A 112724-nucleotide genomic window follows, 5' to 3' on the forward strand; every position below is an offset into this window, starting at 1 on the left:
AGCTGCTTCACCCGGTCGTTCTCGGCCAGGTTGGCACTCCGAGCCTCCTCGAGGATCAGCTCACGCATGACCAGCTGCTGGATGGCTGCGGAAATGACCATTTCGGGCGGCTGCGAGCGCCGAAGTTGATCGGGCAGCATGTCCACGAAGCGCATCAGGTCGCTCGTGACGATGTCGGTGCCGTTGACCGTGGCGACTTTCCGATTGTCCTGCGCCTGCGCCGAAGCGTCCTGGCCCTGCTGCGACTGTTGGTCCTGCGACTGGTTCTCCTGGGCCAGCGCGGGAACCGCGACAAGCCCGAGGCCAAACGCGGCCGTCAGCGCGGTGCCGTGAAGGAGTTGGCGAATACGGGTCATAATGTCCTCCAGATTGTGTCTGGTGTCATCGACCCTCCCAACCGCGATCGGCGAATGCTGTTCCGAGGCCGCTCTTCACGATTGCAATGCCACGCCCCTCCCTGCGTCGTTCCGGGCAGGCCATCCGCCCTGCCTGAAACCGGAGCGCGGGGTGTCTCGTTCGCTTCCTGCAGGCACGCAACCAAGGGAAAGCACCATGTCCGACTTGCCCCACCCCTGCCGGATCCTGCGACCGGGCGAGACCTGTTGGAAGATGGCGCAGGCCGATCGTCTGGCGGTCATCGTGGATGCGGCCGATTACTTCTCCGTCATCCGCGAGGTGGTGCCGCAGGCGCGCCAGAGCGTCCTGTTCATCGGCTGGGACTTCGACACCCGGATCGAACTCGAGCCCGGTGCCCCGAAGGGCGAGGCGCCCAACACGCTCGGAGCCTTCCTCGACTGGGTGGCGGAGCGGACCCCCGGGCTACAGATCCACATGCTGAAATGGGACCTGGGCGCGCTGCAGACCCTGGCGCGGGGTTCGACGCCGTTGATGGTGGCGGACTGGTTCTCGCATCAGAACATCCACATGCGTCTCGATCACGCCCACCCCTCCGGCGCCGCCCATCACTAGAAGATCGTGGTGATCGACGATGCGCTAGCGTTCTGCGGCGGCATCGACATCACGGCGGCGCGCTGGGACACGCGCGCGCATCGCGACGAGCACCCCCATCGCCGGCGTCCCACCTCGAAGCGGCACTACGGCCCCTGGCACGACATCACCACCGCCGTCGGCGGCGAAGCTGCCCGGGCCCTGGGCGAGCTGGCCCGGGACCGGTGGGAGGCAGCGACGGGCGAACGACTTGCCGCCCCGATGCCGGGCGAGCCGATCTGGCCCGACAGGCTCTCGCCGGTGGCGATCGAACAGCCGGTCGCCATTTCCCGGACGCTGCCGGAATATCAGGGCCGCGCGGAGGTGCGGGAGATCGAGGCGCTCTACCTGGAGATCATCCGCCAGGCGCGCCATAGCCTCTACATCGAAAGCCAGTACTTCGCCTCGCGCCGCATCGCAGAAGCGATGGCGGCCCGGCTGCGCGAACCGGACGGGCCCGAGATCGTGGTGATCAACCCGCACAGCGCCGAGGGCTGGCTCACGGCCGAGGTGTTGGGCGCGGCCCGTGCCCGTCTGCTGAAACTGGTGCGAGAAGCGGACCATCACGACCGGTTTCGCCTCTACACGCCGGTGGCAACGGAGGGGACGCATATCTACGTCCACGCCAAGGTCGTGGTCATGGATGACCGGCTGCTGCGGGTCGGCTCGTCGAACCTCAACAACCGGTCCATGGGCTTCGACACCGAATGCGACCTGTCGATCGAGGTGGATGACGCGTCCGACCCGCAGCTGCGCGCAAGCATCGTCGGGCTCCGAAACGATCTCTTGGCCGAGCATCTGGACGTCCCCAACGCGACCGTAGAGCGCAGGCTGCAAGAGATGGACGGATCGCTCGTGCGAGCGATCGACAGCCTTCGCGGCGAGGGCCGCAGCCTCGTGCCCTTTGAGCCCTCCGAGTACGCGGATGTCGAGATCGATGCCTTCGGTGAAAACGAGCTGTTCGATCCCGAAAGCGTATCGAGCAGCTGGACGGGGTAGCCCGGTCTAGTTCAGCTGCCGGGACGCCCTCAGTCGGAGTCCGCCTTCTGGTAGAGCTTCACGAGCAGGTTGCCGAAGGCGCCGATGAACATGAAGAAGGCACCGAAGATGAACAGCCAGACGCCGACCGTCTGCCACTTCATGTCTATCAGCCCTGAATCGGGGTTCTGCTGTTCGAACGCCGGCAGAAACAAGACGCTGCCGGCCAGGAACATGACGTTGCCTGCTAGGCCCAGCGAGAGGTGGATCCATTCGTAGTCCTGCACCAGGGTCTTGATGGGGTTGGCCATCCTGCCCTCCTGTCTTGCGTATCCTTCCCTGATCCGGGTCATCCCGGACACGTCGAGAAGGCGCGTCCGGTGCGCCACCGGCCGCGCCCTCTCGATCCGGCGTCAGTCGCGCACCGGACGCCCGAACGCAGCACCTGCCACGGCGGCGACAAGGCCCAGCAGCGAGGCGATGAAGGCGGCCATCGCGGCGTTGCCCGCCGCATCGACCGCGGCATCCATGGCCTGGGCCGCCGTCTGGCGCGCCTCCTCCAGCGCCGACTGCGCCGCATCCACGGTGTCCTGCAGCTGCGCCTGAACCTGGTCGATGAACTGTTCCGCTTCCGCCTGCGAGATGCTGAAGCGGTTCTGCAGCACCGAGAGCGCCTCGGCCCGATCCTCTTCGTTCAGCACCCCGCCCTGGCCGAACAGCGTGCCGACGAGATCGTCGATCTCACCGGGGGCCGTGCTCGGCTGCTGGATGATCTCCTGGGCGGTGCCCTGCACCGCGTCGAGCGCGCGGCGCTGCTCAGCCTGATCGATCACCTGCCGGAAGATCTCCCGGGCCTCGGCCTGGAAGTTCTGCGGGGTGAGGCCCGGGGCATTCAGGGTCTGGCGGAGGTCCTGGGGCAGTGCTTCCATGCCGACATCGGGCAGCGCGAAGTCGGGCAGCTGCATGTCCTCCGGGATCACGGCCTGCGCCGCGTCGGCCACGTTCTTCGCCGTGCTGGTCAGAAGCGAGCCGGTCATGTTCACCAGGCTCATCGAGGCCGACACGCCGAGCCAGACGGCGCCGAGCGTGGTAAGCCCCCAGACGGCCGCGCCGTGCAGCATGCTGCCGGTCTTGTGCAGCACGCCTGCGAAACGGCCTGCCGCGTATCCACCGGCCAGCAGCGCCAGGATCTGCGACACCACGATCCACCACGGCGCCACCGAGGGCACCGCCCCGATCGGATTGGCCTCGGTCGGCTCGAGCGCGGCAAAGCCCCACCAGAGGCCCAAAAGGCTGAGCAGGATAAAGGCGGCGAGGCCGATGACGGTCCCGGCAAAGATGGCGCCCCAAGAGGCGCGGCCGCCCCGGTCGAGCGTGGCCTCCGTAGCCGTGGCGGCAGCTATGGTTGGCTTCATCGCGATCACCCTTGTGTTACCTGTCCTAAGGGCGAACGGGAGAATTTCGGGATGGTCCCCCCAATTGGCGCCCGCCCTGGCTCGCAACAAGGCATCTCGAGCAGTCGTAGTGAGCCAGGCGGAACCCCCTCGAACGGCACCTGTTGACCTCCCAACCACAACGGCAGCGTTGATAGGCCCATGCAGACAATCACAATCACCGGCCCCAACCCCGACCTCATCCACGACATGATTGGGGGTGAGGACGTGCCCCATATCGAGATCGAGGCCGAGCTGTACCTGCCGGATGACACGAGCTCCCCTTGCCCGGCCGTGGTGGTGTCCGAAGGTCTGGGCGGGCTGCAGGACAAGCGCGAGCGGGATTATGGCCGCATGCTCTTGGACGAAGGCTACGTGGTCCTGGTGATCGACAGCTTCGGCACGCGAGGTGTCGGCAGCAATGGTGACTTCATCCGCGCCATGTCGGTGACCGAAGCGATGATGCTCGGCGATGCCTTCACGGGGCTGCGTTACCTGGCGGGCCGCCCGGATGTGGACGCGGGCCGCATCGGCATCATTGGCTTCTCCTACGGCGGCATGATCACCCAACTCGCTGCCTATGAGCAGCTGGCCCGGGCCTACCTTCCCGATGGGCCCCGCTTCGCGGCGCATGTCAGCTATTACGGCTGCTGGATCCCGCGCCTCGAGGATCCGAGGACGCCCGGCGCCCCGGTCACCATCCTGATCGGGGGAAAGGATCGCAACGTGAGCATCCCGCGGGTCCATGACATCGCCAGTGACCTGCGCCGCGGCGGCTCGCCCACGGAGGTCATCACCTACGAGGACATCTACCACCAGTGGGATGGCACGGATGAAACGCGGCGCTGGGTGCCCGCGAACCTGCGGAAGCTGCACCTTCGCGTCGGGCGCGATTACGGCATTCGTGACGAGAAGGGCTCGATGCGGATGCAGGGGCGCTGGAGCCGCCGGGCCCTGATCGCCCGGCGAACGGATCCGCGGGGTTACCACATCCTGCGCGACCGGCTGACGACGCTGGAGAGCAACGAAGTGCTGCTCGAACGATTGCAGACCATGTAGCTCCCCGTATGGGGCCGATGCCAGGTCCGCTCGAAGGCCAAGAGCAATCGGGCAATGCGGGCCCTGCCCACCGGGCCTGCAATGACCCGCAGGTTGATGGGATGCACTCCACCCGCGGCCCATGGCTGGCAAGCAAGGGCGCGCCTCCCGTCCTCACGGCCGGGTCACGAAGCATTCAGGCATGGACCCGCCCCGGGCCCCACGTGTTGCGCCTGACCGAACGAGGGAGCACCCGTCATGCAATGGCTCGCCGACCATAGCGCCGCCCTTTCTGTAGCGCTCAATGCGGCCATGCTTGTGGTGTGGATCTCCTACCTGAACATCTTCCTGTTCAGCTTCCTGCGCCAGCGCCGACAGCTCGTGACGATCACCCAAGGCGCGGGCGCCGCTCTGAAAGGCAGGTGCTTCGTTTCCAACCTCGGCCTCGAGCCGATCTACATCGTCGAAGTCGTCATCGATCTCGTGGTAGCAGGCGAGCAGTGCCAGGCCGTGGTGACCGACCGGACGCTGATGAGCGATCAGGAGCTGCAGGATCCACGGGAGACCACCAATCAGGGCCCCTTGCAGAGCGGGCATCACAGCAGCATCGGCGAGTTCGGGGACCTGATCCGACGCGGGCTTTCGAGCAGTGAGTGCAATGGGACCCTCGACGAGGTCTCCGAGGTCACCGTCACCGTTGTCACGGCCACCGCAGCCAAGGGGGCCGTCACGGGCGCCCGCCGCGCCTTCGTCATCGAGGGGTCGGGCCAGGACCAGATCTTGCATGGCCGGACGCTGATGGCCGAGCAGATCACGGGCCGGGCCGCCAGCCGCAAGCTGCGTCGCGACCTGGAAAAGCGGCTGGGGATCAGGTGAGGGTCATACTTACGCCCATAGAGACGCACCGGCGAGACGCACCGGCCGCGTAGCCGGTAGGGCCGCTGGGCTGTCAACCAGAAAAGCCGAAGTGCCACGCGGCCACAGGCACGGCGAGCAGCAGGAGCATGGAGGCAATCACCACGATCCCGTCGCGAGTTAGAAACCCGGCCGCGAAAAGGGCGATGACGGCCGAGGCAATGGATCCCGAGGTCGGAATGATCTCCATGAACGGCATGAACAGGGTCAGCCCGAGGATCAGCAGGAGCGGAAGCCAGAGCCAGGGCCGGTGAAAGAGGAAGGTGAGCCGGCTCTTCAGGAAGCGCTCCACGAACCGGACCGGCCCGCGAAGCCATCCGATCCCCTTGCACAGCTTCGCCCGCGACATCTCGCGTTGCGTCACGAAGTCCGGCAGCCAGACGCAGTCCCGTCCCGCGATCATCTGCACCACCAGGACGAAGACGATGGCGGCCACGGTGGCGGTGATGCCGGGAATGGCGCTGGCGGGCGATGTCGAGATCAGCGAGAAGACCAGCATCAATGAGGCGAACGAGCGATGCCCCAGCTTGGCGATCACCGTCTCCACCTTGACGCTCTCGCTTTCGATGGAGCTTTCCAGCTGGTCGAGGACCTCGCTGAGGGCCCGATTGCGCGGACGTGCCATCGTGGTTTCTCCGTCTCAGCACGAGCCCATCCTGCGCGGGGAGAGCCCTGTATGATTCTTGGCATGCCGACCCAGCGCCGGTCATGAGGCCACCCCGCCGACCTCGGGATCGGCGGGGTGCAGGTTAAGCAAAGCAAAGATCGGCGAGACGCGGATCAGCTGCCCAGGCGCTCGTAGTCGAACCGCTCCAGCTCACTGACCTCATCTTCGCTGTAGGGCAAATCGTAGTACGGGCTGCCCGCATCCCAGCCCATGTCATAGTCATAGCCATAGAAGGGATAGGCCTGGTAGCCGGCGCCGTAGCCCGAGCTCGCATTGGCCACCACCGCGGCCACCTCGCCGTCGCGCAGGATCAGGTCGCTGATGTAGCCGTACTCGGAATAGAGATCGCCGTCCTGCAGGCGTGCGGAGTCGCCGATCAGCTCAGTCGCCCGCCAGGCGCGCAGGATGGTCGCATCATCCAGGCCAGAAACGACCTCTTCAGCCGCCTCTTCGGCGCTCACCGCATCGTAGGTCCACAGATCGTAGTCGCTGACATTCTCCTCGGTGACCGGCACCACGATCCCGTCGCCATCATCGGCCAGCGCCACCTCCTCGAAGGGGATGCTCACATGGGTGTCGCCGATGTCCCAGAAGCCACCGACTTCGGCGATCACCGACAGCACGCGGCCGTCCGGGCCGATGAGAAGATCCTCGACATCGCCGATCTCCTCACCGGTGACGCCGTAGACCTCCATCTCGTCGATGAACTCCTCGGCGCTGATGCCGCCGGCATAGACATCGTCGTAGCTCCACTCGGAGAGCGAAATGACGTCATTCACCCGCAGCGTGTCCACCGGGTCATAGCCGAGGCTGTTGATCGCCGGGACGGCGTCGTACTCGACCTGCGAGATGGTGAGGTTGTCGTCGGAATCGTAGACGTCGTAGAGCACGGTGGCGAACTGCTCCTCGTCGAGCGGGCCGCCGCCCCAGCTGTCGAAGAGCCCGGCATTCACGACGCCGTCGCTGAACTCGTCTTCGGTCAGAAGACCGTCGCCATCGAGGTCCACCGCGTCATAGCCGATGGTCTCGTAGTCATCGAACCAGATATCCCAATTGTCGGTGTATTCGGCCTCGGCCAGCACGCCATCGGCATCGGTGTCCCAGGCATCGTAGAGACCGCTGGTGAACTCCTGCTCCACGATAGTGCCATTGCCATCGGCGTCCCACTGCCCGAACAGCTCACCGCTGTAGTTCTCGAATTCGACCGAGCTGAGCTCGAGGTTTCCGTCGGTATCGATGTCGCTGTAGGTCCAGGTGGTTTGGGCCAGGGCCGGCATGGCCCCGGTCACGGTAAGGGCCAGCCCCATGGCGGTCGCGGTCTTCAGTCGCATATCGTCTCTCCTCCTGGTCGGTGAACGGCCGCCGGCGACGCCATGATCGCATCGCCACGTGCGACGACCTCTTGGATGGCCGCCCAACGGACCGGGCGGGACGAGGTTCCGATATCTGACGGGGCTGTGAAGTGGATTCGGGAAACTGGGCAGGCGCCTATCCGTTGGACCTATTCAACCGAACCCATGATCCATACCCACAGGAGTGAGCATGATGATCAGAACTGTCGGTATCGTGGCCGCAGCCGGCGCAGCAGCGCTGATCGCGGCCAGCTTCATTAGCGACGACGCGGCTGATGTCGCGAATGTCGACGACGACCTCGGCCAGCTTGCGGAGCCGCCGACGGCGGACATCAGCGCCAGCGAGGGGGCCGATGCCGAGCCGCTGGAGGATATCGGTGAAGAGGCCGTTCCCGCCATCGACCAGCCGACGACGGAAATGCTGACGAACGAGGTGGAAGACGAAACACTGCCCCCGGTACCGGGGAATGAACCGGTCGTGCTGCGGGGGGACGACATCCTCGCGCGGCAAGTCGAAAGCGAGGCGGAAGCCGCCCTCGGGACCGAAGCAGCAGGCTCCAACACGGGCCTCGCGATCCTCGAGACAGCCCTGTCCTCGGAGGTTTTCGACTACGAGGCCCTTCTCGAGGAAATCGGCAATTCGACCCTCGGGGAGACCCGCAAGGAGGAACTTCTGGCAGCTCTCGAGCAGGCCGGCGACGACCGTGCCCGGATCGAACAGCTTGTGCAGCAACTCCATGTCCGGGAGTTCGATATCGGCCAGTGGGACCGTGACACGGACGGGGTGATCACCAAGGCAGAGTTCGAGGTCGCCTGGGTGGCTGCGACGGATTACACCACCAGCTACGACAGCGATCTCGGCGGCGGTCTGGACGCGCCGGAAGAGCTGACGGGCGACTTCTCCGCTTTCGATCTCGATGGCGACGGCGTGCTGAGGGGACCGGAAATCGCACATCTCGCGGCTGTTCTGGAAGAAGGTCCGGCGGAAAACACACCGGCTGAATAAAGGGGAAGGCGTGCCACTCGCCAACTGAACCGCCTGCAAGAAACATCAAGCGCAGCGGAACAATTTGCAGGAGTGATGGTTCCTTTCTCAGTTTGCATGCTCGATGTCTCATTCCGGGGCTGCACGGGGGTTCTCAGTTCCTGTGCAGCCCTGATTACTTGGAACATGCAATAAATTCTGGAGACCCCTTGTTGACAGTCTAATTCAATCTCATTCCCGTCATTTTGACATGCAAGGATGAGATCTGTGAAACAGTTAACTGCCAGCGCGATCATCTTTGCTACACTCGGCTCTGTCGGTTTGGCCGAGACCCATGCGATGGCTTCCATGAGCAGTGCCGATCTTTCGGCCCTGCAAGGCGAACTGATCCGCTCGCGCGATATTGTGGGCGGCAACATCTACACCACCAACGAGGCAAATGACGGAGGCTGGGATTCAGCCGCAGTCTATGATGCGATTGGTCCCGAGTGGAACCAGATCGGCGAAATCGAGGACATCGTGCTGTCCCGCGAGGGACAGATGATCGGCTTGGTCGCGGAAGTCGGAGGCTTCCTCGATATTGGCGACAAACATGTCATGATCTCGGTCGGTGACGTCAGTCTGGTCGCTGTCGATGATCAGAACTACGCCTATGTCACACGCCTGAATGAAGAAGACCTCGAAGGCATCGATGAAGGCTTCTGGGAATAACTACGGAAGCTCGACGCCAATATCTTCAGGAGAGAGACTTTGCCTCGAAATGCCCCGTCAGATGCTTATCTGACGGGGCATGTTTCGAATGCGGTAAATCCGAACACCGCTGCATTGCCTCGATCGTGGAAAGCAGGCCTCAGCAGATTACTGATCTTCGTCATTGAGTCCGCCCCCCGTGCGCAGAACCGGGTCACCGCCCGGCCGGTAATCGGGACGATCTTCGTCATTGAAGACGGCCCCGCCAGCGCCACGTGGGGTCAGGGGCTCCGAGCCTTGCATGTCGGCGCAAGCCGCCAGCAGCAGGGAGGCAGGCAAAAGATATTTGAATAGCATGACGTATCCTTTCTCTCTGGATCCCTGACCCAACCCGCCTTTTCCCCTTCGGTTCAAATTTTTGTGTGATCTCCGCCCCTGGACCTGCGAGACTTCCTGATGGAACTGTTCAAGCGGCCTCGGGCGAAATGCCGGGATCTCCGGCACCTCGAAAAGCGCCATCGGCTGCAGGCTGACCTCTCGGCATCGATCAGTTGCTCGCACTGCAGTCAGAGCCGCAATCGCCGATCGCTGCGGTGAGCGCGTCTATGTCCCCGGCATCACCTCCACCACGCGCTGTATTCCCAGCCGTGGCGTAACTGGCGTTGACCACCGTGTCGCCACCGTCTCCGTCCTCGAGGATGGCCGCCGATCCGAGAATTGCGGCCGAGGTCAGGGCCGCACCGCCTAGACCGGAAGCCATGGCGGTTCCAATTCCTGGAGAAGAGGCCGTTTCCCGCGCGATGACCACCGTCCGACCAAGGTCACTGACGTCATAGGTCGTCATCGCCGTGAGCACCGGCGCGCCCCCTGATCGGTCCGCCGCGACGGTGACGACATCCTGGAGAACACGACCATTGGCCAGCTGATAGGCTGGCAAGGTGGTGGTTATTGTCTCCGCACAGCCTGTCACCAGGACAAATGCGACGGCTGTAGCTATCTTCGGCAGATTGAACATCGAGGGGTCCGTTCAGTTGCTCGGCTTGCAGTCCGCCTGGTCACCGGGACAGATGACGGTAACCGCGTCTATGTCCGCGTCCCCTGCAGAGTCGTTGCCGGTATTGCGATAAGAGACTGCAACGTCGCCGATCGGGTCCATCCCGGGCACGTTGCTCTGTGCCAGCAGCTCCGGCCGGAAGATGCGCAGCGACATGTCCAGATCATTCACTCCGCCCACTGGCTGGAAGAAGCTTTCCATCTTGTCCTTACGCCAGAGCGAGAAGGCCTCGAACTCCTGGAACATGAGGGCACCCTCGACGCGACTGATCTCCGCGCCGAGATCAGGCACTTCCAGTCGGGAAAGCTGCTTCTCCCGGCCCATCTCGAGAAGGTCCGGCACGACGTCTCCCGCCACCCTCACCTCTGGGGCCACGAACTCGAGGACGAGGACCGTGTCCCACCCCGCCGTCGGCTCACCCTGCGCGGCGTCCTGCTGAGCCCAAAGCGAAGACGTCGACGCTACAAGCGCCAAACCAGCAGTGAGAACGGTTTTTGATGCAACAGGCATTTCGACCTCCTTCCCGGGTTGGCACATCAACGTGGGACCTTATGGCTCGTTCCGACGAAGCTCGGCTGGCGCATGAAACAGCCCTTGGGCGCGAGGATCTTCCTGTCTCGATGTCTGTTGCCGCTTGGGGTTGACGAAGCCATGTCTAGGGGCTGTCCGCACGGCATCCGGACATGAGGCTCATGTAGCGGGTCGCCCAAACTGGCAGGAACAAATCCACATGGTTTCCGTTGGGCACGACACGTCCGGGGCGAGGTTGCTTCGCATGTCCGCAGGGTCCGGCAGGTGCCAAGCGAAGCTCGCGAGCGCTTGCCCATTCGCCCTTTCAGGGCGGCCTGGCGGTCCAACGAGTTGCATCGGTTCGAGAGCGGATCGGGCTCCTCGCAAAACCTTGGCCCGCGTAGGTGCGACGATGCTGATGGGAGAAAACATCATGCCCAAAACACGTCTTCTGCAGAGATCCGATGCGGCTCATCCAAGCCGTGCAGATGCGGGACGGGCCGGAACGATCCGGAGCTGGATCGGTCCCGAGACGTAGCACCCGGACAATCTGACCGATGAGGTTCCCTCCGCTGGAGAAGCCTCGTCACATGACCACCCGAAAGGAGAGACACATGACGATCAAGCACAAGCTCTTTGCCGCCGCTGCGACCGCCGCCCTCCTCGCAGGTCCCGCGACCGCCCAGATGTTCGGCGACGAGTACGGCACGGATTACGACTACGACACCTTCACCACCGGCTTTGGGGAAACCGGCTATTACGATGCCCTCGACACGGATGACGACACCTTCCTGAGCGAGAACGAGTATTCCACCGGCCTCTACGCCGATTACGACCGCGACAATGACCGCCTGATCTCGGACGAGGAATTCGGTCTCGGCACCGAGCGCTATCTGGGCGCCGATTACGAATCCGACTTCGCCACCTATGACGCGAATGACGACGGCTTCCTCGATCAGGAGGAGTTCGGCGCGTTCTACGGTGAGAATTACACGAACTACTATGCCGATCTCGACACGGACGACGACGCGCTCCTGAGCGAGGATGAATACACTACCGGCGTCTACGACAGTGCCGATCTGGATGACGACCAGGTCGTCACCATCGAAGAGGAAGGCTGGTTCGAAGGCTGGTTCGACGGCGACGACATCGAGGCGGAAATCCAGGAAGTCGGCGAGGTCTACTGACCTGCCAGCCCTGCCAAGGTGCCGCGTGCCGCGTCAGATGACGCGGCGAGGAATGGCCGTCCGCCACCCCCTCGTTCCTACCGAAAGATCCTGCAGGCGGCGGCCGGCAACCTGTCGCTCACGGAGCGGTCGCGAAGACGGGGTCCAATATTCCGGCCATCGCTCGGCTCCGTCGTGATGTGATCCGGTCGCCGTGACCGCATACGCCCGCACAGCCGCTGCGGGCAGAAGGGCCAACAGCCCTTCGACAGGCTTCTCTCGGATCGGCGCCTTTACCGACCTTCCTCCATTCTGACATGCGAAAGATTTTCACATGACTTTTCCCATTCTGCGCAGTGCCGCCTCGGCGGTCGCCATCATCGGTATGCTGTCGCCCGCCATGCCCGTCCTGGCGCAGGAAAGCGCCGAAAGCTCAGGCAACTTTTCGGCCCCAGCTGACTTCACCGGTATCGTCGAAGCCCAAAGCCCGGCCGTAGTGGGCATCGCCGCAAAGGGTGTCGTAGGGCCGCCGCCGCGTCTGCGCGACATGCCACCCCTGCCCTTCGGCACGCCGGAACCACAGCAGCCCCGCGAAGGCACGGCCATGGGTTCGGGTTTCATCATCGATCGCAGCGGACACATCGTCACCAACAATCACGTCGTCGAAGGGGCCAACGAGATCGAGATCCTGATGCAGGATGGCGAAACGCGCGCGGCCTCCCTCGTCGGTACCGACCCAGCCACCGATATCGCTGTGCTCAAGCTCGAGGATACCTCGGATCTGACCACGGTCTCATGGGGCGACAGTGATGCCATGCAGCCTGGGGCCTGGACCATCGCGATCGGCAGCCCCTTCGGGCTTGGCGGCACGGTGACCGTCGGCGTGCTGTCCGCGACCTCGCGCGATATCCGCTCGGGGCCTTATGATGACTTCCTGCAGACCGACGCCTCGATCAACTCCGGCAACTCCGGCGGTCCGCTCTTTAACGACGCTGGCGAAGTGATCGGGGTGAACACCGCGATCTTCTCACCGAGCGGAGGCAATGTGGGGATCGGCTTCGCCGTACCTGCCAGCACCGCACAGGACGTTGTCGAGCAGCTCATCGAAACCGGCAGCGTGGAGCGCGGCTTCATCGGCGTCAGCCTGCAGGGGATCGACGACAACCTCGCCGAAGCCCTGGGGCTCGACAACGCCAACGGTGCGATCGTGATCGGCGTCGAGCTTGGCAGCCCTGCCGCCTCCGCAGGCCTGCAGGAAGGCGACGTGTTGCTGTCGCTCGACGGCCAAGAGATCGAAGACCCCCGCAGTTTGACGCGCAGAGTGGGCGAGCTGGCACCCGACACCACCATTTCGCTCGATCTGCAGCGCGACGGACAAGAGCAGACAATCGAACTGACCCTGGCCGAACGGGAGACCCAGGCCAGTGACACAAATGAAGGGCCGGCCGTGGAAAGCGGCGTGCGCATGGGGCTCGGCCTTACAGCAATCCCCGAGGTCGTGCGCCGCGAGCTTGGTCTTGCAGAAGGCATTGGCATCATGGTGCAGAATGTCGCACCCGGAAGTGCGGCGGCCGACGCCGGGCTGGTCCAAGGCGACATCCTGACGAAAGCCGGGGGCCAAGACATTTCGAACCCGCAGGATCTCATTGACGCCTGGAAGTCGGCCGTCGACGCCGAAAAGCCGCTGCTGGTCCGCGTGCTGCGCAACGACCGGTCGCTATTCGTGGCCGTCGATCCAGCAAACGCGCAGGAGTAAAGGGTCATGAGGACACGAGAGCGGCAGGGCCTACCCCGCCGCTCTCGGCGATAATCGCTTCTTGCTTCGTCATCCCGAACTCTCCTGATTCCAATAAATCTCGGGGCGACCTTTTGACGGCGTGAAGCTGACCAGCGTTAAAATGACCGCTTTCAAACGGGTTCCGGGAAGAGGCCGCATGGACAATGAACCGCATCGCGATCCGGATCACTCGGATCGCGTCCACAACGCCGCCGAATCCGATGCGGTGAACGAGGCCAGCAAGCTCTCCGCACGGCTCGTCTATCATGTGGTGCTGCGCGAGGGCGAAGAGGAGTTGGAACGGCCCTATACATCCCTGGCGTGGTCAGGTGTTGCCGCAGGAGTATTGATCTCATCCTCGATTATGGCCGAGGCGATCTTTGCCGCGCGCTTGCCCAAGACGTCCTGGAATTCTCTTGTCGCCGACATCGGCTACACATTCGGCTTCCTGCTGGTGATCCTGAGCCGGATGCAGCTTTTCACCGAAAACACGATCACGACCGTGCTTCCCCTGCTTACTCGGCGTGACCGTGCCACGGCTTCCGCCGTGGCACGGCTTTGGGCACTGGTGCTCGCAACCAATCTCATAGGTTGCGTACTGGCCGCGGCCTTTTTCGTCTTCACGGCTGCTCTGCCGGCCGAGGTTGCGGCTGCCATGGCTGATATCAGCCGTCATGCGGTTTCCGCCGGGGCGGGAGATAACTTCATGCGTGCGATCCCGGCGGGGGTACTGATTGCAGCGCTGGTCTGGATGACCTCCTCGGGCGACCATGAGAACTTCCTGATCATCTTCGTCTTCACATGGCTGATCGCGGCGGGCGACTTCCAACACGTGATCGCCGGCACGGTGGAGATGGCGTATGCGGTGCTGTCAGGTGACAGGGAGTTTTGGTCTCTCATAAAAAGTTACCTGCTGCCCGTATTGGCGGGCAACATCGTGGGTGGCACCTTCGTCTTCACCCTGACCGCCTGGGGTCAAGTGAGTCAGGAAGTGAAGACCGGTGGATGCTAGAAGCAGCCGGGTGGGCCCGGTCGCGATGACCGTTTCGGTTTTCGCGCCTGAAAGGTCGGGCCCGGCAGAATGTTTTTACCGGATGGACAAAGACTTAAAGAAGTCTTCGTCATATGCGACGTCCGCCCTGATCGCGGAGCACTGGTTGCGAGCATGTCATGGAGGAGGATTCTCAATGACGATCATCTCGACCATCAGCCAGCCGCTCGACCAGCTCTGGCAAGCCGCGCAGAATGCCGCAACGACAGTCACGACCGCAGCGAATGAGCCGACCGCATCGAGTGGGTCCCAAAGCTCGCCCGCAATCATTGTCGATATCTCTGGGTCTTCGAGCAGCGGCTCCACCAGCCCGACGACGATGACGAAGGCGGAGCAGGAGGCCGCGAAGAAGGCACTCGAGGCGCAGGAAAAAGCTGCCAAGCAAGCGGCTGAAGCCCAGGCCAAGGCCGACAAGGAGGCCCTCGAAGCCGCTGAAAAGGCGGCCAAGGAGGCCGCCGAGGCCGCCAAGAAGGCCGCGGAAGCTCAAGCCAAGGCCGACAAGGAAGCTCTCGAAGCCGCCGAGAAGGCGGCCAAGCAAGCCGCCGAGGAAGCTGAAGATCTCGCCAAGGCTGAGGCCAAAGCAGAAAAGGAGGCCATCGAGGCCGCTGAAAAGGCCGAAAAGGAAGCCCTTGAAGCTGCCAAGAAAGCTGCCAAGCAGGCTGCGGAAGAGGCCGAGGATATCGCGAAGGCCCAGGCCGAGGCTGACAAGGAGGCGCTTGAAGCCGCCGAGAAAGCAGCTGGAGAGCCCTCTAGTAGCCAAGGTAGTGTCATTGCCGGCCCTGCCGGAGCAGCCGCAGTATCAGGGAAAGACAGCGGTAAAGCCGTTGGCTCAGATGAAAAGGCCGCAGTAGCCAGCAAGGCCTCCGAGAACTCGAAGGCATCCGAGCGAGCCGGACCGAAGGAGAAGGGCTGGAACAAACTGAAAGCAGACGCCGAAGTAACCGCTGCAGCTCGTCCTGATATAGTCCCAGAGCCCGAGGAAGAGGTCGAGATCGCCGTCTCCAAGGCAGCTGCCGAGCGGGTACAGGCCGCGATGATGAAAGAGGCCCTTATCTCCCTGATCGGTAGCACCGACAAAGTGGGTATTACGCTCAAGCCTATCGAAAACGCCACGACGGAACGCGCGAGCATCTCCTACGCGGCCCCTGCCCCAAGGCTGGATGCTGCAGAAGCCAAGCAACGCGTATCGGTCGCTGCTTGATATGAAGAGGGGTCGAAGCGCTGGTGTTTTGACCCCTCGTTCTGTCGGCCATTAGCTCGGCAGGCGAGTTTGAGAACGGCGTTGAGAAAGTCGGCCACGGCTGCGGCGGGGTGACCCTGCTGCGGGCGGCGTAAAAGGCGTCCTCCTTTACCCAGTCTGGAGGCAGGGAGGGCGGGAAGATTTCCACCGTGGACTTGCAGTATCGCATGGATCGACCGGCCTGGCTCAGCAAGGGCGCCACCGGCAAGGGGAGTGAGGGCGAGGGCGGTCCTCTCGTTCAGATATCGGTAAATCGCTGGGCCCTGTCAGGCCCGGCGCGCTGGTGCAAATGGGAAGCGGCGTTCGGCCGGGGTCAGGCGGCGCAATCGAGGAAGCCGCGATCGCCCACTCGCAGGCCCTCTTCGAGATGGAAGGTCATCTCGGCCTCGGCGCGGCGCAGACTGCTGCCGGTGTCGGTCCAGTCGGCGCCCGGGTCAGGCATGACAGAGACATCGACGCCTTCGGCCGCGAACCGCGTGCCGTCATCCAGCGTCTCCGCCGCGACAGGCGCGCCGGCGACGAGCGGGATCAACACACCAGACAGCTTGATCGTGCCGTTCTCTCCTGCCATGGCGAGGACCGGCTCGCCTTCGTTTGTGCGGCGGAACTCGCAGGTCGCGTCGCGTTCGAGCGCGGTTTCGATCTCATCGGGGGTCAATCCTGCCGGGTCCAGCCCGGTCAGCTGCACCAAGCTCAGGGCTTCTTCGACGGTACCTTCCTCGGCGGGGGCCTCGGACTCGCCAAGCGCCGGGTCGGTGGCGATGCCATTCGCCTCGATGTCAGCAATCAGGTGGCGCATCTCGCCGATCTCCTTGCGCTGCGCGGCAATGATCTCGTCGGCGAGCTTGCGCACCCGCGGGTCCGCGATCTGGGGGCGCTCGGAAGTCATGATCGCGATGGAATGGTGCGGAATCATCGCCGCCATGTAGCTAGTGTCATCCACCGTTTCCTGGCTGCGGATCAGCCAGAGCGTGACGCCGAAGACCACGACGGCACCGGCATAGATCGCGATGTTGATAGCCTTTCTGGCATACATCGACAGCATGAAGCTGAGCATGATCACCGCCATCGCCGCACCCATCAGCAGCGCCATGTAGGTCCGGGTCTCGCTGAAGAAGACATGCTCGAAGGCGTAGGTGTTGATATACATCAGCCCGAACATCACCACCGTCGAGGTCGCGATCATCGCGGCGAAGCGCCAGTAGGACATGAGGAGCACCTTTCCCGTCGGGCTCTCGGAATCTCATGAGACAAGGGGTGTTGCCGAACTGAGGTTCCGAAATGCCGACGAGGCGCACGTTCACAGCGGCCGTTCGGCGCTTTTGCGGTGAAGATCGGCCAGGGGTTGCGAGCGGCCGAGGCAGAGGTTCTCTCGATCCGTCCCTGGAGGAAACCTGCCAGTGCCTTCGTGGCAGCACTCGATATCCGATGAGCGGGCGAAAGCCTCGAACAGCAATGCAGGGTCGGTGAACGACCACGGTGTCGAGCCGCACGAGAAATTCCCTGCCGGCGCGAAGATCTGGATCTTTCCGAAGACGGGCGACACCGACGGCACGGACCGGCACTTGTTGGAGGACCACGCCTCAGCCAGACTCGTAATCCGTCCTCATTTCCATCGCGGCGGCTTCAATGATGACAGGCATGGCCCTGGCCATGGCTGGCGCGATCTCGACCACGAGGCCGCTCAGCAGCAGAAAGAGTGCGAGGATACCAGCCATGAGCCGGACATGGGCTGCGTGCCTGGGCCTTCGCAAGTTTGGATACCACGCCTTCAGGGCGCTGTATTCGCTCAGCGACGGTGCACCAGACCAACCAAGGGCATCCGCTGCGCGGCGCATGAAACTCCGCTCAGGGCCGGAATTGCTTCCGTCGGGAAAACGGTTCTTCAGTCATCTGCAGTGGAGACAGCGGATGTAATCGGCACCCGCGTGGGCCGTGGAAGCTCAACATTGGTGTCGCAATGCTCTGCCCTGAATGCGCATGCGGCTCGAAGTCGCCTTTCGGAACAATCCCGGCCATCGGGCCATTGGATCGCTGCACCCCTAAGGGCGCAACCTGAAGGATGTCCGAGGGGAGGGCGATTGGATGCAGGAACTGGCAGAACGAATGGGGCTCAGGACTGATCCGGTCATCTTCTTTGTCTCCGCCATTTGCACTGCGCTGTTCGTGCTGGCGCTGGTGATCGCGCCGGAGGGGATCGGCAATGCTTTTGCCACGGGACGCGCCTGGATCGTGACGAATTTGGGCTGGTTTTTCATCCTTGGCGTCAATGTATGGCTCGGCTTTCTGGTCTGGGCCGCGATGAGCCGGCATGGCCATATCCGGCTCGGGCCCCGCGACAGCCGGCCGGACTACACGAACCTGTCCTGGTTCACGATGCTCTTCGCCGGCGGCATCGGCACTGTGCTGATGTTCTGGGGCGTAGCCGAGCCGATCAGCCATTTCTCGAACCCGCCGCTGCCGGGCGTTGAGCCCTTCTCGGAGCAGGCAGCGCGCGACGCGATCTCGATCGCCACCTACCACCTCGCGCTGCACACCTGGACGATCTTCGCGTTGCCCGGCCTCGCCTTCGCCTATTTCATCAATCGCTACGACCTGCCGGTGCGGGTCAGCTCGGTGTTCTACCCGCTTCTGAAGGAGCGCATCCACGGGCCATGGGGCAAGGCGATCGATATCGTCTCGATCCTCGGCACGCTGTTCGGCGTGGCGGTGTCGCTGGGCTTGGGCTCCTCGCAGATTGCCTCCGGCCTCTCGGCCCTGTCCGGCTGGGAGGCGGGGGTGCCGCTCAAGGTCGGCATCCTTGCGGTGCTCACCGGGGTCGCCGTGGTCTCGATCGTGGCCGGGCTCGACAAGGGCGTGAAGCTGCTGTCGAACATCAATATCGGCATGGCGGTCGGTTTGATGATCTTCGTTCTGGTCACAGGCTCGACGCTTTTCCTGCTGCGCGGCATGGTCGAAACTTTCGGCCTCTATCTCGGCAATCTGCCCCGGCTTGCCTTCTGGAACGACATGCTGGCCGACACCAACCCCGAGAACGGCGACTGGGGCTGGCAGGGCGGCTGGACGGTGTTCTACTGGGCCTGGACGGTAACCTGGTCGCCATTCATCGGCCTGTTCGTGGCGAGGATCTCCCGCGGGCGAACGATCCGCGAATTCGTCTTCGGTGTGCTTCTGGCACCGTCGCTCTTCACCCTGATCTGGTTCTCGATCTTCGGCTGGCAGGCGATGGAGATCGACGGTATCGGCGCAGCGGCTCGGGCGGCGCTCGGCGAGCAGGCAGGAAACCTCAGCGCCGCGGTCGCGGAGTCGGTGCCGCTCGCGATGTTCGCCTTCTTCGAAAGTTTCCCGCTGGCCGATCTGGTGCAGGGCATCGCGGTGCTGGTGGTGGCGATCTTCTTCGCGACCTCGTCGGACTCGGCCTCGCTGGTGGTCGATATGCTCTGCACCGGCTCCGCCAAGCCCGGACCGGTTCGCCAGCGCGTATTCTGGGGCGTGTCCGAAGGGCTGGTAGCCGCAATGTTGCTGGTGCTCGCTGGCGATCTGGGGCTGACGGCGTTGCAGCAGGTCATCACGGTGGTGGGGCTTCCGATCTTCTGTCTCGTCTTCGCTATGATCCCCTCATTGATACGCGGATTCCGCACTGAGGAGATCGATCATGTTTCAGTCGGAAAGAGACCAGGCCTGTCGGACCTTTGAAGGGCGGTCTGGGATAGAATGTTGGGGACGCTGATGAGAGTTAGGACGTCGGTAACAGGGGCGTCCCAGCCCAGGAGCATTGCGCAACATGTGTAACCGCCCCAAGCGCAAGAGGTGTTTTCAGAGCTGATCTTGGCGCGTCGTCGGGTGCTGACATGTGTCCGGCCTCTGATGCGGCCATACATGCCGCCGGCCCGTATGGTGTGCGCAGGTCGGGTCCAAATCAAAGCTGCGTGCTCGATGGCACTCTGTTGCGCACTGGTTTTCCCGATCCCGTCTCACGACCGTTGCGCCATACAACTCCTTGCCCTCTTTCGCTCCGACGCCCTCGCGGCCGACGCTGGCTTACGCCATCGCGACCGGAGACCTGTAGACGCCGCCTCGAGCCATCAGGGCCCAGACGATCCGCGCCATCTTGTTGGCCAGCGCCACCCGCACCAACATCGGCGGCTTGCGCGACAGCAAGCCGCCCAGCCAAGTGCCCGGCTGCGCCTCCTTGTGGACGTGCCGTTTGATGACGACGCTATTGGCGCCGATGATCAGAAGGCGCCGCAAGGACCGCTCCCCCATCTTCGTGGTGGCGCCAAGTCGCTGCTTGCCGCCCGTCGAATGTTGCCGCGGCACCAGGCCGAGCCACGCCGCGAAATCCCGACCTCTTCGGAACGTCTCCGGCGGGGGCGCCAGAACTGCGATCGCCGTGGCGATCAGCGGGCCAATGCCCGGGACCGTCATCAGCCGGCGCGCGACATCGCTCTCCTTGGCGCGGCGGGCAATCTCTGCGTCGAGCTTTCCGATCTGGGCATCGAGCTGGGCCAGCGTTCCGACCAGAACCTCCAAGGTGCCTCGTGCATCGTCCGGCAAGCCACTGTCCCGGTCCTCCACAAGTGCCACCAGGCGCGCGGCGTTGGCGGCCCCTTGTGGCACCACAGCCCCGAACTCGGCTAAGTGGCCCCGCAAGGCGTTGATCGCTTGGGTGCGCTGCCGGATCAGAAGCTCTCGGACGCGGAAGACCATGGCCGCGCCTTGGGTCTCTTCACTCTTCACCGGCACGAAGCGCATCGACGGCCGCTGCGCGGCCTCGCAGATCGCCTCGGCGTCAGCCGCATCGTTTTTCTGCCGTTTGACGAAGGGTTTCACATAAGCCGGCGGGATCAGTCGCACCTCGTGGCCCAGTTTGCCGATCTCACGGCCCCAGAAGTGAGCGCCGCCGCAGGCTTCCATGGCCACGACACACGGTGGCACTTGGCTGAAAAAGAACAGGACCTGATCCCGGCGCAGCTTCTTGCGAATGACCGCACGGCCGGAGCTATCAGCTCCATGCACCTGAAACACGTTCTTCGCCAGATCCAGACCGATTGTGGTAACGTCCGACATGACCGCCCTCCAATGTGGAATGTTGCAAACCCACCTTGGCACACCGATGCCGTCGGGGGGCGGTCACATCATCAACGTTGGCCTTCCAGCGGCGGGGTGAGCCTGCTGCGACCGGCGACGGCAGCGGCAACTTAACCGCCGGTCTCAAAGTAGTAAGTGGCGCACTTTGGCTCCGGCAAGGGGGGAAGGAAACCTCTCTTGCGTTCAACATCTTCCGCTCCATAGTGCCCGTGGCTGACCAGAAATTTCGCTTCCCGAGTCAGCCGTGCAGTTCTGGAGCTGCAGGCGGCAGAGGATCACGCTAGCCCGCAAAAAGATCCTCTGCCGCGTCCTGCTATTTCGGGGACGCCGTAGGCGTGGTGCCAAATACGACCTTCGAGACGGTAACACCTTTTGCCTGGCCTCGCTCCGGATTAAGGGCGGAACACGCGATCGACTCCTGCAAAGCTACCCTTAGAAATGTGGCTCCTCGAGCACGAAGGGGACGCGCCTAGAGGGCAAGACCTGGCGGCCATGTAATGGCCATATTTCATCACCATTGCCGCTTTGTATCGGCCTCATCTAGGCCATAGTGGCCGCCTGCATCCACTGAAGGCCCGATGTCAGCAGAAGCTGAGCGCTCGCACGAGCGGCCTGCTGGCATCGGGTCTATTTTTTCCAGAACCCGCTTCTTCATTCCGAGCAATCGGGCCCACCGGTGGAAGCGGCTCGACCTCCAATCATGTCAATCTGGCTAATACGCTAGGAAGACTGCCTTCGTCATGAAGGGCAGGCGGGAGGTGTATCCGGCAATCCTCGGACCCAGCGGTGGCGACGGCCTTTGTCAGAGTGGTTTTTGAACGCCACGGTCTGCCGGGGCCGTGTGGTACGTATTTCGGCCCGCACAAAGATCAGAGCAGCGTTTCCGGCGCTCTCGGCATGATCCAAGTCGATTAATCAAGGCGCTGATATATCAGTGCATTTTATACAGAGTTGAGGATAGATCGTCTCATTTTCAGTTGCCTTGATGGATCGCAGATATGTTTCATCAGGCCCTTCGTAGAGGGGGCATGAGCGCAGGAACCGTCCAATCCGATGACACACTAGAAGTGGAACGGAAGCCTCAACCTCGTTCCGGCCCTCTTGAGGAAAAGGGGTTGGAGCGTGTCGCGTCCCCCTCCCCTACCGGTTGGTGAACTGGCCCCCGTTTCGACCGGACACTCAGGCATAACCATGGAGGCTTAGGCATATGCCTAAGCACGTGCTTATGTCTGACTACGAGATCATCACCGACGGCGGCCGCAGGCGCCGCTGGTCTTCGGCCGAGAAGCTTCGGATTGTCGAGGAAACGCTGGAGGATGGCGCCAGCATCTCGGTAGTCGCGCGCCGCAATGGCGTGGCGGCAAACCTGTTGTATCGTTGGCGGCGCCTGATGCTGGATGGGGGAGCCGTGGCCGTGTCCGGAGATGACGACGTCACCAGCAACCGTGCTGTCCGACAGATGGAGGAGCGCATCCGCGAGTTGGAGCGGCAGCTCGGGCGCAAGACGCTCGAGGTCGAGATCCTCAAGGAAGCCTTGGATAAGTCGCGCTCAAAAAAACCGATCTGGCTCGCGCAGTCGCAGCCCAAGGGCGGTTCCCGGTGAAGGCCGTGGCCGAAACGCTGGGCGTCTCCCGCTCGAACCTGAATGCCCGGCTGAACGGGAGCGCGAAGCCGCGTCGGCGCTATCACAAAGCGGAGGACGCGGTGGTGCTTCCACTGATCTCGGCGATCGTGGCGGCGCGGCCGACCTATGGCTACAGGCGCATCGCGGCGGTTCTGAACCGGCGGCTCCGGGCCGATGGCGCGGCGCCGGTGAACCACAAGCGGGTCTACCGCATCATGCAGGCGCACGACCTCCTGCTGGCGCGCAGATACACCGAGCGGCCGGAGCAGACCCATGAGGGCAAGGTCATCACCATGCGCTCGAACATTCGCTGGTGCTCGGATGGCTTCGAGTTCACCTGCTGGAATGGCGATGTCGTCCGAGGGGCCTTCATCATCGATGCGCATGACCGGGAAATCATCGCCTGGCGGGCCGTGGTGAACGCCGGCATCAGCGGCTCGGACATCCGCGACATGATGCTGGAGGCCGTCGAGGCCCGCTTCGGAGGCTATCGGGCGCCGCATCCTGTCGAGATGCTCAGCGACAATGGCTCACCCTACGTCGCCAAGGACACCCGCATCTTCGCCCGGCAGCTGGGCTTGAAGCCCTGCTACACACCGGTGAAGAGCCCGCAGAGCAATGGCATCGCGGAGGCCTTCGTGAAGACGCTGAAGCGCGACTACGTCCACGTCACGCCGCTGCCGGATGCTGTCACCATCCTCGAGTTGCTCGCCGACTGGTTCGAGGACTACAACACCCATCACCCGCACTCAGGGCTGAAAATGCGCTCGCCCCGCGAATTCATTGCAGCTCAAACCGCAACCGCCTGAGTGTCCGGTGAAACGGGGGCAAGACCAGTTGGACCGAAGCCGCGCGCCCCTTGCCAGTGTTTTCAAACGACCGTATTCTCATATATAGCTAAAATGGAGGCGCCATGTTCTGGCAGCCGCAGGAGGGCTTGATCGATGGTAACGTCCATCTCGCCTGCATTCACAGGCCGAACCAAAGGATTCAGCATGACCACGCTCCCAAGCCATCGGACCAAGATCAATCGCGCCATGCGTTTGGCCAAGGTCGGCGAGAACAGGGCTACCGCAGAGGCCTTGCTTCGGGTGCTCCCCGAGAGCGTGATAGCACGGGTCACCGGACAAGAGCTTGCCGAGCTTCTCGATGCCGTGTGGAAGCTCTCCCGAAACTCCAGGGCGAGTACTGAAACCGAGCTCGTCAGCGACGGCGGGGTCTGGGACGAGGACAAGCAGGCATTCCGGGAGCTGGCGTAATGACCGCAGCCGCTGCGGTGCAGATCTAGCGCGAAAGGGATCACCATGGACCTCCCTTCCCCTGCCCTCGAGCCGATGCCGCCCGAGTGGTTCGCCCGGATTGCCGAACATCTGAGCGAGGTGCCGGACGGCACGCCATTCCAGGAGACGGTCGAGGCCGTGTCTTGCGATGAAGCGGCGCGCTGATGGCACTCATAGGCTACGCCCGCGTCTCGACCGACCTTCAAGACACCGCCGCACAGCGCCGCGAACTGAAATCGGCAGGCTGCACCGAGATCCACGAGGAGTTCGCCTCGGGCGCCGCGCGCGCCCGGCCGGTCCTTGCGAAGCTCGTGGCGAGCCTCGGCCGAGGCGACGTGCTGATCGTGGTGCGCATCGACCGCCTGGCACGCTCGCTGTCGCACCTGCTCGAGGTCATCGAGACGCTGGAAGCCCGCGGGGCGCATTTCCGATCTCTGGGCGATCCGATCGACACCACCTCGCCGCAGGGCAAGTTCACGCTGCAGATCCTTGGCGCCACCGCCGAGTTCGAACGCGCGCTGATCCGCGAGAGGACAATAGCGGGGCTCGCTTCGGCGCGCGAGAAGGGTCGCGTCGGCGGCAATCCGGGCCTGCGGGACCGCGACCCGGAGGCGATCGCCAAGGTCAGCCGGGCGCGCGACCGCAGCTACTTCGACAAGCTCAACGAGGAAGCCCAGCAGTGGCTGCCCGCCGTCCGGCAGTTCCGGCCGCGGCTGCCTTGGGAGGACGTCGTGCGGATCATCAACAGCCGGCATCCAGGCGCGAAGCCTTGGACCGTCGAGCGGCTGCGGCGCGCCGCCGGGCGCTTCGTGAAGGATGGGCTGCTGGACCGCGCCGTGCTCGACCGCGCCCCGCCTGCGCAGAAGGACGACCGGATTCTAGCGATCATCGCCGGCATCAAGTGCTCGGCGCCGGAGATCACGCTAAAGGAGATCGCCGCCCGGCTCGAGGCAATGCGGGAGCCGACGCCCCGGGGCCGCTCGAAATGGGCGACGTCCTCCGTGGCCCATTTCCTGTCGCGTGCCGCGGAAGCCGGGCTTCTCGGCGAAGAGGCTCGGCAGGGGAGGCCGTAAACAGGATCGACTGTCGTTTTAGCTAACCTCTACGCATGCTTGGTCGCGTCGCTGAGCTTGCTGCTGCTCACCATGGCCTCCTTGCCTCCAAATTAGCGAAGAAGGCATCCACGAACCATGGAGCTATTCAAAGCAATGCCATAGCAAGGCGACGAGGCCGGAACCGCAGAGCATTTCTTGCTCCTAAGTGCTGCCGTTCAAGAGGCACGGCCGATAGTGCATGACGCTAATGACCACCGGGGGCATCGCGCGCCTCCCTGACCGCGAAGCGAAGGTTCATGATTGACATTCTTCCGATCACGGGCGTGATCTTCGTCCTAATTGGGGTGGGATACCTGGCGGTGCGTACCGGGACGCTCGCAGCGGGCGACATGGCGGCACTGGGAAAGTTCGTAGTCGGCTTCGCGCTGCCGGCACTGATCTTCCAGGCAGTGACCCAGCGCCCGATGGGCGAGATCGCCGATCCCGGCTATCTCACCGCGATGCTTGGCGGATCGCTCGCGGTCTTCGCGGCCGGTTACGGATTGATGCGCCATCGCGGCCACCCGCCATCGGCCGCTACCTTCCATGCCATGGGCATGTCCTGCGCCAACAGCGGCTTCATCGGCTACCCGGTTCTGCTGATGGCGCTGCCCTCGGTGGCCACCTCGGCGTTGGCGATGAACATGGTGGTCGAGAATCTGGTGATGATTCCGCTGGTGCTGATCATGGCCGAACGGGCCAGTGCAACCGGGCCAAGGGGGCGGCGGCTGGCATGGATGATCGCCGTGCGGCTGGGCCGCAACCCGATCATCCTCGCGCTGGCGCTCGGCCTCGGCGTCTCCGCACTCGGCCTGCCGCTACCGATTCTAGTCGAACGGCCGGTCGAGATCCTCGCCAATGCCAGCGCCGCGCTGTCGTTGGCGGCAATCGGCGGCACGCTCGCGGCGCTGCCGCTGGCAGCAATGAACCGCGCGGTCATCCCGGTGGTGCTTGGCAAGCTGGTGGTGCATCCACTTGCGGTCGGGATTGGATTGGCTGCAATGGCGGCCGCAGGGCTCGGTGTGGCCGACCCCGCGCTTGCCGCGGCGGGGATCGTGATGGCGGCGATGCCGGCGATGGGGATCTACCCCATCCTCGCGCAGCGCTTCGGCCAGGCGCAGAGCGCCGCCGTCGCTATGCTGGCGATGACGCTCGTCTCCTTCGCGACCATCAGCGCCGCGATGTGGCTGGCCCTGCCCTAAGCCGCGCGCGACCGCGCGCCCGGCGACGAAACTCCGACGCGGCTTGCTTCCCTGCCGACGCCCAAGCGTTTAGGGCGTCGCCCAGTCGGGCCATTCAGGCCGCGGGCCGGGGCAACTCCGCGATGCGGCTGCGGAACCGCTCCGCCCCCGTCACGATCTGGTCGAGCACCGCCTCGATCGCCCAGTGCCGCTCGGCGAGATCGTAATTCACCGTCCGGCTGTGCAGGCCTGCGAAGGTCCCAATGCGGACATGGTACACCTTGGCCAGCTTCGGATAGCCGAAGGGCTCGCACATCGCTGCCAGCACCAAGAAGTTGTCGAGCTCGGCCGCGAGAGCGGGATGCGCGGCACCGTGCTCGTAGAGCCAGCGATAGAGATCAGGGTGGAAGTTGTTCATCACCCCCGAGAAGCCCTGTCCGCCAGCCTGCATCACCGGCCAAGCGATCGCCGCGTTGGCGTTGTTGATCGCCAGCGGCGTGCCGCGCGTCAGCGCCAGCCGGCGCCTCACCACTCCAAGGTCGCAGGCCACGTCCTTGAGAAAGTCGAACCGACCGTCCTGGGCGCAGAACTCGAGCTCGTCGTCGCTCAGCAGTCGCCGGTAAGGGGCCGGACACTCGTAGAGGCCATAGCGGGTGTCAGAGGGCAGTGCCGACAGCAGCGCCTCGAGTCGGACCCGCCAGATGCCTGGTTCGTCGCCCTGCGCGGCCAGCCGGTTGGTGACCAGCACCACCGCGTCGACGCCGGTGCCGGCGACCGCTGCAAGCTCCTCGAGCTGCGCATCGTGACCGTCGGAGACGTGGCCCGAGGCCACCACCGGGACCCGGCCCGCAACCTGAGCGACTGTGAAGCGCGCAAGTTCGCGCCGCTCTTCGAGCGTGAGGTGCTGCATCTCGGAGGACTGGCAGACCGCGAACAGGCCCTGCGCGCCGTGATCGAGATACCACTCGATCAGCCGCGCGTAGCCGTCCCAGTCGATGCGGTCGTCATCGGTGAAGGGAGTGATCATGACGGGGAAGATGCCGGAAACGGACATGGGGGAGGACTTTCGCTTGGGGTCAGCCGTCATAGCCCATCAGGCGGGGCAGCCAGAGGGTGATGCCGGGGAACAGGATGAGCAGCAGCAGCGCCACCACGAGTACCGCGAGGAAGGACCAAATCTCGCGAATGATCTCGGCCAACGGAATGCGGGTAACGGCGTTTATGACGAAGAGGAGGATGCCGTAGGGGGGCGTGATCAAGCCAATCATGCAATTGACGATCGCCACCACACCGAAATGCACGAGGTCGATGCCGAGCTCGCGCGCCGAGGGCAGAAACAGCGGGATGATAACCAGAATGATGGTCGAGGCGTCGAGCACGCAGCCCAGGAGCAGGATCAGGATGTTGACCCCGATCAGGAAGGTCAGTGGCGCGACGTCGAGCCCGACCAGCGCCTGCGCGACGCGCCCGGGAATGTTCTCTGAGGCGACGATGTAGTTCAGGATCAAGGCACCGCCGATCACCAGCCCGATCGCCGCCGAGGAGCGGGCCGAGGAGACCAGGATCTCGTAGAAGGCGCGCAGGCTGAGCGAGCGGTAGAACAGCGCCGCAAGGACCAGCGCGTAGAAGGCGGCAACCGCCGCGGCCTCGGTCGGCGTGGTGACGCCGCCATAAATGCCATATAGGAGGATCACCGGCATCATCAGCGCGGGAAAGGCGCGGAAGGTGGTCATCGGCAAGTCGCGCAAAGGCGTGGGCTCTTCAAGCGCGAAGTCGCGGCGTTGCGAGATCCACAGGTTCATCGCCATCAGCACCAGCCCCATCAGCAGACCCGGCAGGATACCCGCAAGGAACAGGAAGCCGATCGAGCTGCCCGAGACCAGCGCGTAGAGCACCATCGGAATCGAGGGTGGGATGATCGGACCGATCGTGGCCGAGGCGGCGGTGATGGCGGCGGCGTAGCCGCGCGAGTAGTGACCGGAGCGGGTCATCATGTCGATGATTACCCGGCCGATCCCGGCGGCGTCGGCCACCGCCGAACCGGACATGCCCGAGAACACCAGCGAGGCGACGACGTTGACATGCCCGAGCCCGCCGCGGAACCGCCCGACCAGCGCCACGCAGAAGCGCAGCAGCCGGTCCGAGATGGTGCCGGCGTTCATGATATTGGCGGCGACGATGAACAAGGGCACCGCGAGCAGGATGAAGCTCTGGTAGAGCCCATCCATCAGCACCTTACCCGGCAGGCCGATGCTCTGGCCGGCGGCGAGCATGTAGGCGAAGGCGCCGACCAGAATTGCGTAGGCGATCGGCAGGCCGATCGCCGCGAGGCCGAATAGCACCGCGAGGCAGGCAAAAAAGGCGAGGCTCACGGCCGGTCCTCCCGGTCGTCAGCATCGCCGATCAGGTCAGGTTCGGGCACGCCGTGCCGGAAAGCGTGCCAGACGCCCCAAGCGTAGCGCGCCGCCACCGCGATCAGGAACAGCATGTAGATCACATAGATGTCGCGCATCCGGATCCAGTCGCCGAACAGGTCGGCCAGCGTCGCGGTCTGCTTGAGCCGCAGGATCGCGAAGCGGTCCCAGGTCGGCCCGACTGAGGCCAGCAGCCCCACGACGACCGACAGCCCAGCGATGATCGCGAAGCCGCGCCGCAGCCCGGGCCCGACGCTCAGCGCCAGGATGTCGAAGCTGACATGGTCACGCTCGCGCACTACGAAGGCGTTGCCCCAGAAGATCAGCCAGACCCAGAGCGCCAGACAGAACTCGAGCGTCCAGCCGTAATGGCGCGCGTCGAGCCAAGGCATCGCCGCGACCAGCCCGTCGAGGCGGGCGCCGTAGCGCACCGCAACCTGCAGGATGAAGGTGGCGAAGATCAGCCCCATCATCAGCGCCGCCACCGCCTCGGCGGCGCGCAGGAGCAAGATGGCGGGTCGGGACATGCGCGGGGCTCCGGGAAAGGGTGCGGGGCGGATCTGGGGCAGCAGCGTCGCCCAGACTGGGTTCACTCGGCCAGCGCGTTGATCTGTTCGAGCACGCCCTCGGGCCAGTCGGCGGCGAAGTCGCTCTCGAGATACTGCGCCTGCACGTGCTCGCGGAACGCCTCGAGATCGGGCTCGTAGAGCTCGAGCCCCTGCTCCTCGAGGAAGCTTACCAGCTCGGCCTCCTTGGCGAGTTGCGCCTCACGCCCGGCGCTGGCGGCATCGGTCGCGGCTTGCTGCAACTGCGCCTGTTGCGTCTCGTCCAGCCCGTCCCAGATCTCCTTGGAAATCGCGATGTAGTTCAGGTCGACCAAGTGCCGGGTCAGCGCGATCTGCTCGGTCACCTCGTAGAACTTGGCATCGACCACGGTGGGCAACGGATTGTCCTGGCCGTCGACCGAGCCGGTCTGCAGCGCGGTGTAGACCTCGGTGAAGGCCATCGGCGTCGGGTTGGCGCCGAGCGCCCGTCCCAGGAACTGCCAAGCGTCGGTGCCAGGCATGCGTAGGTTGACCCCGGAGAGGTCTTCGGGCGTCTGCACATCGCGCTCGGAGCGCGGCATGCGCAGGTTCACGTGCCGCTCGCCGAGATACATCACCGCGAGCAGCTTCACGCCGAGTTCGTCCTCAACCTTCTGCTTGAACGGCTCCATCAGCGGATCGTTGAACACCGCAACTTGGTGATCGGCGTCCTGATGAACGTAGCCTGCGGTGAAGATCGAGAACATGGGGAAGAAGGTGGCGAGTTCCTGTGCCGAGGTGATCGACATGTCGAGATCGCCGGTGGCGATTGCCTCGAGCTCAGAGCCCTGCGCGATCAGCGATGAGTTGTAATGCGGTTCGTAGTTGGCGAAATCGGCCACCGCCGGGCCGAACACCTCGGCCATGGCGATGCTGCGCTGATCCGTCTCCGAGGCGGGGGTGGACAGGCGGAGCGTCACCTTGTCCTGCGCGATGGCCCCTTGCGGAGCGAAGGCCAGCGCCCCGACGAGGGCGATAGCGCTGACGGTGAAACTACGGCGTGCGACGGTCATGGCTTCGGTCTCCTCCCGAACATTGTCTCCCTGTGGCAGGCCGGCCCGGTGGCACCGCCCCGCTTCTGGACATATCACTAACATGTCAGTAATCTGTCAAGCGTGGATCCTCGAGGGATTTCGAATGACGAGCCAATCGCACGCCGCTCCGGGCGGAGCCGCACCGCCCAGCCTGCGCCGCCGCGCGTATGACGAAGTGACGGCCCTGCTCAACGAGGGCCGACTGCGCCCGGGCGAGATCGTGTCGCAGCGCCGGCTGGTCGAGATCACCGGCGCCAGCCTCGGCGCGATCCGCGAGGCGGTGCCGCGGCTGGAGGCCGAGGGGCTGCTGATCACCGTCCCCAAGAAGGGGTTGATGGTGCCCGGGCTCGACGTGCGGTTCGTGCGCGACGCCTACCAGCTGCGCCGGATGATCGAGCGCGCGGCGCTGCCCGACATGCTGGTCCGGCTCGACGACGTGGAACTGACGCAATGGCGCGACTGGCACCACGCGCTGGCGAACGAGATCACGGCCGGCGGCGGCGTCGCGCGGCCAGAGCAGATCGACCGGCTGCAGCGCCAGGACTGGGAAATGCACGCCCGCTTCGTCGCCACCATGGGCAACGCGCTGATCGACGACATCTACCGCGTGACACTGATTAAGATCCGCATGGCAGTGCAGTCGCGGCTGCGCGTGACCGGCGACAACGCGCGCCGGGTCATTGACGAGCATCTCGCGATCCTCGAGCCACTGTCGCGCCGCGAGGCCGCCGCCGCGGCCGCCGCGCTCGACCGCCATATCGACCAGTCGCTGAGCCTCGCCTTGGGCGGCAATCCCTGAGCCGCCCGCTCGCGACCGCAGCCCAGCCTTCAAGCCGCCAGGAGCGCATGATGACGATCACCGCCACCACCCCCCGCCCGGTCGCCGACACCGGTCTCATGCTCACCGCGCTCGGCCTCGGCTCGGCGCCGCTGGGCGGGCTCTATGACGACGTGCCGCGCGCGCAGGCGCTGGCGGTGTTGGAACGCGCCTGGGAGCTTGGCATCCGCTATTTCGACACCGCGCCGATGTACGGCCTGACCCGATCCGAGCACTTGGTCGGGCACGTGCTGCGCGAGAAGGACGAGGAATACGTACTCTCTACCAAGGTCGGCCGACTGATGGCCAACGCTCGCGCCGGCCGGTCGCTGCCGCCCGAGCCGCCCAGGAACCCACTCGATCCCGGCTTCGTCAACGCGCTGCCGTTCCGCGAGATCTTCGACTATTCCTACGACGCGATCATGCGCAGCTATGACGACAGTCAGCAGCGGCTCGGCCTACGCCGGATCGACCTACTATTTGTGCATGATATCGGCACCGTTACCCATGGCGAGGCCCATGCCCGCCACTGGCAAGCGCTGACTGCGGGCGGCGGATTCCAGGCCCTTAGGGAGCTGAAGGCCGCGGGCGACATCAAAGGCTTCGGCCTCGGCGTCAACGAGTGGCAGGTGATCCGCGACGCGCTTGAGGAGACCGATCTCGACTGCTGCATGTTGGCTGGGCGCTACTCGCTGCTCGACCGCGACGCCGAGGCCGGGTTCCTGCCGCTGGCGCGGGCCCGCGGCGTGGCGCTGGTGCTGGGCGGGGTCTACAATTCCGGCATCCTCGCCGCGCCCAGAGACGGTCGACGCAAGTTCAACTACGCCGACGCCCCGGCCGAGATCGTCGCGAAGGTCGAGGCGCTGCGATCGGTCTGCGACGATCACGGCGTGCCGCTCGCCGCTGCGGCGATCCGCTTTCCGATCCGCCACCCGGCCGTCACCTCGGTGGTCATCGGCGCCAAGACGCCGATACAACTGCAGCAGAATGTCGATTGGTTCGACGCTGAACTGCCCGAGGCCCTCTGGGCCGATCTCGACGCCGCCCTGGCCGCCGCCAGTCGCCCCTGAGAAAGGAGACAGACATGCTCAAGCGCATTGACCCGCTACTTACTGGTGAACTGCTCGCGATCCTGCGCGACATGGGTCATGGCGACGAGATTGCGCTGGTCGACGCCAATTTTCCGGCCGCGAGTGTGGCGCGACGGCTGGTGCGCCTGCCCGGCACAGATATCGAGCGCGCCGCCGTGGCGGTGCTGGAGGTGCTGCCGCTCGACGATTTCGTGGCGGCCCCGGCCGCGGCGATGGCCGACCCCAACGGGCGGCCGACGATCCACGACGCCTTCGAGCGCATCCTAGCCACAGCTGAGGGCCGGCCGGTCGCGATGGAGGCGATCGACCGCTTCGCCTTTTACGACCGAACCCGCGCCGCCTTCGCGGTGATCGCCACCGGAGAGACCCGGCTCTACGCCAACCTTGTGCTGAAGAAGGGGGTGGTGCGATCATGACGATCGACGCCCACCAGCATTTCTGGCAGGTGGCGCGCGGCGACTACGGCTGGATGACCCCGGACCAGGCGCCGTTGCTGCGCGATTTCACGCCCGCGGATCTCGCACCTCTGAACCGCGCCGCCGGGATCGACCGCACCATCCTCGTGCAGGCAGCCGAGACCGAAGCAGAAACCGATTTCCTGCTCGGGATCGCGGCGCGCTGCGATTTCGTAGCCGGCGTGGTCGGATGGCTCGACATGACGGCGCCGAGTTTTCCTGAGCGACTGACGCACTACGTCGCGCAGCCGAAATGGGTCGGGCTGCGGCCAATGCTGCAGGATCACGACCCGACACTGATCACCACGCTCGCCTTTCGCGAAGCGCTGGCCGAGGTGGCGCGGCGCGACATTCCCTTCGACATCCTCACCTTTCCGCGGCACCTGCCGATGCTGCTCGAAACGCTGGCCGCGACGCCTCCGCTGCGGGGCATCATCGACCACCTGTCCAAGCCCGACATGACGCGTGACGGTCTCGGCCAGTGGGGCGCCGACATGACCCGACTCGCTGCGCATCCTGGCCTGTACTGCAAGGTCTCTGGCCTAGTGACCGAAGCCGGCCCCGGCTGGAGCGCGGAGCGCATTCGCCCCTGGCTGCGCCACGTGGCAGGGTTGTTCGGACCCCGCCGACTGGTCTTCGGCACCGACTGGCCGGTCTGCACCCTTGCCGCGAGCCATGCCGAGGTGACGCGGCTCGCCCGCGACCTGCTGGGCGAGCTCTATGGGCCAGAGGACATGGCGCGAATTTTCGAGACCAATGCGATCGAGTTCTACAAGCTGAAAGCGGCCTGACGCAGCGCGGCGGGACCATCCGGACGTGCCAGCGGGAATCGCGCCTCTGGTGCACGCTCCCGATCGCCACGCGAATATCGCTACGGGACGCCCTATAAGGGCGCAAGAACGCGCAGTGTCCTGATCGCCCGGAACCGCTTTTGTGGCAGCACATCGACAATCTCGCCTGCCAGCATCACCGCGAAGCCGTCGCAAATTTGGTGGATTGCCGCAGCTCTCCGTCGATTTTGTCGCAGTGCCTGCGAGATCTGGAAATCCTTACCATATAGCAGTATCTGGCATATGTCAGCGCTCCACGCGATATCCCGACGGTGAACCATCGGAGCGGACCGACCGAAGCGAATTTCGGTCTCGCTCTAATAGCGCCTTTGAAGCCAGTTAGCCTTTCCGAACAACCAGCTTGCGCATCAGCGCCATCAGCGTCGCGCGCTCGCCCGGCTCCAATCCATCGAGTATGCTGTCCTGTACGCGAGCTACCAGTGGCTGCAACTGCGCCAGCCAATCGCTCCCTTCCAAGGTTAGTTCGAGCCGAAAAGCGCGTCGGTCGTCGAGATCCGGCACACGCGAGATCGCGCCCTTTTCGACCAACCTCCGGACTACGCCGCCGATTGTGGCGCGGTCATGGGCAATGGCGCGTGCCAGCCCAGCTTGGTCGAGCCCCGGCCGCTCGGCCAGTACTACCATCGCCGCGAACTGGACCGGGGTTATCTCCTGGCCCTCGCGACGCATCGCCTCGTGAAAAACCGCCGTGGCATGCTGCTGCATCAGCCGGATCAGATGGCCGGGCATATTAGGAAGAGCAGAGGGTTCGGTCATAGGACTCTAAATAGTATGTACAGATACTGTATTGACGCTGTACATCTTTGTCTAGTATATAGTATGTATGCATACTACATGGGAGGACGACATGCAGTATCATCAGGAGGGCTTTCGCCCCGGCGATCCCGCCGTCGCCCCCGCATTCGACCATGCCTCGTCGCGCGACCGGGTCGACGTGCTGATCGTCGGCTGCGGCCCAGCTGGGCTGACGCTGGCCGCACAGCTGTCGCGTTTCCCGGACATCACCACTCGGATCGTCGAACGTAAGTCCGGCCCCCTCGAGGCCGGGCAGGCCGACGGCCTCGCCTGCCGCTCGCTCGAGATGTTCGAGGCAATGGGCTTCGCCGAGAAGGTGCTGAAGGAAAGCTATTGGGTCAACGAGGTCGCATTCTGGCGCCCCGGCCCGGACGGTGCCGGGCTGCGGCGCGCGGACCGCATCATGGACGTCGCCGACGACCTGTCGGAAATGCCGCATGTGATCCTCAACCAAGCGCGTGTGCACGACTTCTACCTCGACGAGATGCGCCGAGGGCCACACCGGCTGAAGCCGGATTATGGCCTCGAACTGGTCTCGGTGGCGCGTGACGACGATCCCGACTATCCGGTTCTGGCCCGCTTTTCCCGCGCCGATGATGGCACCGAGGAGATCCGCGCCCGCTACGTGGTCGGTTGCGACGGTGCCCGCTCCACCGTGCGTCGCGAGATGGGTCATGCGCTCAAGGGCGAGGCGGCGCGCCAGCTCTGGGGGGTGATGGACATCCTCGCCGTCACCAATTTTCCGGACATCCGGCTCAAGGCACCGATCCAGTCGGCGGATCATGGCAGCCTGCTGATCATCCCACGCGAGGGCGGGCACCTGGTGCGGTTCTACGTCGAGCTGGATGCGCTGTCCGAGAGCGAACGCGCCGCCGATCGCGGTGTCACCGGCGAGCAGCTGATCGACAAGGCCAAGCTGATCCTTGCACCCTTCACTCTCGACGTGAAGGAGGTCGCCTGGTGGTCGGCCTACGAGATCGGCCAGCGGGTCTGCGACGCCTTCGATGACGTGGGTGAGGAGCGGCGCGGGACCAAGGAGCCGCGCATCTTCATTGCCGGCGACGCCTGCCACACCCACAGCCCCAAGGCCGGCCAGGGGATGAACGTGTCGATGGCTGACGCCTTCAACCTTGGTTGGAAGCTTGCCGCCGTACTGCGGGGCCAGTCCGGCCCCGCCCTGCTCGACACCTATTCCGAGGAACGCCGTGCCAAGGCGCGCGAGTTGATCGAGTTCGATCGCGACATGGCCCGGCTGTTCAGCGAAAAGCCTAAGGGCACCGCCGAGGCGGCGCGCTTCCAGGAGTATTTCCGCAAGCATGGCCGCTACACCGCCGGAGTGGAAACGCGCTACGACCCGTCCATGATCACCGGCGATGCGGTACATCAGGAGCTAGCGCGTGGATTGCCGGTGGGGATGCGTTTTCATTCCGCCCCGGTCATCCGGCTCGCCGATGCGCGGCCCATGCAGTTGGGTCACATGCTCAAGGCTGACGGGCGCTGGCGGTTGGTCGTCTTCGCGCCCGAGGGCGACACCGGCGCGCCGGGCGGCGCCATCGCCGCCCTGTGCGACCGGCTCGGCGCTGGGGACGGCCTGCTGAGCCGCTTCGCTCCCGAGGGCGCCGACCTCGATGCCGTGATCGACCTGCGAGCGGTGTTCCGGGTGCCACATCGCGAGATGGATCTGGGCGCGCTGCCTCCCGGATTGCTGCCCCGCAAAGGGCGATATGGTCTCATAGACTACGAGAAGGCGTTCTGCGCTGACCCGGCGGACGACGTCTACGACCGCCGCGGGATCGACGCAGCATGCGGCGCCCTGATCGTGGTGCGTCCCGATCAATACGTGGCACAAGTGCTGCCGCTGGATGCGGTGGCGCAACTTGAGACCTTCTTTGGAAGCGTTCTCCGGAGGATGTGACCGGATCAGGCGATGCGGAATATCAGCGCCGCCGCTGCCGCGCACAGCCCGACTACGATGCCCCAGAAACTGCTGCCGAGGCCCCAAAGACCCGTGCCCCGCTGCGGTTACAACAAAAGACTGCAGCCCGGCCTGCGGTTCCTCCAGATCGGCCAACATCTCCGACGGCCCACGTCCCATGGGACCGATCAGCGCCAGACCCGCCAGCAGCGCGATCACTTCGCCCGACAGCAGCGGCAGCACTGTGAAGACGCTGCCGCCGAACATGCCGGCCAGGCAGAAGAACGCCCCACAGGCCACCTCCTCGACGAGGATCGGCTGGGCCGGCGCGGCAGAACAGTTCGCGCGCAGCACTACCGGGCCGCCGAGGAACTGCCCGGTGAGCGTGACTACCGCCAACGACGATACCAGACTCGGGGGCTCAAGGGGCTGACTGAGACGATCGAGGTCACCGTCGTTGATTTGTGGCTCGGGGCCGAGGGTTGGGCCTTCGGCGGCTATCCCGGCGCCGACGACGACCGGCTGAACGGCGCGCGTCACCTGCAGGAGATCTACATTCGCGCCGATCCACACTACACCGGTCGCGCCACTGTGACGGTGCTGTGGGACAAGGCCACCGGCACCATGGTCAACAACGAGAGCACCGACATCCTGCGCATGCTGAACTCGGGCTTCGGCGATCTGGCCCGCGGCGAAATCGACCTCTACCCCGCGCCGCTTCGCCTCGATATCGACGCGCTCAACACCGAGATCTACCCGAGCCTCAACAACGGCGTCTACCGCACCGGCTTCGCCACCTCCCAAGAGGCTTACGAGGAAGCGTTCGAGGCCGTCTTCGCCATGCTCGACAAGCTGGAGGCGCGGCTCGCGACAAACGGACCCTTCCTTCTGGGCGAGGCCTTTACCGAGGCCGACATCCGGCTCTTCGTGACGCTGATCCGCTTCGACGCGGCCTATCACGGCCTGTTCAAGTGCAACCTGCGGCGCGTCGCCGACTACCCGGCACTGAGCCGCTTCCTGCGGGACGTGCTGACCATCGAGGGCGTACGCGAAACGGTCGATATCGACCATATCAAGGCGGGCTACTACTCGATCAGCGCGTTGAACCCGAACGGCATCATACCCAGAGGCCCCGACCTGTTGCCGCTGTTGTCTGGTTGAGCGTCGGGCGGGGCGGCTGCCCTGCCCCGCCCCATCTCTCAGACCCCTTCCAGCGCTACGGCGATGCCCTGACCCACGCCGATGCACATGGTCGAGAGCGCCTTCTCGCCCGATTTCAGATCGAGCGCGCCGGTGCCGGTGATCCGGACACCCGACATGCCCAGCGGGTGGCCAAGCGCGATGGCGCCGCCATTGCGGTTCACCCGCGCGTCGTCATCGGCGATGCCGAGATCACGCAGCGTAGCGAGCCCTTGGCTCGCGAAGGCCTCGTTCAGTTCGATCACCGCGAAGTCGTCCGGCGTCAGCCCGAGCCGCGCCATCAGCTTCTTCGAGGCAGGCGCCGGGCCGAAGCCCATGATGCGCGGCGCGACGCCCGCCGTGGCACCGCCGAGGATACGTGCGATCGGGGTCAGCCCATGCTTCTTCGCTGCCTCGGCGGAAGCGATAATGAGCGCCGCCGCACCGTCATTGACGCCCGAGGCGTTGCCCGCCGTCACCGAGCCGCCCTCGCGGAACGGCGCGCGCAGCTTGGCCAGTGCTTCGAGCGAGGTGGCGCGGGGATGCTCGTCGGTGTCGACGATCTTCGCCTCGCCCTTGCGCTGCGGGATCTCCACCGGGGTGATCTCTCGCGCCAGCCGCCCCGAGGCGATGGCCTCAGCGGCCTTGACCTGGCTGCGCAGCGCGAAGGCGTCCTGATCCTCGCGCGAGATGGCGAAATACTCGGCCACGTTCTCGGCCGTCTCGGGCATCGAGTCGACGCCGAATTGCGCCTTCATCAGCTTGTTGACGAAGCGCCAGCCGATGGTGGTGTCGAAAATCTCGGCCGAACGCGAGAAGGCGGTCTCGGCCTTGCCCATCACGAAGGGCGCGCGGGACATGCTCTCGACCCCGCCGGCGACGATCAGCTCCGCCTCGCCGGCACGGACGGCGCGCGCGGCGGTGATCACCGCGTCCATGCCCGAGCCGCAGAGCCGGTTCATCGTGGTGCCCGGCACCTTTACCGGCAGACCGGCGAGCAGCGCCGACATCCGGGCAACGTTGCGGTTGTCCTCGCCCGCCTGGTTGGCGCAGCCATAGATCACCTCGTCGACGGCCTCCCAGTCGACACCCGCGTTGCGCGCCATCAGCGCGCGCAGCGGGATCGCCCCCAGATCGTCGGCGCGCACCCCGGCCAGAGCGCCGCCATAGCGGCCGATGGGGGTGCGAATGTAGTCACAGATATAAGCGTCGGTCATGTCAGAGCTCCGGAACGATAAGGTCGGCCACGGGGCCGTCGAGATTGAGCGTCGCGCCGGTCACGGCCTGTAGATCGCCCAGCGAGATCGCGGCGAGCTTTTCGCGCAGCACAAAGCGGCCCCCCTCGATATCCACCACCGCCAGCGAGGTGTAGACCCGTGTCACGCAGCCCACCCCGGTGAGCGGCAGCGAGCAGCGCTCCACCAGCTTGGGCGCGCCGGTCTTGGTGACATGGTCGGTGATCACCGCGACGCGCTTGGCGCCATGCACCAGATCCATCGCGCCGCCGACTGCGGGCACGCCGTCCTTGCCGACGCTCCAATTCGCGAGATCGCCGTTCTCGGCCACCTCGAAGGCACCGAGGATGGCCACGTCGAGGTGGCCGCCGCGCACCATGGCGAAGCTGTCGGCATGGTGAAAGAAGGCCGCGCCGGGATTGAGCGTGACCGCCTTCTTGCCGGCGTTGATCAGGTCCCAGTCTTCCTGCCCCGGCGCGGGCGCGGGGCCGAAATCGAGGATGCCGTTCTCGGTGTGGTAGATCGCCTTGCGCCCCGCGACCTGGTAGCGCGCCACCATCTCGGGGAAACCGATGCCGAGATTAACGTAAGAGCCGTCCTCGATGTCCTGCGCCGCGCGCCAGGCGATCTGCGCGTTGGACAGCTTGATGTTCGCGATGTCGCTCATGCGTAGACCGCCCCCTCGATGTTGAGGTCCTCTTCCTGGCGCGCATCCGGCACCGCGACCACACGGTCGACAAAGAGCCCCGGGGTCACGACATGTTCGGGATCGATCGCGCCGGGCTCCACGATGCGGGTCGCCTGCACGACCGTGGCGGCGGCAGCCATGCACATCAGCGGGCCGAAGTTGCGGCCGGCCTTGCGATAGACGAGGTTGCCGTGCCGATCGGCGGTCTCGGCCTTGACCAGCGCATAGTCGGCCTTGAGCCAGCGCTCCTGCACGTAGCCGCGCCCGTCGAACTCCGCGGTGGGTTTGCCTGCCGCCAGCTCCGTGCCGAAGGAGGTCGGCGTGTAGAAGGCGGGAATGCCCGCACCGCCCGCGCGGATCCGTTCGGCCAGGGTGCCCTGCGGCACCAGTTCAAGCTCGATCCGGCCGGCGAGATAGGCCGCGGTGAAGGCGCGGGGATCCTTGGACTTCGGAAAGGAGCAGATGATCTTGCGCACCATGCCGGCGTCGATCATCGCGGCGATGCCGATCCGGCCATTGCCGGCGTTGTTATTGATCACCGTCAGATCGCGCGGGCCGCGATCGATCAGTGCGTGGATCAGCTCGATCGGCGCGCCCGAGCCGCCAAAGCCACCGATCATCACGCTCGCCCCGTCGGGGATGTCGGCCACCGCGGCGGCGGGGCAGTCCCATGTCTTATCCATTCCTCGACTCCCTTGAGACGCCGCATCCGCGCGGCCTTGTGGTCTTCCTCCTACGAGGCTGCTGATCCGAGGGACAAGAGAAGTCGTTCGCATCTCGACATTTGTTCGGACTAAGGCCAATCCTGTGCGCATGCCGAACAAGACCCCCGATATCATCGCCTCATTCGCCAAGGGCCTCAGGGTGATTGAGGCATTCGACGCGGCGCATCCGCGGCTCTCGGTGGCCGAGGCGGCGGCGCGCACCGGCCTCGACCGTGCCACTGCACGGCGTTGCCTGCTGACGCTTGTCGCCGGGGGCTACGCCACCCATGACGGCAAGTATTTCACCCTGATGCCACGGGTGCTGCGGCTCGGCATGTCGGCGCTGGCGACGCTGCCCTTGGCGCAATTGGTGCAGCCTTGGCTCGACCAGCTGTCGGAGCGGGTCGGACAATCGGCCTCGGTGGCGATCCGGGACGACACTGAGATCGTCTATCTCGCCCGCGCGGCGCAGCGGCGGGTGATGTCGATCGGGCTGATGCCCGGCTCAAGGCTGCCGGCGCATTGCACTTCGCTCGGTCGGGTGCTGCTGGCGGCCCTCCCTGAGGCCGAGGCCCGCGCCCTGATCGAGCGCAGCGACCTCGCACCGCGAACACCGCTCAGCCTGACCGATCCGGAGGCAATCATGGCGCGGGTGGCGGCGGCACGCGCCGACGGCTACGCGATCATCGACCAGGAGGTCGAGCTGGGCCTGCGCTCGATTGCGGTGCCGCTGATCAATGCGCGCGGGCATACCCTCGCCGCGCTCAATCTCGGCATGGCCGCGACCCAAGAGCGCGCCGAGACGCTGGCCGGGACCTACCTGCCCGAGATGCGTCGGGTGCAGGCGGGTCTAAAGCGCGTTCTCGCTTGAAGGGCCGATTTGCTCGACCGCGTCGCACAGCGCGGCGGCGGCGGCGAGCGCGCGACCTGTCGCCTGCGCCATCTGCGGCAGCACCATCCATTCGAGCTGCCAAGCAGCGCCCGAGCGTTCCTGCTCGTGGACCAGTGCCTGATGCATCGCCGACAGCTGGGTGGCGTTGTAGCGCGCCAGCGTGACCAGCAGCTCGGCCGCGACCGGGTTCTGCTTGTGCGCCATCGCCGAGGAGCCCCCCGCGACTGACAGTGTCACCTCGCGAGGGGTCTGCTGGGCCATCAGGCACAGATCCTGCCCCATCTTGCCCAAGCCCCCCGAGATCAGCGACATCAGCCCCGCGAATTCGGCCACGCCGTCGCGTCGGGCGTGCCACTGCGGCGCAGGCGCCAGCCCAAGCGCCGCCGCCACGCGCTCCGCCACGGCCGCGCCCTGCCCGCTCAGATCGGCACGCGTGCCGACCGGCCCACCGAGTTGCAGTCGCGTCACTTGCGGCGCAATCCGCTCCAGCCGGTCGAGATGGTCATCGAGCGGCCGTGCCCAGGTCTCGATCCGGTCGGCCACCGAGATCGGCAGCGCCGACTGCATCCGCGTCCGCCCCATCAATGCGCGGTCGCCGAAGCGGACGCGCAATGCCTCGAGCGCGGTGCGCAAGATGCCGATCCGGTCGCGCAGCAGCTCGCCGGTGTCGCGCAGCGCGCAGGCCAGCGCGCTGTCGATCACGTCCTGCGAGGTGGCGCCGCGATGCACCGCGCCTGCATCCTCGCCCGCCGCGCGCTTTAGTTGCGCGACCAGCGCCGGGACCGGCAGCCCGTCGCGCGTGGTGCCGCCGTGCAAGGCATTCATGTCGATCCGCGCCGCCTCGATCGCCCGCGCTGCGCGCTCGGCCATCGCCGCATCGGCCAACCCGGTAGCACTTAAGGCGCGGGAATAGGCCGCCTCGAAGGCGATCATCCGCGCCAGATCTGCCTCCGCGCTCCAGATTGCGGCCATCTCGGCATCGCCGAACAACCCCGAGAGCCAGGGGTGGTCGAAGACGCTCATCCGATCCGGCCCAGCATGTCGCGGATCAGCGCCGCGACCTCGTCGGGCCGCTCGATGCAGGGCAGGTGACCGATGCCCTCAAGGCAGCGATATTCCGCCCCCGACACCAGCGCCGCCAGCTCCTCGACCAGCGCAGGCGGCGTCGCGCCATCAACGCTCCCGGCGAGGCAGAGCGTCGGCACGTCGATGCCGCGCGCGGCCTCGGTCAGGTCGGCGTCGCGGATCGCGCGGCAGATGGCGGCGTAGCCCGCGGCCGGGGTCCGGGTGAGCATCATCCGCCAGCCCGCCAGCATCTCGGGGTTTTCGGCGCGGTAGCCGGGCGACAGCCAGCGCTCGAGGATCGGCTCCGAGATCGCGGCGATGCCACCCTGCTCCACCGCCTCGATCCGGGCGTTCCAGGTCGCCGCGTCGCCGATCCGGTGGCCGGTGTTCGACAACATCAGCCCGGCCACCAGATCGGGGCGGTCCGCCGCTAGGGCCTGCGCGATCATGCCGCCGACCGAGACGCCACAAACCAGCGCACCCGAGAGCCCGTGCAAATCCATCAGCCCGGCGAGATCGGCAGCATGACCTGCCATGTCGGTCTCGCCCTCCTCGGACAGCCCGTGGCCGCGCTTGTCCCACAGAAGGACCGGCATCTCGGGATCGAGCCCGGCCACCACCGCCTGCCAAATCCGCAGGTCGGTGCCGAGCGAATTAACGAACACCACCGGTCGCCCGCGCCCCTCGCGGATCACGTGATGCAGCACGGCGCCCCGGGGCGCGGCGAAACGCAGCCCGCTCATGCCACGTCCTCCGGCATCCGCAGTCCGAGAATTTCACGCGCCTGCCGCCATGTCGCGACGGGCCGCTCGTATTTTTCGCAGAGATCGACGGCGCGCTTCACCAGCGCCGCGTTCGAGGGCGCGAGCCGGTTGCGGTCGAGCCGGACGTTGTCCTCGAGGCCGGTGCGGGTATGCCCGCCCTTGGAGATAGCCCATTCGTTGATCGTGAGCTGCGCCGCGCCGATCCCGGCGGCGCACCACTGCGCGTCGGGCGCGAGCCGCTTCAATGTCTCGATGTAGAAGTCGAAGATCGGCTCGTCGACCGGCATGGCGTTCTTCACCCCCATTACGAACTGCACGTAGAGCGGACCCGCGATCCGCCCATCTTGCGCCATGCGGGTGGCCTGCACGATGTGGCTGAGGTCAAAGGCTTCGATCTCGGGCTTGATGCGATACTTCACCATCTCCGACGCCAGCCAGTCGACCAGATCCGGCGGGTTCTCGTAGACCCGCGTCGGGAAGTTGTTCGAGCCCACTGAGAGCGAGGCCATGTCGGGCGCCAGCGACAGCATGCCGCCGCGCGCCTGCCCGGCGCCCGAGCGGCCGCCGGTCGAGAGCTGCACGATCATGCCGGGGCAATGCCTCTCGATCCCCTCCTTCAGCCGGGCAAAGCGCTCGGGGTCCGAGGTCGGCCTGCCCTCGCTGTCGCGCACATGGCAATGCGCGATGGTCGCACCCGCCTCGAAAGCCTCCTGCGTGCTCTCGACTTGCTCGTCGATGCTGATCGGCACCGCCGGATTGTTCTCCTTGGTCGGCAGGGAACCGGTGATCGCGACGCAGATGATGCAGGGATCGGACATGCAAGGCTCCTCAGATGTCGAAGAAGATCGTCTCGTCCTCGCCCTGAAGACGGATGTCGAAGCGATAGGTGCCGTCGCCTTCGGGCTGGGCCATCAGCGTGCCGATCCGGTCGCGGTGCTCAACCCGCGACAGGATCGGGTCGGCGGCGTTGGCCTCCTGCTCGTCGGCGAAATAGATCCGGGTCTGCAGGCCGAGATTGATGCCGCGCGCCACGATCCAGACCGAGATGTGCGGCGCCATGAGCCGCCCGTCGCGGAACGGCACCGGGCCGGGCTTCAGGGTCTCGAAGGCGAACTCGCCGGTCTCCATGTCACCCGCCTGCCGGCCCCAGCCGGTAAAGGCGGGATCGGCGCCGTCCTGCCCGGCATATTTGCCGGCGGCGTCGGCCTGCCAGATCTCGACCATCGCGTCCCTCAACGCCGCGCCGGTGCCGTCATAGACCGTGCCGCGCAAGGTGATCCGTTCGCCCCGGGCGTCGCCCAGGATCATCCGGTGACCGAGGTCTTGCGCGTAAACCCCCTCGATGCCTGCGAAATTCGGCAGCGCGCCGATATGCACATAGGGCCCCGCCGTCTGGCTAGGGCTTTCCTTCAGCCGCTCGATCCGCTGCATCACAGCCCCTCCATGCGGTTCTCGAACAGGGTCTGGCGCCGCCCCCTGAGCACGATGTCGAAGCGATAGACCCGCGCGTCCATCGGGATCGTCGCCGCCATGTCAAGGCGGGCAACGAGGCTCTCGATCCCCTCGCGCGAGGGAATGGTGCCGACGATCGGGCAGTGCCAGATCATCGGGTCGCCGTCGAAATACATCTGGGTAATCAGCCGCTGGCCCCAACTCTGCCCGAACACCGAGAAATGGATATGTGCGGGCCGCCAGTCGTTCGGCCCGTTGGGCCACGGGTAGGGCCCGGGCTGGATGGTGCGGAACTCGTAATTGCCGAATTCGTCGGTGATGCAGCGCCCGCAGCCGCCGAAATCCGGATCCAGCGGGGCAAGATAGCCCTCCTTCTTGTGGCGGTAGCGCCCGCCGGCATTGGCCTGCCAGACCTCGACCAGCGAATGTGGCACGCCGCGTCCGTCCTCGTCGAGAACGCGCCCCTGCACCACGATCCGCGGCCCGATCGCGCCCTCGGGCGACTTGGCATAGTTGTGGATCAGGTCGGCATCGAGCGACCCGAGCAGGTCGCGGGTGAATACCGGACCGGTCTCCTCGCTCACCGTCGTCGGGAATGAGATCGGCGCGCGCGAAGGCGAGCGCGCCACCGAGGTCTTGTAGGCCGGGGTCAGCGCCGCCGGGTGCCAGGCGCGGTCGCGGGCATAGAGACCGCCGCCGGGGGCGACATGGCCGCCCGGCGTCTGGGTCACGGCCTGTTTCTGCTGAAACGCGCTCATGCCGCCTCCATCTCATCGAAGGTCTTCTTTGCGATGGCGATCGCGTGGTTGGCGCGCGGCACGCCCGCATAGATGGCGACATGCAAGAGCGCCTCGAGCACGTCCTCGCGGCTCGCGCCGGTATTGGCGGTGGCGCGGACATGCAGCGCCAACTCGTGGTCATTGCCCAAGCCCGCCAGCAGCGCGATGGTCAGCATCGAGCGTTCGCGGTCGCTGATCGTATCGCGGCTCCAGACATGGCCCCAGGCCGCGTCGGTGATCATCGCCTGGAACGGCGCGTCGAAATCGGTCTTGGCCGCCTCAGCGCGGTCGACATGTGCGTCGCCCAGCACCCGACGGCGCGTTGCCATTCCGGTTTCTCTTATATCGCTCATCATCCGTCCCCCGTGTTCAGTATGGCAGCCCGACATAATTCTCGGCCATCGCCTTCTGTGCGGCCTCGTTGGTCCGTAGGAAGTCGATCTCGGCCGCCTGCATCCGCAGATCGAAGGCGCTCTGGTCCGGGTAGCGGTGCAGGAGCGACGAGAACCACCAAGAAAACCGCTCGGCCTTCCAGACCCGCGCCAGCGCGCGTTCGGAATAGCGGTCGATCCCCTCCGGATCGCCCTCCTCGTAGACCTGCCGCAACCCGTTATAGAGGTAGTGCACGTCCGAGGCGGCGGTGTTGAGCCCCTTGGCCCCGGTCGGCGGCACGATATGCGCCGCGTCTCCGCACAGGAACAGCCGGCCCCAGCGCATCGGCTCGGTGACGAAGCTGCGCAAAGGCGCGATCGACTTCTCGATCGACGGGCCGGTCACCAGGCGCCCGGCCACCTCGCCCGGCAGCCGCCGCTTCAGCTCCTGCCAGAAGGCGGCATCGGTCCAGTCGGAGGGCGAATCCGACAGCGCGCACTGGATGTAGTAGCGGCTCAGATTGGCGTTCCTCATCGAGCACAGCGCGAAGCCGCGCGCCGAGTTGGCGTAGATCAACTCGTCGTCGACGGGCGGCGTTTCGCTCAGGATGCCGAGCCAGCCGAAGGGATAGGTCTTCTCGTATTCGCGCCGTACCGAGAGCGGGATGGTCTGGCGACTGACGCCGTGGAACCCGTCGCAGCCCGCGACATAGTCGCAGTCGATCCGGTGCTCGGTGCCACCGCGATGAAAGGTGACATGCGGTGCGTCGGTGTCAGCGTCGTGGATCTCGACCCCCTCGACCTCGAACTCGATCTTCCCCCCGGCCTTCTCGAGGGCGTCGTAGAGATCGCGTGTCACCTCGGTCTGGCCATAGACCATCACCGAGTGGCCGGTGAGTTTCCTAAAATCGACGTGGAACATGCCGCCTTCATGGGCGATCAGCGTGCCGTCATGGGCAAAGCCCTCGCGCTCCATCCGCCCGGCGATCCCGGCCTCGCGCATCAGGTCGAGCAGGCCGCGCTCCAACACGCCGGCACGAATCCGGGACAGGACGTAGTCGCGGGTCTTGCGCTCGAGCACGACGTTGTCGATGCCGCGCAGACGTAAAAGCTGCGACAGCAAGAGCGCCGACGGCCCGCCGCCGATGATAGCCACTTGGGTGCGCATCCGATCCTCCTCCCTCTCTTGCCGAAAGGCTAGACCCACGGTTATCACAAGTAAAATGACGTTTTCGCCCTTTTGATTGCAAGGATCGGCAAGCAATGGATCGCAGGCTCAAGTTCCGGCAGGTCGAAGTTTTCGTGGAGATCATACGGCGTGGCAGCCTGAAATCGGCGGCCGAGCATCTGAACCTGACCCAGCCCGCGATCTCCAAGACACTGCGCGAGCTGGAGACGCATCTGGGCGCGCCGCTTCTGGTGCGCGACCGGGGCGGGGTGGCGCTGACCCGCGAGGGGGCGGTGTTCCTGCAATTTGCGCAGATGAGCATCGCGGCACTGAGCCAAGGGCTCGACAGTCTGGAGGCGGCGCGCAGCGGCGCGGCGGCGCGGCTGGCCGTGGGCGCGTTGCCCTCGGTGGCCGCGAAGCTGTTGCCGGAGGCGGTGCGCATCCATGCCGAGCGCGCGCCCGGTGCGCTCCTGCATTTGGAGGACGGGCCACATGGCTATCTCACGAGCCGCCTGCGCGACGGCGCGCTCGACATGGTGGTCGGGCGGCTGGGCGCGGCCGAGACGATGACTGGCCTCAGCTTCACCCAGCTCTATTCCGAGCACGTTCTGGCGGTGGTTGCCCCCGATCACCCGCTGACGGGCACTGGAGATATGGGCCGGATCGGTGAGTTTCCGGTAGTTTACCCGTCCGAAAAATCAGCAATCCGGCCGCTGGTGGATCGGGCGATGATCGCGATGGGCGCGGGCGTGCCACCACAGCGGATCGAGAGCGTCTCGGGCGCCTTCGGCCGCAACATGGCGATGGGCGAGGCGCGGGCGGTGTGGTTCATCAGCCACGGGGTGGCAGGCCGAGATCTTGAAGCCGGGCGGCTGGTGGCCCTGCCGCTCGACCTCGCGGCCACCGCCGGACCGGTGGGCATCATGATGCGCGCCGAGGAGGAGCCGATGCCAGCGCAGCGGCTGCTGCGCCAGTCGCTCGTCGACGCGGTGGCGGCGCTCAGGCTGAACTAGCCCAGCCACCGCACCAGCCCCAGTGTGATCACCGGAAAGCCGATCAGCGCCGCGATCCGGATCACGTCCGAGATCAGGAAGGGCAACACGCCTCGGAAGCTCTCGATCATCGGCACCTCGCGCGCCATGCCATTGATGACGAAGACGTTCATTCCAACCGGCGGCGTGATCAGCCCGACCTCGACCACCACGACCGCAACGATGCCGAACCAGATCAGCGTCTCCTCGCGCGACATGCCAAAATCGAGCCCGGCGACGATCGGGTAGAAGATCGGGATGGTCAGCAGCAGCATCGACATCGAATCCATCACGCAGCCCAGCACGAGATAGAGCGCGAGGATCGCCAGCAGCACCAGCATCGGCGACAGGCCGGCCTCGCCGATCGCATTGGCAATCATCAAGGGCGTGCGGGTCTGCATCAGGAAAGCGTTGAAGGTCTCGGCGCCCAAGAGAATCAGGAAGATCATCGCCGTGGTTCCGGCGGTGCCGCGCAGGCAGGCCATCAGCCCGTCGAGCCGCATGCCGCCGTGGAAGATCGCTAGCAGCCCGGTGCCGAAGGCGCCGATGGCAGCGGCCTCGGTGGGTGTGAACCAGCCGCGATACATGCCGACCACCACCAGTGCGAAGATGGCGATGATGGTCCAGGTTTCGCGCAGCGCGGCGAGCTTCTCCGACCACGAGGCGCGCGGGCCCGCCGGGCCGTCATCTGGGTTGCGGCGGACGAACACCGCTACCGCGGCCATGTAGCCCAATGCTGCTAGCAGCCCCGGCACCATCGCCGCGACGAACATCTTGGCGATGCTCTGCTCGGCCATGAGCGCGTAGAGCACCAGGATCACCGAGGGCGGGATCAGGATGCCCAGCGTGCCGCCGGCAGCCAGCGATCCGGTCGAGAGCGCGCCAGAATAGTTGTGCCGCTTCATTTCCGGCAGCGCCACCTGCGCCATGGTGGCCGCCGTCGCCAGCGAGCTGCCGCAGATTGCGCCGAAGGCGGCGCAGCCGCCGATCGAGGCCATCGCCAGCCCGCCCTTGCGGTGGCCAAGAAAGGCGGCGGCGGTGCGGAACAGCGCTCGGCTCATCCCGGCGCGGGTCGCGAACTCGCCCATCAGCACGAAGAGCGGGATCACCGACAGCGAATAGGTCGAGAACTGGTGGAAGGTCGATGTCTTGAGAAACGCCAAGAGTGGCAGCGTGCCGGTATGCAACCCGTAGCCCGCGATGCCCACCGCCAGCATCGCCACCCCGATTGGCACCCGGATCGCCATCAGCGTGAGCAACGCGGCGAAACCCGCCATCCCGGCGGCGATCCCGGTCACGTGCGCATCCCCCGCAGATGGGCGATCAGCGTCGCAGCGCAGGTCGCCACCAAGAGGGTCATCGCAGGCAGCACTATGAAGAAGCTCCACCAGACTGGCAGCCGCAGCACCATGGTCTGCTCGTCATATTCGTGCATCTCGATCCCCCCGAGGGTCAGCCGCCACAAGAGCAGCGCGGCGATCAACAGCCAGATCAGGTCGCCCAACGCGTCGAGCGCGCGGGTGGCGCGCGGCCCGACACCTTGGGTGAAGAAGTCGACCACGACGTTGCCTCCCGTCGCCTGGCACCAGGGCAGGAAGCAGAAGATCGCGATCGCTGAGCCGAGTTCGACGAGCTCGTAATCGCCGGGGATCGGACGGCCCAGTAGGCCTCGCAGCGTCACGCTGGCCACGGTGACCAGCATGATCGCCACCAGAGCCGCGCCGCCGATCCCGGCAAAGACCCGCACCAGCCGCATCAGCCATCCGGGGAGCGCGGCGCGCTCCCCTTCCATGGTGGTGTCGCTCAGGGCCATGACGCGCCCCTTATTCGCCGCGCTGCGCGTCGATCGCCGCGCGCGCCGCCTCGAGGATCTCGGCGCCGTTCGGCGTCGCGTCGACCCAAGCGTCAATCACCGGCTGGGTCGCTGACTTCCAGGCCTCGAGATCGGCCTCGGGGATCACCACGGCCTCGCCGCCCGCCGCCAGCGCCTTCTCGCGCTCCTCAGCCTCGGCGGCGTCCAGCACCTCACCCGCCAGCGGCGCAAGATTAGCGCCGGAATTGGCGTCGATGACGGCCTTGAGGTCGTCAGGCAGCCCCTCATAGACGCGCTTGTTCATCACCAGCGCCATCACCGAGGTCGATAGACCGCCATTCTCCTCGCCGATCTCGGTATGGTACTTGGCCATGTCCTCGATCCGGAGCGAGCCGAACACCTCCCACGGGATCACCGCGCCGTCGATGACGCCGGTGGTCAGCGCTTGCGCCACCTCGGGCACCGGCATGCCGACGGCGGTGGCGCCGAGCGCCTCGAGCCCCTCGGTCATGGTCCGTGACGGCGCGCGGACCTTCTTGCCTGCCAGCGCCTCGAGGCTCTCGACCGGCTCGCCGCGCATGTGGAATTTGTAGGCCGCGGGGGCGTGCAGCAGCAGCGGATGCACGTCGTCCAGCTCGTCGGAGAGATACGCCTCTTGGAAGTCCTGCAGCGCCATCGTAGTCTCGGTGGCCGAGCCTGCGACGAAGGGGAGCTCGAACACCTCCGAGACCGGGAACCGGCCCGGCGTGTAGCCCAGCAGCGTCCAGGAAATGTCGACGATGCCGTCGCGGGCCTGGTCGAAGAGCTGCGGCGGCTTGCCGCCCAGTTGCATCGAAGGGTAGAGTTGCACCTCGATCCGGCCCTCGGACTGCTCCTCGACCCGCTCTTTCCAGACCTCGAAAACCCCGGCATGAATCGGCGCCTCGGCCGACAGGAAATGGTGCAGCCTGAGTGTCACTTCTTGCGCCGTGGCCGGACCGGAAATCGCGATCGCCACCAGGGCGGTACAAAGCTTCGTCTTCATGTCTTCTCCTCCACGTGACGACGCGCGCTGCGGCGCGCACGCCTCTCCCGCGTCGAGGATGGCATGACCAAACCGATCAATAAAATGACTTTTCGTGCCCGTTACTTTCCCGAAGCGGAATGAGACACGCCTCTCTCTTAGCCGCGCGGCATCCCCTTGGGCCGCACCAATCGCTTCTGGGCGGCGATGCGGAATGGGGCATTCGGAGCGCCATAGCCCGCATAGCCGGCGCGCCGTTCGACGATCTCGAAGAACAGCCCGCCGGGGCTGGGTCGAGAATAGAGCTGGAAGAACTCGCCGTTTGCGTCGCGGTCATACATCACCTGCGAGGCGCGCAACGCGTCGAGCAGGCCCGGCTCGAGGTCGAAGCGCGCGGCGAGGTCGTCGTAGTAGTTCGACGGGATCGGCAGCGGCTCGAAGCCGCGCGCCGCCAGCGCGCGCGCAGTGGCCAGAATGTCGTCGCAGGCGAAGGCTAGGTGCTGGATCGCCGAGTTGAAGCTGTCGGCGAGGAAACGCCCGGCGAAGGTGCGGTGGGTCTCGGCGCCGTTCAGCGTCAACCGCAGCGCGCCGTCCGGGGCCTCGATCGCCTGGCTGCGGACCAGCCCATCGGGGTCGGCGACGTCGACCATCGGCGATTTGCCCAGATCGAAGATTGAGGTATAAAACAGCGCCCAGCTCAGCATCTCGTCATAGGCCATGGTCTCGCCCAGATGGTCGATCCGGGTCAGCCCCGCGCCCTGCGCCGCGCCGCTCTCCTCCTCGGCCTCGAACTCGCGCTCCCAGACCCCGGCCAGATCGGCGCTGTGGTCGATGAAATGCATCACCGATCCGCCGACGCCACGAATGGCCGGGATGTCGGTCTCGCCCGGCCCCACCGGCTGGTGGAACGGGTTGGCGCCGAGCGCCTGCGCCCGCGCCATCGTCGCGGCCGCGTCCTCGACGCCAATGCCGATGTCGCAGATGCCGGTACCATGGGTGACGTATGCGCTGTGGGCAAAGCCGTGGGTCTCAGTGTTGACCACCACCCGGATCGCGCCCTGCTGCCATAGCTCGACCGACTTGCTGCGGTGCCGCCCGGTGCGCGCGAAGCCCAGCGTGGCGAGCTGCGCGGCAAGCGCCTCGCGCTCCTGCGCGCCGGTGGCGAACTCGACGAACTCGACCCCGGTGGCGGCGATCCGGTCGGGCATCTCGGGCAGGCCTGCATCGACCCCCGGCTCCTCGCGGCGCACCCGGTCCATCAGATGCACCAAAGAGCGGTAGCCATCCCGGGCCACGGTCTCGGGTTGGCCGCCGCGGAACTGGTCATTGAACACCTCGAGGCTGACCGAGCCGCGATAACCGGTGGCCATAACCGCGCGCATGAAGGCCGTCACGTCGAAATCGCCCTCGCCGGGCATGTTGCGGAAGTGGCGCGACCAGTAGAGCAGGTCCATCTCGATCAGCGGCGCATCGGCGAGTTGCACGAAGAAGATCCGGTCGCCCGGAACACGGCGGATCGTCTCGGGGTCGAGCTTGCGGCTCAGCGTGTGGAAGCTGTCGAGGATCAACCCGACATTGGGATGGTCGGCGCGACGCACCACCTCCCAAGCATCGCGATGATCGTTGACGTGCCGCCCCCAGGCCAGCGCCTCGTAGCCCACGCGCAGCCCGCGCCTGGCCGCCCGCTCGCCCAGTTCGCAGAAATCGTCCGCAGCGCGGTCTATGCCGCCTATGGCATCCTGGGCGACCGAAGAGCAGACCAGCACCAGGTCGGTGCCCAGCTCCTGCATCAGGTCGAACTTGCGCTCGGCCCGGTCGAATGCCTTGGTCCGGCGGGCGCCGGTCAAGCCCTCGAAATCGCGGAACGGCTGGAAGATCTCGATCTCCAAACCGTGGTCGCGGATCATCGCGCCGATCTCGGCTGGCGATCCCGCCTCGGCAATGAAGTCCTGCTCAAAGATTTCGATCCCGTCGAAGCCGGCGCTCGCGATCGCCTCCAGCTTTTCGCGCAGGGTGCCGGGGACGGAAACGGTGGCGATGGAACGGCGCATGGTCAGTCCTCCCTGAGACGGGCGCGCAGCACGGCCTCGTCGAGGCCTTGCCCGGTGAACAGCTGCGAGGCGTGGACGCCCTGGTAGAAATACAGCTCCCAGCCCGAGATCACCTGCAGGCCCTGCGCCGCCGCATCGGTGAGGAACTGCGTGTCCTCGGGGGTGTAGACCGCGTCGAAGGCCCAGGCGCCGCCCGCCATCGCGGCGCGCGGCAGCGGCGAGCCGGGATAGCCCTCCATGCCCAACGGCGTGCAGTTGATGAGACCGTCCGCGCCCCTTCCCGCGGCTTCAGCGTCATCCGCCACCTCGACTGTCATCGCCGGCGCAGCTTCACGCAACTCGACGGCCAGCGCCTCGGCCTTGGCCCGGTCGCGATCCACCAGCCGCAGCGTAGTCGCGCCCAGTCCGGCGAGGCCAAAGGCTACGGCCCTGCCGACGCCGCCGGTACCGATCATCAGCACCGTGCCCGGCGCGGCCTCGCCGCGCACCCGCTCGTAGGCGGCCTTGAAGCCGGTGAAATCGGTGTTTTGTCCCTTGGGACCCTCGGGTTCGAACAGCACAGTGTTGACAGCGCCGATGGCGCGCACCAGCGGATCGTCGACCGTCACCTTGCGCGCCGCCACCTCCTTGTAGGGATAAGTGACGTTGATGCCGCGCCGGGTGGCGGCGCAGTCCGCGAATACCGCATCGAAGCTCTGCCCAAGATCGGCGGGGATCAGGCGGTCATAGACGGTCGGGATGTAGAGCATCTCGCCGGCGATGCGGTGCAGCAGCGGTGAGCGCGAGGCGCGGATGTTGTCACCGATCAACCCAAGACGGAGCGTGTCGCCTGGCATGGTATGGTCCCTTGGCATGTCAGACCCCGTCCCCCCGGGCGCGCGCGGTGCCGAAACGAGCGCGCAAGCCGGTCCAGAGCGGGGTCTGGCTGATGAAGATGAAGACGACGGCGCCGAACAGCACCAGCGACAGCGGGCTGGTGAGGATGCTCAAGAACAGCCTTCCCAGATCCTCCTGCTCGGAGATGATCGCCCGGCGCCAGTTCTCGTCGATCAGCCGGCTCAGGATCACGCCGAGAATGACGGGGCCGACCTGGTAGCCGTAGGTCTTGAGCAGGTAGCCGAAGGCGCCGAACAGCAGCATCCAGTAGACGTCGGTGATCGAGTTGTTCACGGCATAGGCGCCGACGATCGACAGCAGCAGGATCAGCGGGATCAGCACCGCGCGCGGCATCTCGACGATCTTGGTGAACAACCGGATGCCGGTCAGTCCGAAGATCAGCATGAAGATGTTGGCCAGCACCAGCGCCCCGGTGATGAACCAGAACATCTGCGGCTGCTCGATCATCAGCATGGGGCCGGGGTTTAGGCCGTGGATGAACATCGCGCCGATGATGATCGCGGTCACCGCGTCGCCCGGGATGCCCAGCGTCAGCATCGGGATGAATGCACCGCCGACAGCGGCGTTGTTGGCGGTCTCCGGCGCGACCAAACCTTCCTGCGCGCCCTCGCCGAAAGGCACCTCGGGGTGCCTGGTGATCCGCTTGGCGTGGTCGTAGGCCATCAGCGCCGCGATGTCGCCGCCGGTGCCCGGCAGCGCGCCGATGATCACCCCGATCGACGAGGTCTGCATCGACAGCGGCAGGTATTTACCCACCGCCCGCCAGGACGGCACGATCCGGCCGATGGTCTGCTTCACCGCGGCCTTGTCGATGTAATGCAGCTGCGTGAGCGCCTCCGAGACGCCGAACAGCCCGATCATCACCGCGATGAAGGAAATCCCGCCCCAAAGCTCAACCATGCCGAAGGTGAAGCGCTCTTCGGCGGTGAGCGGGTCGAGGCCGACCGCACCGATCAGGAGCCCGAGCGCGCCCGCAAACACCCCTTTGAGCAGGCTCTCACCCGAGAGCGAGCCGACCAATAGGATGCCGAGGATCGCCAAGAGCATGTAATCGCGCGGCTGGAAGGTCAGCGCGAATTCGGAGACGAAGGGCGCGGCCACCGCCAGCACGCCGATGCCGATGAAGCCGCCGACGAAGGACATGACGGTCGACAGCCCGATCGCCTCACCGGCCTGCCCCTTCTGCGCCAGCGGGTAGCCGTCGAGCGCGGTGGCGATCGCCGAGGGCGCGCCGGGGATGTTCAGCAGGATCGCGGTGCGCGAGCCGCCATAAACCCCGCCCATGTAGATGCCGACCATCAGGCACAGCGCCGGGTAGACGTCCCAGGCGAAGGTGAAGGATATCAGGATCGACACCGCCATGGTCACTGACAGGCCGGGGATGGCGCCCACATAGATGCCTGCGAAGGTGCCAAGTGCGACCAGCCCGAGAAGCTTGAGGTCAAGCCAGGAGATCAGGAAGAATTGCAGCGCTTCGGTCATTGCGCATCACCCCCGGAGAACAGGTCGCCGAGCCAGGCCAGGATCTCGCCCTCGGGCACGATCCCCGACGGCATCAACACGGTGAACACCAGCCGGAAGATCACATAGACCAAGGCCAGCGAGGCCAGCGAGACGCCGAAGGACCACAGCAGGCCCCGGCGGCGCAGCGCAAAGATCGACACGGTCAGGAACAGGAGCGATGTCGGCAGGAACCCCAGCGGCTTCAGCAGCAGCGCATAGCCCAGCATCATCGCGAACATCGCCAGGATCACCGGCGGGGCCACGTCCGTGAAGAACCGCAGCGCCATGCGCTCGCGCAGCCGCAGCGTCTTGATCAGGATCGCCACCGAGGTCACCAGCATCGCGAAGGCCGCGGCCATCGGGAACGCCCCGGGCGAGGACAACGCCTCGAAGCCCGAGATCAGGATCGCCTGCCACAGCAGGAAACCGCTCAACCCGACGAGCACCACCGCGAAGGCGGTCTCGCCGGGCATCTTCTTGGATGGATCGTGCATGAATCGCCTCCCTGGCGGGGCATGGACGCGGGAAAGGGAATGTACGGGCCGGGACAGCCCTGAAAGGGGGCGGGCCGCGCGCGGCGGCCCGCCGGTCCGCGTCACTCGGGACGCGGGATGTCGAATTCCTCGGGCGAGGCCTTGGCGATGCCGGCGTCGTAGACCAGCCAGCTGGTCACGGACTGCCACTTGTCGAGAAATTCCTGCGCCTCGTCGCCGGAGATGTTCATTACCTCGAAGCCGCGATCATTCATCAGCTGCTGGAAATCGGCGTTCTCGACACCGGCGGCATAGGCCTCGGTGAGCTTTGCGACCACCTCGTCGGGGGTGCCTTCTTTGACAAAGACGCCGAAGAACGGGCCCCAAGGCAGGTAGGTCTCGAAGCCCGGATAGGCCTCGGTGATCGGGGCGACGTCGGGCAGCGCCTCGTTGGCCTCGACATCAATGATCGCCAGCGGCTTGATCCGGCCGGCCTTGATCGCCTCGATCGAGGCGCCGAGCACGGCGGGCATCACGTCGATCGCGCCGCCCTGCAGCGCGGTCAGCGCCGGGCCGTCGCCGTCATAGGGCACCGCCGTCACCGGCAGCTCGATCTGGCTCTGCAGCATCGCGGTGATCACCGAGGGCAGGCCGCCCGGCCCGGTGGAGCCGAACTTCACCTCGTTCGGGTTCTCCTGCACATAGGCGACCATCTCCTCGAGCGTGTCGAAGGGCGCATCGTTGTTGGCCACGAGGATCGGCACGCCGCGGGCCAGCACGTTGACCGGCACAAAGCTCGAATAGTCGATGTCGCCCAGGCCCATCACCTTGTAGAGCAGCGGGTTCTCGGCACCCATCAGCAGCGTGTAGCCGTCGGCGTCCTGGGCAGAGGCGAACTTGACCGCGATGGCGCCAACGCCGCCGGTCATGTTCTGCATCACCACCTTGCCGCCAAGCACCTCCTCGGCATGGGGAGTGACCGCACGCATCACCGTGTCGGTCGAGCCGCCGGCGCCCCATTGGATAATGCCCTGGATCTCCTTCTCCGGGTATTCGGCCAGCGCCGGAGCGGTGGTGATGGCAAGCGCGGCCAGCGCGCCCGTGAACAGCGTCTTCATATCATCCTCCCAAGGATCGGTTATGTGCCGGGCGCTCCCATGCCCGCACGACAAGGAGCATCATGGCTTCGACGCTGCCATAACGTCAAATGCCGAGATGAGCCACTCGTTAACTTTATGTTAATTCCTTGGGCTGGCCCAATCCTGCCGCGACACAGCGCGGGTCAGTTCGGTGCGCAGGTCGGCGATCGCCTGCTCGGCGAAACTCGACAGCACCCGACCCTTCTTTCGGCAGGCATAGGCGGTGATCGAACTGTCCTCCTGGAGCGCGATCCGCACCAGCCCGGGCATGTAGACCTCGGCCACCGAGAATTCGTCGATCAACGCCACGCCGAGCCCGTGGCGCACGAGGCTGACCACTGTTTGCGCGAAACGGCCGCGCATCGACTGAGGGGGATCCAGCCCCGCCGCCTTGAAAGGGGCGAGCAGGATCGCGCCGTAGGGATCGGCCGGATCGACCCCGATCAGCGGCTCGCGCGCGAGGTCGTGGACCGAGACTGACTTGCGCGCGGCCAGCGGGTGCTCGTCAGGCACCACCGCCACCAGCCGCCCCGTCGCCACCGGTTCGCTCTCGATGGCGGGGTTCTCGACAGGATAGCTCATCATCACGAACTCGCCCCGCTCGAGAAGCAGGTAGTCGAGCGTCTCCTCGATTTTGAGGATGTTGAGATCGATGTAGAGATCGGGCCAGCGCCGCCTGAGCCGCCGGATCGCCCGCGCGGCTATGAACTGGGCGATCGAGGGGGCCGAGGCGAAGGCCAGCCGCGCGTCCTCGCCGCGCTGGAGCGAGGCGATCGCATAGGTCAGGTTCTCGACATTGTGGTAGACCCGACCAATCTGCTCGAAGATCGGCCCGGCCTCGACCGATGGCACGAACAGCCCGCCCTTGCGCTCGAACAGGCGCAGCCCGAGCGACTCCTCGGTGTGCTTGACCAGCCGGCTGATGCCGGGCGCCGAGACACCCAGCAGCGTGGCCGCGCCGTTGATGGTGCCGGTCATCATCACGGCACGCACCACCTCGACCTGACGCAGGGTCATGTCCCGCATGTCGTACTCCTCCCCGTCCGCCGCACAGGGTTAGACAACACGGCGGGCGGGGCAATTGCGAAATTCGGCCGCCTTTAGGCCGTCCGGGCCGCCCCGTGCCGCACGGCGGCGAAGTCGAACAGCCCGTATCCTATCACGACCAGGAAGGCTGCGGCCGGCACCACATAGGAGAAGGTCGCGCCGGCGACATCGATCACCGCGCCTTGCACCAGCGGCAGCAACGCGCCGCCCAGGATCGCCATCACCAGCCCGGCCGAACCGAACTTGGTATCCTCGCCCAGCCCCTCGAGGGCGATGCCGTAGATGGTCGGGAACATCAGCGACAGGCAGGCCGAGATCATCACCACGGCCCACAGGCCCGACAGGCCCGGCACCACCGCGGCATAGAGCGCAAGCCCTGCCCCCGTCAGCGCCAAGCCGGCCAGCAGCAGCGCAGGCCGGACGAAACCCATCACCCAGACCATCGCGAAGCGCGAGACAAGGAACACCAGCAGGCTGGCTTGCAGATACCAGCCGGCCCCGGCCTCGTCGGTGCCGATCGCCGCCATCGCGTATTGCAGGGTGAAGGTCCAGACGCAGGTCTGGGCGGCGACGTTGAAGAACTGCGCCACCACGCCGAAGCTGTAATGGCGGTTTTTCAGAAGCCGCTTCAGCGTTGCTCGGAAATGCAGCTCATGTCCGGCCTCGAGTTCGCGCTCGCTCGGCGTGGGCATGCGGCTGAGCGCGATCGCAATCCAGATCGCGACCAGCACCACGGCAAATCCGACATAGGGGACCATCACCGCCTGCAACTCCTCGGCGCGCAGCGCCCGCAGCGCGTCCGCTCCCATCGCGGCGCGCGCGTCTGCATCGGCAGTGTTCAGGTTGGGCAGGATCAGCGCCGCCGAGAGAAACACGCCAATATTGGTGCCGACCGGGTTGAAAGCTTGGGCGAGGTTGAGCCGGCGCGTGGCGTTGCCCTCCGGTCCCATGGCGATGACGAAGGGGTTGGCCGACGTCTCCAAGATCGACAGCCCGCCCGCCAGCAGGAACAGCGCCACCAAAAAGAAGCCATAGGTCATGGCGATGCTGGCCGGATAGAACAGGAAGGCGCCTGCGATGGCGCAGCCCAGCCCGACCAGGATGCCGGTCTTGTAGGAGTAACGTCGATTTATGAAGGCCGCTGGCAAGGCGAGGCAGAAATAGGCTCCGTAATAGGCGAACTGCACCAGCGAGGACTGCAACGCGCTCATCGAGAAGATCTTGGAAAAGACCTGCACAAGTGGGTCGGTCATGTTGGCCGCGATGCCCCAGGCGGCAAAACAGGTGACGATGAGCATGAAGGGCAGCTTCATGCCGGCATGCAGAAATCGTGTCGGCTGGTTCATGTGTTCTCCCTCTCGAGCCTCCGGGCACCGCGGCGATACGTGGGGCCGCGGTTGCGCGGCGCCTTTTGGAAGCGTCCGCCGGGACATGCCAGTGCCGAAGGGCCCGAGTCGTCGGTTGCGGGCATAATATTTCTCGTGAAGTGATGAATTAAGGATCATGTCCCGCGCCACGGTGGCAGGGGGCCTCCCCGAGGACGGTTCACAACTGCCGAAATCGCAATGCGCGTCTCTCTGATTCGCAACCGGCACCTGGTCGTGAAAATGGCAGGGCAGTCGCATGTGGGTGGGAAAGACCAAACAACCGACATGCCGCGCGCCAGTGAACGCAATCCAAACAGGCTTGACCAAACGGAATCCGCCCTGCTATGACACCGATGTCATGACACCGATGTCATATGGCTCTGAACGGTGCGGTACGTGCGAGGAACGCAGTGGCTACGATCTACGACGTTGCAAAGCAGGCTGGCGTGTCGCCCAAGACGGTCTCGCGGGTGATCAACCGCGATGCGCCGGTCGGGCTCAAAACACGTGCGGCGGTCGAGGCAGCTATCCGCGAACTCGATTACCGCCCTTCACGTGCGGCGCGGACGATGCGCTCCAGCCGGTCAGGCCTGGTCGGCTTGATTACCGGCGCAATCTCGCGCGGCGACGGGAGCGCCGGGCCGTCCGGCCTTCCGGACCTGTTCATCGTCCAAGCGATCCAGCGCGAGGTCGCCGAGGCCGGGATGACCCTGATGATCGCCGATACCGGCGGCGAGGCGGACCGGGCTGCGGAGTTGATGGCGACCTTCGCGCAGCACCGCGTTGAGGGGCTGATCTATGTAGCCGATCACCATCAGCGGATCGAGGAACTCGATCCGCGCGGCACGCCGCTGGTGCTCGCCAACTGTTTCGATGCAATCGGCACGCCCGCGATCCTACCCGACGACCGAGCGGGCCAGCGCGCGCTTGTCGAGCGCGTAATCTCGGCCGGCCATCGCAGGATCGCCTACCTCACGCTACCCGAGGGCATGATCGCGACGGAGCTTCGCAGCCGAGGTTACCGCGAGGCGCTGGAGGCCGCGGGCATTTCCTTCGACCCGGCGCTGGTTACTGAAGGTTTTGCCGATCATGGAGAAGGACCAAAGCCGTTCATCGCGCCGGCGCTCGACCGGCTGCTGGCACTTGAGGATCGGCCGACAGTCATCTGCTGCGGCAACGACGAACTGGCGCTCCGGCTCTATGGGGAACTGCGAGACCGCGGCATCCGCGTACCGCAGGAGATCTCCGTCGCGGGCTACGACGACTACCGCGTCATTTCCGAGACGCTGTACCCACCGCTTACCACGGCGGATCTGAACTACCGCGGTATCGGTGAGGCAGCAGCGCGCCGCCTTCTTTCGCTGATCGCGGGGGCGTCCGTACCGGCCGAAGTCGAACTGATCGGCGGCCCGGTGTGCTGGCGCCAATCCGTCACCGAACACTGACATCCAACAGGGAGGAGACCCGAAGATGACCAGAACGAACCTGATGGCAGGCACGATCCTCGCCAGCGCCCTCGCCACCGGTGCGGCCGCGCAGACCGAACTGAGCATGTGGTATCACGGCGCCGGAAACGAGGTCGAAAGCGAGATCATCAATCGCATCGTCGGCGACTTCAACGAAAGTCAGGACGAGTGGGAGGTCAGCCTGCAAAGCTTCCCGCAGGGCAGCTACAACGACAGCGTCATCGCTGCGGCGCTCGCGGGCAACCTGCCGGATATCCTCGATGTCGACGGCCCCGTCATGCCGAACTGGGCTTGGTCGGGCTACCTGCAACCGCTGCCGATCGACGAGAGCCTGATCGAGAACTTCCTGCCCGGAACGAAGGGCGAGTGGAATGGAGAGCTCTACTCGATCGGCCTGTGGGACGCCGCCGTGGCGATGGTGACGCGGCAGAGCTATCTCGACCAGTTCGATATCCGTGTGCCGACGCTCGAAGAGCCCTGGACGCTGGAGGAGTTCGACGCGGCGCTGGTGAAGATCAAGGAGAGCGGCGAGTTTGCCTATCCTCTCGATCTCGGCATGGCCTGGACCGGCGAGTGGTATCCCTATGCCTTCTCACCCTTCCTTCAGAGCTTCGGCGGCGACATCGTCGATCGCGAGACCTACTCCACCGCTGAAGGCGCGTTGAACGGCGACGCAGCGGTCGAGTTCGGCGAATGGTGGCAATCGCTGTTCGAGCGCGACCTGGTGCCTGGCACCAGCCAGGACCCCGCCGATCGCGACAACGGCTTCGTCGAGGGCAAATACGCAATCAGCTGGAACGGCAACTGGGCCGCGCTGAACATCCTCAACGAATATGGCGATGACACGCTGTTTCTGCCCGCGCCCGATTTCGGCAACGGCCCGGTAATCGGCGCGGCAAGCTGGCAGTTCGGGGTCTCGGCAACTTCGGAGCATCCCGAGGGGGCAGCAGCCTTTATCGAGTTCGCACTGCAAGACGAATACCTCGCCGCCTTTTCGAATGGCATCGGGCTGATCCCGCCGACCGAGAGCGCGGCCGAAATGACCGAGAACTACAAAGAGGGTGGCCCGATGGCGGCGTTCTACGAGCTCTCCGAAAGCCAAGCGAAGCTGCGCCCGGTGACGCCGGGCTACGTTGTCGCCGCCAAGGTGTTCGAGAAGGCGCTCGCCGACATCGCCAACGGCGCCGACGTGCAGGACACGCTCGACGCGGCGGTCGACGAGATCGACGCCGACATCGAGCGCAACCAGGGCTACGGCCACTGATCCTCCCCTCCGGCCCCCTTCCTCCCGAGGGGGCCGGACCCAGAGACGAGGTGACCCATGTCCCGCTCCAGACTGACGCAATCGAACCGGACCGGGTGGACGATGGCGCTGCCGGGCTTCGGCCTGATCGCGGTCTTCATCATCCTGCCGTTTCTCTTCGCTTTCGGGCTAAGCTTCACCAACCAGCGGCTGATCTCGCCCAACCCGACCGAGTGGGTCGGCTTCGACAACTACCGCCAGCTCATGGGTGTGGGCGTGTTGACGCTGGAGCCCGAGCGCGACGATGCGGGCGCCGTGATCCGCGACGAGGATGGCGCGATCGAGTATCCGCGCCTGCGCGGCTTCACTCGCGGCAACCCCGACTACGCCCATCTCGACGGCATGCGCGAATGGACGAGCTGGCAATGGGGCGAGGACCGGGTGGTGCTGCTGGCGCGCGACGTGGTCTTCATGAAGGCGGTGGTCAACACACTCACCTTCGTCGCGGTGGTGGCGCCGGTGCAGGCGGGTCTGGCGCTGGTGCTGGCGCTGCTGATCAATCAACGGCTTAGAGGCATCAACGTCTTCCGCACGATCTACTTCATGCCGGTCGTGGTCTCGATCGTCGTCGTCTCCCTGCTTTGGCGCTTCATTTACGACGGCAATGACGGGCTTCTGAACAACCTGCTCTCGGCCATCACCTTCGGCGCCTTCGAGCCGGTCGACTGGCTCGGCAATCCTGACACGGCGCTGCCGGCGATCATGGCGATGTCGATCTGGCAGGCGGTGGGCTTCCACATGGTGATCTGGCTCGCCGGGCTTCAGACGATCAGCCCAACACTCTACGAGGCTGCCGAGATCGAAGGCACTTCGCGCTGGCAGACCTTTCGCTACGTGACCTGGCCGGGGCTGCGAAACACCGCCGTGCTGATCCTAATCGTGATCACCATGCAGGCCTTCGCGCTGTTCGCACAGATCGACGTGATGACCGGCGGCGGGCCGCTCGACAGCACCCAGACCATCGTCTTCCAAGCCGTGGAACGCGGCTATGGCAAGCAGGACATCTCCGGCGGCTCGACCATCTCGGTGCTGCTGTTCCTGCTGGTTCTCACCATCTCGCTGATCCAGCGATACCTGACACGGGAGCGGAACTGATGGCCCAGATCGATCCGTCCAATCGCGGTCTCAGACTGGCCGTGCGCTACGCGGTGCTGGTGCTGATCGCCGTGATCTTCATCTTCCCGCTGGTCTTCATGGTCGTGAGTTCCCTCAAGCCCGACCAGCAGCTCTTGTCGGATACTGGCAGCCTGAGAGCCTTCCTGCCGGTGGGCGACATCTCCCTCGACAACTACGCCGCGGCCTTCCAGCGCGCGCCGGTTGGGCTGTTCATCTTTAACTCCGTGCTGGTGACGGCGGTCACAGTGGTCCTTTCGCTGCTGGTCTGCTCGCTCGCCGCCTTCGCCTTCGTGTTCCTCGAATGGCGCGGGTCGGGGCTCCTGCTGTCGATCATTCTCGCCACGCTGATCGTGCCCTTCGAGACCATCGCCATCCCGTTGTTGCTGATCGTCAACCAGCTGCCCTGGATCGGGCTCGACGGGTTCACCACCGGCTGGCTCAACTCCTACCGGGTGCAGATCCTGCCCTTCGTTTCCGACGGGCTGACGATCTTCCTCTTCGTACAGTATTTTCGCGATCTGCCGCGCGAGCTGATCGAGGCCTCCCGGGTCGAGGGCGCGAGCTGGTGGATGATCTACCGCCGCATCGTCATGCCGCTCTCCGGCCCGGTCTTGGCAACCGCGGCGATCCTGAAGTTCCTGGTGATGTACAACCAGTACCTCTGGCCTTTGATGGTGGTGCAGGAGGAGGGCTACCGCCCGGTCATGGTGGGTCTCCAGTACTTCTTCCAGCTCAACCGCGCATGGGGGGAGATCATGGCCTACCTGTCTCTGATCACCCTGCCCGTGCTCGCCTTCTACTTCGTGCTGCAACGCGCCTTCATCTCCTCGATCGCCTCGACCGGCGTGAAGGGCTGACACCACTTATTCGCAAGGACACGACATGACCCTCGCACTCGAAAACCAGTGGATCTGGGACAGCTGGTACGCCCATGACGGGCAGCGCTGGCACGGCTATTTCCTCAAGGCGGACAAGTCGCTCGGGGACCCAGACCTGCGCCACTTTAACGTCAGCCAGGGCCATGCCGTCTCGGACGACCTGGTGAACTGGGAGCATCTCGGCACGTGCCTGAAGCCCGCACCAAAGCCGGCGTGGGACGACACCACCACCTGGACCGGGTCGGTGATCCAGGGGCCCGACGGGCTCTGGCACCTGTTCTATACGGGCGGCGGTTCGGCCGAGAACGGGCTCTACCAGCGCATCGGCCACGCCACCTCGGCCGACATGCACAGTTGGGAGCGTGTGGGCTCCGGCCTTTGCCTCGACATGAAGGGGCCGAACGCGAGCCACTACGAGGCCGAGCATGCGGTCGGCCACTGGCATGATCGGGCGATGCGCGACCCCTTCGTCATGAAGGACCCGGACGGCGAAGGGTGGCTGATGTATTTCACCGCCCGCGCACCGGGCATCGAGGAGGCCAACGAAGGCGGCGCGATCGGCTTTGCGACCTCGCCTGACCTCTACGAGTGGACACTGCAACCGCCGGTCTTCGTCGGCGGTTACGGCCAGCTCGAAGTACCGCAGGTCTTCGAGATCGACGGCCGCTGGTACTGTCTTTTCTGCACCGCCGCCGAACACTGGTCCGAGGAACGACGCGTCAACGCCGGCACCGCACCGGTCACCGGTAACCACTACCTCGTGGGCGACAGCCCGCGTGGCCCCTGGTGCGTAGCGCCTGGTTTCCTCGACGGCGATCTTCCCTGCTACCGCTACGCGGCGCGCGTGCTGATGACCGAAATGGGGCCAGTGCTGATGGGCTTCCGCGATGGCGGCAAGGAGAACTTCGGCGGCTACGTGATGGACCCGGTGCCCGTGAAGGTCGATGCCGAAGGGCTGCTCTACATCGAAGCGTTCGATAGGGGGAAATGACATGGCGACGGTGAGGTTGAAGGACATCCGCAAGCGCTACGGCGCGACGGAGGTGATCAAGGGCATCGACCTCGAGATCGAGGATGGCGAGTTCGTGGTTTTCGTGGGCCCGTCGGGCTGCGGCAAGTCGACCTTGCTGCGGATGATCGCGGGGCTGGAGACGATCTCGGACGGCACGCTTGAGATCGGCGGTCGCGTGGTCAACGAGGTGCAGCCCAAGGAACGCGGCATCGCCATGGTGTTTCAGAGCTACGCGATCTTCCCGCACATGACGGTGCGCGAAAACATCGGCTTCGGCCTCACCGTCGCCAAGGCCCCGAAGGCCGAGAAGGAGGCGGCCATCCAGGAGGCGGCACGCATCCTCCAGATGGAGCACCTGCTCGACCGGCGTCCCTCGCAGCTGTCGGGCGGCCAGCGCCAGCGCGTTGCCATCGGCCGCGCCATCACCCGGAAACCGGAGGTGTTCCTGTTCGACGAGCCGCTCTCGAACCTCGACGCGGCGCTGCGGATGGACATGCGGATGGAGATCGGCCGGCTCCACAAGGAGCTGAAGACCACGATGATCTACGTCACGCATGACCAGGTCGAGGCGATGACGCTCGCGGACAAGATCGTGGTACTCAAGGATGGCGAGGTGCAGCAAGTCGGCGCGCCGATGGATCTCTACCACAACCCCGCCAACCTATTCGTCGCCAAGTTCCTCGGCGCACCATCCATGAACCTGATCGAGGTCGAGGTGGCCGAGGCGCGCGCCGGGGCGGCGGTGGTGAAGAACCCCGCGCTCGACCCGATCGAACTGCCCTGCCAGATCGACGGGCTGCGGGCGGGCGAAAAACTGACGCTCGGGCTCCGGCCGCAATACCTGCACCCTTCGCTCGACCCATCGGAGGGCAAGCTGCACGGCAAGGTGAAGCTGACCGAACGGCTCGGCTCGGAAACCGTGGTCGATCTCGAGCTGACCGATGGCAGCCCGCTGATCGCCGCACTCTCCGAGGACGCGGTGTTCGAGCGCGGCCGGGAGGTAAGCCTGACCTTCCGCCCCGAGCAGACGCACTTGTTCAAGGGAGCCCCCGATCAGACCTGATCAGGAGCAGCAGTAGCTTCGGGAGTGGTTCTCAAGGTTTCGTTCCCTCGAATGGTACGCGCAGGATAACACACCAATGACTACCCGTAGTTTCAGCGGCCCCGTTTGTCTGCGCATTCTGGCTACACAGGCAACGGGGCCGACAGTTTAAGTCGTCGGAAAGAACGCCGAGGCGATCGGCTCCGCGATGGTTGGAAGTCCCATACGCTCGCGGCGCAGATCGCGACCAATCGCCTTGTAGAGCGAAGGTCCCATCAACAGTATCATCACGGAGAAGGGCAGCGCCGCGATCACCATCGCCGTCTGGATCGCGCCCAATCCCCCGATGATCAGCAGCGCACCCACCACCATTGCTAATGCCGCGCCCCAGAACAAGATGTGCGGTCGCGCCTTCGGGCTGTCATCACCGGCAGCGTTGATCGTGTTGATGGTGGGCACGGCCGAGTCGGCCATTGTGATCTGATAAGCCAGCAGCAGCACCACCACCAGTACGGAGGCAACCCAGGCGAAGGCGGGCTCGAGCAGCAGCGCCAGCGCCGCGAAGATCTGATCAGAGACCGGCACGCCGAGGATGCCGCCTTGTGCCAGACCTGACATCTCGAGGTCGATCGCCGTGGCAGCCTTTAATTCCGAATTCGGTAAAGGGGCGTTCCCTAAACATAGGGCTATTCACAGCCACCAGCTTCTTTTCAGAAGTCGGAGAGCGCCCGACCCCATGCGTTCGTCTCACCACACGTATGGACCTACGGCACAATCCCGACTAATACACTCAGACTTTGTGTTGCGCCCGATCGGTGCGCCACTCGCAGTCAAGGGAATCCACCATGAACGAGATCTGGACACGCGCGCGGACGGGGCTCGAAGGCGGCTGGGAGGTGATCGCGCTTGGCGGCCCGGCGATCTGGGCGATTGTCGCTCTCTCGGTGATCACGCTGGCACTGATCCTGTGGAAGGCGTGGCGGCTGGTGCTGCTCGGAGCGTGGAGCGGAGGCCGGCGCACACAACGCGCGGTCGCGCATTGGAGCGCGGGGCGCGAGGCCGAGGCGCTGGCGTTGATAGACGGGCGGCGAAGCTGCCGGGCACAGCTGGTGCAGGCGGCGATGCGGTCCCGGCGCGATCCCGGCCTCAACGATGCGGCCGCGCAGTCTGAAACTGAGCGCGTCGCCCGGGAGCTTCTGGCCCGCGCCAAGGCCGGGCTGCGGCCGCTGGAGCTAATTGCGGCCATTGCGCCGCTGCTGGGGCTGCTGGGCACCGTTCTCGGCATGATCGCCGCGTTCCAGGCGTTGCAGGAGGCCGGCAGTCGGGCCGATCCGGCGGCACTGGCGGGCGGTATCTGGGAGGCGCTGCTGACCACCGCCGCCGGCATGGCAGTGGCGATTCCGGCCTCGATGGCGCTGACCTGGTTCGAAAGCGTGACCGACCGGCTGCGCCACGAGATGGAGGACGCCGCGACCCGGATATTCCTGCGACCGGTGGCGTCGGCCGAGCCGGTCGCGCGAGCGGCCTGAGATGAATTTCGCCGATCTCGACCGGCCGCGTCGCCGCGTCAGCCTGACGCCGATGATCGACGTGGTGTTCCTGCTTCTGGTGTTTTTCATGCTCTCCGCTCGGTTCGGCCTCGACCAGCAGCTGCCGCTGAACGCGGCAGGACAGGCGGCAGGCGCGGGCTGGCAGGGGCCGCCGCGGCTGGTCGCGGTCGGAGAGGAGACGCTGACGCTGAACGGCGTGGCAATCGAGGAGACGGCGCTGACCGAGGCGCTGGCAGATCTGGTCGAGGACCCGTCCGACACCATCGTGCTGCGCGCCGAGGAGGACACCGGGCTTCAGCGGCTGGTGACGGTGATGCAGCGGCTCTCGGCCGAGGGCTACGGCCAACTTGTGCTGGTGGAGTGAATTGATGAGATTGTCCGAGCCGCCGCGCAAGCCGCAGACCGAGAGCATCGTGCCGATGATCAACGTCGTGTTCTTGCTGTTGATCTTCTTCCTGATGACAGCGCAGATCGCGCCGCCGGAGCCGTTCGAGGTGACGCCGCCCAAGGCCGAGGCCGAGACGCTCGCCGGCGGCGAGCTGGTGCTGCACCTCTCGGCCGAAGGCACGGTGGCGTTTCACGATACGCTGGGTGACGGCGCGATCGCCGCGGCGGCCACTGAGGCGGAAATCTGCGAGGATTGCGAGGTGCTGACGCTGCGCGCCGATGCAGGCGTGCCGGCGACGCGGCTCGCGGCGCTGCTCCCCGAGCTGTCGGCCGCGGGCTTTTCGGCGATCGAGCTCGTGACAGCCGCACCATGAGGCGCTTGCTCGAAGGCGCAAGCTTCCTTGCGCTGGCGGTCGGCGCGCATTTGGCGCTGCTCGCTCTGCGCCCTGATGAGGGGACGCCGACCGCCGCCGGGGCGAGCGGGGCCGAGACGGTGACGCTGGCGGCTGCGGACGCGCAGATCGCAGCGCTTGTCGATGCGTGGGAACGCCCATCCGAGACAGGGGAGATCGCGCAGCCCATGCCGATCGCGCCTCCCGTGCCGCAAATGCCAAAGATGCCGGCCCCCGCCGCTCCGGTCGCACCTGCCATGCCAACCGGGCCGGGCCTTGCGGTGCCGCAGGCGCCAGAGCTGCCCGCCGCCCCCGAGATCGACACAATCTCGGCTGAGCCGCTGCCGTCCGAGCCGCAGCAGCCAATGACCGAGCCACCGAAGGACCGGCCGCAGCCGCGCCCGGAGCGGCCGCCCGAACTGGCGCCGAAGCCCGAGCCAAAGCCGGAACTGACGCCCCAGCGGGAGCCGCAGCGGCAAGCCTCCGAACCGCGGCAGGCACAGCGCGCCGCCGGATCAGGCGGCGGCGCGCAGGCGGGCGCGGCGCAACAGCAGGCCGCGCCGGGGCTGTCGCCCGGGCAGGTGCAGTCGCTGACCGCACAATGGGGGGCGCAACTGCGTTCGCAGATCGAGCGGCGCAAGCGCTACCCCAATGCCGCGCGTGGTGCCTCGGGCCAGGTGACGGTGCGGATCACGGTGGATCGCCGCGGTCGGTTGACTGGCCTCGCTCTGGTCGGCTCCTCCGGCAACGCCGTGCTCGATCAGGCTGCGCTGAATGCGGTGCAGGCCGCGCGGCTGCCCGCCGCGCCGCAGGGTCTGAACAATCCAAGTTACAGCTTCACCTTGCCAATGCTGTTCAACGGATAACCGAAGTTTGTTCTTGATAGTTTCAGTCAGGAAATGTAGCGGGTCTGCACCCAGCCGGCATGGCAAGGCATTTCCAGCACAAACTCATGGAGACGGGCATGCTGCTTCGGCGCACCGCAATTTCTATCTGTGCCCTGATGGCGGCGTTCCCTGCCGCGGCACAGGACATCGAACTCGACCCCATCACTGTCGAGGGTGAATTCGAGGACACCTTCTTTGGCGATGCCATTGCGCTCGACAGCAACGTCACCAAAACCGGCGCGCCGATCGCGCTGACACCGCGCGCGATCTCGGTGGTGACCGAGGCCGAGATGGCCGAGCGCGGTGCGCAGGATGTGGAACAGGCGCTTCAGTACAGCGCCGGTGTGTTCGCCGGCGAGTTTGGTCTCGATAACCGCTCGGACTGGTATCTCGTGCGCGGCTTTCGCCCGGCCACCTTCCATGACGGGCTGGCGGCGCGCTACGGCTACTACAACGATACCAAGCCCGAGCCCTTCCTGCTTTCGCAGATCGGCGTGCTGCGCGGCCCGGCCTCGGGGCTTTATGGCAATGGTGAGGTTGGCGGCGTGGTCAACACCTCCTCCAAGACTTCGGCCGAAAACTCGGAGAACATCGCCCGGTTTCAGATCGGTTCGCATGAGCGCCGGCAAGTCGGGCTCGACGTCTCGCACGATCTTAATGGCGATGGCAGCCTGCGCAGCCGCATCGTAGCGCTGGCGCGCGACAGTGAGACTCAGGTGGAACACAGCCGCGACGATGCCTTCGCCATCGCGCCCTCGATCACCTGGGAGCCGCAGGCCGGCACCAAGCTGACCCTGCTGGGCAACTACCAGGAAAACCAAGCCAGCCCGATGATCCAGTTCGCCTCGCGTTTCGGTACGCTGGAGCCTTCGCCCGATGGACGCTTTCTCGATGACAGCCTCTTCGTGGGCGAGCCGGGTTTCGATCGCTATGACAGCGAAAGCCGTGGCGTCACGCTGCTGGCCGAGCACCGCGTGTCGCCGGTCTGGTCGATCGATGCGCGCGCCCGCGCGACCCGGGGCGAGGCGGACTACCGTCATGCCTGGTGGGCCTTCGACAACTTCGAGACGAACCGCTACAACAGCGATGGCACGATCAACCGCACCTTCTACCGCGCCGAGAACGAACTCGAGACTTTCGGTGCCGACGTGACCGCCACGGCCGAATACGCGCTCGGCTCGATCAATATGCAGACCCTGTTCGGTCTGAGCTACAATCGAGGCGAATACGATAGCGATACCGGCTACGGCGAGCAGATCGCCCCGATCGATCCCTTCGACCCGGTCTATCCCGGCGCGCCTGAGATCGCCGTGATAGACAGCCCGGCCAGCACGGTCGAGGAGCGCGGGCTCTACGTACAGAACCGCGCAACCTTCGACGGGCGGCTGCATCTCGACACCGGCCTGCGCTACGGCGAGATCGAGACCGGCGAGACCACCGGCACCTTCACCTCGGCGGTCGTCAACGCCGAGGACAACGCCGTGTCCGGCAATGTCGCGCTTCTATATGCCTTCGATAACGGCGTCTCGGTCTATGGCAGCTACGCCGAAAGCTTCCGGCAGGAGGTCGTGGGCTTGGATGCGGTGGGCGATCCGTTCGAGCCGACCCGAGGCGAGCAATACGAGGTCGGCATGAAGTATCAGCCGCTCGGCACGAACAGCCTCTACTCGGTGGCGCTGTTCGACCTCACCAAGTCGAACCTGACCATCGCCGATACCGAGAACCCGGGCTTCCAGATCCAAACCGGTGAGGCGACCGTGCAGGGCATCGAGCTCGAGGCGCAGACTCGTTGGCGCGACCTGCGCTTCGATGCGAACTTCACCATGCTCGACACCGAGAATGTCGACGGCAACTCCATTGCTACCGTGGCCGAGACTTTCGGTTCGGGTTGGGTGACTTATGCCCCCGAAGTCGGCCGGCTCGCGGGCTGGGAGCTCGGCGTCGGTGCGCGCTTTGCGGGTGATCGCGAGGATGGCGACGGCAACGGTTTCGTGCCGGACAACACGCTCTACGACGCGCGGGTGGCCTACGGCACCGACGATTACGAAGTCTCGCTCAACCTCCGCAACTTGACCGATGACGAGCATTTCACCAATTGCGATCTTGCCACGTGCTACTTCGGCGAGGGCCGCGACATCTCGCTAACCGCCAGCGTCAAGTTCTGATCAGCGGGTTCGGGGCGTTACCGAAACGCCCCGGCAGCCGCCGGGCCGGTTCCCTCCTGGTCCGGCGGTTCTTGCTTGTCTGCCGGGGATTGTGTGCGGCGGACAAGAAACCCGATGCCATGTCTTTTCCCGTTCGGACGAGGCGACTATCTGGAGCGGCAAGGCAGAAGCCCCGGCCGCATCGGAGAGACCATGGCGAAGAAACTGCCATCCCCCTGCATCGACGTCTGCAAGTTCCGCCGCGAAGGTCATTGCATCGGTTGCTCAATGACCAAGGCCCAGAAGAAGATGTTCAAGACGCTGAAGAAGCCCGAGCACCGTGAGGCTTTTGTGACCATGCTGGTGCATCAGCAGAACGACTTGGGCCGGTTCCGGCACTGGGCCCCGGCCTATCTGAAGAAATGCGCAAAGAAGGGCGTGACGCCGCCCCTTGCGACCTGATCGCGCTGTCCTGAAGCGGGGGCGGCGGCGTGCGCCGCGTGCCTCCGAATGCCGGGTAAGCCTGCTGCGGTCTGGGTCATTGTGAAACAGAAAGCGGCGCCCCTCGGGCGCCGCCTGAATCTTTCACCCGCCGTTTTCAGGCGATATGGGCACGCAGCATCCAGGCGAATTTCTCGTGGGTTCGCCCGCGCTCGATGGCAAGATCCTCGGTCAGGGTATCACCGTGATTGGCTGCGAGTTCGCCAAGGCCCCCCAGCGTCGCGGCAATGGTCTCCTGCGCCTTCATCAGGATTTCGACCATCTCGCGATCACTCTGATGACCGTCATGCTCCTCGACCTTTGATCGCTCGAGCATGCCGGCAAGTTTGCCCTCGGCATGCTCATTCAGGGCACGGATACGCTCGGCAAGATCGTCCTGCGCCTGAAAATGATCCTCGTAGATTTCCTGGAACAGGCGATGCAATTCGCCGAAAGCCATACCGGTGACGTTCCAGTGGAAGTTCTGGGCGAGCATGGTGGTGACCGCGGTCTCCGCCACGCTCTGGTTCAGCGCCTCGGCGATCTCCTTCCGAGCATCGGGGCTTAACTCGATGGCAGGCTGTGTCATGACGCAATCCTTTCCAGCTTCGGGGATGCCGGATCATCTGTCCCCTCCGCCAAGCGTGTCAACGTGTCACTATCGGACGCAACGCGAGCGACCAGATGAACCAGAGACCGCCGGACCTGCGCTGGCACGCGGCTGTGCAACAGGAACGTGGCACTGATCAGGTCGTCGTCGCGCAGAGCGGCGATCAGGCGCAGCAGCCAGCTTTCGTCGAAGGACAGTGCCCGGGCGGTCGGTCGATAGAAGCGGGGAGAGCGGCCAAGCGCTTCACCCAGCGTCCGGATCAAAGCATCGAGCACGGTTTCCGGCGGAATGTCTCGCCGAGTGCCAACCATGGCGCAGGCCTGCGCCAACTCGATCCGGCTCCGGGACCGGCAACGTAGGGCGGACAGGCGCATCTGGGCCAGCAGCCGCCGGTCCTTGGGCTCCAATGAAGCTCGCTGGTCGCTGGCAGAGACGACGCGGAGGTCGGAGGCGGCGAGGAACATAGTTTTATCCAGGTTCAGAGTCGGTCGAGCATCTTGTTTCCCGACGATGTCCATCGGGCATCACGTCGAAAAAGGGGACGGATAGACATCGGCCTCCGCCGCTCCTTCATCCGGCTTCCTCATACCCGACAAATACTGTCAGTCAACTTGTTTAATCCGACAGATTTGCTTAGGCATGAGTCGCAACAGGGGCAGAGCATGACCGGATACAACAATTCAGATGCTCCGGAAGAGAGCGCTGCATCTTGCCTTCGCGTGGCGGGTGTCGCGGTTGGCTATGGCGACGCGCCGATCGTCCGTGATGTTTCCCTCGATGTGCCGGATGGCGCATTGACGGTTCTCGTCGGTCCCAACGGCTCCGGAAAATCCACCCTCATGAAGGCAATGGCCCGCGTCCTGCCCGTCCGCAGCGGGGAAATCCGTCTTGATGGCCGTCCCATCGGGGCTATGCCGACGCGCGAGGTCGCCAAGCGACTTGCCCTGCTGCCACAGGGGCCGATCGCCCCCGAAGGGCTGCGCGTGCGCGAGCTGGTGGCGCAAGGGCGCTATCCGCACCAGTCGCTGTTGCGGCAATGGTCGCGGCGGGACGCCGAGGCCGTCGAGGCCGCAATGCAGGCGGCGGATGTGATCGGGTTCGCCGACCGACCGGTGTCGGAGCTCTCCGGCGGGCAGCGGCAACGCTGCTGGATCGCCATGGTGCTCGCGCAGGAGACAGACATCCTGCTCCTCGATGAGCCGACCACCTTTCTCGATCTAAAGGTTCAGGTCGACCTGATGCGTCTGTTGCGGCGGATCGCGAAGGAAGACGGGCGCACGCTGGTCGTCGTCCTGCACGAGCTCAACGTCGCTGCCGCCTTCGCCGATCATCTGATCATGATGCAGGACGGCCGCATTCTCGCCGAGGGCCACGTGGAGCGCGTCTTCACCGCCGCGAACCTGCGAGAGGTCTTCGGCCTCGAGGCGAACGTGCTGCGCGACCCCGCGAGCGGCCGGCCGGTCTGCGTGCCGGTCGTCACCCCGGACGCGGACGTCATGTCCCGGATCGCCGCGCAATGACGGCGCCTTCGTTCCGCCCGGTGCGCCGCCCCGGCTTTGCGCCTCTGCTGGCGCTGGCCGCGCTCGCCCTTGCTTTTGCGTGGCATGTCTCGGTCGGGGCCAGGACCATTCCGCTCCCGGTCGTGGCCGAGGCGCTGCTCTCCTACGACGCGTCGGTCTTCGAGCACGTGGTGATTGTCGACCTGCGCCTGCCACGCGCGCTTCTTGCGGCGATGGTCGGTGCCGCGCTCGCCGTATCCGGTGCGCTCATGCAGGGCGTGACGCGCAACCCGCTGGCCGATCCGGGCATCCTCGGGCTGCTGATCGGCGCCTCCTTCGCGGTGGTGCTTGTTGTGGGCGTGTTCGACCTTGCCGCCCCAGCGCTGATCCCGCTGGTCGCGGCCCTCGGCGCGGTCATCGCGGCCATGGCCGTCTGGGGGATCGCCGCGGCCGCGCCTGGCGGGGCGATGCCGCTCACGCTCGTTTTGTCCGGCGCGGCGGTCACGGCCTTTCTCGCCGCGCTCGTGACCATCGCGAACCTGCTCGACGAGCAGAGCTTCGAGCAGCTGCGGGTCTGGATGACCGGATCGCTCGCCGGTGCGCAGGGCGGCGTCATGCTCTGGGCCCTGCCCTGGTTCGGCGCTGGTCTCGTCGTCGCCTTCGCCATCGCGCGGCAGGTCACGGCGCTTGCCATGGGCGAGGAGACAGCCACGGGGCTGGGACTGAATGTCGGGCGGGTGAAGGCGCTCGCGCTCTTCGCCGTCGTGGCGCTGACCGCGGCCACCGTGGCCATGGCCGGACCGATGGGCTTCGTCGGCCTCGTGGTGCCGCATGTCGTGCGCCTCTTCGCCGGGCAGGATTACCGGCAGATCATGCCATGGTCGGCACTCGCGGGCGCGGGCTATCTCCTCGTCGTCGACGTGGCCGCGCGCATGGTGCTGGCCCCCGTCGAGATCTCGACCGGCCTCGTCACCGCCCTTCTTGGCGCGCCGATCTTCGTCTGGCTGGTGAGGGCACGGTTGTGAGCGCAGGACTGCTCATCCGGCTCGACGGGCCGGTCACATACGCCCTGCCGGTGCATGCCCTGACCGTGCTGGCTGTTCTGTTGGGCCTGACCTGCACCCTCGTGGTTGCCAGCCTGATGGCCGGCAGCTACCCGCTCGAGGCCACCGAGGTCGTCATGACCCTCGCCGGGCGGGCACCGTCGGATATGGCGCAGACGGTGGTCTGGCAGTTCCGCTTCCCGCGCGCCCTCGCCGCGCTTGCCGCCGGTGCACTGCTGGCGCTGTCGGGCGCGACGCTCCAGAACGTCACGCGCAACCCGCTGGCCGACCCGTCGCTGGTCGGGGTGAGCCAAGGCGCGGGCCTTGCCGTCGTCGCGGCGATGGTGGCCTGGCCCGAACTGCCCCAAGCAATGCGACCCGTGCTTGCCTTCGGGGGCGCCCTCGCAGTGGCCGCGCTGATCCAGGGCATCGCGATGCGCAGATCGGGCGGGGCGACGATGCGCTTCATCCTGACCGGCATCGGCGTCGCGGCCTTCGTCTCCGCGCTGACCTCGGCCTTCCTGACCTATGGGCAGATCGACCGCGCGCTCTCGGCGCTTGGCTGGCTGGCGGGCTCGGTCCATGCGGCGGGCTGGGGCGAGGTGGCGGTCCTGGGCGGCGCTTTACTTTGCCTCGCCCCGGCCCTCGTTATGGCCTCGCGGCCGATGGCGGCAATGCGCATGGGGCCGGAGATGGCGGTGGGGCTCGGGCTGCGGGTCGGCCGGACCCGCATGGCGCTAATCACCCTGTCCGTGGCGCTCGCCGCGGCGGCGGTGGCGATGGTCGGACCGATCGGTTTCGTCGGCCTCGTCGCGCCGCATCTGGCCCACCGGCTGGCGCGTTGCGGTGTGGGACTCCACCTCGCCCTCTCGGCGGCGACCGGCGCGCTTCTCGTGGGCGCGGCGGATCTGGCCGGCCGCCTTGCCTTCGCACCGGTCCAGATCCCGGCGGGGCTGGTGACGGCACTTATCGGCGCGCCGCTCTTCGTATGGCTCCTTCTTCGCACTCAGGCGAGGGCCAGCCTGTGACGAGGATGATACGACAAAGCCGGGCACCGTTCCCGACCGACGGCGCCGCGTTACGGAATGATGCCGTCGGTGCCGATTTCGCGGCGGCCGCCGCGCAACTGCCTCGGCTGCGCGACGCCTTCTCGGCGCGGCTGCACGCGGGTCCTGCCCCCGAAGAGGTGCTTCGCCTCGATACGCCAGGGGCCGAGCTGCTCGAAGCATGGCTTGGCGCAGAGGCACAGGCGCAGCCGGGCGCCGACGACAAGCTCGCCGCCGCCTACCTGCTGGGCCGGACCGCCTTCGCCGTCAGCGAGGTGCTCGCGGCCTTGGCGCTGAAGGGGCTGCGACCCGCGCGTCTCGCCCCAAATACCGTCGCGCTGACCGCACGCCGCGCCCTATGGCACCTCGACGGGGAAAGTGGCGAGGGCCGCGCCTATGACGTCGTGCTTTCTGAAGCGGACCTCATGCCGTGCAGCGCGCCCGCCGCAATGCTAGGCGCCGCGCTACCCGAGCTGTTCGCGCCGCTCGTCAGCTCTCTCGTTGATCGCTCGGGCCTGTCAAAGGGCGCGCTGTGGCGGCTCGTCGGCGATGCCCTGTCAGGCGCGCTCCTGATGCAGGGCAAGCATGTGGGTCGAGAGGAGGAGGCCATGGAAATGGCCTACGCGGTTCTGCGCGATCGCGAGAGCCCACTCCATTCCCGCCAGACCGGCTTTTTCCGGATCGATCTGCCCGAGCGGCCGGACATCGCCGAATGGTTCCGTGCGCGGGGCGGCTGCTGCCGCTACTACACGACCGAGGGTGGCGCATATTGTTCGACCTGCGTCCTGCGCGACCCCGAGAGCCGCGGGGTGCTGCTGCGCGCCCATCTGCGCCGCAAGCATGGGCTGGAGGAGGCGTGACGAGTCCCCTCCCCGACCGAGCGCGTGGCCCTCGCGGTCCGCTCACCCGCCCGCACCTGCCATCGCAGCCGCCCCCGCGGGCTGCGACATCCCATTTCGCAAAACCGGAGAAGACCATGCTGCGCCTGACCACGGCCATCTCGACCATCATCATCGGCCTCACGGGGCCTGCATTCGCACAGGACTACCCCGTGACCTTCGAGCACAAGTTCGGGACCACGGTGATTGAAGAGGCGCCCGAGCGCGTTGCCTCGCTCGACTATGCCGGAGCCGACGATCTGCTCGCCCTCGACGTGCAGCCCGTGACCATCCGTCACTGGTATGGCGATTACCCCCGCTCGGTCTGGCCCTGGGCCGAGCCCCTGCTCGAGGGAACCCCGACGATCCTGCGCGGCCAGATCGATTTCGAGGCGGTTGCCGCCGCTGAGCCAGAGGTGATCGTCGCCCTGTGGTCCGGCATCACCGCCGAAGAATACGAACGCCTGAGCTTGATCGCGCCGGTGGTGGCGGTCCCCGAGGGCGTCGGTGACTACGCCCTGCCCTGGGACGAGCGCGCGCGCCTGACCGGCCGGGCCGTCGGACGCGAGGCGGAAGCCGAAGAGCGGATAGAAGCGGTCGAGGCCGAGCTTCAGTCAGCGGCCGATGCCCATCCGGACTGGACCGGCAAGACCGCCGCCGTTGCCTATATGTGGAACGGCGACCTGGGCGCCTACACGTCGAACGATGTCCGCCCGCAGCTGCTTACAGAGCTGGGCTTCAAGACGCCGCAAGCGATCGACGATCTGATCGTCGGCAATGAATTCGCGGTCAACTTCTCGCCCGAGGATCTCTCGCCGATCGATACAGATCTTCTCGTCTGGCTCCCGGAGGAAGAGAACAGACAGCCGATCCTCGACCTGCCCGCACGCAAGTTCCTCGATGTCGCCCAGGAAGGGAGCGAGATCTTTCTCGACGAGGAGCTGGTCGGCGCGTTCTCGCATGCCTCTCTCCTGTCGATCCCCTATGCGGTGGAGCGCCTCGTCCCGTTGATCGAGACCGCTCTCGACGGCGATCCCGCGACGACCGCTGATGCGAACTGAGCGAGAGAGGAGGAGAGGTCTCATGAAGCATCTCGCCACCATGGCCCTGATCGCGGTCGCCGCGCCCGCGGCCGGGCAGGAGGTCCGCACTGTCGTCGACGGCACCGGGGTCGAGGTCACCCTGCCCGCCAACCCGCAGCGGATCGTCTCGCTGCATGACACCTCGCTGACGGTCGCGCTTCTCGAACTGGGGATCGAGCCGATTGGCTCGCACGGACGGACCCGGGCGGACGGCACGCCCTATATCCGCTCCTCCGCCACGGCCACGGGGATGGATTTCGCCAATTCCGACATCGCGTTCATGGGCAACTTGCCAGCCGATGTGGAGCGCGTCGCCGCGGTCGACCCCGATCTGATCGTGACGACGAACTGGCAGACGGCCGATCCGGACAAGCTGCGCCGGATCGCGCCGACCTATGTCTTCGACATCGCGACGACGAGTGATTTCGACGTCTACGCCGAGCTGGCGGAGATCACCGGGCGCGGCGACCGCCTTGCCGCGCTCGAAGCACGCTATGAGGCGCAGCTCGATCTGATCCGCAGCCAAGTCGACACGGAGAAGCTGCGCGTCTCGGTCATTCAAGGGCATGACGGCGAGCTGCTGGTGTGGAACACCTATGGCACGCTCGGCAAGGTACTGCGCGATGCGGGCTTCTCGTTTCCAGAGATCGTCGATGCTATCGAGGGCAACGAGCGTCAAACGTTCTCGGCCGAGATGCTGCCGCGCTTCGACGCGGACATGACCTTCGTCACCTATCGCGCCGACCGCGGCGAAACGGCGGCCGATGCCAAGGCCGCCCTGGACAGCGTCCTGCCCTCCTGGTGCGACGCGCTGCATGCCTGCCGCGAAAATCAGGTCGTCTACCTGCCGCGCTCGCTGGCGTCGACCTCGACCTACGACGCGGCCAGCACCCTCGCTTATACCGTCCTGAGCCATATGGGCGGGCGCGAACTGGTGCGGATGCCGGATCGATCCCGGTGAGGAAGGAAGACGCCACTCGGGGAGCGGACGTCGCAGCATGAAGAAGCGGCGCCGCCCCGAGCAAGGGCGGCATCGAGGCTCGACTACCTCAACCTTGGCCATGCTGGGCATGATCCGCACAGCATGGCTCTGTCCGCTTCAGTTCCTATCTGATAACCCGTCTTATCGGACATGACTGTGCCGCGCTGGATCTACTCCCAAATTATCTCGCGTCGGCTTGGCATTTGTAGTTCGCTTTACCCGGCTTTGCCGATACGAAGCTGCCCGTCGCCATCGATCTCGAGCGGCACGGGGTCCATCACGTAGCCGCCGAAAGCCTCCTTGCCGCCGTCTCGGAAGCCCATCAGCACGGGGCCCGTTTCGGTCATCAGCACCCTGGCCGCGTAGCGATAGCAGGGCAGATCGCCGTCGAGAAAGCCCGGCGCCACCCGCCATGGCCCGCGCGGGCCGTCGCCGACGAGGTAGTGGTTGCCGGTGACCGGCGGCACGCCTGCCTTGGCCTTGCGCTCCTCGGACCAGTGGATGTCGGCGGTGCAGAACAGGCAGTACCAGCGCCCCTTGATCTCGAAGGCCTGCGGCACTTCGAGTTGGCCGTAATCGCCGACGAAGACCGGGGGCTGGAGGGTCCACTCATAGAGATCGGACGAGGTCGCGAAACCGATGGCGCCGCCGGCATTGGCCTCCGCGATGCCCGGCGCGCGGGCGGTGAAATACATGAGGTAGCCGTCGCCATCGGGGTCCTTCATCACGAAGGGATCGCGCATCGCCCGGTCGGGCCAGAAGCCCACCTGCATCTCGGCCTCGTAATGGACGGCGTTCGGCCCCTTCAGATCGAGGCACAGCCCCGAGCCGACGCGCTCCCACGAATGCATGTCGGTCGAGGTGGCGTGGCCGATACGCTGGTAGAGCCCGCTCTCAGCGGAGCCGCCACCGGTGTAGAACAGGTGCCAGACCCCGTCGGGGCCCTCGATCACCGATCCGGTCCAAGTCGTGGTGTCGTCCCAGGCGGGCTTCGGCGCGGGCCTCAGGCAGGTGCCCTTGTGCTCCCAGTTCACCAGATCGTCGGAGACGGCGTGGCCCTGGCTCACGTTGAAGTGGCGCAGATCCGGGTCGCCCAGCGACTTGTCGGCTTGCAGGAAGTAGCCGTGCCAGCGCTGCCCGTCATGGGCGTACCAGCTGTCCCAGATCCATTTGTCGTCGAGCGAAAGCGGCATGTGTTGTTCCCCGTTGAAATCGTGCGTTGGCCCGGCCGTGAAAGGTGCGCGAAGCTTTGCTGTTTTATGGCGTTTGAAGGGAGTGGAATCGGCTGTCCGTTCCCCCGGTCACGCGCACTTACTCTTGATCCTATTCAGAAATTGAACGGCGCGACGGTCACCCGCCGCCCGAGCGTCATGGCATCGGCGACATGGATCATCGGCGCGAGATCGACATCGCTCTCGCCCTTCGCCACCAGCTCGGCCATCCGGGCATAGAGCGCGGGGTATTCGCCGGGATGTTCCGGCAATGGCGCCGGTGTCCCGTCGATCTCGAGCCGCGCCCCGCCGTCGCGCAGGGCGATCGCGCCCTGGTTGGTCTCGATCTCGATGTCCCAGCTCTGCGGGCCTTCCTGCCGCCAGTCGAAGACGGCGCTGACATCCCCGGTGAAATCGAGCCGGGCCGCGATCGGCGTGTGGCGGTTCTCGGGGAGCTCCAGCTCGGCGGCGACGAGATGCACCGCTTCGGGCAGGATCTCGGTCAGGATCGACAGCGCGTTGATGCCCGGATCCATCACCCCCATGCCGCCGGGCTCGAATACCCAGTCCTGGCCCGGATGCCATTTGCGGACATCCTCCTTCCAGGTGATGCGCACGCGCTGCACCACCCGCTCGACCAGCCGCGATTTCGCCGCCGCGACGCCCGCCGCCATGCGGCTGTGCCAGCTGGCATAGAGCGTGACGCCCTGTGTCGCGGCGAGGCGCTGCAGCGCCAGCACCTCGGCCAGCGTCTGGCCGGGCGGCTTTTCGAGCATCACGTGCCGCCGTGCCAGCAGCGCCTTCTTGGCATAGTTGAAGCGCGGCTGCGGCGGCAGGCAGAGCGAGATCACCTCGATCTCGGGACGCGCCGCGAGGAAGGCGTCGAAGTCGCGATGCGCCTCGACCCCTTCGACCGTGCCGGACCGGCTCACCGTCGCGGCGAGCTCCCAGTCGGGGCTTGCCTGCAGGGCCAGCACGTGCTGGTCGCGGGCGATCTTGCCGATGCCGACGAGGGCGATCTTGCGGGGGCTGGTGCCGTGGGCCATCAATGGCTCTCCTTGCCGACCGCGTTGCCGCGACAGCCGACCAGGAAGTCGAAATCGGCGCCGGTTTCCGGCCCCATCACCCGCTCGTGGTAGAGGCTGGCATAGCCCGAGGCGGGGGCCTTCACCTGCGGCGTCCATGCGGCGAGACGCGCCGCCAGCTCCTCGTCCGAGATGTCGAGATGGATGCGCCGCGCGGCGACGTCGAGCTCGATCATGTCGCCCGAGCGCACCACCGCCAGCGGTCCGCCGCGCGCCGCTTCGGGCGAGGTGTGCAGCACCACCGTGCCATAGGCGGTGCCGGACATCCGCGCGTCCGAGATCCGCACCATGTCGGTAATGCCCTTGCGCAGCACCTTGGGCGGCAGCCCCATGTTTCCGACCTCGGCCATGCCCGGATAGCCGCGCGGGCCGCAATTCTTGAGCACCATCACGCAGCTCTCGTCGATGTCGAGATCCTCGTCGTTGATCCGCGCCTTGTAGTCGTCGATATCCTCGAACACGACCGCCCTGCCCCGGTGCCGCATCAGCGACGGCGTGGCGGCCGAGGGCTTCAGCACCGCGCCCAACGGCGCGAGGTTGCCCTTCAGCACCGCGATGCCCCCGGATTTCGCGAGCGCCTTCTCCACCGGCAGGATCACGTCCTCGTTCCAGTTGCGCACCTCGCGCACCTCGTCCCAGATCGTGCCGCCCGACACGGTCAGCGCGTCGCGATGCAGAAGCCCCGCCTCGCCCAGACGCTTGATCACCACCGGCAGGCCGCCGGCGTAGAAGAACTCCTCCATCAAGTGCTTGCCCGAGGGCATCAGGTTCACCACCGTCGGCACGTCGCGGCCGCAACGGTCCCAATCCTCGAGCGTCAGGTCGATCCCGACCCGCCCGGCGATGGCGAGCAGGTGGATCACCGCGTTGGTCGAGCCGCCGATCGCCGCGTTGGTGCGGATCGCGTTCTCGAAGGCCCGCTTGGTCATGATGTCGGAGGGCTTGAGGTCGTCCTTGACCATGTCGACGATGCGCCGCCCCGTCAGATGCGCCATGACGCGACGGCGCGCATCCACCGCCGGGATCGCGGCGTTGCCCGACAGCGCCATGCCGAGCGCCTCGGCCATCGAGGCCATGGTCGAGGCCGTGCCCATGGTGTTGCACGAGCCGGGCGAGCGGCTCATCGAGGCCTCGGCCTCGACGAACTCGGCCTCGGTCATCTCGCCGGCGCGCACCGCCTCGGAGAACCGCCACAGATGCGTGCCCGAGCCGACCTTCTCGCCCCGGAAATGGCCGTTGAGCATCGGCCCGCCCGAGACGAGGATCGCCGGAAGGTCGACCGAGGCCGCGCCCATCAGCAGCGCCGGCGTGGTCTTGTCGCAACCCGCGAGAAGCACCACGCCGTCCATGCATTTGCCGCGGATCGCCTCCTCGACATCCATGGCGCAGAGGTTGCGATACATCATCGCCGTAGGGCGCAGGGTGGACTCGGACGGGCTGAACACCGGGAACTCGACCGGCAGTCCCCCCGCCTCGTAGACGCCGAACTTCACCCGCTCCGCGAGATCGCGCAGATGCGCGTTGCAGGGTGTCAGCTCCGACCAGGTGTTGCAGATGCCGATCACCGGGCGGCCGTCGAACAGGTCGGCGGGCAGGCCCTGGTTCTTCATCCAGCTACGGTGATAGATCGCGTCCTTGGACGAGCCGCCGAACCATTCCTGCGAACGCAGTTTCCGGGGCCAGGGGGCGGGGGTGAAGCTCATGGGGGGCCTTTCAGAGCGGGGTGACGCGCGCCATGCCCGCATCGGGGGCCTGCGCGAGCGGATTGATGAGCGGCAGGCCGAATGGCGCGGCCTCGATCTCGAACACGTCACTGGTCAATTGGCAGGCTCGGCAAGTCATGAAGCGTAAGCCTCGTCATAGGCGGCGACGATGTCGTGGGCGCGGGTGGCAAGGTCCTCGATCGGAACACCGGGCGTGTAGAGCGCGGTGCCGATGCCGAAGCCATGGGCTCCAGCTTGGCGCCATTCGGCGAAGTTCGACGGCCCGGCACCGCCCACGGCGTAGATCCGCGCCTCCTTCGGATAGACCGCGCGCATTGCCTTCAGCCCATCGGGACCGATCAGGCTGGCGGGAAACAGCTTCAATCCGGTGGCCCCGGCGGCCAGCGCGGCGAAGCCCTCGGTCGGAGTCATCACCCCCGGCCAGCTTTGCATGTCGCGCTTCACCGTAGCGCGGATCACCTCCGGGTCCATGTTCGGCGAGACGATCAGCGTGCCGCCGGCCGCGCGGACCTCGGCCACTTGCGCGGTCGTCAGCACAGTGCCGGCACCGATCATCGCGCGGTCGCCACAGGCCTCAACCATGGTACGGATGCTGTCGAACGGGCGCGGCGAATTCAGCGGCACCTCGATCTCCGTGATCCCGGCGGCGATCAGCGTCTCGGCGACCGGGACCGCTTCGTCCGGGGTCACGCCGCGCAGGATCGCAATCAGGGTGCGTGTCATGAGGTAATCCCTTGTTTCCAAGCAGCGGTAAGGCCGGCGAGGGTGACCGCGGTGGCGTCGGCCTGCGTGGCGGGAGCGGCCTGGGCCGCAAGCGCGCGAATATAGAGCTCGGCCAGGTCACCGGCGCCGATCACGCCGATCTGCTGACCCAGCCAGTAGGGCTTGGCGGCAGCGAGTTCCGCCCCGATCAGCAGCCCCGAAAGCCGGGCACGGGCGATGCCTGACCCTTGCCCGTGCAGCAGGTCGGCGGCGCGGATCGAGAACAGGGAAGCCGCCAGTCGTTCGGGGCGCGAGAGCGTCTCGCTCACCGCGCCGGCGAACGCCTCCTCGTCCCAGGCCGTCCCCTGAAACGAGTGCCGCAAGACGGTGTGGGCTGAGAGCGCGGCGAACAGCTCACCGGTCATGAAGCTGCGGAAGCTGACCACTTCGCCGGCGCTGACCTGGGCCCATTTCGAATGACTGCCAGGCAGGCAGAGCACGCCGCTCCAGTTCGGATTCAGCGCAAGGAAGCCGGCGATCTGGGTCTCTTCGCCGCGCATCACGTCGGCTGGTTCGGCCTGCGACAGGCCCGGGATGATCGACACATCGAATTCGCCCGGCACTTGGGTCAGCTGCGGCGCAAGCGGCGCGCACGGGACCGCCGAATAGGCCGCCTCGACCCAGCCCTGCCGCGCGCCGACCATGCCGCAGGCAATCATCGGCACCGGGCCACGGTCCAGCCAGTCGCCGCACATCTCGCGCAGCGCCGGTTCGAACTGGTCGGGCGACAGCGTGCCCATGCCCTTGGCCGAGCCGCGCTCTTCCAGCACCGCGCCCGAGCCGCTCATCGCCCAGCCTCGCAAATGCGTCGTGCCCCAGTCGAGGGCAATCCAGTCGGGTGTCGTCATCGCATGATCCTTGATCGCCGCGCACGGATTGCCGGCCGCTGTCGGCCGGGCCGCGACGATGTCTCAGTGTTGCAGTTGCTCCGCATCGGCCTTTGAACCGAGCGGTTCCAGAAGATCCAGCCATTCCCGATGCCCCAGACAGCGTTGGGAGGCTTTGCGGTATTCGTCGATGAGTTCCCCATGCAGTGTCGCTGTAGCCCGTCGCTCTGCGGGTCGTAAGCCGAGCGCCTGCTTCTCGGCCCCGCGGTCGAGAAGCCCGAGACCCGCCAGCACCGGTCGCCAGAGCTGCTCCTCGACATGGGGCAACCGCATCGGGAAAGGTGCAAAATCCGATCTCTCGGGCATCCGGTTTGCCCAATCGGCAAGGCGATCGGTCAGGGCCGCAGGGTGGCTGCCGGCCACGTCGCGCCAGAAGCCGGTGTCACGTCGCTCCGAGAGGTAATGCGCGCGGATGAAATCTCGAAAATCGTCAACCTGCCGCGCATGCGCGGCGTTGTAGCGCGCGCGGCCTTCCGGATCGTCGAGCCAACCCGCGAGCAGCAACAGCTGGACGATGGTGCCATGGATCGAGGTCGCCTCGAGCGGCTCGAGAAAGGACGAGGCGAGCCCGAGTGCGACGGTGTTGCCGAGCCAGGGTGCCCGCAGTCGCCCGGCCCGGATCGGGATGTCGGCGCGCGGTTCGATCGGATGACCGAGCGCGGCTTCGATCTCGGCTTGTGCCTGATCTGGCGTTGTATGGAGGTCGGAATAGACATAGCCGCACCCCATTCGGTCACGGGTGGGGATTTGCCACATCCAGCCTGCGCCTTGCGCCCATGCCAGAGTGAATGGCGCGATCTCGGTGTCTGGGTCATGATTGAGCCAGAACGGCATTGCGCGGTTGACCGGCAGCACGTCGCCGTAATCCATCCACTGGGCTCCGAGCGACCCGATCAGTGTCCGGCGGAACCCGGTGCAGTCGAGAAACAGGTCGGCCTCGATGCGTCGTCCATCCTCGAGCGCCAGCATGGTGATGCCAGCCGGGCCGGTCTGGACCCCTGTGACCTGCGCATTGATCCGCGTGACGCCGCGCGCCTTGCTGCGTAGCCACATCCCCGCACGGGCCTGGTCAAAGTGATAGGCATGGTGAAACGGTCCGGCGGGCACCAGCCGGTCTCCGATCCTTGCCACCGGGGCACGCCCTGCATCCATCAGCGCCTGAAACAGGTGCGCCTCTGTCAGGGGGCGCCCCGACGCCAACGCATACTGCGCCAGCGGCACGCCCGGGGCCACGAGGTGCGGATCGTCGATCGGACCGTCATAGTGATGGCCGATCCGCCGCCAGTCGCGATGGCGGATGCCGTATTTCACCGTGGCCCCGGTGGCCGCCATGAACTCGGCCTCGTCGAGGCCGAGATGCTTGAGCATTTGCCGGAACACCGCAGTGGTGCCCTCGCCGACCCCGATCGTCGGGATCTTCGACGTCTCCACCACGGTGACCGTTCCCACCTGTCCGCCGCCCCCCTGCCCGGCCCGCAGTTGCGCATCGCGCAGGATCAGCGCCGCGAGCCAGCCCGCGGTGCCGCCGCCGACGATGACGATCCGACCGGACAGGAGGCTCATGTCACGACGCCTTGCGCCGCTCGACCCGCGCGAACTCGGGCAGCCAGTCGCCATGCGCTTCGAGAAGCGCATCGGTCACCGCCCAGATCTGGTCGAGATCGAGCTCGGCCGCGGTATGCGGGTCGAGCATGGCGGCGTGGTAGATGTGCTCAGGGCTCTGCTCCATCAGCGCCGCGACGGTCAGCTCCTGCACGTTGATATTGGTGCGCATCAGGGCGATCAGCTGCGGCGGGATGTCGGTGACCACCGTGGGCTGAAGCCCGTTGGCGTCGACCAGCACCGGCACCTCGACGGCGCAGCCCTCGGGCAGCTGCGGGATGAAGCCCTGATTGCGGATGTTGCCGTAGATCACGCTGGGCTGGCCCATGACCACCGAGTTGATGATCTCGCTGGCGTATTCATGGCTCGGCTTCACCGTGATGCTTTCGGCCTCGCGGTATTTCGCCGCCTGCCGCTCCCAGGCCTCGACCTGCTCGACGCAGCGCTTGGGGTATTCGTCGAGCGGAATGCCGAACTTTTCGATCAGGTCGGGACGGTCGCGCTTGATGAAGTAGGGCAGGTATTCGGCGTGGTGCTCCGAGCTTTCGGTGACGAAGTAGCCCAAACGCGACATCATCTCGTAGCGCACCTTGTTGGGACAACGCGGCGAATGCGAGAAGTGCGGGAAGCGGCCCTCGGCATAGCCCTGCTTCAGCGCCGGGTAGAGGTCGCGGAAGCTGCCATCGGGCTGGCGATGCTCGAAGTTCAGGAAATAGGCCATGTGGTTGATGCCGGCCGAACGGTAGCGGATCTCGTCAACAGGGATGTCGAGATCCTTGGCCAGCTCCTTCGCGGTGCCCTGCACCGAGTGGCACAGGCCCACCTGCCGGAGTTGCGGATACTTCGCGCCGATCGCCCAGGTATTGATCGCCATCGGGTTGACGTATTGCAGCATGATCGCCTGCGGGCAGACTTCAAGCATGTCCTCGCAGATCGACCACAGATGCGGCACGGTCCTGAGCCCGCGTGTTCTGCCCCCAATGGAGTGCTCCGCCCACTGAGATAGATTTATCTCGTTAGGAGGAGGACGAAGCGATGGGTGGAAAGCGCGAAAAGCCCGAGGACGTCGTGCTGAAGCTGCGGCAGATCGAGGTGCTGCACGGGCAAGGCATGCCGGTCGCCGATGCGGTGCGCCAAGTCGGCATCACGCAGCAGAGCTACTACAGATGGCGCCGGCAATACGGCGGCATGAGCCGGAGCCAGCTGAAGCGGCTGAAGGAGCTCGAGAAGGAGAACCAGCGGCTGCGGCGGGCGGTCTCCGATCTGACACTCGACAAGCTCATCCTGGCCGAGGCGGCGCGGGGAAACTTCTGAGCCCCTCGCGCCGACGCCAGTGCATCGACCATGTGCGGCAGGCGCTTGGCGTGTCCGAGCGCCGCGCCTGCCGCACGCTGGGCCAGCACCGCTCCACGCAGAGAAAGGTGCCACGCGGCCGACCGGACGAAGCGCGCCTGACGGCGGACATCATCGAGTTGGCGCGCCAGTATGGCCGCTACGGATACCGTCCCATCACGGCGCTGCTGAAGCAGTCCGGCTGGCAGGTGAACCTCAAGCGGGTCGAGCGCATCTGGAAACGCGAGGGGCTGAAAGTCCCCCAGAAGCAGAAGAAACGAAGCCGGCTCTGGCTGAACGACGGCTCATGCGTGCGCCTGCGACCGGAGCGGCCGAACCATGTGTGGTCCTACGACTTCGTCCAGGACCGGACGCATGACGGCCGAGCTTACCGCATCCTCAATATCATCGATGAGTTCACGAAGGAGGCGCTAATGATCCGTGTCGATCGGAAGCTCAACTCCACCGACGTGGTGGACGCTTTGACGGACCTGTTCATCCTGCGCGGGCCGCCTGAGTTCATCCGTTCCGACAACGTCCTATGAAGGGAGGCTGTGCGGGTTTCAGGCCGCAATTGTTGGTCACCGGCGCGTGCCGATGATGGATGAATGCTGAGCCAGGCGGCTTCCACCGTCAAGGCAGAGGTCTCTGCCATAGCAAACACAGGGTCCAGTCGTTGGCCCTCACCGTCCTGAAGACGAGATCCCAAACCCAGGCGGAAGACCCGAACATTATCTACGAGGTCGCTGTTGCGCCTCCACGGCCCTGACAGAGAGGGGTCCTTCCGCCTGGGACCGCCCCCTCGAAGAAGGGGCGGTAGTCTGAGCCGCGTTTGACGATGGCATGCGCGGTGCGTGCCATCTTCGCAGCTATGGCTGTGAGCGCCTTGCGACGTCGATCCGGGCTGGACCGATCGGCCTCGACATAGCGCTCGAACTTGTCCCGGAAGCTGTTGTCCCGCTGCCGGATTGCGATCTGGCCGGCCATCCAGAAGGTCCGGCGCAGCCGGGCGTTGCCGAACTTGGAGAGCTTGGTGCGGCCTCGAAAGGTGCCGGACTGATGGGTGGACAGATCCAGGCCGCAGAACTTCAGGAACTGGCGATGATGTCGGAAGCGGCGCAGATCGCCGGCCTCGGCCAGCACGGTCAGCGCGTTGATCGGGCCGATGCCGGGAATGGTCATGAGCCGTTGGTAGTCGGCATGCCCGGACAGCCGCTCGACGGCGAGCCGTTCGATCCGGTCGCGCTGGCGGATCAGGCTGCGGCCTTCTGCCAGCACCATTCGGAACATGGCCACGGCGTCGGAGCTGGGGTCGACCGGCAGGCCCACAGAGCTGTGGGCTGTCTCGTAAACATCTGAGAGCAAACGCTGCTTCGAGATCTTCCGGCCGATGACATCCCAGGCGGCCGCGATGAACTCTTCCTTCGTCAGGCGTTGGATCGTGGAGGGCGTCGGGAAGGCTTCGAGAAAGGCGAGAAACCAGTCGCTGCGGGCATTCCCGCGAAACCGCTCGGCCTCGGGAAAGTAGAGCGGCAGGTAATGGGTCAGCAACCGATGCCACAGCTCGGTCTTCGCGCGGGAGACCATGTCGTGGGTCTTCGACAGTTCCTGGATGTCGTTGATGCCGTGAGCGAGCGGATCGTGGAAGATCTGGCAGGCCCCGATCCGCAGCATGTGCAGGATCACCTGCGCATCGCGCGGGTCATTCTTGTCCCAGCCGTTGTTGAGCGCTTCGCGGGTCCGAGCCAGCGACATCGAGGAGATGAGGCGCAGGTCGAACCCTTCCGCCAGGAGCCGGTGTGCAAGGGCACGGTGGTAATTGCCCGTCGCTTCGAACCCGACCACGATCGGGGCCTCGAAGGCGGCCAGAACAGCAACCAGCCGGTCATGCTCCGGGCGCGTATTGAGAACCGTTAGGCGCCGCCGCCGCGTCCGACCGGGCACTTCGATCAGGACCTCATGGCGGTGCTTCGAGATGTCGATGGCGACAAGGACGGCGTCGGTTGGCATAGACTGGAGCGTGGTCATGGTCGGCCTCCTCTTCGGTGGGTGGTGTGCAACACCACCGTAAGAGACCTGAGACCCGGCCATGGCCACCTGCTGCGCGACATGAGGGCTTCGCAGGCGCCCATGGCCTCCCTTCCATAGGTGCTATGGCCCCGAATTCGTGGCCACGAAGGTCCGCGACTGGATCGAAACTGTCGGCGCCAAGACCGCCTTCATCGAACCGGGATCGCCCTGGGAGAACGGCTACTGCGAGAGTTTCAATGCCCGCTTCCGCAACGAGCTGCTCGACGGGGAAATCTTCTACACGCTGCGCGAGGCGCAGATCCTGATCGAGCAATGGCGAAAGCACTACAACACGGTTCGGCCTCACAGCTCATTGGGCTATCGCCCTCCAGCGCCGGAAAGCATTGTGCCCGTCGACCGGAGGCCGACCATGCACTAACAATTAACTTGGAGCACTCAGTTGGGGCAGCTCACGCGAGCAAGGCCCGCGCGCTGTCAGTCGCCTCGATCGAGCGGCGGCTGACCGGGCTGTCCTGGGGCTACGGGCAGCGCGGGATGCAGCTCGACCGCCGGGACCGGCATATCGCCTCCGTCCTCGCCGGCATTCGACGCCGTCATGCCCGGCCGCCAGTGCAGAAGGCCGCGATCGGGCCCGACGATCTGCGCGCCATGCTCGCCACCCTCGGCCACGACCTGCGCGGCCTGCGCGACCGGGCGATGCTGCTGGTCGGCTTCGCCGGGGCGCTGCGCCGCTCGGAGCTGGTCGGGCTCGATCGGGCCAAGGACGACACCATCGACGGCAGCGGCTGGGTCGAGATCCTCGAGGCCGGTGTGCTGGTCACGCTGCGCGGCAAGACCGGCTGGCGCGTGATCGAGATCGCACGGGGCTCCAGCGCCGCGACCTGCCCGGTGCAGGCGCTGGAGCGCTGGCTGGCCTTCGCGAAGATCGACTTCGGCCCGCTGTTCACGGCCGTCAGCCGGGACGGGAGCCGCGCGCTGGACCGTCGCCTGAACGACCGCCACGTCGCCCGGCTGGTGCAGCGCACGGCCCTCGCGACCGGGCTGCGGCCCGAGTTGCCGGAGGCCGAGCGCCGGGCGTTGTTCGCGGGGCATTCGCTACGCGCAGGCCTCGCGACATCGGCCGAGATCGATGAGCGCCACGTCCAGAAGCAGCTCGGCCATGCCTCGGCCGAAATGACCCGTCGATATCAGCGGAATCGGGATCGGTTCCGGGTGAACCTCACTAAGGCTGCGGGTTTATAGGATCCAGATGCCTTTAGGCGCCCTGTCTCCAGAAACCTTCAATAACTTCCATAGTTCTGAATGGGGTTACTGGAGGGCGCCGCTCCTGCCGACCTTCAAGCAATGCCACTCCTCCACAAACGGCCGTGTTGGTGTTGCGTCGTGGAGTGCACCGTCCATAGGAGATGGCCGTTTGGTCTGAGGCCACTTTTGCCCCCCGTCAGCGCCTCTGGGACATCTAGGCTGATTTTGTAACGGAGGGTTTCTGGCTCATCGTAACCACCGAGGAGTGGAGATGAGACAGAAACCCGGAACAGCCAGACCGAGGGCGGACTCGCTGGTGAAGGGCATCCGTCGGCGCACGCGGAAGCACCATTCAGCCGAGGAGAAGATCCGCATCGTCCTGGATGGGCTGCGTGGCGAGGACAGTATTGCCGAGCTCTGCCGGCGCGAGGGGATCGCCACGAGCCTCTATTACAGCTGGTCGAAGGAGTTCCTCGAGGCCGGCAAGAAGCGGCTCGCGGGCGACACGGCCCGCCAGGCCACCAGCCCCAAGGTCAGGGAGCTGCGGCCCGAGGCCTCGGCGCTGAAGGAGGCGGTGGCGACGGCAATTCCTCACGCTCAAGGGCCGGATACGAAAAACACCCGTTCAGCTTTCGGAATGCCTCTTAGCCACGGCCCGCATCGACATCGAGGCTGCGGCCGTTTTAACTCCTATTTTCGCATACAGTAGCGCGGAACGACCGCGAATTCAGCCGCGCCAAGTCCGGATCGGCCCCGAGTCGATATGGGTGAAGTCCGAGCCGTGGTAGCGCCCCACGCCACCGACCTGCAGCCATTCGGCGATGTTCGCCACCTCTTCCGTCGGAATGCCCGCGAACTGGATGTCCGCGGCCCGCCGCTTCATGTGATAGCTGTTGGAGGAGGCGCCGCCCCCCCGGCTTTGCAGGAGCCGCGTGGTCTGCGGCGTGCGGAAACCCGAGAGCAGGGTGATCTGGCCCGAATGCCCCTGCCGCCGCACCGCATCCGAGAGCGCCGCCAGGCCCCAGTAGATCCTCGGGTCGATGCTCGGGGCCTCCCCGTCGCGCCAGTCCCGGAACAGCCAGTCCAGCCGGCGCAGGGCGCGCCGATCGGTGCGGCCGTTCTTCATGAACCGCAGGGCCGTCCGCTCCCCGGTATGCGCATTCGTGATGTCGAGGTAACTGTCCCCCTTGGGAAACACGAAATCCAGCCGGGAGCCGGAACGCGTGGGCGGGGGGAGCTTCTCGTAGCCGCGGGCGGCACAGCCTGACAGGAGCGGCGTGGCAAGGCCCGCCCCAAGAGCGCAGACAAGCTTGCGCCGTGTGACGCGGCCCGCGGGCGGGCTTACTGTGTGCATGGTTCCTCATCACTGCTCGGCCCCGTTTCCCGGGGTCTCGAAGGCGACGCTGTCGAGAGCGCCTCCCATATGCGAAGCATGCGACAGGCCATGACGCCGAGCAAGACCGATTTGGGGAAGTCGGGCCGAGACGATGCCGGATCGCAGCGGCGGCCGCGTCACCGGGGCGGGACATCGCCCGGACATTTCGTCGTTCGAGCGGGTGGCCCGTCCGATCGGCGATTTTTTTTGCGGGCCCGGCGCCGGGGAAACCGATCGTGACGGCGCTATCCACCGGCCTTGAAGGCTCCGAAGCAGGGGCCCCGACAGCGTGACCCCATTCAACTGAGCCGCGAAATATCAGCCCGACCGGCCGTTTGCCCGATCATGTCATCCTTCGTTGTCAACGAAATTTACTATGCTCGAAGGGGTATGTAAAATCTTTGACTAAATCCCGCGACTTCTCTCCAGGTTGTGTGACTTCTAACGGGAAATCCGTAATCCAGAGATCGAGGAGATGTGCGCTGGGACGTTTTGGCCAATCGGCCAGCCGGTCTTGGAGGAGACCCGCAGCGCACCCGAACCGGAGGAAAAAGCTCGTGATGAATATCGAAGCCAAGCCCGGCACCGCGGCGCATGCGCCCGCGCAAGACATGGCGGCCCGCGCGCATATCGACGCCGAGACCTATGAGCGGATGTATCGCGAAAGCATCACGGATATCGATGGTTTCTGGGGCGAGCAGGGCAAGCGCCTTGACTGGATCAAGCCCTATGAAGCGGTCAAGAACACGGATTTCACCCTCGGCAAGGTCTCGATCGAGTGGTTCCGGGACGGGACCCTGAACGTCGCGCAGAACTGCATCGATCGGCACCTCGCGACCCGCGCCGACCAGACCGCGATCATCTGGGAGCCCGACGATCCGGCCGATCCGGCCAAGCACATCACCTACCGCGATCTGCACCGCGAGGTCAGCCGCCTCGCCAACGTGCTCGAAAGCCTCGGCGTGGCCAGGGGCGACCGGGTTGTCATCTATCTGCCGATGATCCCCGAGGCCGCCTATGCAATGCTGGCCTGCGCCCGGATCGGCGCGATACACTCCGTCGTCTTCGCGGGCTTCTCCCCCGATGCGCTGGGGGCGCGGATCAACGGTTGCGACGCCAAGCTCGTGATCACCGCCGACGAGGCGCCGCGCGGCGGCCGCAAGACGGCGCTCAAGACCAACACCGATCAGGCGCTGCTGCACTGCAACGAGGGCGTGAAGTGCCTGATGGTGCGTCGCACCGGCGCCCAGACCGCTTGGGTCGAGGGCCGCGACTTCGACTACGGCGCGCTGATGGCCGAGGCCGAGGAGCATTCCGAGCCCGCCGAGATGAACGCGGAGGACCCGCTCTTCATCCTCTACACCTCGGGCTCCACCGGCCAGCCCAAGGGGGTGGTGCACAGCTCCGGCGGCTACCTCGTCTACGCGGCGATGACCCACCAGATCACCTTCGACTACCATGACGGCGACGTATTCTGGTGCAGCGCCGATGTCGGCTGGGTCACCGGGCACAGCTACATCGTCTACGGGCCGCTCGCGAACGGCGCGACCACGCTGATGTTCGAGGGCGTGCCGACCTGGCCGGATGCCTCGCGCTTCTGGGAGGTCTGCGAGAAGCACAAGGTGAACCAGTTCTACACCGCCCCCACCGCGATCCGGGCCCTGATGGGGCACGGCGCGGCACCGGTCGAAAAGCATGACCTGAGCGCGCTGCGCCTGCTGGGCACGGTGGGCGAGCCGATCAACCCCGAGGCCTGGAACTGGTACAACGAGGTGGTCGGCAAAGGCCGCTGCCCGATCGTCGACACCTGGTGGCAGACCGAGACCGGCGGCCATCTCATCACGCCGCTGCCCGGCGCGACCGCGCTGAAACCCGGCTCGGCCACCAAGCCGTTCTTCGGCGTGCAGCCGGTGGTGCTCGACCCGCAATCGGGCGCCGTGATCGACGAGACCGAGGCCGAGGGCGTGCTCGCCATCGCCGACAGCTGGCCCGGGCAGATGCGCACCATCTGGGGCGATCACGACCGGTTCGAGCAGACCTATTTCTCGCAATATCCGGGCTACTACTTCTCCGGCGACGGCTGCCGCCGCGACGCCGATGGCGACTACTGGATCACCGGCCGCGTCGACGACGTGATCAACGTCTCGGGTCACCGCATGGGCACCGCCGAGGTCGAAAGCGCGCTGGTGGCCCATGCCAAGGTCGCCGAGGCGGCGGTCGTCGGCTACCCGCACGAGATCAAGGGGCAAGGCATCTACTGCTACGTCACGCTGATGAACGGGGTCGAGCCGTCGGAGGAGCTCCGCCGCGAGCTGCGCCAGTGGGTCCGGCAAGAAATCGGCCCGATCGCCAGCCCCGACCTGATCCAGTGGGCGCCGGGCCTGCCCAAGACCCGCTCGGGCAAGATCATGCGCCGCATCCTGCGCAAGATCGCCGAGAACGATTACGGCAGCCTCGGCGACACATCGACGCTCGCCGACCCCTCCGTGGTGGACGAGTTGATCGACAACCGCATGAACCGGGGGTGAGGCCGATGGACGGCAGGAACACCCCGGCGCAAGCGCCCGCCTTCATCCTCCTCGGCCCCCCGGGGGCCGGGAAGGGCACGCAGGCGCGCAGGCTCGAAGAGCGCTTCGGCCTCGTCCAGCTGTCCACCGGCGACCTGCTGCGCGCCGCCGTGGCCGAGGGCAGCGAGGCCGGGGCCCGGGCGAAAGAGGTGATGGAAGCGGGCGGGCTCGTCTCCGACGAGATCGTCATCGCCATCCTCGACGACCGCCTCGACCGGCCCGATACCGCCCAGGGCGTCATCCTCGACGGCTTTCCGCGCACCACGGCGCAGGCCGAGGCGCTCGACGGGCTGCTGGCCCGCCGGGGGCAGTCGGTCTCGGCGGTGATCAGCCTCGAGGTCGATGACGCGGCGATGGTCGAGCGGATCTCGGGCCGCTACACCTGCGCCACCTGCGGCGAAGGCTGGCACGACAGCTTCAAGCGCCCGGCCACCCCCGGTGTCTGCGACGCCTGCGGCGGCACCGCCTTCAAGCGGCGCGCCGACGACACCGCCGAAACGGTGGCCTCGCGGCTCGCCGCCTACCACGCCGAGACCGCGCCGCTGATCGACCATTACCGCGCCCGCGGCACGCTGGAGCGCGTGCCCGCGATGGGCGCGATCGACGACGTCGCCCAGGCCCTGTCGGAGATCGTCCGGCGACACGAGACGGCCTGAGCGACGACCAAGACCGGCGGCCGGAGGAACGCGTGAGGGCCGCCATCCACGCAACGACGGGAGGAGCCCGCATGTCGGATCACACGACACATCATCCACCAACGACGATGACCAAGGATGACAAGGCCTACTGGTCCGCGAATGTGCGGATCATCACCATCTGCCTCGTCATCTGGGCCACCGTTTCATTCGGCTTCGGCATCATCCTGCGGCCGCTGATCAGCTGGATCGGCGTCGGCGGCACCGATCTGGGCTTCTGGTTCGCGCAGCAGGGGTCGATCCTCGTCTTCCTGGCGCTGATCTTCTTCTATGCCTGGCGGATGAACCGGCTCGACCGGCAATACGGCGTCGAGGAGGAATAAGCGCCATGGACCAGTTCACCCTCAACCTGATCTTCGTCGGCGCCTCCTTCGCGCTCTATATCGGCATCGCGATCTGGGCCCGCGCCGGCTCGACCTCCGAGTTCTACGCCGCCGGGCGTGGCGTCCATCCCGTGACCAACGGCATGGCCACCGCGGCCGACTGGATGTCGGCGGCCTCCTTCATCTCGATGGCCGGTCTGATCGCCTTCACCGGCTACGACAACTCCACCTATCTGATGGGCTGGACCGGCGGCTACGTGCTGCTGGCGCTGCTGCTCGCGCCCTATCTGCGCAAGTTCGGCAAGTTCACCGTGCCCGAATTCATCGGTGACCGGTTCTACAGCCCGACCGCGCGGCTCGTGGCGGTGATCAGCCTGCTGGTGGCCTCGCTCACCTACGTGATCGGCCAGATGACCGGCGTCGGCGTGGCCTTCGGCCGCTTCCTCGAGGTCGACAACACCACCGGCCTGCTGATCGGCGCCGTCGTCGTCTTCGCCTATGCGGTGTTCGGCGGCATGAAGGGCGTCACCTACACCCAGGTCGCGCAGTACTGCGTGCTGATCGCCGCCTACACGATCCCGGCGGTCTTCATCTCGCTGCAGCTCACCGGCAACCCGATCCCGGCGCTCGGCCTCTTCGCCGAAACCGGCTCCGGCGAGCCGCTGCTGCAGACCCTCGACCAGATCGTCACCGATCTCGGCTTCAAGGCCTATACCGAGCATCACGGCGACACCTTCAACATGCTGCTCTTCACGCTCAGCCTGATGATCGGCACCGCCGGCCTGCCGCATGTGATCATGCGCTTCTTCACCGTGCCCAAGGTGTCCGACGCGCGCTGGTCGGCGGGCTGGACGCTGGTGTTCATCGCGCTGCTCTACCTGACGGCCCCCGCCGTGGGCGCGATGGCGCGGCTCAACATCACCCAGCAGTTCTGGCCGCAGGGCACCGACGCCGAGGCGGTCTCGGTCGAGACGATCGAGAGCGACCCGGCCTACGACTGGATGGCGACCTGGCAGCAGACCGGCCTTCTGGGCTGGGAGGACAAGAATGGCGACGGAAGGATCCAGTACTACAACGACGCCGCGCCCGAGATGCAGGACCGCGCCGCCGCTGCCGGCTGGGAAGGCAACGAGCTCGTCAACTTCAACAACGACATCCTCGTTCTCGCCAACCCCGAGATCGCCAACCTGCCGGGCTGGGTGATCGGCCTCGTCGCCGCCGGCGGTCTCGCCGCCGCGCTGTCGACCGCCGCCGGCCTGCTGCTCGCCATCTCCTCGGCGGTGAGCCACGACCTCGTGAAGGGCCGCATCGCGCCCAACATCTCCGAGAAGGGCGAGCTTCTGTCGGCGCGGGTCGCGATGGCCGCCGCCATCGCCGTGGCGACCTATCTCGGGATCAACCCGCCGGGCTTCGCCGCGCAGACCGTGGCGCTCGCCTTCGGCCTCGCCGCCGCGTCGATCTTCCCGGCGCTGATGATGGGCATCTTCTCCAAGCGGGTGAACAACACCGGCGCCGTGGCGGGGATGCTGGTGGGCCTCTGCGTGACGGTGGTCTACATCTTCCTGCACAAGGGCTGGTTCTTCGTGCCGGGCACCAACTCCTTCGACGATGCGGACCCGCTCCTGTTCACCGTGAAGTCGACCTCCTTCGGCGCGGTCGGCGCGGCGCTGAACTTCGCCACGGCAATTCTGGTCAGCCGGGCGACGCAGGAACCGCCGCAGGAGATCCAGGAGCTCGTCGAAAGCGTCCGCATTCCGCGCGGCGCCGGGGCGGCCACTGCCCACTGAGCCTCGGCGAGAGGCGGCGCCATCCGCCGCCCCTTGCGACCCCAGCGTCCCGCGCCCACCATGGCGCGGGACGACACCGATCGGAGCTTCCGATGTCCCAGCCCCTCGACGATTTCTTCGCGCGCCAGCCCCCTTGGGACCGGCTGCCCGACGCGACGCGCCGCCGGATCGCCGGCGCCGCCCGACCGATCGAGGCCGCCGAGGGCGAGATCCTCACGCAGGTCGGCACGCCGCAGCCCGGCCTCTTCGTGATCCGCGCCGGCGCCGTCACCACGACCGATGCGCGCGGCGCCGTCGTCTCGCGTCTCGGCCCCGGCAACAGCTTCGGCGAACGCGCGCTGCAGCGCGGCGGCACCGCGCTGGTCACCGCCCGCGCCGATACCGTCAGCGAGCTGCTGCTGCTGTCCCCCGACCTCTTCGCCGAATTGATGCGCGAGCACGACCTCGTGCGCCGCTTCTTCGACCGCTCCAACCCGCTCGGCGATCGCCCCCGCACCCGCGCCGAGGAGCTCACCTCCACCCGCGTCGCCGACCTCATGGCGACCGATCCGGTGACTTGCGCCCCCGGCGCGAGCCTGCTCGATGCCGCCCGCCTGATGCGCGATCACCGCATTTCCTCTCTCTGCGTGACCGAGGATGGCCGCCTGCGTGGCATTCTCACACTGCGCGACATGGTGAACAAGGCGATGGCCGCGCCGCTGCCGCCCGACACCCCGGTGGCGCGGGTGATGACCGAGGCGCCGATCACCTTGCCCTCGGCGGCCATCGGCTCCGACGTGCTGCACCGGATGATGGAGCGCCATCTCGGCCACCTGCCGATCGTCGATGACGGGCGGCTGGTGGGCATGGTCACCCAGACCGACCTCACCCGGTTCCTCGCCTCGACCTCCGCCGGCCTCGTGGGCGACATGGCCCGGGCCGGCTCGCCGGAAGAACTGGCCCGCGTCACCGCCCGGATCCCCGAACTGCTGGTCCAGCTCACCGCCGCCGGCAACCGCCACGAGGTCGTCACCCGGCTCGTCACCGACATGGCCGACGGCGCGACGCGGCGCCTGATCCGCCTCTACGAGAAGGCGCAAGGCGCGGCGCCCGTCCCCTTCGCCTGGGTCGCCTGCGGCAGCCAGGGGCGGCAGGAGCAGACCGGCATCTCGGATCAGGACAACGCGCTGATCATCTCCGACGCGGCGACGGAGGAGGACATGGAATGGTTCGCCGGCCTCGCCCGCTTCGTCTCGGACGGGCTCGACGCCGCCGGCTATTTCTTCTGCCCCGGCGACATGATGGCGACCAATCCGCGCTGGCGGCAGCGCGCCTCGGTCTGGGCGGGCTATTTCCGCGACTGGATCGCCCGGCCATCGAAAGAGGCGCAGATGCTCGCCTCGGTCATTTTCGACCTGCGGGTGATCGCGGGCGAAGAGGGTCTCTTCGCACCGCTCCACCATGACACGCTGCGCGCGGCGAGCGGAAACTCGATCTTCACCGCCCACATGGCCTCGAACGCCCTCGGCCACGTGCCGCCGCTGGGCCTGCTGCGCGGCTTCGCGACGCTGCGCTCGGGGGAGCACCGCAACCATATCGACCTCAAGCTGAACGGCGTCGTGCCGGTCGTGGACCTCGCCCGGATGTACGCCCTCGAGGGGCGGCTGCTGCCCGCGAACACCCGCGCCCGGATCGAGGCGGCGGGCGAGGCCGGCGTCATCAGCCTTCATGGCGCGCGCGATCTGCTCAACGCCTACGACGTGATCGCCCAGACCCGGATCGAGCATCAGACCCGCCAGATCCGGCGCAACGAGGCGCCGGACAACTTCATGCAGCCGAGGGAGCTTTCGGATTTCGAACGCTCCCACCTGCGCGATGCCTTCGTGGTCGTGAAGACGATGCAGGCCGCGATGATGCAGGGACGGCGTCTATTGGGATAGCCCCGCGCCACCGGGCGCGGACAAGGGAGGAATGCGATGTTTCTGGAACTTCTCGGCGTGATCTTCGCGGGCGTCACGGGCGCCCTCGTCGTCTACGCCGCGAACCGCGCGACCGGCGGGCGGCTGCCGCGCTGGCTGATGCCCGCCGTGGCGGGGCTGGCGATGATCGGCGCCACGATCAGCCTCGAATACAGCTGGTACGATCGCACCGCCGCCGCGCTTCCCGAGGGTCTCGTCGTCGCGGACACGGTCGAGGAGCGCGCGCTCTACCGCCCCTGGACCTATCTGGTGCCCTACACCGACCGCTTCGTCGCCATCGACCGCACGAGCCTTCAAACCAATCCAGACCGCCCCGGCGAACGCATCGCCAATATCTACTTCTTCGGCAGGTGGGCGCCGCTGCGGCAGCTGCCGGTCGCCTTCGACTGCGCGCAGGGCCGCCGCGCCGCGCTGGTCGAGGGGGCCGGCATCGCCGCCGACGGCCGCATCGAGGGCGCCGACTGGATGCAGGCCTCGCCCGGCGACCCGCTGCTCGCCGCCGCCTGCGCCGGGACCTGAGATGAAGCGGCGGGGCCTGCGCCAGCGCGTCGCGTTCTTCTTCGCGCTGGTCGCCGCGGGGGGGCTCGCCGCGATCGTCGCGGGCCTCGCCCTCGGCTTCCGGCAGGCCGCGCCGACCGAGATCGCGCCATTCGTCACCGCCGGGGTGGTGGCCGGGTTCGGCCTCGTCGCGATCGCCGCCGGGATCTGGCTGCTGTTCGACGAGAACGTGGCCAAGCCGGTCATCGCGCTCGCCGCCCGGCTGCGGGCCCATGCCCATGGCGGCGCCGAGATGTCGCTCGACCTCGAAAGCGCCCGCTGGCTCGACGACCTCGTCCCCGCCGCCGCCGCCGTCGCCGACAAGCTCGGCCGCTCCACCCTCGACGCCGCCGAGGCGCTGGCCGAGCGCACCGCCGAGCTCGCCGCCGAGAAGGACCGTCTCGCCGCCGTGCTCACCGGCATGCCGGTCGCCGTCAGCATCATCGGCCCCGGCCACAAGCTCGTCCTCTATGACGGGCAGTCCGCCGATCTCCTCGGACAGGAGGGGCCGGTGCGGCTCAACGCCTCGATCTTCGAATATCTGCGCCCCGGCCCGATCGAAGTTGCGCTCGACGAACTGCACCGCCGGGGCGCCCGTCGCGCCCCCCTCGTGGCCGAAACGCTGTCGGGTCGCGTCTGCACCGGCCATATCCGGCTGATGGGCGAGGAGGCGGGCTACATGCTCATGCTCGAGCCGCTGGACCCCGAGGCCGAGCGCCCCCTCACATACGACTTCGCCCTGCTGGCGGGCCGGGCCGCCGCCGCCCGCGACACCCCGCTGCGCGAGCTGAGCTTCGTGGTCTTCGACACCGAGACGACCGGCCTCGACCCGGCCTCGGACGCGATCGTGCAGATCGGCGCCGTGCGCGTCCTGGGCGGTCGGATCGTCCCGGGCGAGGTGTTCGAGACGCTGGTCGATCCCGGCCGGCCGATCCCCGCCGCCGCCGCCCGGGTCCATCGCATCACCACCGAGGCGGTCGCGGGCGCGCCCGGCCCGGCCAATGCGGCCGAGGCCTTCCGCCGCTTCGCCCAAGGCTCGATCCCGGTGGCGCACAACGCGCCTTTCGACATGGCCATGCTGCGTCGCGCCGGTGCCGCGCCCGCGCCGCCCGTCCTCGACACGGTGCTGATCTCGGCCGTCGTCTATGGCGGCCACGAGACGCATACGCTCGACGCGCTCGTCGACAGGCTCGGCGTCGCGCTGCCCGAGGCCGAGCGCCACACCGCGCTCGGCGATGCGCGCGCGACGGCCGAGGTGCTGGTCCGCCTGCTCGCCATCTGCGAGGGGCGCGGCCTCACCACCCTCGGGGCGCTGATCGACGAGATGCGCCGCCATGAACGGCTCGTCGAAGCCCTCGTCTGAGGGACCGAGCCCTAGACGGGCTGCCCGTGCAGGACACTGCTCAGGCGACGACAGGATCCCCGGTGATCGGATCTTTGGGAGACTGCGCGACTCGAGGATGGTCATATCCCAGGGGTACGTCGCCGCAACCGGCCCCCTTGGCCAAGCTGGACCGAGCGCAGGCTTGCGCTCCGCCCTGCTCGTTCAGGGACACGCCGTTTCGCACCCCGACAGGGCGTACAGGTCGCTCCATGTCGATCTGAGCCGAAAATTGCCAAAAATCTTTCGGGTCGCGGAGCTTTCCGAAAATTGCGCGCGCATGCGCGACCGCGCAGCGGCACGGGCGCCGCCGCATTTCGCCACACATCAAGATTGCCACCGGCCGTCGCAGGCACGCGGAGCCCCCGGATCCAGCGCTCCGAGCCACCCGATCGACCGCTGGACCCCGGCTTTTCGCCGCCTTAATGGGCCGGCTGGTCGGGTGCGCGTGGCGCGCTCGCCGGAATGCCGGTCTTGGGAGAGGCCGGCGAGGAGGACAAGGCGGCGGCGACGCCGCGATCATTCTGGGAGGAATACAACATGGAAATGCTGACGGCGTTTCTGTCCGCCGTGAACGGGTTCGTCTGGGGACCGCCGATGCTGGTGCTGATCCTCGGCACCGGTCTCTTCTTGCAAATCCGCCTGAAGCTGATGCCGATCAGGCGGGTGCCGACCGGCTTCCGCATGGTCTGGGCCGGCCGCAAGCCCGACGCGGATGCCGAGGGCGAGATCAGCCCCTATGCCGCGTTGATGACCGCGCTTGCCGCCACGGTGGGCACCGGCAACATCGCCGGCGTCGCCACCGCCATCGCGCTTGGCGGGCCGGGCGCCCTGTTCTGGATGTGGATGACGGCGCTGGTCGGCATGGCCACCAAATACGCCGAGGTGCTGCTCTCGGTGCATTTCCGCGAGGTCGACGACAAGGGCGAGCATGTCGGCGGCCCGATGTTCGCGATCAAGAACGGGCTCGGCCCGCGCTGGCGCTGGCTCGGCGCGGCCTTCGCGCTGTTCGGCGGGCTCGCGGGCTTCGGCATCGGCAACATGGTCCAGTCCAACAGCATCTCGCAGGTGATGACCGAAAGCTTCGGCGTCCCGGCCTGGGTGTCGGGCGTGATCCTCGCCCTGCTGACCGGCCTCGTGCTGCTGGGCGGCATCCGGCGGATCGGCGCGGTGGCACAGAAGCTCGTGCCGACCATGTGCATCGCCTACATGGCGGTCGCGGCGATCGTTCTGGTGATCCACGCGAGCGATGTTCCCGCGGCCTTCGCGCTGATCATCGACCACGCCTTCAACCCGGTCGCGGCCTCGGGCGGCTTTGCCGGCGCGACGATCATGCTGGCGATGCGCTACGGCGTGGCGCGCGGCATCTTCTCGAACGAGGCGGGCCTCGGCACCGCCGGCATCGCGCAGGCGGCAGGGCAGTCGAAGGACGCGGCGCAGGCCGGCCTGATCGGCATGATGGGCACCTTCATCGACACGCTGGTCGTCTGCACCATGACCGGCCTGATCATCATCGTGACCGGCCTGTGGAACAGCGGCGATTCCGGTGCCGCGCTGACCTCTCTGGCCTTCGACGCGGCGCTGCCGGGTTTCGGCCAGTACTTCCTCGCGATCGCCCTGGCCGTCTTCGCCTTCACGACGATCCTGGGCTGGGCCTATTTCGGTGAGAAGTGCTGGGAGTATCTCGCCGGGACCAAGGTGCAGATCCCCTACCGGATGCTCTGGACCGGCTTCGTCCTGATCGGCGCGGTGACGCAGCTCGACTTCGTCTGGCTGGTGGCCGACACGCTCAACGCCTTCATGGCGTTCCCGAACCTCGTCTCGCTGCTGCTGCTGTCGCCGGTCGTGGTGCGGGTGACCAACGACTACTTCGAACGCCGCCGGACGGTGCTCGGCTGAACCACGCGCGGTCGGGGACGGCACGACGTCCCCGACCGCCACCACGAATTCACCGATACGATGCGGGCCTGCGGCCCTTGCGCGATACGGCGACATGCCGCGATATCCGGCCAGAGCGGATGAAGGCGCGTAGAACTCGCCTGAAAATTTTGCGGGGTTGGCCGGGCAGTCCGAACCTTCCTCACTGCTGATCAAGTGCCAGCAGGGGGCTGGCCTGTCAGGCGAGACACCGGCCCGTCTGCGCCCACACCAGTCGAAATTCGATCTCCTGCGGGGATTTGGCGGCAAGCCCTGGCGGGACGGCGGCGCTCGACCCTACCCCTCCAACAGCTCCTCTCGGTGTCCGAACGGGCACGCGATAGCGTCCCCGCAGTCCGTTCTTCGGCCTGAGACCGCAATTGCCAGATGGCAATTTCGACCGGGTCGTGGACATGACCACCTGTCACGGCGCGAGGAATGTGCGAGCATGCTCCCGTTGGTACTTGGGGGTCGCATGTCCCGCTATCCGGCTGCATCGTGTGGATGGACCGACGAGCTGTCGGCACGTTCCCGCCCCGGTTCCTGCCATCGCGCAGTTGGCGCGATGGCAGCCCTGTTCCTGCTCGTCATGCATACGCAAGGCGGCGCGCAGGTCGCCCTGCCGCCGGACGGCGAAATCGTGGCCGACGACGCCTTGACCTCCCCTGAGAATGGCGGCTTGCGGCGCTGGCGTATTTCGGCGGGCACTCCGGTGGCTCTCCGGAATGACCCCGGTTCGAAGGCGCCTCCCTTGGCCACCCTTGAAAGCGGCGAGATCCTGACCGGCCATGGCTGCCTGCGGGTCGAGGCAGGGACATGGTGCGAGGTCCAGAGCATCGCCGACGGCCCGCGCGGCTTTGTTCCCGCCGAGCATCTCGCGCCCGTGGCAGGTCCCGACGGCATCGTCGCCCGCGGAATCGACGACACGCCCCGGCGCGCGCGGCGGGGCGATTTCGACGTATCGGGAGAGATCGCCTGCGCGCAGGACCGGCATCTGCCCATGGCCAGCTGCATGGCCAATGTGGCGCGAAGCGGCGGCGGAGATGCCACGGTCGTGGCGACATTCCCGAACGGTTTCCGGCGCAGGCTCCATTTCGGGCACGGGATGTTCCTGCGCGGCGATGCCACGATGTCGGGCGTCGGGACGGACACGGCGTGGCGGCTGGAGGGCGGCATGCATTTCATCCGCGTCGACGATCAGCGCTTCGAGATACCCGACGCGATGATCGTCGCCCGCTAACGCATGAATGGCGCGACGGGGCGCTTGCCGCAGGCCCCGCGCCGCCCGAAGACGGCGCGATGCGCCGCGATCAGCTGCCCGGCGTGAGCTTGTGGATCATGCCCTCGTCCACCGCGGTATAGAGGCTGCCATCCGGGCCGAGCACGACCGAGCGGAAGCGGCCCGCCTCCATCGGCAGCGTCATCTCGGTGACGTCCACGACCTCGGTGCCATCCTCGTTGAACTCGACCACGTCGATCCGCTGGCCGATCGGCGTGCCGCCGAAGCCGATCCCCATGACGCCGACCACCATGGCGCCGTTCCAGTCGCCCCACTGCTCGCCCTCGAGGAAGACGGCGGAGGAGGTACCCTGCGACCAGCCATTGTTGGTCCAGACCGGCGGCATCGCGTCGGGATAGGTGTCGAAATCGGTCATCGGCATGAAGGCCGCCCGCTCGTAGCGGTTCATCCCCTCGTTCTGGTTCGGCATGTAGCCGCAATAATCGTCCGGGCAGTCGCCGCGACCGGCCATGTTCGGACGCGGGTCCCAGCCGGCATTGCCACCATTCGTCAGCACCGTGATCTCGTCGGAGTGCCACGGCCCGTGCTCGGCGGTGATCGCCGCGCCGGACCCGGGGTGGAAGGCGATGCCCTGAACGTTGCGGTGGCCGTAGGTATAGGTGCGCGGGTCGAAGCCCTCGGGCGGGCTGTTCTCGGGATGCGCGTTGCCATCCGTGTCGATGCGCAGCACCTTCGACCCCATCATCGTCGGGCTTTGCGGGACCTCCTCGTTGTGGTTGTCGCCGGTGGTCAGCCAGAGCGCGCCGTCGGGACCAAAGCGCACCCGGCCGCCATTATGCGCGCCCGGCCCGCCGAACGGGTGATCCGAGGCCTCCATCTTGTAGGGCACGTCGTCGACGATGTCGGTCCGATCCGACACGCCGGTGAAATCCTCGTTCACCGCGAGGCGCATCAGCCGGTTCGTATGCGGCTCCGACATGTTCGAGGTCGAATAGACATAGATGCGGCGGTTGTTCGCGAAGTCCGGATCGACGGCGACACCCTGCATGCCGGCCTGGCCCTCGCAGAACAGGTCGTCCGCGGTTTCCGGATAGCCCTCGCTGCCGGTCATGCCGAGCAGCGGGTTGACGGTGCCGTCGGGCATCCGCACCGACAGGCCCTTGCATTTCTCGGTGAAGAACATCGTGCCGTCATCGAGCAGCGCCATGTCCCAAGGGTTCTCGAGCCCGTCGAGCACCATCTCGTGTTGCAGGCTGGTGGTGTTCATGCCCGACTGGCCAAGGGCCGGGATCGGGACCATCATGGCGGCGGCGGCGATCGGCAGCAGGGCAGCCGACAGAGTTCCGTGCGTTGGATAAAGCATAGTCTCCTCCCAAGAGCTTGCTGAACCGACCACGACGCGACGAACTCCTCCTGACTCAACGTCAAGCCGGCGCGTCAGAGCCTAGGAGCCCTCGCTCCGAACGGCAACTTCTTTCGGCAGTTACGAGACTTGCGGTCAGGATGGACGGCCCCGGGCGACGGGATCGCCCCCGGGTCAGGACGGCCGGTTTCTATTCCGGCGGCGCTTCCCCGAACTCCGCCACGATGTAGTGCGAGATGTCGAGGATGTCCTGATCCGACAGTTCGGTCGCGTGCGGGATCATCAGCATCGAGTTCGGACCGATCTTTTCCCCCTCGCGATAACGCTCGAGACGCTCGACGAGGTATTCCACCTCCTTGTCGGAAAGCATGGGATAGCTCGCCACACCCTGCGCCTTGGGTCCATGGCAGTTCCGGCAGACGCCCTGATAGGCCTGCTCGCCCGCCACGACATCGGCCTCGATCTCGATATCGGCTTCGGCTTCGGCTTCGGCTTCGGCTTCGGCTTCGGCTTCGGCTTCGGCTTCGGCTTCGGCTTCGGCTTCGGCTTCGATCTCGGTGCCGGTGTCGGTCTCGGTGTCGAGCGCGAAAGCGGCGCCTCCAGCGGCCATGGCCAGCAAGGTGAGAATGATCGTTGTCTTCATGAGAACTGCCTCCCTCACAGCGCATGAGACGAACTCGGTATGCTTGCCATGTGGCAATCCAGAGCACGGAGGTCGCCGGATACGAACGCTATCGGTTCCGCCGCACCGGTCAAGGCGCTTGTCGTCGACCGCGCTCGCCCGGCAGGGCCAGTGGGTCACTGGCCGAGGCCAGAAACAGGGGCCGTCAGGCGTCCGCCCAGGCCAGGAGGGCGGTCTCGATCAGCTCATGGTCACGCTCTGGGGCTCACGCGCTCGCCTGCCCCATGGGCCTGATGGCCCCGGTCCGCCCCAGCGGGGCTCGCCCCGGAAATGGGGTGGGTTACCGCGCCAGCCCCAGAAGGAGCCGCCCGGAGACACGGGCCACACTCTCCACCCTGAGCAAGCGCGAGAGGCGTTCATGCGCACCGCCCCCCGTGCCATGGCTTGCCCGAGACCCCGGCGACCGGAAGAGCCCTCAGTCGCAGGCCTCGTCGCAGGGGCCGTCCTGCACCGCCGAGAGCGGGCAGCGCAATTGCCAGACGAGCCCATCGCGGTCGTAGTCGATGCTGACCTCTCCCGACATCGACGATGCGGTCAGCTGGTCTAGCACGGTGGTGCCGAAGCCCACCCTTTCGGGCGCGGCCACCGGGGGCCCGCCGATTTCCCGCCAGCCCATGCGGAAGCCGTCCCCCTCGATGTCCCACGAGATCTCGACGCGGCCAGCCTCGTTGCTCAGGCTTCCGTATTTGGCGGCATTCGTGGCCAGCTCGTGCAGGGCCATCCCGAGCGCCTGCGCCACGGCGGGCGGCACCGTGACGGGGGGGCCGGACAGCACGACGCGTTGCCCGAGCGCGCCGAAATGCCCCACCTGCCCCTGCACCAGATCGGCGAGGCTGACGCGTCGCCACTCGTTGTTCACAAGGAGATCCTGGTTCGCGGCGAGCGCCTGCAGGCGCTCGCGGAAGGTCTCGACGAAATCCCGAGGCGAGCGCGTCGCGGTCTGCCGCGCGATCACCTGCACGATCGAGAGCAGGTTCTTGCTGCGGTGGTTCACCTCGCGCATGAGCATGTGCCGCAGCGCCTCGGAACGCTTGCGCTCGGTGATGTCCTGGATGACCTTGATCAGGTAATCGATCCGACCCTCGGCATCGCGCACGCAGCTGACCGTGGTGTGGCCCCAGACGGGCTGGCCGTCCTTGTGGAGATACCGCTTCTCCAGCTCGTATTCCTCGGCCTTTCCGGCCGCGAGCTGGCCCCGGGCCGCCTCGCCCATGGCCCGATCGGCCGGGTGGGTGAACTCGTCGAGCGGGTGCCCCTCCATCTCCCCGACCTCGTGGCCGAGCATCCGCGCCAGGCTGTCATTGACCCGCACCAGCGTCCCGTCCCCGCCGACGATGCTGATGCCGACGCCCGCGTTCTGGAACGTCGCCTTGAAGCGGCGCTCGGCCGCCTCGATGGCGCGGGTCCGCTCGACCACGCGGGCTTCGAGCTCGTCATTGACGCGGGCCAGCTCGCGCAGCGCCTGCCGCTGCTGCCGGATGATCGCCGCCACGATGAGCCCGGTCGAGGCGGCCACGAGAATGAGCGCCTGCAGCTTGGCGTGCAGCATGGCGATGCCCGCGGCCGAAAGCGGCGCGTTCTGGAGGTTCTGCGCATACATGCCGATGGCCAGCGTCAGCAGCAGCACGGCGAGCGCGACGCCGCGAAACTCGAACCGCAGCGCCGCCCAGAGGATCGGGACCGGCAGGAGAAAGGCGAATTCGGCGCCGTTCGACAGCACCCACAGGCTCAGCCCCGACAGGACGACCCCGATGGCGACGGCCTCGGCGGCCTGCCTCGCACTTGGCCACGCCTTTTCGCGCCAGGCATTGGCGGCCGAGATGACCAACGGGGTCGCGATCAGGATGCCGGTCGCGTCCCCGAGCCACCAGGCCGGCCAGGTCGTGGTGAACGGGTTGGTCCCCGCGGCGGCCTCGACCGCGCTGCCCAGCGTCGCGCTGACGACCGGTGCCGCCAGCACGCCGATGGCAAGGAAGGCCAGCACCTGGCGCAGCGTGGCAAAGCGGCGGATCGGCGCCTTCAGGTCCGGCGCGAGCAAAAGCGCGGCCGTGACGACCGCCGCCGCGTTCGCCACGATATATCCCAACGCCCAGATCAGCGGGTTGTGATACCAAAGCGCGTTGCCGGTCAGCTCGCCCAAGGCGCCGATCCCGATCCACCAGCCCCAGCTCCGTCGCGGCTGCGTCAGCAGCATCGCGAGAACGACGCCGTTGGGCGGCCAGAGGGTGATCGGCATGTCCGGGATGACCACCATCCAGCGGCCGAAGCCGACCGAGAGCATGTAGGTGATGTAGAAAAGGACAAGTTTCGCGCCGCCGGGGCTGCCGGAGAACAGGCTCGACCTCATGCGCAGCAATACACCGCGATGCCCGTGGCCCCCGTGGCCGTTCGACGTGTCGGTAGCGGACGCCATGCGATCTCGTTCCCCTCCAGGAAAGAACCCAACGCCCGTGACACGGGGCACATGCAATCCGGCTCGTGAACCGGCAACGACCGGCCGCCCGATATGGATTGGCATCCTTCTGTCTTAGGGCCGAGAGATCAAGAGCGGAAGCGTGTGTCGCCTTGACGGCGCGGTATCGAACCGCGGAAGTTGAAGCTTCCCTGAAGGCGGTGATGCGATGACCCAGCTCGTTCAGCCTCGTCTCGTGAACCCGCCCGAGGGCGATCCCGGCCTCTATCTCGATTTCCGCTTCGGCCGCCGCGCCCTGCTGTTCGACCTCGGCGATCTCGCGCCGCTTACGCCGCGCGAGCTGCTGCGCGTCAGCCACGCCTTCGTCTCGCATGCCCATATGGATCATGTCGCGGGCTTCGACCGCCTGTTGCGGCTGCGGCTGCATCGGCCGCGCCCGCTCACCATCATCGGCCCCGAAGGGTTCCTGCGGCAGACCGGGAACCGCTTGGGCGCCTTCACCTGGAACCTGCTCGACGAAAGCTCCGTCGATTTCCGCCTCACGGTGCAGGAATTCGACGGCAGCCAGATCTCGGCCGCGGCGGAATTCCGCGCCCGGGAGGCGTTTCGCCGCCGCGACCTCGCCCCGCCCGCCCTCGATCCCGGTCTCGTCCTTGCCGAGACCGATTTCACCGTCGAGGCCACGGCGCTCGACCACAAGGTGCCCTCGCTCGGCTTCGCCCTGCAGGAGCGGCTGCGCGTCAATGTCTGGCGCAGCGCGCTCGACGCGCGCGGCCTGCCGGTGGGCCCGTGGATCGACGCGGCCAAGACCGCCATCCGCTCGGGTGCGCCCGATGAGCGGTGCATCGAGATCCCCGGCCACGGGGCCATGCGGCTCGGCGATCTGCGCGGCAGCGTCCTGCAGGTCGGGGCCGGGCAACGGGTGGCCTATGTCACCGACGCCGCCGACACCGCCGCGAACCGCGACCGGATCGTGGCGCTGGCCCGCGATGCCGACCAGCTCTTCATCGAAGCCGCTTTTCTCGAAGCCGACCGCGACCTCGCCACGGCCACGGCGCATCTGACCGCCCGTAGTGCCGGAGAGCTGGCCCGCGCCGCCGGGGCCCGCCGGGTGTCCGGCTTTCACCACTCGGCCCGCTACAGCGAAGACGCGGGGCTGCTCGCCGCCGAACTCGCCGCCGCGGCCGATCCCGATGCGGCGGCCGGCGCCGACGACCCGCCCGCAACCGTCGCGAACGGAGAGCCGAACTGGGTCCGGCGGTGGCTGCGAAGCGGTCTTTCGACCGAGGCCGCGCTCGTCCGTTTCGACGGGCTGCCCTGCATCGACACGGGCGACCTCATCGGCAGCTGGCGGGGCGCGGGACTGCCGACCGGCCACCCGCTCGACGGCCTGCTCGAACGCCTCGGCTGGCGCGGCAAGCGCTTCGAAAGCGAGGACCGCGTCGATCCGCTGATCTTCGAGCCCGGGGTGAGGCTCGACCCCGCGCGCCTGCCGATGAAGACGGCGCTGCGCTGGCCCCGGCTCGCGCAGAGCCGCCTGAGCCGCGCGGGCTTCGTTCTGCTGCGCCCGGCGCTGCGCGCGCATGGCCCGGCGGCGCATCTCGCCCCGATCCGGTTTCGCGGCTGCACCAGCGCGGCGATGATCTATGACCGCCAGCCGATCACCGACCATTTCCGCCGGATCGACGCGACCCGCGTCCTCGGCCTGATGCAGACGCGCATGGCGCCCCCGTATTTCTTCCTGCTCAGGGCCGAGGAATGACGGCGCCCGGTCGCGCCATCTGGCCCATCACTCCCGACGCTTCGCACCCAGCTCGTGCAGCCGGGTCGTGATCGCCTTGGGGGTCACGCCCGAGAACAGGCTGACCAGCTTGCTCTCCGGGCCGGGCACCACGTCCACCTTGCCCGCCATCATCGCGTCCCAGCCCTTGCGCGCCACCATGGCCGCGTCCCGTTTGGGCATGTCGTGCAGCAGCGTGCCCTTCAGCCCCTTGTCGTAGATCGGCGTGTCGACCGGCCCCGGCATCAGGCAGGTGATCGTCACCCCGGTCTCCCTGAACTCGTCCGAGAGCGCCCAGGCGAGCCCGTTCACATAGGCCTTGGTCGCGTTGTAGACGGCGTTGTACGGCCCCGGCACCTGCCCAGCGATCGAGCCGGTGACGAGGATCCGCCCCCTGCCCTGCGCCCGCATCACGCGCCCGACCCTGTGGATCATCAAGGTGGTCTGCTTGACGTTGAGGTCGATGCGCTCGGCGATGTCCTCCCATTTCTGCTCGACGAAGGGATCGCCGAGCGCCAGCCCGGCATTGGCGAAGAACAGCTCGATCTCCCGCCCCTCCAAGCGCGACCAAAGCGCCTCCACCCCTTGGCGCGTCGAGAGATCGGCGCGCACCGCCTCGACCTCGCCGCCAAGACGGCGCAGCTGCTCGGCGGCCTGCTCCAATGCCTCGCCATGGGCGCAGATGACGAGGGCATGGCCCTCCTCGACCGCGATCCGGGCGAGCTGGTAGCCGATCCCCGAAGAGCCGCCGGTGATGACCGCGAGTCCCTTGCCCGTCATCATTTCTCTCCCTCGGGCTTGGCCATGCGGCGGTGCAGCTGCGCCAGCACCGCTTCGGGCAGCACGCCGGTCAGCGCCGCCTGCACCTTGTTCATGAAGCCCGAGGTCAGGCCGGACTCCCCCTTCATCATCGCCTCGTAGCCATCGCGCGCGACCTTGGCCGGATCGGCCTTGTTCTCGTCCTGCCCGACCGGTGTGTCCTCCATATGGGCGCGCTCGAAAAAACGCGTGTCGACGGGGCCGGGGCGCAGGCAGGTGATCGTGACGCCGCTATCCTCGATCTCCGATCCCAGCCCCAGCGACAGGTTGTCGAGATAGGCCTTGGTGGCGTTGTAGACGGCCTGGTAGCTGCCCGGGATCATCCCGGCGATCGAGCCGGTGACCAGCACCCGTCCCTCGCCCCGCGCCACCATGTCCCGCAGCACCCGGTGCAGCGTCGCGGTGGTGCCCTTGACGTTCAGGTCGATCACCCGCGCGATCTCGTCCCATTCCTGATCGAGAAAGGCGTGACCGAGACCGACACCGGCATTGGCCATGAAATAGTCGACCCGGCGCGTGCCGATCCGCTCGAACAGCTCCGCCACCCCCTGCGCGGTCGCGAGATCGGCGCGCAGCGCCTCGACCGGGGCCCCGGTCGAGAGCCTTGCCCCCGCGGCCTCGATCCCGGCCTCATCGGCCACGATCAGCACGTCGTGCCCATCCTCCGCCGCCAGCCGCGCCAGTTCGAAGCCGATCCCGGACGAGGCACCGGTGACGACCGCGAAACGCCCCGTCCGTTTCATGCCATCCCCCGGCCGGGCATTGGCGCGGCCTTGCGCGTGTTGCGGCAAGGGCCACCCTGTCGGCACCGCCGGTTCGCGCAACGGGGCACACGACCCGGACGGGGCATGGTGCGCGCTTCATCGGGACGATTGCAGGTCATGACCGGTTCTCCTCCTTCGCCATGGGCCTGCGAGCCGAACCGCAGAGCGGGAACGCGGTTCCGCGTCGGGACGGTACCGCGCAAAACCCCAGCCTCCCGGCGAGGGTCATGCCCGCTTACTCCAGAGCCGTCCCACGGTGTTGTGAGCCAGCGGCGCTGGACAGCCACGCCGGGCGGCCGATGATTCAACGCATGACGACACGCCGCACATTCCTCCTCGCCGGCGGCGCGGTACTGGCCGCGCCGGGGCTCGTTCGCGCGCAACCGGGCGAACTGCGATCCCTCATCCGGGGCATGCCACAGCTCCACTCGCTGCAGATCGCGCGCGGCGCCGATGTCGTCTTTGCCGAGGCCCCGAGGGGCGGCGGTCTCGACGCCTTCGCGAACATCAAGTCCTGCTCGAAGAGCATCGTCGCCCTGCTGCTCGGCGTGGCGATCGATCGCGGCGAGGTGCCGTCGGTGACCGCGACGCTCGATCAGGTGGCGCCCGGCATCGTGCCGCCGGACGCGACCGAGGGGGTGGCCGATATCACGATGGAGGACCTCGTGACGCTGCGCGCCGGGCTGGAGCGCACCTCGGGCGCGAATTACGGCGAGTGGATCAATTCCGGAAACTGGCTCGCGGACGCGATGACCCG

General features: G+C 66.4%; 106 protein-coding genes and 7 pseudogenes (2 of these 113 cut by a window edge). 58 read left to right on the plus strand and 55 right to left on the minus strand.

Features of this window, described 5'->3' with window-relative positions; all coding sequences use genetic code 11:
• Window positions 1–356, minus strand: the start of a protein-coding gene (locus O4G76_RS07030) for a SurA N-terminal domain-containing protein (protein WP_269396653.1). It extends 472 nt beyond the left edge of the window; only the first 356 of its 828 coding nucleotides appear in the window; the start codon lies at window positions 354–356; its stop codon lies off the left edge, out of view.
• 196 nt (window positions 357–552) lie between these two features.
• Between O4G76_RS07030 and O4G76_RS07035 the strand changes: the two genes are divergently transcribed.
• Together O4G76_RS07035 and O4G76_RS07040 are read left to right on the plus strand one after the other, a co-directional pair.
• The gene (locus O4G76_RS07035) at window positions 553–969 is read left to right on the plus strand and encodes a hypothetical protein (protein WP_269396654.1); all 417 of its coding nucleotides are present in this window, start codon (window positions 553–555) and stop codon (window positions 967–969) included.
• 9 nt (window positions 970–978) lie between these two features.
• Window positions 979–1986, plus strand: a complete 1008-nt coding sequence (locus O4G76_RS07040) for a phospholipase D-like domain-containing protein (protein ID WP_269396655.1) — start codon at window positions 979–981, stop codon at window positions 1984–1986.
• Between the two features lie 29 nt (window positions 1987–2015).
• On the opposite strand, the gene O4G76_RS07045 is transcribed toward O4G76_RS07040, so the two are convergent.
• Both O4G76_RS07045 and O4G76_RS07050 read right to left on the minus strand, forming a co-directional pair.
• Complete coding sequence (locus tag O4G76_RS07045) at window positions 2016–2276, minus strand: YrhK family protein (RefSeq protein WP_269396656.1); 261 nt, start codon at window positions 2274–2276, stop codon at window positions 2016–2018.
• 102 nt (window positions 2277–2378) lie between these two features.
• The gene (locus O4G76_RS07050) at window positions 2379–3380 is read right to left on the minus strand and encodes a hypothetical protein (protein WP_269396657.1); all 1002 of its coding nucleotides are present in this window, start codon (window positions 3378–3380) and stop codon (window positions 2379–2381) included.
• A 180-nt stretch (window positions 3381–3560) separates the two neighbouring features.
• On the opposite strand from O4G76_RS07050, the gene O4G76_RS07055 reads away from it, so the two are divergent.
• Together O4G76_RS07055 and O4G76_RS07060 are read left to right on the plus strand one after the other, a co-directional pair.
• Window positions 3561–4457, plus strand: a complete 897-nt coding sequence (locus O4G76_RS07055) for a dienelactone hydrolase family protein (RefSeq protein WP_269396658.1) — start codon at window positions 3561–3563, stop codon at window positions 4455–4457.
• A 237-nt stretch (window positions 4458–4694) separates the two neighbouring features.
• A complete protein-coding gene (locus tag O4G76_RS07060) occupies window positions 4695–5312 on the plus strand; it encodes a hypothetical protein (RefSeq protein ID WP_269396659.1) in 618 nt (205 codons plus the stop codon).
• A gap of 73 nt (window positions 5313–5385) precedes the next feature.
• On the opposite strand, the gene O4G76_RS07065 is transcribed toward O4G76_RS07060, so the two are convergent.
• Together O4G76_RS07065 and O4G76_RS07070 are read right to left on the minus strand one after the other, a co-directional pair.
• Window positions 5386–5976 (minus strand): exopolysaccharide biosynthesis protein, encoded by a 591-nt coding sequence (locus O4G76_RS07065; protein WP_269396660.1) that lies wholly within the window; start codon window positions 5974–5976, stop codon window positions 5386–5388.
• A 155-nt stretch (window positions 5977–6131) separates the two neighbouring features.
• Window positions 6132–7349, minus strand: coding sequence for a PRC-barrel domain-containing protein (locus tag O4G76_RS07070; RefSeq protein ID WP_269396661.1), 1218 nt, complete (start codon window positions 7347–7349; stop codon window positions 6132–6134).
• Window positions 7350–7560: 211 nt separating this feature from the next.
• Here O4G76_RS07070 and O4G76_RS07075 point away from each other — a divergent pair, with 211 nt between their 5' ends.
• Together O4G76_RS07075 and O4G76_RS07080 are read left to right on the plus strand one after the other, a co-directional pair.
• Entirely contained in the window at window positions 7561–8376 is an 816-nt protein-coding gene (locus O4G76_RS07075) for a hypothetical protein (RefSeq protein ID WP_269396662.1), read from the plus strand.
• Window positions 8377–8613: 237 nt separating this feature from the next.
• Window positions 8614–9066: a PRC-barrel domain-containing protein gene (locus tag O4G76_RS07080; protein ID WP_306467226.1), complete on the plus strand. Its 453-nt coding sequence runs from the start codon at window positions 8614–8616 to the stop codon at window positions 9064–9066.
• A 147-nt stretch (window positions 9067–9213) separates the two neighbouring features.
• On the opposite strand, the gene O4G76_RS07085 is transcribed toward O4G76_RS07080, so the two are convergent.
• The 3 genes from O4G76_RS07085 to O4G76_RS07095 all read right to left on the minus strand — a co-directional run bounded on the left by O4G76_RS07085 (window position 9214) and on the right by O4G76_RS07095 (window position 10609).
• Window positions 9214–9402 carry a hypothetical protein gene (locus tag O4G76_RS07085; protein WP_269396664.1) on the minus strand — a complete coding sequence of 63 codons (189 nt, stop codon included), beginning with the start codon at window positions 9400–9402 and terminating at the stop codon, window positions 9214–9216.
• A 190-nt stretch (window positions 9403–9592) separates the two neighbouring features.
• Entirely contained in the window at window positions 9593–10060 is a 468-nt protein-coding gene (locus O4G76_RS07090; protein WP_269396665.1) for a hypothetical protein, read from the minus strand.
• A 12-nt stretch (window positions 10061–10072) separates the two neighbouring features.
• Entirely contained in the window at window positions 10073–10609 is a 537-nt protein-coding gene (locus O4G76_RS07095) for a hypothetical protein (RefSeq protein ID WP_269396666.1), read from the minus strand.
• Window positions 10610–11223: 614 nt separating this feature from the next.
• On the opposite strand from O4G76_RS07095, the gene O4G76_RS07100 reads away from it, so the two are divergent.
• From O4G76_RS07100 to O4G76_RS07115, 4 genes are all read left to right on the plus strand, one after another.
• A complete protein-coding gene (locus tag O4G76_RS07100) occupies window positions 11224–11796 on the plus strand; it encodes a hypothetical protein (RefSeq protein WP_269396667.1) in 573 nt (190 codons plus the stop codon).
• Window positions 11797–12109: 313 nt separating this feature from the next.
• Window positions 12110–13531, plus strand: a complete 1422-nt coding sequence (locus O4G76_RS07105) for a Do family serine endopeptidase (protein ID WP_269396668.1) — start codon at window positions 12110–12112, stop codon at window positions 13529–13531.
• A 178-nt stretch (window positions 13532–13709) separates the two neighbouring features.
• The gene (locus O4G76_RS07110; protein WP_269396669.1) at window positions 13710–14564 is read left to right on the plus strand and encodes a formate/nitrite transporter family protein; all 855 of its coding nucleotides are present in this window, start codon (window positions 13710–13712) and stop codon (window positions 14562–14564) included.
• A gap of 175 nt (window positions 14565–14739) precedes the next feature.
• Window positions 14740–15804, plus strand: a complete 1065-nt coding sequence (locus O4G76_RS07115) for a hypothetical protein (protein ID WP_269396670.1) — start codon at window positions 14740–14742, stop codon at window positions 15802–15804.
• A gap of 352 nt (window positions 15805–16156) precedes the next feature.
• Here the strand turns inward: O4G76_RS07115 and O4G76_RS07120 are convergent, their stop codons facing one another.
• From O4G76_RS07120 to O4G76_RS07130, 3 genes are all read right to left on the minus strand, one after another.
• Window positions 16157–17053: a DUF305 domain-containing protein gene (locus O4G76_RS07120; RefSeq protein WP_269396671.1), complete on the minus strand. Its 897-nt coding sequence runs from the start codon at window positions 17051–17053 to the stop codon at window positions 16157–16159.
• 90 nt (window positions 17054–17143) lie between these two features.
• A complete protein-coding gene (locus O4G76_RS07125) occupies window positions 17144–17398 on the minus strand; it encodes a hypothetical protein (protein ID WP_269396672.1) in 255 nt (84 codons plus the stop codon).
• A gap of 28 nt (window positions 17399–17426) precedes the next feature.
• On the minus strand, window positions 17427–17561 hold the full coding sequence (locus tag O4G76_RS07130) for a hypothetical protein (protein WP_269396673.1): 135 nt from the start codon (window positions 17559–17561) through the stop codon (window positions 17427–17429).
• A 367-nt stretch (window positions 17562–17928) separates the two neighbouring features.
• Between O4G76_RS07130 and O4G76_RS07135 the strand changes: the two genes are divergently transcribed.
• Window positions 17929–19539: a BCCT family transporter gene (locus O4G76_RS07135; protein ID WP_269396674.1), complete on the plus strand. Its 1611-nt coding sequence runs from the start codon at window positions 17929–17931 to the stop codon at window positions 19537–19539.
• A 345-nt stretch (window positions 19540–19884) separates the two neighbouring features.
• Here O4G76_RS07135 and O4G76_RS07140 read toward each other — a convergent pair whose 3' ends face one another.
• A complete protein-coding gene (locus O4G76_RS07140; RefSeq protein ID WP_269396675.1) occupies window positions 19885–20913 on the minus strand; it encodes an IS110 family transposase in 1029 nt (342 codons plus the stop codon).
• 1228 nt (window positions 20914–22141) lie between these two features.
• Between O4G76_RS07140 and O4G76_RS07145 the strand changes: the two genes are divergently transcribed.
• From O4G76_RS07145 to O4G76_RS07165, 5 genes are all read left to right on the plus strand, one after another.
• A protein-coding gene (locus O4G76_RS07145; protein WP_269396676.1) for an IS3 family transposase occupies window positions 22142–23367 on the plus strand; the annotation gives its coding sequence in 2 pieces (ribosomal slippage) (window positions 22142–22484 and window positions 22484–23367; 1227 coding nt in all).
• A 186-nt stretch (window positions 23368–23553) separates the two neighbouring features.
• Entirely contained in the window at window positions 23554–23817 is a 264-nt protein-coding gene (locus O4G76_RS07150; protein WP_269396677.1) for a hypothetical protein, read from the plus strand.
• 45 nt (window positions 23818–23862) lie between these two features.
• Entirely contained in the window at window positions 23863–24003 is a 141-nt protein-coding gene (locus O4G76_RS07155) for a hypothetical protein (RefSeq protein WP_269396678.1), read from the plus strand.
• Window positions 24003–24911 (plus strand): recombinase family protein, encoded by a 909-nt coding sequence (locus O4G76_RS07160; protein WP_269396679.1) that lies wholly within the window; start codon window positions 24003–24005, stop codon window positions 24909–24911. Before O4G76_RS07155 ends, O4G76_RS07160 begins: the two co-directional genes overlap by 1 nt.
• 278 nt (window positions 24912–25189) lie before the next feature.
• A complete protein-coding gene (locus O4G76_RS07165; protein WP_269396680.1) occupies window positions 25190–26134 on the plus strand; it encodes an AEC family transporter in 945 nt (314 codons plus the stop codon).
• A gap of 94 nt (window positions 26135–26228) precedes the next feature.
• Here the strand turns inward: O4G76_RS07165 and O4G76_RS07170 are convergent, their stop codons facing one another.
• The 4 genes from O4G76_RS07170 to dctP all read right to left on the minus strand — a co-directional run bounded on the left by O4G76_RS07170 (window position 26229) and on the right by dctP (window position 30124).
• Window positions 26229–27167: a dihydrodipicolinate synthase family protein gene (locus O4G76_RS07170; RefSeq protein WP_269396681.1), complete on the minus strand. Its 939-nt coding sequence runs from the start codon at window positions 27165–27167 to the stop codon at window positions 26229–26231.
• A 22-nt stretch (window positions 27168–27189) separates the two neighbouring features.
• Window positions 27190–28485 carry a TRAP transporter large permease gene (locus tag O4G76_RS07175; protein ID WP_269396682.1) on the minus strand — a complete coding sequence of 432 codons (1296 nt, stop codon included), beginning with the start codon at window positions 28483–28485 and terminating at the stop codon, window positions 27190–27192.
• Window positions 28482–29054 carry a TRAP transporter small permease gene (locus O4G76_RS07180; RefSeq protein WP_269396683.1) on the minus strand — a complete coding sequence of 191 codons (573 nt, stop codon included), beginning with the start codon at window positions 29052–29054 and terminating at the stop codon, window positions 28482–28484. Before O4G76_RS07180 ends, O4G76_RS07175 begins: the two co-directional genes overlap by 4 nt.
• 62 nt (window positions 29055–29116) lie before the next feature.
• Window positions 29117–30124 (minus strand): TRAP transporter substrate-binding protein DctP, encoded by a 1008-nt coding sequence (gene dctP, locus O4G76_RS07185; protein WP_269396684.1) that lies wholly within the window; start codon window positions 30122–30124, stop codon window positions 29117–29119.
• A 124-nt stretch (window positions 30125–30248) separates the two neighbouring features.
• Between dctP and O4G76_RS07190 the strand changes: the two genes are divergently transcribed.
• From O4G76_RS07190 to O4G76_RS07205, 4 genes are read left to right on the plus strand one after another with little or no spacing between them, the layout of a single operon-like run.
• Entirely contained in the window at window positions 30249–30944 is a 696-nt protein-coding gene (locus O4G76_RS07190; RefSeq protein WP_269396685.1) for a GntR family transcriptional regulator, read from the plus strand.
• Between the two features lie 50 nt (window positions 30945–30994).
• On the plus strand, window positions 30995–32032 hold the full coding sequence (locus O4G76_RS07195; protein ID WP_269396686.1) for an aldo/keto reductase: 1038 nt from the start codon (window positions 30995–30997) through the stop codon (window positions 32030–32032).
• A 14-nt stretch (window positions 32033–32046) separates the two neighbouring features.
• Window positions 32047–32469, plus strand: coding sequence for an RbsD/FucU family protein (locus O4G76_RS07200; protein WP_269396687.1), 423 nt, complete (start codon window positions 32047–32049; stop codon window positions 32467–32469).
• A complete protein-coding gene (locus tag O4G76_RS07205) occupies window positions 32466–33299 on the plus strand; it encodes an amidohydrolase (protein ID WP_269396688.1) in 834 nt (277 codons plus the stop codon). The genes O4G76_RS07200 and O4G76_RS07205 overlap by 4 nt, the downstream gene beginning before the upstream one ends.
• 378 nt (window positions 33300–33677) lie before the next feature.
• Here the strand turns inward: O4G76_RS07205 and O4G76_RS07210 are convergent, their stop codons facing one another.
• Complete coding sequence (locus tag O4G76_RS07210) at window positions 33678–34115, minus strand: MarR family winged helix-turn-helix transcriptional regulator (RefSeq protein ID WP_269396689.1); 438 nt, start codon at window positions 34113–34115, stop codon at window positions 33678–33680.
• 91 nt (window positions 34116–34206) lie between these two features.
• Between O4G76_RS07210 and O4G76_RS07215 the strand changes: the two genes are divergently transcribed.
• Entirely contained in the window at window positions 34207–36069 is a 1863-nt protein-coding gene (locus tag O4G76_RS07215; RefSeq protein WP_269396690.1) for an FAD-dependent monooxygenase, read from the plus strand.
• Between the two features lie 126 nt (window positions 36070–36195).
• Here O4G76_RS07215 and O4G76_RS22010 read toward each other — a convergent pair.
• Window positions 36196–36336: pseudogene (locus O4G76_RS22010) on the minus strand (hypothetical protein); the annotation flags it as partial.
• 390 nt (window positions 36337–36726) lie between these two features.
• On the opposite strand from O4G76_RS22010, the gene O4G76_RS22020 reads away from it, so the two are divergent.
• Window positions 36727–37230: a glutathione S-transferase C-terminal domain-containing protein gene (locus O4G76_RS22020; RefSeq protein ID WP_373568016.1), complete on the plus strand. Its 504-nt coding sequence runs from the start codon at window positions 36727–36729 to the stop codon at window positions 37228–37230.
• A 38-nt stretch (window positions 37231–37268) separates the two neighbouring features.
• On the opposite strand, the gene pcaF is transcribed toward O4G76_RS22020, so the two are convergent.
• From pcaF to O4G76_RS07235, 3 genes are read right to left on the minus strand one after another with little or no spacing between them, the layout of a single operon-like run.
• A complete protein-coding gene (gene pcaF / locus O4G76_RS07225) occupies window positions 37269–38465 on the minus strand; it encodes a 3-oxoadipyl-CoA thiolase (RefSeq protein WP_269396692.1) in 1197 nt (398 codons plus the stop codon).
• A 1-nt stretch (window position 38466) separates the two neighbouring features.
• On the minus strand, window positions 38467–39150 hold the full coding sequence (locus tag O4G76_RS07230) for a 3-oxoacid CoA-transferase subunit B (RefSeq protein WP_269396693.1): 684 nt from the start codon (window positions 39148–39150) through the stop codon (window positions 38467–38469).
• On the minus strand, window positions 39147–39854 hold the full coding sequence (locus O4G76_RS07235) for a 3-oxoacid CoA-transferase subunit A (protein ID WP_269396694.1): 708 nt from the start codon (window positions 39852–39854) through the stop codon (window positions 39147–39149). Before O4G76_RS07235 ends, O4G76_RS07230 begins: the two co-directional genes overlap by 4 nt.
• A 130-nt stretch (window positions 39855–39984) precedes the next feature.
• Here O4G76_RS07235 and O4G76_RS07240 point away from each other — a divergent pair, with 130 nt between their 5' ends.
• Complete coding sequence (locus tag O4G76_RS07240; RefSeq protein WP_269396695.1) at window positions 39985–40746, plus strand: IclR family transcriptional regulator C-terminal domain-containing protein; 762 nt, start codon at window positions 39985–39987, stop codon at window positions 40744–40746.
• On the opposite strand, the gene O4G76_RS07245 is transcribed toward O4G76_RS07240, so the two are convergent.
• Genes O4G76_RS07245 through pobA form a run of 7 tightly spaced genes read right to left on the minus strand, consistent with a single transcriptional unit; the run spans window position 40726 to window position 46366 of the window.
• Entirely contained in the window at window positions 40726–41790 is a 1065-nt protein-coding gene (locus O4G76_RS07245; protein ID WP_269396696.1) for a 3-carboxy-cis,cis-muconate cycloisomerase, read from the minus strand. The two genes, O4G76_RS07240 and O4G76_RS07245, sit on opposite strands and share 21 nt — an antisense overlap.
• Complete coding sequence (gene pcaD / locus O4G76_RS07250) at window positions 41787–42575, minus strand: 3-oxoadipate enol-lactonase (protein WP_269396697.1); 789 nt, start codon at window positions 42573–42575, stop codon at window positions 41787–41789. Before pcaD ends, O4G76_RS07245 begins: the two co-directional genes overlap by 4 nt.
• On the minus strand, window positions 42572–43414 hold the full coding sequence (locus tag O4G76_RS07255; protein ID WP_269396698.1) for a 3-keto-5-aminohexanoate cleavage protein: 843 nt from the start codon (window positions 43412–43414) through the stop codon (window positions 42572–42574). The genes pcaD and O4G76_RS07255 overlap by 4 nt, the downstream gene beginning before the upstream one ends.
• Window positions 43415–43424: 10 nt before the next feature.
• Window positions 43425–44027, minus strand: a complete 603-nt coding sequence (pcaG, locus tag O4G76_RS07260; protein WP_269396699.1) for a protocatechuate 3,4-dioxygenase subunit alpha — start codon at window positions 44025–44027, stop codon at window positions 43425–43427.
• The gene (gene pcaH, locus O4G76_RS07265; protein ID WP_269396700.1) at window positions 44027–44806 is read right to left on the minus strand and encodes a protocatechuate 3,4-dioxygenase subunit beta; all 780 of its coding nucleotides are present in this window, start codon (window positions 44804–44806) and stop codon (window positions 44027–44029) included. The genes pcaG and pcaH overlap by 1 nt, the downstream gene beginning before the upstream one ends.
• Window positions 44803–45156 carry a 4-carboxymuconolactone decarboxylase gene (gene pcaC, locus O4G76_RS07270; protein WP_373568015.1) on the minus strand — a complete coding sequence of 118 codons (354 nt, stop codon included), beginning with the start codon at window positions 45154–45156 and terminating at the stop codon, window positions 44803–44805. Before pcaC ends, pcaH begins: the two co-directional genes overlap by 4 nt.
• Before the next feature lie 40 nt (window positions 45157–45196).
• Window positions 45197–46366, minus strand: a complete 1170-nt coding sequence (gene pobA / locus O4G76_RS07275; protein ID WP_269396702.1) for a 4-hydroxybenzoate 3-monooxygenase — start codon at window positions 46364–46366, stop codon at window positions 45197–45199.
• Between the two features lie 95 nt (window positions 46367–46461).
• Between pobA and pcaQ the strand changes: the two genes are divergently transcribed.
• Window positions 46462–47379 (plus strand): pca operon transcription factor PcaQ, encoded by a 918-nt coding sequence (gene pcaQ / locus O4G76_RS07280; protein ID WP_269396703.1) that lies wholly within the window; start codon window positions 46462–46464, stop codon window positions 47377–47379.
• On the opposite strand, the gene O4G76_RS07285 is transcribed toward pcaQ, so the two are convergent.
• The 10 genes from O4G76_RS07285 to fucP form a co-directional block, all read right to left on the minus strand.
• Complete coding sequence (locus O4G76_RS07285; protein ID WP_269396704.1) at window positions 47376–48695, minus strand: TRAP transporter large permease; 1320 nt, start codon at window positions 48693–48695, stop codon at window positions 47376–47378. The genes pcaQ and O4G76_RS07285 overlap by 4 nt on opposite strands.
• The gene (locus O4G76_RS07290) at window positions 48692–49210 is read right to left on the minus strand and encodes a TRAP transporter small permease (RefSeq protein WP_269396705.1); all 519 of its coding nucleotides are present in this window, start codon (window positions 49208–49210) and stop codon (window positions 48692–48694) included. The genes O4G76_RS07285 and O4G76_RS07290 overlap by 4 nt, the downstream gene beginning before the upstream one ends.
• Window positions 49211–49220: 10 nt before the next feature.
• Window positions 49221–50234, minus strand: a complete 1014-nt coding sequence (locus O4G76_RS07295) for a TRAP transporter substrate-binding protein (RefSeq protein ID WP_269396706.1) — start codon at window positions 50232–50234, stop codon at window positions 49221–49223.
• 137 nt (window positions 50235–50371) lie between these two features.
• Window positions 50372–52264, minus strand: coding sequence for a bifunctional sugar phosphate isomerase/epimerase/4-hydroxyphenylpyruvate dioxygenase family protein (locus O4G76_RS07300; RefSeq protein ID WP_269396707.1), 1893 nt, complete (start codon window positions 52262–52264; stop codon window positions 50372–50374).
• 2 nt (window positions 52265–52266) lie between these two features.
• Window positions 52267–53100, minus strand: coding sequence for a shikimate dehydrogenase (locus O4G76_RS07305; protein ID WP_269396708.1), 834 nt, complete (start codon window positions 53098–53100; stop codon window positions 52267–52269).
• Window positions 53101–53119: 19 nt separating this feature from the next.
• A complete protein-coding gene (locus tag O4G76_RS07310) occupies window positions 53120–54643 on the minus strand; it encodes a tripartite tricarboxylate transporter permease (protein WP_269396709.1) in 1524 nt (507 codons plus the stop codon).
• On the minus strand, window positions 54640–55158 hold the full coding sequence (locus tag O4G76_RS07315) for a tripartite tricarboxylate transporter TctB family protein (protein WP_269396710.1): 519 nt from the start codon (window positions 55156–55158) through the stop codon (window positions 54640–54642). Before O4G76_RS07315 ends, O4G76_RS07310 begins: the two co-directional genes overlap by 4 nt.
• A 101-nt stretch (window positions 55159–55259) precedes the next feature.
• Window positions 55260–56255, minus strand: coding sequence for a tripartite tricarboxylate transporter substrate binding protein (locus O4G76_RS07320; protein WP_269396711.1), 996 nt, complete (start codon window positions 56253–56255; stop codon window positions 55260–55262).
• Window positions 56256–56375: 120 nt separating this feature from the next.
• A complete protein-coding gene (locus O4G76_RS07325) occupies window positions 56376–57302 on the minus strand; it encodes a LysR family transcriptional regulator (protein WP_269396712.1) in 927 nt (308 codons plus the stop codon).
• A 74-nt stretch (window positions 57303–57376) separates the two neighbouring features.
• Complete coding sequence (gene fucP, locus O4G76_RS07330; RefSeq protein WP_269396713.1) at window positions 57377–58669, minus strand: L-fucose:H+ symporter permease; 1293 nt, start codon at window positions 58667–58669, stop codon at window positions 57377–57379.
• Window positions 58670–59100: 431 nt separating this feature from the next.
• Between fucP and O4G76_RS07335 the strand changes: the two genes are divergently transcribed.
• From O4G76_RS07335 to O4G76_RS07360, 6 genes are read left to right on the plus strand one after another with little or no spacing between them, the layout of a single operon-like run.
• Window positions 59101–60135: a LacI family DNA-binding transcriptional regulator gene (locus O4G76_RS07335; RefSeq protein ID WP_269396714.1), complete on the plus strand. Its 1035-nt coding sequence runs from the start codon at window positions 59101–59103 to the stop codon at window positions 60133–60135.
• Window positions 60136–60160: 25 nt separating this feature from the next.
• Window positions 60161–61420 (plus strand): sugar ABC transporter substrate-binding protein, encoded by a 1260-nt coding sequence (locus tag O4G76_RS07340; RefSeq protein WP_269396715.1) that lies wholly within the window; start codon window positions 60161–60163, stop codon window positions 61418–61420.
• A 57-nt stretch (window positions 61421–61477) separates the two neighbouring features.
• Window positions 61478–62554 (plus strand): carbohydrate ABC transporter permease, encoded by a 1077-nt coding sequence (locus O4G76_RS07345; RefSeq protein ID WP_269396716.1) that lies wholly within the window; start codon window positions 61478–61480, stop codon window positions 62552–62554.
• Window positions 62554–63432 (plus strand): carbohydrate ABC transporter permease, encoded by an 879-nt coding sequence (locus tag O4G76_RS07350; protein ID WP_269396717.1) that lies wholly within the window; start codon window positions 62554–62556, stop codon window positions 63430–63432. Before O4G76_RS07345 ends, O4G76_RS07350 begins: the two co-directional genes overlap by 1 nt.
• A 25-nt stretch (window positions 63433–63457) precedes the next feature.
• Window positions 63458–64444: a levansucrase gene (locus O4G76_RS07355; protein ID WP_269396718.1), complete on the plus strand. Its 987-nt coding sequence runs from the start codon at window positions 63458–63460 to the stop codon at window positions 64442–64444.
• A gap of 1 nt (window position 64445) precedes the next feature.
• A complete protein-coding gene (locus tag O4G76_RS07360) occupies window positions 64446–65528 on the plus strand; it encodes an ABC transporter ATP-binding protein (protein ID WP_269396719.1) in 1083 nt (360 codons plus the stop codon).
• 147 nt (window positions 65529–65675) lie between these two features.
• Here O4G76_RS07360 and O4G76_RS07365 read toward each other — a convergent pair whose 3' ends face one another.
• A complete protein-coding gene (locus tag O4G76_RS07365; RefSeq protein WP_373568017.1) occupies window positions 65676–66197 on the minus strand; it encodes a BCCT family transporter in 522 nt (173 codons plus the stop codon).
• A gap of 218 nt (window positions 66198–66415) precedes the next feature.
• Between O4G76_RS07365 and O4G76_RS07370 the strand changes: the two are divergent.
• From O4G76_RS07370 to O4G76_RS07395, 6 genes and pseudogenes are all read left to right on the plus strand, one after another.
• A pseudogene (locus O4G76_RS07370) lies at window positions 66416–67036 on the plus strand (MotA/TolQ/ExbB proton channel family protein); the annotation flags it as partial.
• Window position 67037: 1 nt separating this feature from the next.
• Window positions 67038–67421, plus strand: a complete 384-nt coding sequence (locus tag O4G76_RS07375; RefSeq protein ID WP_269396721.1) for a biopolymer transporter ExbD — start codon at window positions 67038–67040, stop codon at window positions 67419–67421.
• 4 nt (window positions 67422–67425) lie between these two features.
• Window positions 67426–67818, plus strand: coding sequence for a biopolymer transporter ExbD (locus O4G76_RS07380; protein WP_269396722.1), 393 nt, complete (start codon window positions 67426–67428; stop codon window positions 67816–67818).
• Window positions 67815–68702 (plus strand): energy transducer TonB, encoded by an 888-nt coding sequence (locus O4G76_RS07385; protein ID WP_269396723.1) that lies wholly within the window; start codon window positions 67815–67817, stop codon window positions 68700–68702. Before O4G76_RS07380 ends, O4G76_RS07385 begins: the two co-directional genes overlap by 4 nt.
• Window positions 68703–68800: 98 nt before the next feature.
• Window positions 68801–70888 carry a TonB-dependent siderophore receptor gene (locus tag O4G76_RS07390; protein WP_269396724.1) on the plus strand — a complete coding sequence of 696 codons (2088 nt, stop codon included), beginning with the start codon at window positions 68801–68803 and terminating at the stop codon, window positions 70886–70888.
• A gap of 192 nt (window positions 70889–71080) precedes the next feature.
• The gene (locus tag O4G76_RS07395; protein ID WP_269396725.1) at window positions 71081–71329 is read left to right on the plus strand and encodes a DUF1289 domain-containing protein; all 249 of its coding nucleotides are present in this window, start codon (window positions 71081–71083) and stop codon (window positions 71327–71329) included.
• A gap of 136 nt (window positions 71330–71465) precedes the next feature.
• Here the strand turns inward: O4G76_RS07395 and O4G76_RS07400 are convergent, their stop codons facing one another.
• A complete protein-coding gene (locus O4G76_RS07400; protein WP_253329466.1) occupies window positions 71466–71936 on the minus strand; it encodes a Dps family protein in 471 nt (156 codons plus the stop codon).
• Window positions 71933–72475: a hypothetical protein gene (locus O4G76_RS07405; protein ID WP_269396726.1), complete on the minus strand. Its 543-nt coding sequence runs from the start codon at window positions 72473–72475 to the stop codon at window positions 71933–71935. Before O4G76_RS07405 ends, O4G76_RS07400 begins: the two co-directional genes overlap by 4 nt.
• A 144-nt stretch (window positions 72476–72619) precedes the next feature.
• Here O4G76_RS07405 and O4G76_RS07410 point away from each other — a divergent pair, with 144 nt between their 5' ends.
• From O4G76_RS07410 to O4G76_RS07435, 6 genes are all read left to right on the plus strand, one after another.
• Window positions 72620–73477 carry an ABC transporter ATP-binding protein gene (locus O4G76_RS07410; protein WP_269396727.1) on the plus strand — a complete coding sequence of 286 codons (858 nt, stop codon included), beginning with the start codon at window positions 72620–72622 and terminating at the stop codon, window positions 73475–73477.
• Window positions 73474–74481 (plus strand): iron ABC transporter permease, encoded by a 1008-nt coding sequence (locus O4G76_RS07415; protein WP_269396728.1) that lies wholly within the window; start codon window positions 73474–73476, stop codon window positions 74479–74481. The genes O4G76_RS07410 and O4G76_RS07415 overlap by 4 nt, the downstream gene beginning before the upstream one ends.
• Window positions 74478–75527: an iron ABC transporter permease gene (locus O4G76_RS07420; protein WP_269396729.1), complete on the plus strand. Its 1050-nt coding sequence runs from the start codon at window positions 74478–74480 to the stop codon at window positions 75525–75527. The genes O4G76_RS07415 and O4G76_RS07420 overlap by 4 nt, the downstream gene beginning before the upstream one ends.
• A 5-nt stretch (window positions 75528–75532) precedes the next feature.
• Window positions 75533–76405 (plus strand): (2Fe-2S)-binding protein, encoded by an 873-nt coding sequence (locus tag O4G76_RS07425; protein WP_269396730.1) that lies wholly within the window; start codon window positions 75533–75535, stop codon window positions 76403–76405.
• Window positions 76406–76521: 116 nt separating this feature from the next.
• Window positions 76522–77484 (plus strand): ABC transporter substrate-binding protein, encoded by a 963-nt coding sequence (locus O4G76_RS07430; protein WP_269396731.1) that lies wholly within the window; start codon window positions 76522–76524, stop codon window positions 77482–77484.
• A gap of 22 nt (window positions 77485–77506) precedes the next feature.
• Complete coding sequence (locus O4G76_RS07435) at window positions 77507–78466, plus strand: ABC transporter substrate-binding protein (protein WP_269396732.1); 960 nt, start codon at window positions 77507–77509, stop codon at window positions 78464–78466.
• 236 nt (window positions 78467–78702) lie between these two features.
• On the opposite strand, the gene O4G76_RS07440 is transcribed toward O4G76_RS07435, so the two are convergent.
• The 7 genes from O4G76_RS07440 to O4G76_RS07470 form a co-directional block, all read right to left on the minus strand.
• Complete coding sequence (locus O4G76_RS07440; RefSeq protein WP_269396733.1) at window positions 78703–79680, minus strand: glycoside hydrolase family 68 protein; 978 nt, start codon at window positions 79678–79680, stop codon at window positions 78703–78705.
• 134 nt (window positions 79681–79814) lie between these two features.
• Window positions 79815–80744, minus strand: a complete 930-nt coding sequence (locus O4G76_RS07445) for a Gfo/Idh/MocA family protein (protein ID WP_269396734.1) — start codon at window positions 80742–80744, stop codon at window positions 79815–79817.
• A complete protein-coding gene (araD, locus tag O4G76_RS07450; RefSeq protein ID WP_269396735.1) occupies window positions 80744–82486 on the minus strand; it encodes an L-arabinonate dehydratase in 1743 nt (580 codons plus the stop codon). The genes O4G76_RS07445 and araD overlap by 1 nt, the downstream gene beginning before the upstream one ends.
• 135 nt (window positions 82487–82621) lie before the next feature.
• Window positions 82622–83230, minus strand: a complete 609-nt coding sequence (locus tag O4G76_RS07455; protein ID WP_269396736.1) for a 2-dehydro-3-deoxy-6-phosphogalactonate aldolase — start codon at window positions 83228–83230, stop codon at window positions 82622–82624.
• Window positions 83227–84117, minus strand: coding sequence for a 2-dehydro-3-deoxygalactonokinase (locus O4G76_RS07460; protein WP_269396737.1), 891 nt, complete (start codon window positions 84115–84117; stop codon window positions 83227–83229). The genes O4G76_RS07455 and O4G76_RS07460 overlap by 4 nt, the downstream gene beginning before the upstream one ends.
• Before the next feature lie 63 nt (window positions 84118–84180).
• Window positions 84181–85719 (minus strand): tryptophan halogenase family protein, encoded by a 1539-nt coding sequence (locus O4G76_RS07465; RefSeq protein ID WP_269396738.1) that lies wholly within the window; start codon window positions 85717–85719, stop codon window positions 84181–84183.
• A gap of 1 nt (window position 85720) precedes the next feature.
• Window positions 85721–86770, minus strand: a complete 1050-nt coding sequence (locus tag O4G76_RS07470; RefSeq protein ID WP_373568018.1) for an alpha-glucosidase/alpha-galactosidase — start codon at window positions 86768–86770, stop codon at window positions 85721–85723.
• 23 nt (window positions 86771–86793) lie between these two features.
• On the opposite strand from O4G76_RS07470, the pseudogene O4G76_RS07475 reads away from it, so the two are divergent.
• Window positions 86794–87626: pseudogene (locus O4G76_RS07475) on the plus strand (IS3 family transposase); the annotation flags it as partial.
• A 199-nt stretch (window positions 87627–87825) separates the two neighbouring features.
• On the opposite strand, the gene O4G76_RS07480 reads toward O4G76_RS07475, so the two are convergent.
• A complete protein-coding gene (locus O4G76_RS07480) occupies window positions 87826–89118 on the minus strand; it encodes an IS110 family transposase (RefSeq protein WP_269396739.1) in 1293 nt (430 codons plus the stop codon).
• A gap of 127 nt (window positions 89119–89245) precedes the next feature.
• Between O4G76_RS07480 and O4G76_RS07485 the strand changes: the two are divergent.
• The 3 pseudogenes from O4G76_RS07485 to O4G76_RS07495 form a co-directional block, all read left to right on the plus strand.
• A pseudogene (locus tag O4G76_RS07485) lies at window positions 89246–89539 on the plus strand (transposase); the annotation flags it as partial.
• A gap of 38 nt (window positions 89540–89577) precedes the next feature.
• Window positions 89578–90363: pseudogene (locus O4G76_RS07490) on the plus strand (tyrosine-type recombinase/integrase); the annotation flags it as partial.
• Window positions 90364–90637: 274 nt separating this feature from the next.
• A pseudogene (locus tag O4G76_RS07495) lies at window positions 90638–90946 on the plus strand (transposase); the annotation flags it as partial.
• A gap of 147 nt (window positions 90947–91093) precedes the next feature.
• Here the strand turns inward: O4G76_RS07495 and O4G76_RS07500 are convergent.
• The gene (locus O4G76_RS07500) at window positions 91094–91720 is read right to left on the minus strand and encodes a DUF882 domain-containing protein (RefSeq protein WP_269396740.1); all 627 of its coding nucleotides are present in this window, start codon (window positions 91718–91720) and stop codon (window positions 91094–91096) included.
• A gap of 581 nt (window positions 91721–92301) precedes the next feature.
• On the opposite strand from O4G76_RS07500, the gene acs reads away from it, so the two are divergent.
• The 9 genes from acs (at window position 92302) to O4G76_RS07545 (ending at window position 104146) form a co-directional block, all read left to right on the plus strand.
• A complete protein-coding gene (acs, locus tag O4G76_RS07505) occupies window positions 92302–94269 on the plus strand; it encodes an acetate--CoA ligase (RefSeq protein ID WP_269396790.1) in 1968 nt (655 codons plus the stop codon).
• A 5-nt stretch (window positions 94270–94274) separates the two neighbouring features.
• Window positions 94275–94964: an adenylate kinase gene (locus O4G76_RS07510; protein ID WP_269396741.1), complete on the plus strand. Its 690-nt coding sequence runs from the start codon at window positions 94275–94277 to the stop codon at window positions 94962–94964.
• Between the two features lie 71 nt (window positions 94965–95035).
• Window positions 95036–95326 carry a DUF4212 domain-containing protein gene (locus tag O4G76_RS07515; RefSeq protein WP_269396742.1) on the plus strand — a complete coding sequence of 97 codons (291 nt, stop codon included), beginning with the start codon at window positions 95036–95038 and terminating at the stop codon, window positions 95324–95326.
• Between the two features lie 5 nt (window positions 95327–95331).
• Window positions 95332–97113, plus strand: coding sequence for a sodium:solute symporter family protein (locus O4G76_RS07520; protein ID WP_269396743.1), 1782 nt, complete (start codon window positions 95332–95334; stop codon window positions 97111–97113).
• Window positions 97114–97205: 92 nt separating this feature from the next.
• Complete coding sequence (locus O4G76_RS07525; RefSeq protein ID WP_269396744.1) at window positions 97206–99032, plus strand: DUF294 nucleotidyltransferase-like domain-containing protein; 1827 nt, start codon at window positions 97206–97208, stop codon at window positions 99030–99032.
• A 36-nt stretch (window positions 99033–99068) separates the two neighbouring features.
• The gene (locus O4G76_RS07530; RefSeq protein ID WP_269396745.1) at window positions 99069–99590 is read left to right on the plus strand and encodes a hypothetical protein; all 522 of its coding nucleotides are present in this window, start codon (window positions 99069–99071) and stop codon (window positions 99588–99590) included.
• A gap of 1 nt (window position 99591) precedes the next feature.
• Window positions 99592–100971 carry a PolC-type DNA polymerase III gene (locus O4G76_RS07535; RefSeq protein ID WP_269396746.1) on the plus strand — a complete coding sequence of 460 codons (1380 nt, stop codon included), beginning with the start codon at window positions 99592–99594 and terminating at the stop codon, window positions 100969–100971.
• A gap of 558 nt (window positions 100972–101529) precedes the next feature.
• Complete coding sequence (locus O4G76_RS07540) at window positions 101530–102888, plus strand: sodium:alanine symporter family protein (RefSeq protein WP_269396791.1); 1359 nt, start codon at window positions 101530–101532, stop codon at window positions 102886–102888.
• A 493-nt stretch (window positions 102889–103381) separates the two neighbouring features.
• Window positions 103382–104146: an SH3 domain-containing protein gene (locus tag O4G76_RS07545; RefSeq protein WP_269396747.1), complete on the plus strand. Its 765-nt coding sequence runs from the start codon at window positions 103382–103384 to the stop codon at window positions 104144–104146.
• A gap of 70 nt (window positions 104147–104216) precedes the next feature.
• Here O4G76_RS07545 and O4G76_RS07550 read toward each other — a convergent pair whose 3' ends face one another.
• From O4G76_RS07550 to O4G76_RS07560, 3 genes are all read right to left on the minus strand, one after another.
• Entirely contained in the window at window positions 104217–105509 is a 1293-nt protein-coding gene (locus O4G76_RS07550) for a sorbosone dehydrogenase family protein (RefSeq protein ID WP_269396748.1), read from the minus strand.
• Window positions 105510–105699: 190 nt separating this feature from the next.
• Window positions 105700–106152 carry a c-type cytochrome gene (locus tag O4G76_RS07555; RefSeq protein WP_269396749.1) on the minus strand — a complete coding sequence of 151 codons (453 nt, stop codon included), beginning with the start codon at window positions 106150–106152 and terminating at the stop codon, window positions 105700–105702.
• Between the two features lie 454 nt (window positions 106153–106606).
• Window positions 106607–108604, minus strand: a complete 1998-nt coding sequence (locus O4G76_RS07560) for an MASE1 domain-containing protein (protein WP_269396750.1) — start codon at window positions 108602–108604, stop codon at window positions 106607–106609.
• 208 nt (window positions 108605–108812) lie between these two features.
• Here O4G76_RS07560 and O4G76_RS07565 point away from each other — a divergent pair.
• Together O4G76_RS07565 and O4G76_RS22025 are read left to right on the plus strand one after the other, a co-directional pair.
• Window positions 108813–109901, plus strand: a pseudogene (locus O4G76_RS07565) (MBL fold metallo-hydrolase); the annotation flags it as partial.
• Between the two features lie 15 nt (window positions 109902–109916).
• Window positions 109917–110366 carry a DUF4334 domain-containing protein gene (locus O4G76_RS22025; protein ID WP_373568019.1) on the plus strand — a complete coding sequence of 150 codons (450 nt, stop codon included), beginning with the start codon at window positions 109917–109919 and terminating at the stop codon, window positions 110364–110366.
• A 27-nt stretch (window positions 110367–110393) separates the two neighbouring features.
• Here O4G76_RS22025 and O4G76_RS07570 read toward each other — a convergent pair whose 3' ends face one another.
• Both O4G76_RS07570 and O4G76_RS07575 read right to left on the minus strand, forming a co-directional pair.
• Window positions 110394–111164: an SDR family oxidoreductase gene (locus O4G76_RS07570; protein WP_269396752.1), complete on the minus strand. Its 771-nt coding sequence runs from the start codon at window positions 111162–111164 to the stop codon at window positions 110394–110396.
• Complete coding sequence (locus tag O4G76_RS07575) at window positions 111164–111946, minus strand: SDR family oxidoreductase (protein WP_269396753.1); 783 nt, start codon at window positions 111944–111946, stop codon at window positions 111164–111166. Before O4G76_RS07575 ends, O4G76_RS07570 begins: the two co-directional genes overlap by 1 nt.
• Window positions 111947–112278: 332 nt before the next feature.
• Here O4G76_RS07575 and O4G76_RS07580 point away from each other — a divergent pair, with 332 nt between their 5' ends.
• Window positions 112279–112724, plus strand: the 5' portion of a protein-coding gene (locus O4G76_RS07580; RefSeq protein WP_269396754.1) for a serine hydrolase. It continues 532 nt past the right edge of the window; only the first 446 of its 978 coding nucleotides appear in the window; it begins with the start codon at window positions 112279–112281; its stop codon lies off the right edge, out of view.

The organism is Limimaricola sp. G21655-S1 (assembly GCF_027213785.1).
Classification (GTDB): domain Bacteria; phylum Pseudomonadota; class Alphaproteobacteria; order Rhodobacterales; family Rhodobacteraceae; genus Limimaricola.

Coding starts and splice junctions, on each gene's coding strand:
- O4G76_RS07410 (WP_269396727.1), top strand. CDS start 72,620: ATGACCGGATACAACAATTCAGATGCTCCGGAAGAGAGCGCTGCATCT.
- O4G76_RS07555 (WP_269396749.1), bottom strand. CDS start 106,152: ATGAAGACAACGATCATTCTCACCTTGCTGGCCATGGCCGCTGGAGGC.
- dctP (WP_269396684.1), bottom strand. CDS start 30,124: ATGACCGTCGCACGCCGTAGTTTCACCGTCAGCGCTATCGCCCTCGTC.
- O4G76_RS07550 (WP_269396748.1), bottom strand. CDS start 105,509: ATGCTTTATCCAACGCACGGAACTCTGTCGGCTGCCCTGCTGCCGATC.
- pcaF (WP_269396692.1), bottom strand. CDS start 38,465: ATGACCGACGCTTATATCTGTGACTACATTCGCACCCCCATCGGCCGC.
- O4G76_RS07090 (WP_269396665.1), bottom strand. CDS start 10,060: ATGTTCAATCTGCCGAAGATAGCTACAGCCGTCGCATTTGTCCTGGTG.
- O4G76_RS07150 (WP_269396677.1), top strand. CDS start 23,554: ATGACCACGCTCCCAAGCCATCGGACCAAGATCAATCGCGCCATGCGT.
- O4G76_RS07075 (WP_269396662.1), top strand. CDS start 7,561: ATGATGATCAGAACTGTCGGTATCGTGGCCGCAGCCGGCGCAGCAGCG.
- O4G76_RS07385 (WP_269396723.1), top strand. CDS start 67,815: ATGAGGCGCTTGCTCGAAGGCGCAAGCTTCCTTGCGCTGGCGGTCGGC.
- O4G76_RS07515 (WP_269396742.1), top strand. CDS start 95,036: ATGTCGGATCACACGACACATCATCCACCAACGACGATGACCAAGGAT.
- O4G76_RS07480 (WP_269396739.1), bottom strand. CDS start 89,118: ATGACCACGCTCCAGTCTATGCCAACCGACGCCGTCCTTGTCGCCATC.
- O4G76_RS07180 (WP_269396683.1), bottom strand. CDS start 29,054: ATGTCCCGACCCGCCATCTTGCTCCTGCGCGCCGCCGAGGCGGTGGCG.
- O4G76_RS07140 (WP_269396675.1), bottom strand. CDS start 20,913: ATGTCGGACGTTACCACAATCGGTCTGGATCTGGCGAAGAACGTGTTT.
- pcaG (WP_269396699.1), bottom strand. CDS start 44,027: ATGCAGCGGATCGAGCGGCTGAAGGAAAGCCCTAGCCAGACGGCGGGG.
- O4G76_RS07360 (WP_269396719.1), top strand. CDS start 64,446: ATGGCGACGGTGAGGTTGAAGGACATCCGCAAGCGCTACGGCGCGACG.
- O4G76_RS07195 (WP_269396686.1), top strand. CDS start 30,995: ATGACGATCACCGCCACCACCCCCCGCCCGGTCGCCGACACCGGTCTC.
- O4G76_RS07235 (WP_269396694.1), bottom strand. CDS start 39,854: ATGGATAAGACATGGGACTGCCCCGCCGCCGCGGTGGCCGACATCCCC.
- O4G76_RS07345 (WP_269396716.1), top strand. CDS start 61,478: ATGTCCCGCTCCAGACTGACGCAATCGAACCGGACCGGGTGGACGATG.
- pcaH (WP_269396700.1), bottom strand. CDS start 44,806: ATGAGCGCGTTTCAGCAGAAACAGGCCGTGACCCAGACGCCGGGCGGC.
- O4G76_RS07055 (WP_269396658.1), top strand. CDS start 3,561: ATGCAGACAATCACAATCACCGGCCCCAACCCCGACCTCATCCACGAC.
- O4G76_RS07310 (WP_269396709.1), bottom strand. CDS start 54,643: ATGACCGAAGCGCTGCAATTCTTCCTGATCTCCTGGCTTGACCTCAAG.
- O4G76_RS07210 (WP_269396689.1), bottom strand. CDS start 34,115: ATGACCGAACCCTCTGCTCTTCCTAATATGCCCGGCCATCTGATCCGG.
- O4G76_RS07085 (WP_269396664.1), bottom strand. CDS start 9,402: ATGCTATTCAAATATCTTTTGCCTGCCTCCCTGCTGCTGGCGGCTTGC.
- O4G76_RS07035 (WP_269396654.1), top strand. CDS start 553: ATGTCCGACTTGCCCCACCCCTGCCGGATCCTGCGACCGGGCGAGACC.
- O4G76_RS07425 (WP_269396730.1), top strand. CDS start 75,533: ATGATACGACAAAGCCGGGCACCGTTCCCGACCGACGGCGCCGCGTTA.
- O4G76_RS07355 (WP_269396718.1), top strand. CDS start 63,458: ATGACCCTCGCACTCGAAAACCAGTGGATCTGGGACAGCTGGTACGCC.
- O4G76_RS07375 (WP_269396721.1), top strand. CDS start 67,038: ATGAATTTCGCCGATCTCGACCGGCCGCGTCGCCGCGTCAGCCTGACG.
- O4G76_RS07065 (WP_269396660.1), bottom strand. CDS start 5,976: ATGGCACGTCCGCGCAATCGGGCCCTCAGCGAGGTCCTCGACCAGCTG.
- fucP (WP_269396713.1), bottom strand. CDS start 58,669: ATGAACCAGCCGACACGATTTCTGCATGCCGGCATGAAGCTGCCCTTC.
- O4G76_RS07070 (WP_269396661.1), bottom strand. CDS start 7,349: ATGCGACTGAAGACCGCGACCGCCATGGGGCTGGCCCTTACCGTGACC.
- O4G76_RS07110 (WP_269396669.1), top strand. CDS start 13,710: ATGGACAATGAACCGCATCGCGATCCGGATCACTCGGATCGCGTCCAC.
- O4G76_RS07305 (WP_269396708.1), bottom strand. CDS start 53,100: ATGCCAGGCGACACGCTCCGTCTTGGGTTGATCGGTGACAACATCCGC.
- O4G76_RS07155 (WP_269396678.1), top strand. CDS start 23,863: ATGGACCTCCCTTCCCCTGCCCTCGAGCCGATGCCGCCCGAGTGGTTC.
- O4G76_RS07105 (WP_269396668.1), top strand. CDS start 12,110: ATGACTTTTCCCATTCTGCGCAGTGCCGCCTCGGCGGTCGCCATCATC.
- O4G76_RS07170 (WP_269396681.1), bottom strand. CDS start 27,167: ATGTCCGTTTCCGGCATCTTCCCCGTCATGATCACTCCCTTCACCGAT.
- pcaD (WP_269396697.1), bottom strand. CDS start 42,575: ATGAGCGGGCTGCGTTTCGCCGCGCCCCGGGGCGCCGTGCTGCATCAC.
- O4G76_RS07400 (WP_253329466.1), bottom strand. CDS start 71,936: ATGACACAGCCTGCCATCGAGTTAAGCCCCGATGCTCGGAAGGAGATC.
- O4G76_RS07465 (WP_269396738.1), bottom strand. CDS start 85,719: ATGAGCCTCCTGTCCGGTCGGATCGTCATCGTCGGCGGCGGCACCGCG.
- O4G76_RS07325 (WP_269396712.1), bottom strand. CDS start 57,302: ATGCGGGACATGACCCTGCGTCAGGTCGAGGTGGTGCGTGCCGTGATG.
- O4G76_RS07435 (WP_269396732.1), top strand. CDS start 77,507: ATGAAGCATCTCGCCACCATGGCCCTGATCGCGGTCGCCGCGCCCGCG.
- O4G76_RS07120 (WP_269396671.1), bottom strand. CDS start 17,053: ATGTCCTACTGGCGCTTCGCCGCGATGATCGCGACCTCGACGGTGGTG.
- pcaC (WP_373568015.1), bottom strand. CDS start 45,156: ATGGCAACGCGCCGTCGGGTGCTGGGCGACGCACATGTCGACCGCGCT.
- O4G76_RS07415 (WP_269396728.1), top strand. CDS start 73,474: ATGACGGCGCCTTCGTTCCGCCCGGTGCGCCGCCCCGGCTTTGCGCCT.
- pobA (WP_269396702.1), bottom strand. CDS start 46,366: ATGCGCACCCAAGTGGCTATCATCGGCGGCGGGCCGTCGGCGCTCTTG.
- O4G76_RS07455 (WP_269396736.1), bottom strand. CDS start 83,230: ATGACACGCACCCTGATTGCGATCCTGCGCGGCGTGACCCCGGACGAA.
- O4G76_RS07200 (WP_269396687.1), top strand. CDS start 32,047: ATGCTCAAGCGCATTGACCCGCTACTTACTGGTGAACTGCTCGCGATC.
- O4G76_RS07395 (WP_269396725.1), top strand. CDS start 71,081: ATGGCGAAGAAACTGCCATCCCCCTGCATCGACGTCTGCAAGTTCCGC.
- O4G76_RS07255 (WP_269396698.1), bottom strand. CDS start 43,414: ATGTCCGATCCCTGCATCATCTGCGTCGCGATCACCGGTTCCCTGCCG.
- O4G76_RS07080 (WP_306467226.1), top strand. CDS start 8,614: ATGAGATCTGTGAAACAGTTAACTGCCAGCGCGATCATCTTTGCTACA.
- O4G76_RS07340 (WP_269396715.1), top strand. CDS start 60,161: ATGACCAGAACGAACCTGATGGCAGGCACGATCCTCGCCAGCGCCCTC.
- O4G76_RS07510 (WP_269396741.1), top strand. CDS start 94,275: ATGGACGGCAGGAACACCCCGGCGCAAGCGCCCGCCTTCATCCTCCTC.
- O4G76_RS07245 (WP_269396696.1), bottom strand. CDS start 41,790: ATGAGCGTCTTCGACCACCCCTGGCTCTCGGGGTTGTTCGGCGATGCC.
- O4G76_RS07160 (WP_269396679.1), top strand. CDS start 24,003: ATGGCACTCATAGGCTACGCCCGCGTCTCGACCGACCTTCAAGACACC.
- pcaQ (WP_269396703.1), top strand. CDS start 46,462: ATGGATCGCAGGCTCAAGTTCCGGCAGGTCGAAGTTTTCGTGGAGATC.
- O4G76_RS07045 (WP_269396656.1), bottom strand. CDS start 2,276: ATGGCCAACCCCATCAAGACCCTGGTGCAGGACTACGAATGGATCCAC.
- O4G76_RS07290 (WP_269396705.1), bottom strand. CDS start 49,210: ATGGCCCTGAGCGACACCACCATGGAAGGGGAGCGCGCCGCGCTCCCC.
- O4G76_RS07135 (WP_269396674.1), top strand. CDS start 17,929: ATGCAGGAACTGGCAGAACGAATGGGGCTCAGGACTGATCCGGTCATC.
- O4G76_RS07560 (WP_269396750.1), bottom strand. CDS start 108,604: ATGGCGTCCGCTACCGACACGTCGAACGGCCACGGGGGCCACGGGCAT.
- O4G76_RS07460 (WP_269396737.1), bottom strand. CDS start 84,117: ATGACGACACCCGACTGGATTGCCCTCGACTGGGGCACGACGCATTTG.
- O4G76_RS07530 (WP_269396745.1), top strand. CDS start 99,069: ATGTTTCTGGAACTTCTCGGCGTGATCTTCGCGGGCGTCACGGGCGCC.
- O4G76_RS07050 (WP_269396657.1), bottom strand. CDS start 3,380: ATGAAGCCAACCATAGCTGCCGCCACGGCTACGGAGGCCACGCTCGAC.
- O4G76_RS07230 (WP_269396693.1), bottom strand. CDS start 39,150: ATGAGCGACATCGCGAACATCAAGCTGTCCAACGCGCAGATCGCCTGG.
- O4G76_RS07430 (WP_269396731.1), top strand. CDS start 76,522: ATGCTGCGCCTGACCACGGCCATCTCGACCATCATCATCGGCCTCACG.
- O4G76_RS07575 (WP_269396753.1), bottom strand. CDS start 111,946: ATGAAACGGACGGGGCGTTTCGCGGTCGTCACCGGTGCCTCGTCCGGG.
- O4G76_RS07500 (WP_269396740.1), bottom strand. CDS start 91,720: ATGCACACAGTAAGCCCGCCCGCGGGCCGCGTCACACGGCGCAAGCTT.
- O4G76_RS07535 (WP_269396746.1), top strand. CDS start 99,592: ATGAAGCGGCGGGGCCTGCGCCAGCGCGTCGCGTTCTTCTTCGCGCTG.
- O4G76_RS07315 (WP_269396710.1), bottom strand. CDS start 55,158: ATGCACGATCCATCCAAGAAGATGCCCGGCGAGACCGCCTTCGCGGTG.
- O4G76_RS07130 (WP_269396673.1), bottom strand. CDS start 17,561: ATGGCTGGTATCCTCGCACTCTTTCTGCTGCTGAGCGGCCTCGTGGTC.
- O4G76_RS07240 (WP_269396695.1), top strand. CDS start 39,985: ATGCCGAACAAGACCCCCGATATCATCGCCTCATTCGCCAAGGGCCTC.
- O4G76_RS07115 (WP_269396670.1), top strand. CDS start 14,740: ATGACGATCATCTCGACCATCAGCCAGCCGCTCGACCAGCTCTGGCAA.
- O4G76_RS22020 (WP_373568016.1), top strand. CDS start 36,727: ATGCTGAACTCGGGCTTCGGCGATCTGGCCCGCGGCGAAATCGACCTC.
- O4G76_RS07520 (WP_269396743.1), top strand. CDS start 95,332: ATGGACCAGTTCACCCTCAACCTGATCTTCGTCGGCGCCTCCTTCGCG.
- araD (WP_269396735.1), bottom strand. CDS start 82,486: ATGAGCTTCACCCCCGCCCCCTGGCCCCGGAAACTGCGTTCGCAGGAA.
- O4G76_RS07390 (WP_269396724.1), top strand. CDS start 68,801: ATGCTGCTTCGGCGCACCGCAATTTCTATCTGTGCCCTGATGGCGGCG.
- O4G76_RS07295 (WP_269396706.1), bottom strand. CDS start 50,234: ATGAAGACGAAGCTTTGTACCGCCCTGGTGGCGATCGCGATTTCCGGT.
- O4G76_RS07100 (WP_269396667.1), top strand. CDS start 11,224: ATGACGATCAAGCACAAGCTCTTTGCCGCCGCTGCGACCGCCGCCCTC.
- O4G76_RS07205 (WP_269396688.1), top strand. CDS start 32,466: ATGACGATCGACGCCCACCAGCATTTCTGGCAGGTGGCGCGCGGCGAC.
- O4G76_RS07095 (WP_269396666.1), bottom strand. CDS start 10,609: ATGCCTGTTGCATCAAAAACCGTTCTCACTGCTGGTTTGGCGCTTGTA.
- O4G76_RS07190 (WP_269396685.1), top strand. CDS start 30,249: ATGACGAGCCAATCGCACGCCGCTCCGGGCGGAGCCGCACCGCCCAGC.
- O4G76_RS07320 (WP_269396711.1), bottom strand. CDS start 56,255: ATGAAGACGCTGTTCACGGGCGCGCTGGCCGCGCTTGCCATCACCACC.
- acs (WP_269396790.1), top strand. CDS start 92,302: ATGAATATCGAAGCCAAGCCCGGCACCGCGGCGCATGCGCCCGCGCAA.
- O4G76_RS07405 (WP_269396726.1), bottom strand. CDS start 72,475: ATGGACATCGTCGGGAAACAAGATGCTCGACCGACTCTGAACCTGGAT.
- O4G76_RS07440 (WP_269396733.1), bottom strand. CDS start 79,680: ATGCCGCTTTCGCTCGACGACAAATGGATCTGGGACAGCTGGTACGCC.
- O4G76_RS07060 (WP_269396659.1), top strand. CDS start 4,695: ATGCAATGGCTCGCCGACCATAGCGCCGCCCTTTCTGTAGCGCTCAAT.
- O4G76_RS07300 (WP_269396707.1), bottom strand. CDS start 52,264: ATGCGCCGTTCCATCGCCACCGTTTCCGTCCCCGGCACCCTGCGCGAA.
- O4G76_RS07445 (WP_269396734.1), bottom strand. CDS start 80,744: ATGGCCCACGGCACCAGCCCCCGCAAGATCGCCCTCGTCGGCATCGGC.
- O4G76_RS07380 (WP_269396722.1), top strand. CDS start 67,426: ATGAGATTGTCCGAGCCGCCGCGCAAGCCGCAGACCGAGAGCATCGTG.
- O4G76_RS07350 (WP_269396717.1), top strand. CDS start 62,554: ATGGCCCAGATCGATCCGTCCAATCGCGGTCTCAGACTGGCCGTGCGC.
- O4G76_RS07570 (WP_269396752.1), bottom strand. CDS start 111,164: ATGACGGGCAAGGGACTCGCGGTCATCACCGGCGGCTCTTCGGGGATC.
- O4G76_RS07215 (WP_269396690.1), top strand. CDS start 34,207: ATGCAGTATCATCAGGAGGGCTTTCGCCCCGGCGATCCCGCCGTCGCC.
- O4G76_RS07165 (WP_269396680.1), top strand. CDS start 25,190: ATGATTGACATTCTTCCGATCACGGGCGTGATCTTCGTCCTAATTGGG.
- O4G76_RS07545 (WP_269396747.1), top strand. CDS start 103,382: ATGTCCCGCTATCCGGCTGCATCGTGTGGATGGACCGACGAGCTGTCG.
- O4G76_RS07540 (WP_269396791.1), top strand. CDS start 101,530: ATGGAAATGCTGACGGCGTTTCTGTCCGCCGTGAACGGGTTCGTCTGG.
- O4G76_RS07525 (WP_269396744.1), top strand. CDS start 97,206: ATGTCCCAGCCCCTCGACGATTTCTTCGCGCGCCAGCCCCCTTGGGAC.